General features: G+C 59.3%; 98 protein-coding genes and 1 pseudogene (1 of these 99 running past the window's edge). 64 read left to right on the forward strand and 35 right to left on the reverse strand.

Annotated features, from left to right (window positions below; translation table 11 throughout):
• Positions 1 to 167: 167 nt before the first annotated feature.
• Positions 168 to 983: an ABC transporter permease subunit gene (locus ACFFSY_RS25050; protein ID WP_377499287.1), complete on the reverse strand. Its 816-nt coding sequence runs from the start codon at positions 981 to 983 to the stop codon at positions 168 to 170.
• Positions 980 to 1,867, reverse strand: coding sequence for an ABC transporter ATP-binding protein (locus ACFFSY_RS25055; RefSeq protein WP_377499289.1), 888 nt, complete (start codon positions 1,865 to 1,867; stop codon positions 980 to 982). The genes ACFFSY_RS25050 and ACFFSY_RS25055 overlap by 4 nt, the downstream gene beginning before the upstream one ends.
• A 149-nt stretch (positions 1,868 to 2,016) precedes the next feature.
• Here ACFFSY_RS25055 and ACFFSY_RS25060 point away from each other — a divergent pair, with 149 nt between their 5' ends.
• Positions 2,017 to 2,610: a TetR/AcrR family transcriptional regulator gene (locus tag ACFFSY_RS25060; protein WP_377499291.1), complete on the forward strand. Its 594-nt coding sequence runs from the start codon at positions 2,017 to 2,019 to the stop codon at positions 2,608 to 2,610.
• Between the two features lie 127 nt (positions 2,611 to 2,737).
• Here ACFFSY_RS25060 and ACFFSY_RS25065 read toward each other — a convergent pair whose 3' ends face one another.
• On the reverse strand, positions 2,738 to 5,560 hold the full coding sequence (locus ACFFSY_RS25065) for a PAS domain S-box protein (RefSeq protein ID WP_377499293.1): 2,823 nt from the start codon (positions 5,558 to 5,560) through the stop codon (positions 2,738 to 2,740).
• Between the two features lie 228 nt (positions 5,561 to 5,788).
• On the opposite strand from ACFFSY_RS25065, the gene glpK reads away from it, so the two are divergent.
• From glpK to ACFFSY_RS25090, 5 genes are all read left to right on the forward strand, one after another.
• Positions 5,789 to 7,264, forward strand: coding sequence for a glycerol kinase GlpK (gene glpK / locus ACFFSY_RS25070; protein WP_377499507.1), 1,476 nt, complete (start codon positions 5,789 to 5,791; stop codon positions 7,262 to 7,264).
• Between the two features lie 127 nt (positions 7,265 to 7,391).
• Positions 7,392 to 9,062, forward strand: a complete 1,671-nt coding sequence (locus ACFFSY_RS25075) for a glycerol-3-phosphate dehydrogenase/oxidase (protein WP_377499509.1) — start codon at positions 7,392 to 7,394, stop codon at positions 9,060 to 9,062.
• Positions 9,063 to 9,437: 375 nt separating this feature from the next.
• Positions 9,438 to 10,430 (forward strand): aldo/keto reductase, encoded by a 993-nt coding sequence (locus ACFFSY_RS25080; RefSeq protein WP_377499295.1) that lies wholly within the window; start codon positions 9,438 to 9,440, stop codon positions 10,428 to 10,430.
• Between the two features lie 244 nt (positions 10,431 to 10,674).
• Positions 10,675 to 11,589 (forward strand): phosphotransferase, encoded by a 915-nt coding sequence (locus ACFFSY_RS25085; RefSeq protein WP_377499297.1) that lies wholly within the window; start codon positions 10,675 to 10,677, stop codon positions 11,587 to 11,589.
• A 156-nt stretch (positions 11,590 to 11,745) separates the two neighbouring features.
• Positions 11,746 to 12,720: an aldo/keto reductase gene (locus ACFFSY_RS25090; protein ID WP_377499299.1), complete on the forward strand. Its 975-nt coding sequence runs from the start codon at positions 11,746 to 11,748 to the stop codon at positions 12,718 to 12,720.
• Between the two features lie 50 nt (positions 12,721 to 12,770).
• Here the strand turns inward: ACFFSY_RS25090 and ACFFSY_RS25095 are convergent, their stop codons facing one another.
• Positions 12,771 to 12,935 carry a hypothetical protein gene (locus ACFFSY_RS25095; protein WP_187434452.1) on the reverse strand — a complete coding sequence of 55 codons (165 nt, stop codon included), beginning with the start codon at positions 12,933 to 12,935 and terminating at the stop codon, positions 12,771 to 12,773.
• Positions 12,936 to 12,958: 23 nt separating this feature from the next.
• On the reverse strand, positions 12,959 to 13,834 hold the full coding sequence (locus ACFFSY_RS25100) for a LysR family transcriptional regulator (protein ID WP_377499302.1): 876 nt from the start codon (positions 13,832 to 13,834) through the stop codon (positions 12,959 to 12,961).
• A 153-nt stretch (positions 13,835 to 13,987) separates the two neighbouring features.
• Here ACFFSY_RS25100 and ACFFSY_RS25105 point away from each other — a divergent pair, with 153 nt between their 5' ends.
• Positions 13,988 to 14,647: a type 1 glutamine amidotransferase domain-containing protein gene (locus ACFFSY_RS25105; protein WP_377499304.1), complete on the forward strand. Its 660-nt coding sequence runs from the start codon at positions 13,988 to 13,990 to the stop codon at positions 14,645 to 14,647.
• Positions 14,648 to 14,673: 26 nt separating this feature from the next.
• Here the strand turns inward: ACFFSY_RS25105 and ACFFSY_RS25110 are convergent, their stop codons facing one another.
• On the reverse strand, positions 14,674 to 15,807 hold the full coding sequence (locus ACFFSY_RS25110) for a winged helix DNA-binding domain-containing protein (RefSeq protein ID WP_377499306.1): 1,134 nt from the start codon (positions 15,805 to 15,807) through the stop codon (positions 14,674 to 14,676).
• 94 nt (positions 15,808 to 15,901) lie between these two features.
• On the opposite strand from ACFFSY_RS25110, the gene ACFFSY_RS25115 reads away from it, so the two are divergent.
• The 8 genes from ACFFSY_RS25115 to ACFFSY_RS25150 all read left to right on the forward strand — a co-directional run bounded on the left by ACFFSY_RS25115 (position 15,902) and on the right by ACFFSY_RS25150 (position 22,267).
• Complete coding sequence (locus tag ACFFSY_RS25115) at positions 15,902 to 16,429, forward strand: hypothetical protein (RefSeq protein WP_377499308.1); 528 nt, start codon at positions 15,902 to 15,904, stop codon at positions 16,427 to 16,429.
• Positions 16,430 to 16,681: 252 nt separating this feature from the next.
• A complete protein-coding gene (locus tag ACFFSY_RS25120; protein ID WP_377499310.1) occupies positions 16,682 to 17,053 on the forward strand; it encodes a hypothetical protein in 372 nt (123 codons plus the stop codon).
• Between the two features lie 53 nt (positions 17,054 to 17,106).
• The gene (locus ACFFSY_RS25125; protein ID WP_377499311.1) at positions 17,107 to 18,240 is read left to right on the forward strand and encodes an NADH-dependent flavin oxidoreductase; all 1,134 of its coding nucleotides are present in this window, start codon (positions 17,107 to 17,109) and stop codon (positions 18,238 to 18,240) included.
• A 1,497-nt stretch (positions 18,241 to 19,737) separates the two neighbouring features.
• Positions 19,738 to 20,127 (forward strand): GntR family transcriptional regulator, encoded by a 390-nt coding sequence (locus tag ACFFSY_RS25130; protein ID WP_377499313.1) that lies wholly within the window; start codon positions 19,738 to 19,740, stop codon positions 20,125 to 20,127.
• A 24-nt stretch (positions 20,128 to 20,151) separates the two neighbouring features.
• Positions 20,152 to 21,528, forward strand: a complete 1,377-nt coding sequence (locus ACFFSY_RS25135; protein WP_377499315.1) for a DUF5808 domain-containing protein — start codon at positions 20,152 to 20,154, stop codon at positions 21,526 to 21,528.
• Between the two features lie 26 nt (positions 21,529 to 21,554).
• A complete protein-coding gene (locus tag ACFFSY_RS25140; RefSeq protein WP_377499317.1) occupies positions 21,555 to 21,767 on the forward strand; it encodes a hypothetical protein in 213 nt (70 codons plus the stop codon).
• Between the two features lie 39 nt (positions 21,768 to 21,806).
• Entirely contained in the window at positions 21,807 to 22,001 is a 195-nt protein-coding gene (locus ACFFSY_RS25145) for a hypothetical protein (protein WP_377499319.1), read from the forward strand.
• Positions 22,002 to 22,111: 110 nt separating this feature from the next.
• Positions 22,112 to 22,267, forward strand: coding sequence for a hypothetical protein (locus ACFFSY_RS25150; RefSeq protein WP_377499321.1), 156 nt, complete (start codon positions 22,112 to 22,114; stop codon positions 22,265 to 22,267).
• 149 nt (positions 22,268 to 22,416) lie between these two features.
• Here ACFFSY_RS25150 and ACFFSY_RS25155 read toward each other — a convergent pair whose 3' ends face one another.
• Genes ACFFSY_RS25155 through fadR form a run of 3 tightly spaced genes read right to left on the reverse strand, consistent with a single transcriptional unit; the run spans position 22,417 to position 24,821 of the window.
• Positions 22,417 to 23,391 (reverse strand): electron transfer flavoprotein subunit alpha/FixB family protein, encoded by a 975-nt coding sequence (locus ACFFSY_RS25155; protein WP_377499323.1) that lies wholly within the window; start codon positions 23,389 to 23,391, stop codon positions 22,417 to 22,419.
• 30 nt (positions 23,392 to 23,421) lie between these two features.
• Positions 23,422 to 24,192, reverse strand: coding sequence for an electron transfer flavoprotein subunit beta/FixA family protein (locus tag ACFFSY_RS25160; RefSeq protein WP_377499325.1), 771 nt, complete (start codon positions 24,190 to 24,192; stop codon positions 23,422 to 23,424).
• Between the two features lie 44 nt (positions 24,193 to 24,236).
• Positions 24,237 to 24,821, reverse strand: coding sequence for a fatty acid metabolism transcriptional regulator FadR (gene fadR / locus ACFFSY_RS25165; RefSeq protein WP_377499327.1), 585 nt, complete (start codon positions 24,819 to 24,821; stop codon positions 24,237 to 24,239).
• Positions 24,822 to 25,257: 436 nt separating this feature from the next.
• Here fadR and ACFFSY_RS25170 point away from each other — a divergent pair, with 436 nt between their 5' ends.
• The 11 genes from ACFFSY_RS25170 (at position 25,258) to fucU (ending at position 44,286) form a co-directional block, all read left to right on the forward strand.
• Positions 25,258 to 27,399 carry a (Fe-S)-binding protein gene (locus ACFFSY_RS25170; protein WP_377499329.1) on the forward strand — a complete coding sequence of 714 codons (2,142 nt, stop codon included), beginning with the start codon at positions 25,258 to 25,260 and terminating at the stop codon, positions 27,397 to 27,399.
• A gap of 433 nt (positions 27,400 to 27,832) precedes the next feature.
• Positions 27,833 to 30,229 carry a 3-hydroxyacyl-CoA dehydrogenase/enoyl-CoA hydratase family protein gene (locus ACFFSY_RS25175; RefSeq protein ID WP_377499331.1) on the forward strand — a complete coding sequence of 799 codons (2,397 nt, stop codon included), beginning with the start codon at positions 27,833 to 27,835 and terminating at the stop codon, positions 30,227 to 30,229.
• A gap of 25 nt (positions 30,230 to 30,254) precedes the next feature.
• A complete protein-coding gene (locus ACFFSY_RS25180) occupies positions 30,255 to 31,436 on the forward strand; it encodes an acetyl-CoA C-acyltransferase (RefSeq protein WP_377499333.1) in 1,182 nt (393 codons plus the stop codon).
• Between the two features lie 520 nt (positions 31,437 to 31,956).
• Complete coding sequence (locus ACFFSY_RS25185) at positions 31,957 to 33,738, forward strand: acyl-CoA dehydrogenase FadE (protein ID WP_377499335.1); 1,782 nt, start codon at positions 31,957 to 31,959, stop codon at positions 33,736 to 33,738.
• 33 nt (positions 33,739 to 33,771) lie between these two features.
• Positions 33,772 to 35,460 (forward strand): long-chain-fatty-acid--CoA ligase, encoded by a 1,689-nt coding sequence (locus ACFFSY_RS25190; RefSeq protein ID WP_377499337.1) that lies wholly within the window; start codon positions 33,772 to 33,774, stop codon positions 35,458 to 35,460.
• 118 nt (positions 35,461 to 35,578) lie between these two features.
• Positions 35,579 to 35,998, forward strand: a complete 420-nt coding sequence (locus tag ACFFSY_RS25195; RefSeq protein ID WP_377499339.1) for a PaaI family thioesterase — start codon at positions 35,579 to 35,581, stop codon at positions 35,996 to 35,998.
• Positions 35,999 to 36,962: 964 nt separating this feature from the next.
• Entirely contained in the window at positions 36,963 to 37,739 is a 777-nt protein-coding gene (locus ACFFSY_RS25200; RefSeq protein ID WP_377499341.1) for a peptidylprolyl isomerase, read from the forward strand.
• A 1-nt stretch (position 37,740) separates the two neighbouring features.
• Positions 37,741 to 40,809, forward strand: coding sequence for a peptidase domain-containing ABC transporter (locus tag ACFFSY_RS25205; RefSeq protein ID WP_377499343.1), 3,069 nt, complete (start codon positions 37,741 to 37,743; stop codon positions 40,807 to 40,809).
• A gap of 242 nt (positions 40,810 to 41,051) precedes the next feature.
• The gene (locus ACFFSY_RS25210; RefSeq protein ID WP_377499345.1) at positions 41,052 to 42,206 is read left to right on the forward strand and encodes a hypothetical protein; all 1,155 of its coding nucleotides are present in this window, start codon (positions 41,052 to 41,054) and stop codon (positions 42,204 to 42,206) included.
• A gap of 224 nt (positions 42,207 to 42,430) precedes the next feature.
• Positions 42,431 to 43,858: an alpha-L-fucosidase gene (locus tag ACFFSY_RS25215; protein WP_377499511.1), complete on the forward strand. Its 1,428-nt coding sequence runs from the start codon at positions 42,431 to 42,433 to the stop codon at positions 43,856 to 43,858.
• A complete protein-coding gene (gene fucU, locus ACFFSY_RS25220) occupies positions 43,852 to 44,286 on the forward strand; it encodes an L-fucose mutarotase (RefSeq protein ID WP_377499347.1) in 435 nt (144 codons plus the stop codon). The genes ACFFSY_RS25215 and fucU overlap by 7 nt, the downstream gene beginning before the upstream one ends.
• A 76-nt stretch (positions 44,287 to 44,362) precedes the next feature.
• Here the strand turns inward: fucU and ACFFSY_RS25225 are convergent, their stop codons facing one another.
• Positions 44,363 to 46,309: a stalk domain-containing protein gene (locus ACFFSY_RS25225; protein WP_377499349.1), complete on the reverse strand. Its 1,947-nt coding sequence runs from the start codon at positions 46,307 to 46,309 to the stop codon at positions 44,363 to 44,365.
• Between the two features lie 267 nt (positions 46,310 to 46,576).
• On the opposite strand from ACFFSY_RS25225, the gene ACFFSY_RS25230 reads away from it, so the two are divergent.
• The gene (locus ACFFSY_RS25230; protein ID WP_377499351.1) at positions 46,577 to 47,335 is read left to right on the forward strand and encodes a hypothetical protein; all 759 of its coding nucleotides are present in this window, start codon (positions 46,577 to 46,579) and stop codon (positions 47,333 to 47,335) included.
• Between the two features lie 90 nt (positions 47,336 to 47,425).
• On the opposite strand, the gene ACFFSY_RS25235 is transcribed toward ACFFSY_RS25230, so the two are convergent.
• Entirely contained in the window at positions 47,426 to 47,551 is a 126-nt protein-coding gene (locus ACFFSY_RS25235; RefSeq protein WP_377499353.1) for a hypothetical protein, read from the reverse strand.
• Positions 47,552 to 47,757: 206 nt separating this feature from the next.
• Between ACFFSY_RS25235 and ACFFSY_RS25240 the strand changes: the two genes are divergently transcribed.
• Positions 47,758 to 49,491 (forward strand): protein kinase domain-containing protein, encoded by a 1,734-nt coding sequence (locus ACFFSY_RS25240; RefSeq protein WP_377499355.1) that lies wholly within the window; start codon positions 47,758 to 47,760, stop codon positions 49,489 to 49,491.
• A 77-nt stretch (positions 49,492 to 49,568) separates the two neighbouring features.
• Here the strand turns inward: ACFFSY_RS25240 and ACFFSY_RS25245 are convergent, their stop codons facing one another.
• A complete protein-coding gene (locus ACFFSY_RS25245) occupies positions 49,569 to 50,534 on the reverse strand; it encodes a TolB family protein (protein ID WP_377499356.1) in 966 nt (321 codons plus the stop codon).
• Positions 50,535 to 50,717: 183 nt separating this feature from the next.
• On the opposite strand from ACFFSY_RS25245, the gene ACFFSY_RS25250 reads away from it, so the two are divergent.
• On the forward strand, positions 50,718 to 51,818 hold the full coding sequence (locus tag ACFFSY_RS25250; protein WP_377499358.1) for a hypothetical protein: 1,101 nt from the start codon (positions 50,718 to 50,720) through the stop codon (positions 51,816 to 51,818).
• A gap of 33 nt (positions 51,819 to 51,851) precedes the next feature.
• Positions 51,852 to 52,781, forward strand: a complete 930-nt coding sequence (locus tag ACFFSY_RS25255; protein ID WP_377499359.1) for a VanW family protein — start codon at positions 51,852 to 51,854, stop codon at positions 52,779 to 52,781.
• 387 nt (positions 52,782 to 53,168) lie between these two features.
• Here ACFFSY_RS25255 and ACFFSY_RS25260 read toward each other — a convergent pair whose 3' ends face one another.
• The 3 genes from ACFFSY_RS25260 to ACFFSY_RS25270 form a co-directional block, all read right to left on the reverse strand.
• Entirely contained in the window at positions 53,169 to 53,279 is a 111-nt protein-coding gene (locus ACFFSY_RS25260) for a PEP-CTERM sorting domain-containing protein (protein ID WP_377499361.1), read from the reverse strand.
• Between the two features lie 126 nt (positions 53,280 to 53,405).
• On the reverse strand, positions 53,406 to 53,696 hold the full coding sequence (locus tag ACFFSY_RS25265) for a hypothetical protein (protein ID WP_377499363.1): 291 nt from the start codon (positions 53,694 to 53,696) through the stop codon (positions 53,406 to 53,408).
• Between the two features lie 190 nt (positions 53,697 to 53,886).
• Positions 53,887 to 54,735 carry a methyl-accepting chemotaxis protein gene (locus tag ACFFSY_RS25270; RefSeq protein ID WP_377499365.1) on the reverse strand — a complete coding sequence of 283 codons (849 nt, stop codon included), beginning with the start codon at positions 54,733 to 54,735 and terminating at the stop codon, positions 53,887 to 53,889.
• A gap of 216 nt (positions 54,736 to 54,951) precedes the next feature.
• On the opposite strand from ACFFSY_RS25270, the gene ACFFSY_RS25275 reads away from it, so the two are divergent.
• On the forward strand, positions 54,952 to 55,557 hold the full coding sequence (locus ACFFSY_RS25275; RefSeq protein WP_377499367.1) for a TetR family transcriptional regulator: 606 nt from the start codon (positions 54,952 to 54,954) through the stop codon (positions 55,555 to 55,557).
• A gap of 36 nt (positions 55,558 to 55,593) precedes the next feature.
• Entirely contained in the window at positions 55,594 to 56,613 is a 1,020-nt protein-coding gene (locus ACFFSY_RS25280) for a 2,3-butanediol dehydrogenase (protein ID WP_377499369.1), read from the forward strand.
• A gap of 225 nt (positions 56,614 to 56,838) precedes the next feature.
• On the opposite strand, the gene ACFFSY_RS25285 is transcribed toward ACFFSY_RS25280, so the two are convergent.
• Positions 56,839 to 57,534, reverse strand: coding sequence for a metal-dependent hydrolase (locus ACFFSY_RS25285; RefSeq protein WP_377499371.1), 696 nt, complete (start codon positions 57,532 to 57,534; stop codon positions 56,839 to 56,841).
• Positions 57,535 to 57,661: 127 nt separating this feature from the next.
• Here ACFFSY_RS25285 and ACFFSY_RS25290 point away from each other — a divergent pair, with 127 nt between their 5' ends.
• From ACFFSY_RS25290 to ACFFSY_RS25305, 4 genes are all read left to right on the forward strand, one after another.
• On the forward strand, positions 57,662 to 58,453 hold the full coding sequence (locus ACFFSY_RS25290) for a PaaX family transcriptional regulator C-terminal domain-containing protein (RefSeq protein WP_377499373.1): 792 nt from the start codon (positions 57,662 to 57,664) through the stop codon (positions 58,451 to 58,453).
• 168 nt (positions 58,454 to 58,621) lie between these two features.
• Entirely contained in the window at positions 58,622 to 60,667 is a 2,046-nt protein-coding gene (locus ACFFSY_RS25295) for a molybdopterin-containing oxidoreductase family protein (RefSeq protein WP_377499375.1), read from the forward strand.
• Between the two features lie 118 nt (positions 60,668 to 60,785).
• Complete coding sequence (locus ACFFSY_RS25300) at positions 60,786 to 61,223, forward strand: hypothetical protein (protein WP_377499377.1); 438 nt, start codon at positions 60,786 to 60,788, stop codon at positions 61,221 to 61,223.
• A gap of 27 nt (positions 61,224 to 61,250) precedes the next feature.
• Positions 61,251 to 62,081 carry a YitT family protein gene (locus ACFFSY_RS25305; RefSeq protein ID WP_377499513.1) on the forward strand — a complete coding sequence of 277 codons (831 nt, stop codon included), beginning with the start codon at positions 61,251 to 61,253 and terminating at the stop codon, positions 62,079 to 62,081.
• Between the two features lie 153 nt (positions 62,082 to 62,234).
• On the opposite strand, the gene ACFFSY_RS25310 is transcribed toward ACFFSY_RS25305, so the two are convergent.
• Both ACFFSY_RS25310 and ACFFSY_RS25315 read right to left on the reverse strand, forming a co-directional pair.
• The gene (locus ACFFSY_RS25310; protein WP_377499379.1) at positions 62,235 to 62,642 is read right to left on the reverse strand and encodes a GNAT family N-acetyltransferase; all 408 of its coding nucleotides are present in this window, start codon (positions 62,640 to 62,642) and stop codon (positions 62,235 to 62,237) included.
• Positions 62,643 to 62,680: 38 nt separating this feature from the next.
• Positions 62,681 to 63,148: a GNAT family N-acetyltransferase gene (locus tag ACFFSY_RS25315; RefSeq protein ID WP_377499381.1), complete on the reverse strand. Its 468-nt coding sequence runs from the start codon at positions 63,146 to 63,148 to the stop codon at positions 62,681 to 62,683.
• Positions 63,149 to 63,263: 115 nt separating this feature from the next.
• On the opposite strand from ACFFSY_RS25315, the gene ACFFSY_RS25320 reads away from it, so the two are divergent.
• Together ACFFSY_RS25320 and ACFFSY_RS25325 are read left to right on the forward strand one after the other, a co-directional pair.
• On the forward strand, positions 63,264 to 64,679 hold the full coding sequence (locus tag ACFFSY_RS25320; protein ID WP_377499383.1) for an MFS transporter: 1,416 nt from the start codon (positions 63,264 to 63,266) through the stop codon (positions 64,677 to 64,679).
• Between the two features lie 342 nt (positions 64,680 to 65,021).
• Entirely contained in the window at positions 65,022 to 66,077 is a 1,056-nt protein-coding gene (locus ACFFSY_RS25325; protein WP_377499385.1) for an S-layer homology domain-containing protein, read from the forward strand.
• Positions 66,078 to 66,226: 149 nt separating this feature from the next.
• Here ACFFSY_RS25325 and ACFFSY_RS25330 read toward each other — a convergent pair whose 3' ends face one another.
• Entirely contained in the window at positions 66,227 to 67,183 is a 957-nt protein-coding gene (locus ACFFSY_RS25330; RefSeq protein ID WP_377499387.1) for a LysR family transcriptional regulator, read from the reverse strand.
• A 101-nt stretch (positions 67,184 to 67,284) separates the two neighbouring features.
• On the opposite strand from ACFFSY_RS25330, the gene aroC reads away from it, so the two are divergent.
• From aroC to ACFFSY_RS25350, 4 genes are all read left to right on the forward strand, one after another.
• Positions 67,285 to 68,340, forward strand: coding sequence for a chorismate synthase (aroC, locus tag ACFFSY_RS25335; protein WP_377499389.1), 1,056 nt, complete (start codon positions 67,285 to 67,287; stop codon positions 68,338 to 68,340).
• Between the two features lie 247 nt (positions 68,341 to 68,587).
• Positions 68,588 to 69,637 carry a hypothetical protein gene (locus ACFFSY_RS25340; protein ID WP_377499391.1) on the forward strand — a complete coding sequence of 350 codons (1,050 nt, stop codon included), beginning with the start codon at positions 68,588 to 68,590 and terminating at the stop codon, positions 69,635 to 69,637.
• The gene (locus ACFFSY_RS25345; RefSeq protein WP_377499393.1) at positions 69,609 to 70,211 is read left to right on the forward strand and encodes a hypothetical protein; all 603 of its coding nucleotides are present in this window, start codon (positions 69,609 to 69,611) and stop codon (positions 70,209 to 70,211) included. The genes ACFFSY_RS25340 and ACFFSY_RS25345 overlap by 29 nt, the downstream gene beginning before the upstream one ends.
• Before the next feature lie 63 nt (positions 70,212 to 70,274).
• Complete coding sequence (locus tag ACFFSY_RS25350) at positions 70,275 to 70,499, forward strand: helix-turn-helix domain-containing protein (RefSeq protein WP_377499395.1); 225 nt, start codon at positions 70,275 to 70,277, stop codon at positions 70,497 to 70,499.
• 105 nt (positions 70,500 to 70,604) lie between these two features.
• Here ACFFSY_RS25350 and ACFFSY_RS25355 read toward each other — a convergent pair whose 3' ends face one another.
• On the reverse strand, positions 70,605 to 71,984 hold the full coding sequence (locus ACFFSY_RS25355; RefSeq protein WP_377499397.1) for a sugar porter family MFS transporter: 1,380 nt from the start codon (positions 71,982 to 71,984) through the stop codon (positions 70,605 to 70,607).
• A 421-nt stretch (positions 71,985 to 72,405) separates the two neighbouring features.
• Between ACFFSY_RS25355 and comJ the strand changes: the two genes are divergently transcribed.
• Positions 72,406 to 72,891, forward strand: coding sequence for a competence protein ComJ (gene comJ / locus ACFFSY_RS25360; protein ID WP_377499399.1), 486 nt, complete (start codon positions 72,406 to 72,408; stop codon positions 72,889 to 72,891).
• Between the two features lie 229 nt (positions 72,892 to 73,120).
• Here the strand turns inward: comJ and ACFFSY_RS25365 are convergent, their stop codons facing one another.
• Genes ACFFSY_RS25365 through ACFFSY_RS25375 form a run of 3 tightly spaced genes read right to left on the reverse strand, consistent with a single transcriptional unit; the run spans position 73,121 to position 76,928 of the window.
• Positions 73,121 to 74,467 carry a response regulator transcription factor gene (locus ACFFSY_RS25365; protein WP_377499401.1) on the reverse strand — a complete coding sequence of 449 codons (1,347 nt, stop codon included), beginning with the start codon at positions 74,465 to 74,467 and terminating at the stop codon, positions 73,121 to 73,123.
• A 3-nt stretch (positions 74,468 to 74,470) separates the two neighbouring features.
• Entirely contained in the window at positions 74,471 to 75,934 is a 1,464-nt protein-coding gene (locus tag ACFFSY_RS25370; protein WP_377499403.1) for a sensor histidine kinase, read from the reverse strand.
• 4 nt (positions 75,935 to 75,938) lie between these two features.
• Entirely contained in the window at positions 75,939 to 76,928 is a 990-nt protein-coding gene (locus ACFFSY_RS25375) for a substrate-binding domain-containing protein (protein ID WP_377499405.1), read from the reverse strand.
• A gap of 148 nt (positions 76,929 to 77,076) precedes the next feature.
• Here ACFFSY_RS25375 and ACFFSY_RS25380 point away from each other — a divergent pair.
• Positions 77,077 to 77,236: pseudogene (locus ACFFSY_RS25380) on the forward strand (DNA alkylation repair protein); the annotation flags it as partial.
• Between the two features lie 207 nt (positions 77,237 to 77,443).
• Here the strand turns inward: ACFFSY_RS25380 and ACFFSY_RS25385 are convergent.
• On the reverse strand, positions 77,444 to 77,917 hold the full coding sequence (locus tag ACFFSY_RS25385) for a PilZ domain-containing protein (protein ID WP_377499407.1): 474 nt from the start codon (positions 77,915 to 77,917) through the stop codon (positions 77,444 to 77,446).
• A gap of 160 nt (positions 77,918 to 78,077) precedes the next feature.
• Between ACFFSY_RS25385 and ACFFSY_RS25390 the strand changes: the two genes are divergently transcribed.
• The 3 genes from ACFFSY_RS25390 to ACFFSY_RS25400 all read left to right on the forward strand — a co-directional run bounded on the left by ACFFSY_RS25390 (position 78,078) and on the right by ACFFSY_RS25400 (position 80,109).
• Positions 78,078 to 78,668 (forward strand): STM3941 family protein, encoded by a 591-nt coding sequence (locus tag ACFFSY_RS25390; protein WP_377499409.1) that lies wholly within the window; start codon positions 78,078 to 78,080, stop codon positions 78,666 to 78,668.
• A 160-nt stretch (positions 78,669 to 78,828) separates the two neighbouring features.
• Positions 78,829 to 79,599, forward strand: a complete 771-nt coding sequence (locus ACFFSY_RS25395) for a class I SAM-dependent methyltransferase (RefSeq protein WP_377499411.1) — start codon at positions 78,829 to 78,831, stop codon at positions 79,597 to 79,599.
• Between the two features lie 36 nt (positions 79,600 to 79,635).
• Positions 79,636 to 80,109 (forward strand): GNAT family N-acetyltransferase, encoded by a 474-nt coding sequence (locus tag ACFFSY_RS25400; protein ID WP_377499413.1) that lies wholly within the window; start codon positions 79,636 to 79,638, stop codon positions 80,107 to 80,109.
• Positions 80,110 to 80,468: 359 nt separating this feature from the next.
• Here the strand turns inward: ACFFSY_RS25400 and ACFFSY_RS25405 are convergent, their stop codons facing one another.
• The 6 genes from ACFFSY_RS25405 to ACFFSY_RS25430 all read right to left on the reverse strand — a co-directional run bounded on the left by ACFFSY_RS25405 (position 80,469) and on the right by ACFFSY_RS25430 (position 87,081).
• A complete protein-coding gene (locus tag ACFFSY_RS25405; RefSeq protein ID WP_377499415.1) occupies positions 80,469 to 80,966 on the reverse strand; it encodes a MarR family winged helix-turn-helix transcriptional regulator in 498 nt (165 codons plus the stop codon).
• 81 nt (positions 80,967 to 81,047) lie between these two features.
• The gene (locus ACFFSY_RS25410; protein WP_377499417.1) at positions 81,048 to 82,070 is read right to left on the reverse strand and encodes a hypothetical protein; all 1,023 of its coding nucleotides are present in this window, start codon (positions 82,068 to 82,070) and stop codon (positions 81,048 to 81,050) included.
• A gap of 358 nt (positions 82,071 to 82,428) precedes the next feature.
• On the reverse strand, positions 82,429 to 83,904 hold the full coding sequence (locus tag ACFFSY_RS25415) for a multicopper oxidase family protein (RefSeq protein ID WP_377499419.1): 1,476 nt from the start codon (positions 83,902 to 83,904) through the stop codon (positions 82,429 to 82,431).
• Positions 83,905 to 83,983: 79 nt separating this feature from the next.
• Complete coding sequence (locus ACFFSY_RS25420) at positions 83,984 to 85,414, reverse strand: DHA2 family efflux MFS transporter permease subunit (protein WP_377499420.1); 1,431 nt, start codon at positions 85,412 to 85,414, stop codon at positions 83,984 to 83,986.
• Positions 85,415 to 85,475: 61 nt separating this feature from the next.
• A complete protein-coding gene (locus tag ACFFSY_RS25425; protein ID WP_377499515.1) occupies positions 85,476 to 86,432 on the reverse strand; it encodes an SDR family NAD(P)-dependent oxidoreductase in 957 nt (318 codons plus the stop codon).
• 118 nt (positions 86,433 to 86,550) lie between these two features.
• Entirely contained in the window at positions 86,551 to 87,081 is a 531-nt protein-coding gene (locus ACFFSY_RS25430) for a TetR/AcrR family transcriptional regulator (protein ID WP_377499422.1), read from the reverse strand.
• A gap of 434 nt (positions 87,082 to 87,515) precedes the next feature.
• Between ACFFSY_RS25430 and ACFFSY_RS25435 the strand changes: the two genes are divergently transcribed.
• From ACFFSY_RS25435 to ACFFSY_RS25465, 7 genes are all read left to right on the forward strand, one after another.
• Positions 87,516 to 88,049 (forward strand): MarR family winged helix-turn-helix transcriptional regulator, encoded by a 534-nt coding sequence (locus tag ACFFSY_RS25435; RefSeq protein ID WP_377499424.1) that lies wholly within the window; start codon positions 87,516 to 87,518, stop codon positions 88,047 to 88,049.
• Between the two features lie 25 nt (positions 88,050 to 88,074).
• The gene (locus ACFFSY_RS25440) at positions 88,075 to 89,145 is read left to right on the forward strand and encodes an ABC transporter substrate-binding protein (protein WP_377499426.1); all 1,071 of its coding nucleotides are present in this window, start codon (positions 88,075 to 88,077) and stop codon (positions 89,143 to 89,145) included.
• A gap of 222 nt (positions 89,146 to 89,367) precedes the next feature.
• Positions 89,368 to 90,156 carry an ABC transporter ATP-binding protein gene (locus tag ACFFSY_RS25445; protein WP_377499428.1) on the forward strand — a complete coding sequence of 263 codons (789 nt, stop codon included), beginning with the start codon at positions 89,368 to 89,370 and terminating at the stop codon, positions 90,154 to 90,156.
• A 16-nt stretch (positions 90,157 to 90,172) separates the two neighbouring features.
• Positions 90,173 to 90,955 carry an ABC transporter permease gene (locus ACFFSY_RS25450; protein WP_377499430.1) on the forward strand — a complete coding sequence of 261 codons (783 nt, stop codon included), beginning with the start codon at positions 90,173 to 90,175 and terminating at the stop codon, positions 90,953 to 90,955.
• A 42-nt stretch (positions 90,956 to 90,997) separates the two neighbouring features.
• Complete coding sequence (locus tag ACFFSY_RS25455) at positions 90,998 to 93,274, forward strand: arylsulfatase (protein WP_377499432.1); 2,277 nt, start codon at positions 90,998 to 91,000, stop codon at positions 93,272 to 93,274.
• Positions 93,275 to 93,515: 241 nt separating this feature from the next.
• Positions 93,516 to 94,490, forward strand: coding sequence for an ABC transporter ATP-binding protein (locus ACFFSY_RS25460; protein ID WP_377499434.1), 975 nt, complete (start codon positions 93,516 to 93,518; stop codon positions 94,488 to 94,490).
• On the forward strand, positions 94,487 to 95,248 hold the full coding sequence (locus ACFFSY_RS25465; protein ID WP_377499436.1) for an ABC transporter permease: 762 nt from the start codon (positions 94,487 to 94,489) through the stop codon (positions 95,246 to 95,248). Before ACFFSY_RS25460 ends, ACFFSY_RS25465 begins: the two co-directional genes overlap by 4 nt.
• A gap of 198 nt (positions 95,249 to 95,446) precedes the next feature.
• On the opposite strand, the gene ACFFSY_RS25470 is transcribed toward ACFFSY_RS25465, so the two are convergent.
• Together ACFFSY_RS25470 and ACFFSY_RS25475 are read right to left on the reverse strand one after the other, a co-directional pair.
• Positions 95,447 to 96,376 carry a YsnF/AvaK domain-containing protein gene (locus ACFFSY_RS25470; RefSeq protein WP_377499438.1) on the reverse strand — a complete coding sequence of 310 codons (930 nt, stop codon included), beginning with the start codon at positions 96,374 to 96,376 and terminating at the stop codon, positions 95,447 to 95,449.
• Positions 96,377 to 96,764: 388 nt separating this feature from the next.
• Entirely contained in the window at positions 96,765 to 97,439 is a 675-nt protein-coding gene (locus tag ACFFSY_RS25475) for a general stress protein (RefSeq protein ID WP_377499440.1), read from the reverse strand.
• A 169-nt stretch (positions 97,440 to 97,608) separates the two neighbouring features.
• Between ACFFSY_RS25475 and ACFFSY_RS25480 the strand changes: the two genes are divergently transcribed.
• From ACFFSY_RS25480 to ACFFSY_RS25495, 4 genes are read left to right on the forward strand one after another with little or no spacing between them, the layout of a single operon-like run.
• Positions 97,609 to 98,073 carry a hypothetical protein gene (locus tag ACFFSY_RS25480; protein ID WP_377499442.1) on the forward strand — a complete coding sequence of 155 codons (465 nt, stop codon included), beginning with the start codon at positions 97,609 to 97,611 and terminating at the stop codon, positions 98,071 to 98,073.
• Between the two features lie 3 nt (positions 98,074 to 98,076).
• Positions 98,077 to 98,406, forward strand: coding sequence for a low molecular weight protein tyrosine phosphatase family protein (locus ACFFSY_RS25485; protein ID WP_377499444.1), 330 nt, complete (start codon positions 98,077 to 98,079; stop codon positions 98,404 to 98,406).
• A gap of 43 nt (positions 98,407 to 98,449) precedes the next feature.
• A complete protein-coding gene (locus ACFFSY_RS25490; protein ID WP_377499446.1) occupies positions 98,450 to 98,791 on the forward strand; it encodes a hypothetical protein in 342 nt (113 codons plus the stop codon).
• Between the two features lie 56 nt (positions 98,792 to 98,847).
• Positions 98,848 to 100,110: a hypothetical protein gene (locus tag ACFFSY_RS25495; RefSeq protein WP_377499448.1), complete on the forward strand. Its 1,263-nt coding sequence runs from the start codon at positions 98,848 to 98,850 to the stop codon at positions 100,108 to 100,110.
• Positions 100,111 to 100,187: 77 nt separating this feature from the next.
• Here ACFFSY_RS25495 and ACFFSY_RS25500 read toward each other — a convergent pair whose 3' ends face one another.
• The 3 genes from ACFFSY_RS25500 to ACFFSY_RS25510 form a co-directional block, all read right to left on the reverse strand.
• Positions 100,188 to 102,293: a serine hydrolase domain-containing protein gene (locus tag ACFFSY_RS25500; protein WP_377499450.1), complete on the reverse strand. Its 2,106-nt coding sequence runs from the start codon at positions 102,291 to 102,293 to the stop codon at positions 100,188 to 100,190.
• A gap of 236 nt (positions 102,294 to 102,529) precedes the next feature.
• Complete coding sequence (locus tag ACFFSY_RS25505) at positions 102,530 to 103,522, reverse strand: YihY/virulence factor BrkB family protein (RefSeq protein ID WP_377499452.1); 993 nt, start codon at positions 103,520 to 103,522, stop codon at positions 102,530 to 102,532.
• Between the two features lie 194 nt (positions 103,523 to 103,716).
• Entirely contained in the window at positions 103,717 to 104,958 is a 1,242-nt protein-coding gene (locus ACFFSY_RS25510) for a serpin family protein (protein ID WP_377499454.1), read from the reverse strand.
• Between the two features lie 357 nt (positions 104,959 to 105,315).
• On the opposite strand from ACFFSY_RS25510, the gene ACFFSY_RS25515 reads away from it, so the two are divergent.
• The 6 genes from ACFFSY_RS25515 to nagE form a co-directional block, all read left to right on the forward strand.
• Complete coding sequence (locus tag ACFFSY_RS25515) at positions 105,316 to 107,082, forward strand: ABC transporter ATP-binding protein (RefSeq protein ID WP_377499456.1); 1,767 nt, start codon at positions 105,316 to 105,318, stop codon at positions 107,080 to 107,082.
• On the forward strand, positions 107,079 to 108,857 hold the full coding sequence (locus ACFFSY_RS25520; RefSeq protein ID WP_377499458.1) for an ABC transporter ATP-binding protein: 1,779 nt from the start codon (positions 107,079 to 107,081) through the stop codon (positions 108,855 to 108,857). Before ACFFSY_RS25515 ends, ACFFSY_RS25520 begins: the two co-directional genes overlap by 4 nt.
• A 499-nt stretch (positions 108,858 to 109,356) precedes the next feature.
• Entirely contained in the window at positions 109,357 to 112,179 is a 2,823-nt protein-coding gene (locus ACFFSY_RS25525) for a bifunctional diguanylate cyclase/phosphodiesterase (protein WP_377499460.1), read from the forward strand.
• A gap of 226 nt (positions 112,180 to 112,405) precedes the next feature.
• Positions 112,406 to 113,284, forward strand: coding sequence for a PRD domain-containing protein (locus ACFFSY_RS25530; protein WP_377499462.1), 879 nt, complete (start codon positions 112,406 to 112,408; stop codon positions 113,282 to 113,284).
• Between the two features lie 89 nt (positions 113,285 to 113,373).
• Positions 113,374 to 113,868, forward strand: coding sequence for a PTS sugar transporter subunit IIA (locus tag ACFFSY_RS25535; protein ID WP_377499464.1), 495 nt, complete (start codon positions 113,374 to 113,376; stop codon positions 113,866 to 113,868).
• A 42-nt stretch (positions 113,869 to 113,910) separates the two neighbouring features.
• Positions 113,911 to 115,343: the 5' portion of an N-acetylglucosamine-specific PTS transporter subunit IIBC gene (gene nagE, locus ACFFSY_RS25540; protein WP_377499466.1), read on the forward strand. 28 nt of this gene lie beyond the right edge of the window; the window shows 1,433 of its 1,461 coding nt (coding positions 1–1,433); its start codon is at positions 113,911 to 113,913; its stop codon lies beyond the right edge, outside the window.

Genomic DNA, 115,343 nt, shown 5'->3' on the forward strand with positions numbered 1-115,343 from the left:
TTTTTTAAAAAACGGGGGTATCCCAAGGTCATCTTTTGATGACTTTTGGGACACCCCCTTCTTGCCGTCTTGCGGCGATCGTTGAGACCGCGGACGACGAAGGGAGTCGTTGCGATCTCGGCAATAAAGCGGGAGCGATCCGGTCGATGAGAGCGGGCGGCTAGCGGCTACAGGGGCAGATCCCGCCGCGAGAACCGGTAGATGCCGAGCGCGAATGCCGCGATGCCGACGAGCAGGAGCACGCATCCGGCCAAGAGGGCGTCGCCGCCCGCGCCGCCCGCGATGTCGCCGGGCCGGTAGAGGGCGAACAGCGACAGGGAACGCAGCCAAGCCGTCCCCTCGCTCAGCTTGCCGAGCAGATCGAGCGTGAAGAGAGCGAACGCGATGAAGCCGGAGAGGCTAAGCGCGCGCTTCTCGTCGTCCGAGCAGCAGGAGATCAGGAAGGCGATGCCCCCGATCGCGAAGAACAGCAGCAGCGCCATCGCATTCATGGCGACGAAGCGCATGCCGTCGAACGCGGCAGTCTCGCCGAGGAACCATGCCGACCCGGCGAAGCCGGCCATCGTCGTCGTGCCGACGATCGCGACAAGCCCGGTCACGAGCACGGCGGCTTGGCTGAGCGCGAGCCGCCAGCGGGTGATCGGCGCGGAGAGCAGGCTTGCCATCGCGCCTTGGTCGACCAGCTTGGCGATCAGCTGGGTCGACAGCAGCACGGTGTAGACCGAGAGCAGCAGCACGAAGATAAGGCCGTAGTATTCGCCGGCGATGAACGACTGCGCGCTGCCGAACCCGCTCTCGAAGCCGAACGCCTGACTCAGCCCGGGCGGGAGCGCTTGAAGCAGCTCGTCGATTGACGCGCTATTGTCCGCGACGGCAGGGTAGAGCCAGAACATAAGCAGGATGTAGAATGCCGAGCCGATGCCGTAATTGACGATCGTTTTGCGATGAAGGTGCAGCATTCTCGCGTAGAGTGCAGTGCTCATGCGCGCGCCTCCCTATGATGGTAATAGTTCATGAAGATATCCTCCAGATTCTGCGCGAACACATCGACATTGCGAACCCGGTACGCCGACAGCTCCCGTACGAAATCGTCGTAGCTGCCCTGCACGGCGATGCGGACCGTATGCCCGCCGCGCAGCTCGCGATCGCCATGTCTGGCCGCGTAAGCGGCGGCTTCCGTCCCATCCGCGAACGTGACGTCGAACAGCTTGCGCTGCATGGACTGCAGCTCATGGATGTCGTTGACCGCGACGATGCGTCCGTCTTTGATGATCGCGGCGCGGTCGCACGTGCGCTCGATCTCGGCGAAGCTGTGCGAGGAGAGCAGGAACGTCGTTCCGCGGGCTTTCTCCTCCAGCACGAGATCGATGAAGATGCGCTGCATGAGCGGGTCCAGACCGGAGGTCGGCTCGTCGAGCACGATGAACGACGGACGATGCATGAAGGCGGCGACGATGCCGACCTTCTGCTTCATTCCTTTGGACATTTTGCGAATAGGCGTGCGCGCGTCGAATTGCAGCCGCATAATCAGCTCATCGCGTCTGGACGAGTCGGCCATCCCGCGCAGCTCGGCCATGAATCCGAGGAAGGATAGGCCGGTCATCCCTTCGGGGAAGGCGATCTCGCCGGGTAAGTATCCCGTGAACCGCTGCACCTGACCTTGCTGCTTCCAGCAGTCCAGTCCGTTCAACAGCACATGTCCCGAGTCCGGCTGCATAAAGCCCATCACATGACGAATCGTGGTCGATTTGCCCGCGCCGTTAGGCCCGAGAAACCCGAATACTTCCCCTTGCGGGATCGAGAACGTCACGTCGTGAAGTCCTCGTCCGTTCGAAAATCGTTTGGTCAGATGCTGAACGTTCAGCATGCGCAGCGCCTCCGATTAACGCGAAATTATGAAATATTGTATTGCGAATATTTCACGATTAGTTTACGCCTGCCCTGGTAGAGGTGTCAATGGAGTTATGAAATATTATTGTGGTATAATTTCATTATTAGGGCTAGCGGGAGGCACGAATGAACGGATTCGAACAAAGGGCGCAGAGAATCAAGGAAACAATTATGGACACGACGCTGCGGATGATGGGCGCATGGGAGCCGAAGCGGCTGCGCATCGCGGATATCGCGAAGGAGGCGGGCGTGTCGCAGGTGACGATCTACAATTATTTCGGCAGCAAGGAGCGGCTGCTTCGCGAGACGTTCAAGCGTTATATCGACCGTTCGATCGAGGAGTTCCGGGTACACATGGACGGCGGTTATTCGTTCAAAGAGACGATCGCGTTCATCATGTTCAACGAACAGCAGTCCTACATGACCAAGTCGCTAGACTTGATTCAAGAACTGATGGTCGACGACAAGGTGATGTTCGCTTACATCGAGGAGCAGTATGCCACTATCGTCATTCCGCTCTTCGGCGAATTGATCGAGCGCGGACGGGCGAGCGGCGAAGTGTCGGAGAAGGTGACGGTTCCGATCGTCATGGCCTATATCCGGATGTTCATGAGCCAGACGGGCGAGCTGCTGGAGATGGCGAAGCAGGGCGGCGATCCGGGCGCGTTCATCGAGGAGCTGACGCATCTGTTTTTCTACGGCATCTGCGGGAAGGCATAGGACAAGACGAGAAGCCGAGCGCGGTGTACAAAATAACGAAGACCCTCGGCTGCGGACAGTCCGAGGGTCTTCGCTATTTTGGAGGGATGCCAACGGGGAGGCGGATGCGAATGCGGCAGTCGTGCCGCTATGGAGCCAGCTTCTCGCTGTGCGGCGCCCATTGCCTGACGACGCGCTCGACCTCTTGTGCGAACACGGGCTTGCTGATGAAATCCTGCATGCCGGCCGCCAAGCACCGTTCGCGGTCCTCCTGCCGCGCATAGGCGGTGACGGCGACGATGACGGGACGATGGGCCTCGTCGAACATCCGATGGATCGTCTCGGTGGCCTCGAATCCGTTCATGACCGGCATTTGGAGGTCCATAAAGACGATATCGTATGGGGCGGCGGATACCATTCGGACCGCTTCGGCGCCGTTCTCCGCCGTATCCGGCTCGCAGCCGAGCTTGCGCAGCAGGGTTGCAAGCAGCATCCGGTTCACCGGCACGTCATCGACGACGAGCAGGCGAGGCGAACTGAAAGGCGGGGCCACGGGCATTGGCGCGGTCGAGGACGCCGGGAGACTCTGGTTATGCGCAAGCGCAGCCGTGGCCGCCGCTCGGAGCTCGTCGTCGTGCTCCTGCTGTCCGCCTGACAGCGCTGGCTCCAATCCAGCGCCGGCCTCAGGCGAAGGCAGACCGAAGGGCATCGTGAAGCTGAAGGCGGAGCCTTCCCGCTCTTTGCTGTTGACCGTAATCAGGCCGCCCATCAGCTCGACGAGCTTTTTGCAGATGGCCAATCCCAGTCCCGTCCCGCCGTATTTACGGTTGATGGCTGGATGAAGCTGGGTAAAGGATTGGAACAGCAGCTGCTGTTTGTCGGGCGGAATGCCGATGCCGGTGTCGGTCACCGTGAATTCGACATAAAGCCGATGCGGTTCCGCGGGCGCGTGCAGCGAGATGTCGACATGGACGGCGCCTTGTTCGGTGAACTTGATCGCGTTGCCGAGCAAATTGACGAGAATCTGCCGCAGTTTGCCTTCATCGCCGATGACCAGGGACGGGATGCGTTCGTCGAACCGCCAGTCGAGTCCGATGCCGCGTTCGGCCGCACGGGGGGCGAACAGCGAAGCGGCGCTCTCCACCACTTCGCGGATGGACAGCGGTTCATCGAGCAGCTCCATTTTGCCGGCTTCGATTTTGCTGAAATCGAGAATTTCATTGATGATGCGCATGAGCGCGTCGCTGCTTTGCCGGATCATGTCCGCATAGCTGCGCTGTTCCTCGTCGAGCGCGGTATCCGCCAGCAGCTCGGTCATCCCGATGATCCCGTTCATCGGCGTGCGGATCTCGTGACTCATGACGGCAAGGAATTCCGACTTGGCCTGGTCGGCGCGTTCGGCCGATTCTTTGGCACTTAGAATCTCGTGCTCGCTCGTCTTGTCCCGGAAGACGACGACGGCGCCTTTGACCTCGCCTCGATCTGTCATCGGGGTGACCTGGTATTCGACGAGAAAGCTCGAGCCGTCTTTGCGCCACATGACGGATTCCTTGTTGTGGTACGTGCGGCCGCCTTGGATGACCCGGAAAATAGCGTCCTCCCCGCCAAGAAGCCGCGGCGCGTTCGCGAACGGCTCGTGCAGAATGTCGCGGTACGGCTTGCCGATGAGCTCCGAAGGCTCGAAGCCGAGCATCGCCGCGCCGGCGGGGTTGAAGAACATCGTGTTACCGTCGGTGTCGAGGCCGAAAATCCCCTCGGATACGGCATTCAGGATGAGCGTATAACCGATGCTCAGCTTCTCGATCTGTTCGATGTACCGCTGGCGCTCCGTAATATCGGTCGTGATGCCGAATACGCCGACGACCTCGGAGTCGACCACGATCGGGATGTTGGTGGAATTAATCTCCACCAGATGCCCGTCTTTGTGGATGATGGTCAAATCGTAGCTTTGCGGCACTCCTTGTTTGGCGAGATTGAAATGGTGCAGCGTCTTGGCCAGATCTTTCTCCGCGACGATCGGTCCCCAGTACATGCCGATCAGCTCATCCAGCGTGTAGCCGGTCAGTTTCTCGAGATTCGGATTGGCCGTCAAGTAGTCGCCGTTCATATTCATCGAATAGACCGCGGCCGGGTTATGGTCGAACAGCGATTTGTACTTCTGTTCGCTCTCCTGCAGCAGCTTGTTGGCGCTAATGCGCTCCGTAATATCCCGGGACACGGCGATGATTTCGTCCACGTTGCCGCTGGCGTCGAACGTATAGCGGCTGGACGATTCCAGCCACACGTAATGCCCATCCTTATGCCGGTAGCGGAAAATAACGCGGCTGCCTTGCGTGTGCACGATTTCGGCCAGAAAGGCCCGCACATGCTCGAGGTCGTCCGGATGGACGCTGCCGATTGCGCTGTGGCCGATCATCTCCTCCGGCGTGTAGCCGAAGAAGGCTTGGCAGGCGGGGGAGGAGTACGTGATCGTGGCATGCTCGTCGGCTTTGTGCCGGGAAATCCAGTCCAGCGATACCTCCGCGACCAACCGGTGCTTGTATTCGCTCATGCGCAGCTCTTCTTCGCGCTGCATTTGTTCGGTCGTGTCGCATAGTTGGACCAAGTAGCGCGGACGATCCTGCGTGATGTCCTCGTCTAATATGGATGCATGAAGCACGGCCCACACGATGCGGCCGCTTCGGTGCAGATAGCGTTTATGTATCGTTTGCGGAGCATATGCATCCTGTTCGTCGTCGAGGGTATTCGTACCGCTCCCGAATAGGAGGAAGTGCGTCAAGGACGGATCTTCCGGGTGGGTCAGGCTGGCTTCGGCCATCGCGGCCAATTCGTCCTCGTTGTAGCCGAGCAGCCGGCAGAGCGCGGGATTGGCGCGCAGCCACCGTCCCTCCTCCGCGCTAAAAACACCGATGCCGAAAGGGGCCCGGTGATAAGCTTGCCGAAACCAAGCCTGTTCGTCGGGGTGACTCATGCGCTGGCAGCCTCCTTGGGCTTATGAAGGGAATAATGACCGAGAATTCTCGCTAAGTATACCTTATTTTGTACCCAAAGTGAGCGGTTTGAAAAAGCAATTTTGGGGAGTGCCGTCGGAAGCCGGAGGAGCACCGGCTTTCTTCCTTTCCGATGGCTGGGCTATAATGGGTAGAAAGCGTATTCATACGCGGCGGAGGGGGTATCCGGGTTGAAGCAAACGTACATTATGGCGATCGATCAGGGCACGACGAGCACGAGGGCAATTGTCTTCGACGAAGCGGGTGGCATCGTCGGGTCGGCGCAGCAGGAGATTCAGCAAATTTACCCGAATCCGGGCTGGGTCGAGCATAATGCCGGCGATATTTGGGTATCGGTGCTCAGCGTTATGGCGGGCGCGCTCACGAACGCGGGCGTCGGCCCGGAGGCGATCGAGGCGATCGGCATTACGAACCAGCGCGAGACGACAGTCGTTTGGGACCGGCATACGGGCAAGCCGATCATGAACGCGATCGTCTGGCAGTCGCGGCAGAGCAGCGAGATCTGCGAGGCGCTCAAGGTTGCTGGGCATGAAGCGTTGTTTCGGCGCAAAACGGGCCTCTTGATCGACCCGTATTTCTCCGGCACGAAGGTGAAGTGGATGCTCGATCAGGTGGAGGGCGCGCGCGAGCAGGCGGAGCGAGGCGATCTGCTGTTCGGCACGATCGACACGTGGCTCGTGTGGAAAATGACCGGGGGCGCCGTGCACATAACCGACTATTCGAACGCCTCGCGCACGCTGATGTATAACATTCACGACCTGTGCTGGGACGACGAGCTGCTGGCCGTGTTGGACATTCCGCGCGCGATGCTGCCGGAGGTTCGCGGGTCGTCCGAGGTGTACGGAAATATCGTCGATCATCATTTCTTCGGTCACAGCGTGCCGATCGCGGGCATCGCCGGCGATCAGCAGGCTGCGCTGTTCGGCCAGGCGTGCTTCGAGCGGGGCATGGTTAAGAATACGTACGGCACGGGATGCTTCATGCTGATGAACACGGGCGAGCAGGCGATCGACTCCAAGCACGGCCTGCTGACGACGATCGCCTGGGGCATCGGCGGGAAGGTGGAATACGCGCTGGAGGGCAGCGTGTTCGTCGCGGGCGCCGCGCTCCAATGGCTGCGCGACGGACTGCGAATGTTGAAGTCGGCCGGGGATAGCGAGATGTATGCGTCGCGCGTGACGTCCGCGGACGGCGTGTACGTCGTGCCGGCGTTCGTCGGCCTCGGTACGCCCTACTGGGACAGCGACGTACGCGGCGCGGTGTTCGGGCTGACGCGGGGCACGACGAAGGAGCATTTCGTACGGGCGACGCTGGAGGCGCTCGCGTACCAGAGCCGGGACGTGCTCGACGTGATGCAGGCGGACGCCGGCCTTGCGCTCGCGGGCGTGCGCGTCGACGGCGGCGCCGTGCGCAACGAGCTGCTCATGCAGTTCCAGAGCGACCTGCTCGGCGTCTCGGTCGAGCGGCCGGTCGTCGGCGAGACGACGGCGCTCGGGGCGGCGTATTTGGCCGGTCTCGCCGTGGGCTTCTGGCCGGACCGCCAGGCGATCGCGGACAACCGGCGCGTCGACCGGGTGTACGACCCGGCAATGCCGCGCGGGGAAGCCGAGGCACTGTACGCCGGCTGGCAGAAGGCGGTAAGGGCGGCGATGGCGTTTAAGTAGGCGCGTCATCGGCGGAGGAACGGGTTGGAGCTTTTTTGGTATATATAAGGAGAAGGTTGGAAGACGAACGAGGGCGATTCCGCGCGAAGCGGGCGACAATCCGACGAAAGGGGCGGTTCCGATGGGCATGTGGCATGCGGCAGACCGTGAGGAGACGCTGCGGCGGATGCAGGAGATCGAATACGATGTGCTAATTATCGGAGGCGGCATAACGGGGGCGGGCATCGCGCTCGACGCGCAAACCCGGGGGATGAAGACGGCGCTGGTGGAGATGCAGGATTTCGCGGCGGGGACGTCGAGCCGGTCGACGAAGCTCGTGCACGGCGGACTTCGCTATCTGAAGCAGCTGGAAGTGCGGATGGTAGCCGAAGTGGGCAAAGAGCGCGCCGTCGTGTTCGAGAACGGCCCGCACGTGACGACGCCGGAGCGGATGCTGCTGCCGATCTACAAAGGCGGCACATTCGGCAAAACCTCGACGTCGTTCGGGCTGCGCATGTACGACCGGCTGGCCGGCGTAAAACGCGCGGAGCGAAGAACGATGCTCAGCCGCGAAGAGACGCTCGGCAAGGAGCCGCTGCTGAAGCGAAACGGGCTGAAGGGCAGCGGCTCCTATGTGGAGTACCGGACGGACGACGCGCGGCTGACGATCGAGGTGCTCAAAAAAGCGGCCGAGGCCGGCGCGGACATCGTCAACTACGCGAAGGCGGCGAAGCTGCTCTACGAAGAAGGACGGTTGACCGGAATCGAAGCATCGGACCTGATCGGAGGCGGAACCTACACGCTGCGCGCCCGCAAAATCGTCAATGCGGCCGGGCCTTGGGTCGATACGCTGCGGGAGCTTGACGGATCTAAGCAGGGCAAGACGCTGCGGCTGACCAAAGGCGTGCATCTCGTCTTCGACGGTCAGCGGTTCCCGCTGCGGCAGGCGGTCTACTTCGATACGCCGGACGGCCGAATGTTGTTCGCGATTCCGCGCGACGGCAAGACGTACGTCGGCACGACGGACACCGATTACGAGGGCGACCCGGCACACCCGCGCATCAGCGCGGCCGATCGCGATTACGTGCTGAAGGCGTGCGCGTACATGTTTCCGGATTTGAAGCTGACCGCCTACGATATAGAATCCGGCTGGGCGGGCTTGCGTCCGCTCATCTACGAGGCGGGCAAATCCCCGTCGGAGGTATCGCGGCGGGACGAGATTTTCCGCTCTTCGTCGGGGCTGATCACCATCGCGGGCGGCAAGCTGACCGGTTATCGGAAAATGGCCGAGACGGTCACCGATCGAATCGCCAAGGAGTTAATCGCCGAAGGAGCGGGCGCGTTCCGACCGTGTATCACCCGGACGCTGCCGATCGCGGGCGGTGATATGGGCGGCTCGGCGGGCTTCCCGGCGCTGCTGGGCGATATGGCCGAGCTCGGCCTGCAGTCGGGCGTGGACCCGGGCGAGGCGATATGGCTGGCTCGCCGGTACGGGACGAACGCAGCCGCGATTATCGGAGCGATGCCGAGCGCCAAAGTGCAGGCGGCGCGTTACGGTATGCCGCCCATGCTGTACGCGTCGCTGCATTACGCGATCGAATTCGAGCGCGCCGCAAAGCCGGTGGATTTTCTCATTCGCCGTACGGGCGCCTTATTCTTCGACATCGCTTCGGTGCGTAAGCATAAAGGGGCGGTGATCCGTGTCATGGCGGATAAGCTGCGCTATACGCCGGAGCAGCGGCATGACTACGAGGAAGAGCTGGAGCGGGAGCTTGCGGCGGCGGTTCGTGCGGAGGAAGCGGTTAGCGTGAAGCGATAGGTGCGATCAGGGTAGTCTTGGCTTGGCAAGACATCGACTCGTGTATCCGGTTCTCGAATGAGAAAGGGCACCTCGATGCTGGCTCTCGTCGCATCCTGGAGTAGATCCAGTAGAAGATCCTGAGGGCCTGCTGTTCGCCTTCTAAATTGGTATGCGAGCGGGTGCAGATCATTGTGAGTGACGATCTGCTTAGCGGCCTTCGGGTGCATGTGCCATGGCTAATCGCCTGAATCGCATCGCGGCCAATGGACAATCGAATCGCTGTCAGGACCATGCCGCGCGAGGGCAATTTGCGCGGTTTTCCTCTTTTGCCCCCTTCCTGAACTTGCGTTATGATAAGGAGGAAAATAACGGAAGTAGGAAGGCGGGCGAAACATGGACTACGTGAAGCTGGGTTCAACGGGACTCGACGTATCGCGGATTTGCTTGGGCTGCATGAGCTACGGCGATCCGGGGCGGGGCGCGCATTCTTGGGTACTGAACGAGGAGCAGAGCCGTCCTTTCATCAAGCGAGCGCTGGAATACGGAATTAATTTTTTTGATACGGCCAATATCTACTCGGCGGGCGCGAGCGAAGAGGTCGTCGGGCGGGCGCTGAAGGATTTCGCCAAGCGCGATGAGGTCGTCATCGCGACCAAGGTGCACGGACGGATGCATCCAGGACCGAACGGAGCCGGCTTGTCGCGCAAAGCGATTCTGAGCGAGATCGACAACAGCCTGCGGCGGCTGGGCACGGACTACGTGGATCTGTACCAAATTCACCGGTGGGATCCGAACACGCCGATCGAGGAGACGATGGAGGCGCTGCATGACGTGGTCAAAGCGGGCAAGGCTCGTTACATCGGCGCGTCGTCCATGTATGCGTGGCAGTTCCAGAAGGCCTTATTTACGGCAGAGCGGCGGGGCTGGACGCGCTTCGTCTCGATGCAGAACTATTTGAACCTGCTCTATCGGGAGGAGGAGCGGGAGATGATTCCGCTGTGCATCGAGGAAGGCGTGTCGCTCATTCCGTGGAGCCCGCTGGCGCGCGGCCGGCTGACTCGGGAATGGGGCGAGGAGACGGCGCGTTCGCAGACCGACGAATTCGGCAAAACGCTGTACGCGAAGACGGCGGAAGCCGACCGCAAAGTCGTGGAGCGGGTCGCCGCGATCGCGGCGGCCCGCGAGGTGCCGCGCGCTCAGGTTGCGCTCGCTTGGGTGCTCCAGAAGCAGCCGGTGGCCGCGCCGATCGTCGGCGCGACGAAGGCGCATCATCTCGACGACGCGGTCGCGGCGCTGTCGCTTGCGCTCACCCCGGAGGAGATTGCCGCGCTCGAGGAACCGTACGTGCCGCATGAAGTATCCGGCGGGTTAAACGCGCGGATCTAGCAGGTTCTCCCTGCTCGAAGGGGAAGCCGGCAATGGGCAATGAACAGGGGAAGGTCTCGCGCGTGGCCAGCGTCGTGCGCGTCCGGTACGAGGCGAAATGCCGCGGTGTATGGAGCGTACATAGACGCGGGCAATAACGAGGCAGGCACGCACTCCGGTATGGGGATGAAAGCCGCCTCGTCATAGAGTTCTTAGACGCAGGCGTAACGAGGGTGGCAGGCATGCAAAGTTGGAGGCGTAGGGGATGCGGCTATCGGATTTTACGGAACGAAACACGATCTACGTCGGACTGGGCAATCGGCGCATTGAACGGGTAACCGGCGCGGACGGCGAACGATATGTGTTGAAGCCCGAAGGCGGCGACGGACGGGAGCGCGAGATTTACGAACGGATGCTGACCGCGTTCCCGCCGATCTATCCGAGTCTCGCCGCTTCCTGGACCGATGCGGAGGAGGACGTGACGTGGCTGATGTTCGAGGACTTGGGCGAGCTGACGCATCCATACGATCTTGTCCTCGCGGAGGAAGCTGTGCGACGCATGGCGTGGTGGCATTCGCTCCCGAATCGACCCATTGAACCGCTGCCGATACGGGGCCAGAAGCCGCTCATCCCGGAGATGGCCGCCGTTGTGGAAGCGGGGCAGGCGCTTCTCAAGGCATTCCTGCTGGAGCGCGGTCTAGGTGAAGCCGAGATCGACGATGCGCTTCGGATCGCAGCCGGCTGGCGGGTGCTGGATGCGACGCTCGTCTTCTCGCACGGCGATCTGCACGTGGGGAATTACGCGCGCGCTCGCGGCGGACTGTACGTCCTGGACTGGGAGCATGCGCATTGGAATTACCGCGTGTGGGACTTGTATCATCTGATCGATCTGTCGCATCCGCTGTATCCCCGTCCGTCCGGCTTGAACTGGCGGGAGACGCTGCTGGATGCGTATGCGGATGAAGCGATCAGGCTGGGCCAAGCGCTCGACGCTTCGGCGCTTCGGGCAGACTATTACGCGGCGGCGGTCGTGTTCTCCCTGTGGATGCTGCGGCTGATTCGGCAGGACTTGGCGAGCGGCGGCGGACCTTGGGAGAGACCGAAGCTGCTCGCGCAGCAGGACGAGACGCTGGCGGCTTTGGCGGCGAACGTGGCGGCGGCGAGAGCGGCTGGTCTATAGGGTTGAGGGAACGTTACGAGAGAGTGGCTGGCATGCAAGACGAGGTAACGTTTCGCGGACAAAGCGAGAAGAAGGTGCCGGACATGAGGTCCAGCGCCTTCTTCCGCATCATACCTACGTGCCAACAGGGCAAAGACATGAAGGAGTGGAGAAGTCATGCAGTATCGGAAACTAGGGGCTAGCGGTCTGAAAGTATCGGCGCTTGGACTGGGCACGAACGCCTTCGGCGGCCGCGCCGACGAGAAGGCATCGGCCGCGGTCCTTCATCAGGCGCTGGATATGGGGATCAACTTTATCGATACGGCCAACATCTACGCGGGGACGGAGTCGGAGCGGATTATCGGGATCGCGCTGCAAGGCCGCCGAGACGAAGCGGTGCTCGCGACGAAGGCGGGCTTGCCGCGCGGCGAAGGCGCGAATGAACGCGGCTCGTCGCGATATCATATCCAGCGGGAGCTGGAGGCGAGCTTGAGACGGCTGCGGACGGATTACGTGGACGTGTACCAGATCCACACGTTCGATCCGGACACGCCGCTCGAGGAGACGCTGCGCGCGCTCGACGATATGGTGCGCGCCGGCAAAGTGCGCTACATCGGCGCTTCGAACTACGCCGCTTGGGAGCTCATGAAGGCGCTCGGCATCAGCGATCGGCTGGGCTTGAACCGGTACGTCTCCACGCAGACGAGCTATTCGCTGGCCGACCGCACGCCGGAGAACGAGCTGGTGCCGCTCTGTCTGGATCAAGGCGTGGGCATCATCCCGTATTTCCCGTTGGCGGGCGGCATCTTGACCGGCAAATACGTCTCGGCGGACGCCGTGCCGGCCGGATCGCGGGTGGATACGAATCCGCACTTCGCCAAATTCTTGAGCGAGGACCGGATCGCCCTTGGACGCGAAGTTAGCGCGCTGGCCGCGGAGCTCGGCACGACGCCGGGGGTGCTGTCGCTCGCATGGCTCATGCGCCGGCCGGCCGTCGCGTCGGTCATCGTGGGCGCCACGAAGGCGGAGCAGCTCGCCGAGAACGGCGCGAGCGCTGCGCTTGAACTGGACGAAGCGTCACTGGCCGCGTTGGACAAGCTGAGCGATGCCTACCGGCATAAGGAGCCGTTCGCGGTGTACCGGCTGTCGTAACCGTAAGCGTCTTCGCCTGATATACGAACCCATGCAAAAAGCAACAAGGCTCATTCCTTGTTGCTTTTAATGCTGAAATTCGAAATGACTTTGCGGGAGGCCAGCTCTTTGAGCGCGCTGCGCAGCTCGTCCGGCGAAGGGTTGTCCAGCCCGAGCTGTTCCTTCAGGAAGGCCAGCTCCTTGTCGTTATTGTCTGGTTGTTTTTGTTTGCTCATTTTGCTATCTCCTCTTCCTTGGATTAGGCCCCTCGCCCGTGGAGCATGGCGATCAGCTCGCGCAGCGTGCGATCGTGCTTCCGTTTGCTTTGGTAGCCGATCAGCAGTTCGTTGCTGAATGTCAGCCGCTCGAAGGCGAGCTGGACGTTCGCGCCCGCTCCCGCGCTTTGCAGCATATAGGTCGGCAATATGCTGACGCCCGCCCCCAGCTCGACGCTTCGGAGTATGGCATGGAGATTGGGGATGACGTGAACCGGCTGAAGGAGCGGACGGCGCTTGAAATGCGCCCGCCACAGCCGCCGGATAATCGGCAGCTCGGGACCATACGAGATCCAGCTCTGCGCCGCCAGCCACGATTCGATCTCCTTAAGATTCTCCGTTGCCGGAATGGCCATCCGCGCCGGCGCGACGACCGCGAACGTCTCCTCGGCCAGCTTCTCGTATTCGATTCCGGGCTCCGCGTATTTCTTGGACGTGACGATCAGCTCGGCGGCGTCCTCCTTCAGCAGCTCCAGCAGCCGGTCGGCCGTCCCGAAGAGAGATACCGTGCGGAACGGGGCGTCCGCCAGCTTAGGCAGTATGCACTCTTGAAAGTACTCGAGCGAGGCGCCGATCCGGACGATGCTTGCGGCGGGCTGCGATGCGGATTTGAGGTGAGCGGTCGTCTCCTCCAGCGATTCCATCAAAGGGGCAAGCTGGGAGTAAAGCGCCTTGCCACGCTCCGTGGCGACGAGCCGGCGGGAGACGCGCGCGAATAACGGTTCGCCGACCTCGGCCTCCAGGGCGGCCAAATGCTGGCTCATGGCGGGCTGGGTCATCATGCGCGTCTTCGCCGCTTCGGAAACGGAGTTGTGCCTGTAGATCGCGATGAAGCTTCGGTACCATTCGAAATCGACCATTCGTGTCTCCAGCCTCCAGACGATCGGACAATTCTCTCATTATAAAAATATTTATAATAAGGTGCAATTTATATAATTAGATTTATTGAATCGCTCTGCTTATAATGGCCCTGTAGCGCCAAAATAAGAAGCACAAAAGGAGCGAGATTCAAAATGAAAACACATATATTGATCGTCGTCACGTCCGCCAGCCGCATGAACGAGGGCAAGGAGACAGGGCTTTGGCTGTCCGAGTTCGCGGAGCCGTATCTGGCGTTCACCCAAGAAGGATACGCGATTACGGTAGCCAGTCCGCGGGGCGGCCGAACGCCGATCGATCCGAGCAGCTTGAGCGATGCTGCCCCGGAACTGCTGGAGACGATCCGGTTCCTGGAGCAAACCGTGAAATTAGAAGATGTGGAGGCATCCGGGTTCGATGCGATTTTCCTGCCGGGCGGTCATGGCACGATGTTCGATCTGCCGGATAACGAGCGACTGCAGCGTTTGCTTCGCGAATTCTATGAGAGCGGCCGAATCGTGGCGGCGGTCTGCCACGGACCGGCGGGTCTCATACGTGCGACACTGTCGAACGGCAAGCCCCTCGTTGAAGGCAAACGGCTGACCGCCTTCACCGATTCGGAAGAGAGAGCCGCCGGCCTGGATGCTGCCATGCCGTTCCTGCTCGAGACCGAGCTGCGCCAAGCCGGCGCGGAATTCGTCGGCGCCGCCGATTGGGCGGATCACGTCGAGGTGGACGGCAGCCTGATTACGGGCCAGAACCCGCAATCAACGCACCAAGCGGCGCGAGCGGTCATTGCGAAGTTGAAGGGATAAGCGGTGCCCGGTCGCTTGCTTCCGCTTTACGGTAAATACAGCTGCATATCGTGATGCGCCGCATCTGGTGCCGCAAAGTGCAGCAGCCGTGAGCCTTCCTCTTCCATCTCGCGTTTCTCCGCCTGGGATAGCGGTTCGAACAGCTCGACAGCCAGTATCGCCGTCCCTTTCCGTTCTTCGATGGACCATATGCCCCGGACGAACCCGTCGACCAATACGGCAGCGCGAATAATGCCGTTCTTCGTGAATACCCGAGGCTTGATCGACTCGTCCATGATCCGCGACCGGTCGTGGTAAGAGAGCAGCATGTTGTCGAATTCACCGAGAAACCGGATAGGGACGGGCGTCTCCGGGTCGGGGAGCACCGCATCCATGACGTCGAACAGCTCTTGGCCGGATTCATCCCGGTACGTGCGCAAATACGGCCGCAGCTGATCGATGGCGGTTTGAATGCGTTTCAGGCCGGACCAGACTTGGATGTCCTTCACCGATGCGGGTCCGAACGCGGTCAAATATTGGATGATTAGCCCGGGAAGCGAGGCGTCTTCGGCAAGCGGCTCGCCGATCCACGATTCGGCCGTCGTATGAACGGCCAGCCCGCCTTCGCCCCAAACGCCGCGCGGGGGGATTTGTACAAGCGGCAGCCGGCAGCGAAGGAGGCCGGACAGCGCATCCGCGGAATAGCCCGGCCATCGTTCGCCGAGCCGGGCGCCCAGTTCGCTGAACGTGCACGGCTTCTCTTCCACGAGCGTTCGGCCGGCCGCCGCGATTTCGCTTAGATCGAGGCCTTCGAGCTCTCGAAGGATCGAAGCTTGCAGCAATCGCTCCAGCACGGGCTGGAGCAGCGGGCGCATGCGCAGGCAATCCCGGGCCGTCACCAGATGAATCGTGCCGCGCATGAGCGCGATCCGGACGGCGCTCCGGTCCAGCAGCCGCTCGGCCAGCTGCTCGGGCCGGAAATCGACCAGCCGCGACCAAAGTCCATAGTAGGTCGGATACGGATTCTGAGCTTGCATCCCGGCCAGGTGCTCGAGCGCCTCCAGCACGGGCATGTCGGCTCGCCGCAGCAGGAGCTGGCGGTGGAGGAGGGTTCGGTTGAGCGTGCGTTTGGATAGGATAGGGGGCAAATGAAGCTTTGTATTGGTTACGTTAGGATTCATTTTCGAGTGTGCCACCTTTACCATCGGAATAGGAGCGTTTATGCTCAGTATAACGTTTGTTCATGACATCTGTCTGTCAGGGAGGTTAGTGGATATGCTGGAGAAATTGATAAGCCTCCTGGCTTTGAACGTACTTGAGGAAATATATTTGATCGGCGTTGTCGACAAAACAGAAGATGGCACGATTGAGTTCGTGACATCGATGAATTTCTTGTATCTGGAGGTAGGGGAGCAGCTCATTGAACTAGCCGCTATTGAAAGCTACGGGAGGATTCGAATGTCGTTCGCGGATTCGTTCCATACGGATTTTGGACTCCATGACGTAGAAGCCGGTCGTGTAAAGATCGGCCAGCTCGTTTTCGAGAACCCGCTAAACGACAATAAGGCGGCAAACCTCACTTTATATAATCCTGAGCTGGATAAGGGATGGATTCTTACGGATGTGCTTGGCATGGAGTTAGCCAACGGGCAGTACCTCTTTATTGATCCCGGTTATCTAGGTATTAAAATCGGAGGCTTGGAGCTAAAAAAGGCCTGGGAAGACAATTATGCGGAGCGAGTTCTACCTCGCATCGGAGCATGGCCACTTGAGAAGGACATTCGGATAGCAGCTAAAGTTTGAGCATCAGATAAGCGAGAACGTTCTCATTCGTCTAGCCTCAAGGTTATGTCGGTAGGCTGTAGGGTAATTGAATTGTAGGTAGGAACCAGTTGACAAAAACGTTTTAAACTCATATTATTAGGGTAACTATTAAATATATAGTTAAAATGATGGGCGGTAATCGAACGATGAAACTCATCTTTTTCATCACGGAAGTGTAATGAATCTTGTTACAGTTCAGGTGTCCGACTCTAAACGAGGGTGGTGTCCAGTATGAGATTCGAAATGAGCGATTGGGTACAAGGCAAAGCGGAGAACGGCGAGCTGATCCAGGGCTTCATCGTCGCCATCTACGAGACGGAAGCGGTCCTGAAAGTCCATGTGGTTCAATCCGATAACGAAGCGGTCGTCGGCAAAGCGGTCATGATGCGAGAGCAATGGCTGAAAGACATGCCGTTCATGGAGACGGAAGACGCGGGGCAAATCGCCGATCTGATCGATCTTGCGCTCGCGACCCAAGACGGGGCATGGTTTCAGGAACTTTCGGCCAGATTAAAGCAGGGCGCCCGCAAAGATGCGCCAAGCGGAGGGCAGGTAGGGCACCGGGCGGTTCGCAACCGGCTCGATCTTCCGCGATACCAGTAAGCAACAACGGGCGCACCCGCCCGCGATCGATATAGAAGGAGCGATAGAAAACGATGAAAACAACGTACCAACCCTTATTCGAGAGCTTCCGCTTCAAGAGCGGCGTGGAGCTGAACAACCGTCTGGTCATGGCGCCCATGACGAATTTCTCCTCCGACGAGCACGGCAATGTGACCGATGCCGAGGTTAGCTATTATGAGCGCAGATCGGACGGCGTCGGGCTCGTTATCACGGCGTGCACGTACGTGACCGAGAACGGCAAAGGCTTCCATGGCGAGTTCGCTGCCCATAAGGATGAATACATTCCGAGCCTCTCCCGCCTGGCGAAGGCGATCCAAGCCAAGGGCGCGAAGGCGATTCTGCAGATCTTCCACGGCGGACGACAAGTACCGCCGGCGCTCGTGCCGGGGGGCGACGTCGTGAGCGCAAGCGCGATTGGTTCGGATCAAAACCCAGGCGTGACGCCGCGCGAGTTGACCGATGCGGAGATCGAATCGATCATTCGCGATTTCGGCGAAACGACGCGCCGTGCGATCACTGCTGGCTATGACGGCGTTGAGATTCACGGCGCTAACGGCTACCTGATCCAGCAGTTCTTCTCCCCGCATGCGAACCGCCGCGAAGACCGGTGGGGCGGCAGCCTCGAGAATCGGCTCGCGTTCCCGCTGGCCGTCGTGAGGGAAGTGAAGCGCGTCGTGGCTGAGCATGCGAAGCAGCCGTTCGCGGTCGGCTACCGTTTCTCGCCGGAAGAACAGGAAACGCCGGGGATTACGATGGAGGAGACCTTCTATCTGCTGGATGCGTTGTCGGCGGAAGAGCTGGATTATCTTCACGTCTCGCTGATGGAGTTCGACTCCAAACCGCGCCGCGGCGCCGAGGAGAGCAAATCCCGTCTCGCGTGGATTTTGGATCGGGTCGCGGGTCGCGTGCCGGTCATGGGCGTCGGCTCGATCAAGACGCCGGACGATGCGCTCAAGGCGCTTGAGACGGGCGCGCCGCTCGTCGCGATCGGCCGCGAACTCATCATCGAGCCGGACTGGGTGCGCAAAGTGAAGGAAGGCCGCGAGGCGGACATCGCCACGACGCTGACGAAGGACGACCAAGCGCGTCTGAACGTGCCGGATCCGCTCTGGCAGGCGATCATCCACACGCCGGGCTGGTTCCCGGTCGTGGAAGCGGCGAAGTAAGGCAGTTAGCCGAGCGTATAAGGTAGGGCGTAACGAGTATAGCGTGTAGATCACCCGCCGGGTATGGACCCGGCGGGTTGTTTGTTTTAGCGCGTGCGCGTGGGATGTGCGTGGGAGCGGACAGGTGTTGCGAAAGGGGACTGTGGGGATCGGGATAGCGACGCTGAGGTCGTTAACGGAAGCAGAATGGCTGTGTCGGAGCGGGATAACGACTCTGAGGTCACTAATGGGAGCGAGTGGGCTGTGATGGAGTAGGATAACGATTTTGAGGTCGCTAACGGAAGTAAGACGAGCGCGTGGCTGGCGATAACGACTCTGAGGTCACTAATGGGAGCGAGTGGGCTGTGATGGAGTAGGATAACGATTTTGAGGTCGCTAACGGAAGTAAGACGAGCGCGTGGCTGGCGATAACGACTCTGAGGTCACTAACGGGAGCAGAGCGGCTGTGTTGGAGCGGGATAGTGACGCTGAGGTCGTTAACGGGAGCGAAACGGCCACGGTGGAGTGGAATAATGACGCTGAGGTCGCTAACGGGAACGAAACGGCCACGGTGGAGTGGAATAATGACACTCAGGTCACTAATGGGAGCGAGTGGGCTGTAATGGAGCAGGATAACGACTCTGAGGTCGCTAACGGGAGCAGAGCGGCTGTGTTGGAGCGGGATAGTGACGCTGAGGTCGTTAACGGGAGCGAAACGGCCACGGTGGAGTGGAATAATGACACTCAGGTCACTAATGGGAGCGAGTGGGCTGTAATGGAGCAGGATAACGACTCTGAGGTCGCTAACGGAAGTAAGACGAGCGCGTGGCTGGCGATAACGACTCTGAGGTCGCTAACGGGAGCAGAGCGGCTGTTTTGGAGCGGGATAGTGACGCTGAGGTCGTTAACGGGAGCGAAACGGCCACGGTAGAGTGGGATAACGACTCTGAGGTCACTAATGGGAGCGAGTGGGCTGTGATGGAGTAGGATAACGATATTGAGGGCGCTAACGGAAGTAAGACGAGCGCGTGGCTGGCGATAACGACTCTGAGGTCACTAACGGGAGCAGAGCGGCTGTGTTGGAGCGGGATAGTGACGCTGAGGTCTCAATCGCAGATGAACCTGGCTGCGCGGCAGGAGGTCTGCATTATCAGCTGAATGGTGGGAGTATGGAAAGTCTCGAGGCGGATCGTCGAAAAACGAAGCCGATCCGCCAAACTAGATGTCGCGCATGAGGTAGACTCTCAAAGGGCAGTTGTGCTCTTCCGCATTCCGCGCGACCCTCCGGCACTCTCATGCTCCACCTGCCGAACGGGGCTATCCTGGCACTGCGGCGCTCGTTCATTTATCGGCGACCAGCCTAGAGCGGGTCGCACCTCAACAATCCTCTCGGGTAGGATGTGCCTGAACATTGCCAGCCGCCCTTTTTTGCATGCGAGGTGATTTTCGTATGGTAACTATGTATTATTTGTATTACAATTAGTAATACAAATAATACAATGGAAAGGAGTTTCAACCATGGTGATAACGCTGCAACTGGATGGCGAAGTCCCGCTTTATGAACAGCTGCGCAACCAAATCGTCATCGGCATCGCGACCGGCGTGCTGGAGCCGCGCGAGAAGCTGCCGACCGTGCGCCAGCTGGCCGAAGATCTGGGCGTGAACACGATGACGGTGAACAAGGCCTATGCGCTCCTGAAGCAGGAAGGCTACATTGTGATCGACCGGCGTCACGGGGCCAAAGTGAGCGCGCCGCCGGAGAGCGACCCGCGACAGGAGCTATCGCCGAAGCTTGCGCAAGAACTAGAGCTCATCATCGCCCAAGCGGCGATTCAAGGGATCGATCCGGCTCGGTTCCAGTCGCTGTGCGCGCCGATTTTTGCCAAGATGACGTACCGGTATACCTAATCGATAGGGAAGGGGTGCTAGCCCTTGCTAACCATTATCTTGCTCGTCAATGCACTGATCTGTTATGTCGCGTTAACCGGAGCCTATAAGACGCAGGCCAGCTTCAAGAACGGCATGCTCTTCGCGGTCTCCCTGCCGCCGGCAGCGAAGGAGGACGCGGAAGTCAAAGCCGTTCAGTTGGCCTTTTATAGGCGATTCCGTACGTACAGCCTCTGGTTGGCGGTCGGTTTTGCGCCGGTCGCGCTGCTTATCCCTTGGACCGCGTACCAAGTCGTATATTTCCTGCTCTGGATCGGCGTCTTCATGGCGGCGATGGTCATGCCGTTCCGCCAAGCTTTCCGCGACACGCTGGCGCTGAAGCGCCGCAACGACTGGTTCGTCGGGGCCAAGCGGGCCATCCAAAGCGACTTGCGGGCAGCCCGTCTGAAAAACGGCCGTTCGGCGCCATTGTGGCTGTTCGCGGTTCCTTTCATCATCGGGACCGGCGCGCTCATTCATGCCATGCGCACGAACTCGCAGCTGATTGCTCTGGCTTCCATCGGGATCGTCGCGACGCTCATTATGATTGCCATTGCGCTGCAGATGCGCCGGAGCAAAGCAAAGGTATACAGCATGAACAGCGACACGAACGTCTTGCTCAATCAAGAGCGGCGCAGGACGCTATCCTACCTGTGGCTGAATCTGGCTGTGGTCGAGAGCGTGCATGGCTGGATCATCTATCTGCTGATTGCCGCCAACCGCGTCGGCGACTGGTGGGTCGCGCTCATGCTGCTGTTCGCCGCGATTCCGCTCGCGCTCACCTATGCCGCGTATCGTAAGCTGCGCCGCTTGGAGCACGACATCCTCGTAAATGATGGCAGCCTCGTGTATACCGACGACGACGAATATTGGGGGAATGGGTTTACCTACCATAATCCGGACGACCGCCGCGTCTTCGTCGAGAAGCGCATCGGGGTCGGCTTTACGGTCAATACCGGTACTCCCGTAGGCAAAGCGCTCGCCTGGGGCACGGCCGGTCTGACTGCCGCGGTCATCCTCGTGGTGTCGTTCATGCTGATCCGCGCGGAACTGACGTCGCCCGTGATGACGATTACGGCCGATCAGCGCGTGGAGATCGCATACCCGATGTATTCGTACGATTTCAAGCTATCCGATGTGGAGCAGCTGGAGCTTGTGGACGATGTGCCTGACGGCATGAAGACGAACGGCGAGGCTACGGGCCGCTTCTCCCGCGGACATTTTCGGCTCAACGGGCTTGGCAAAGCACGCCTGTACGTGTTTAACGACAATCCGCCTTATATCCGGATGAAGCTGAACGATACGTATATTTACTACAACGAAGAAGACCCGGCTCGGACGAAAGCGCAGTTCGATGAACTGAAGGGCGAGGCGGGAGGTTAGCGAATGGATCAAGAATTGCTGCTGGAGTGGGAACGCGAGCATCGCGCGATGAAACGAACCGAAGAAGGATTTTGGCGCTGCTTCAAACGATGGCGCGAGGAGAACAGGGAAGACTACCTGGGACGTTCTCCGGCAAATTGTACGATGAGTTCATCGCCGTGGAGGACCGGTCGATCACCCTTAAGTACGACTTCCATCGGGAAGAGGCGTTCGTGCTCTGTTCAGTGAATGTGTCTTAAGTCGAACAGCAGATCGGGACGTATGCGATTGAGTTTTTCTTGCAAGGGGCGGTTGCCGACGATTTCCTCGATTTCGAAGATACGCTGTTCCAAGGCCGGATGTTGAAAATCAAACATCAGCTTCGCACCGCCCGCATCGCGCTGCGCGAGGGACTGAGCGTCGAGACTGCTAGCCGCATTGCGGAGCTGCCCGAAAGTTGCGTGGATACGTTGAAGGCAAAATACGTGAAGTAATTGCGCTGCGGATGGTACCAGCCAAACTTGGTACTATTCTCGTTCCGTCGTAATTGCCATAATCAGAATAGAAGAAAGGTATTGCGATGGAACAACGGAGGGACATGACTATGGAACAAGCCGCAGCGCCGATGGCGATGGTGATCGGCCTGGGCACGCTTGCCGCGATATTGATTTTTCTGGGCGCGATGATCGCCTTCGAGAGGGTCGGAGGGCGTGAGCCGGAGCATGGTTGGTTGCTGGATGAGGACCGGCTGAGTCGGTGACTCGTAAACGCAATCTCGAAGCGGGCGCAAGCAGGGGAGACCTACTCCGATAGGCGACATCAAGCGCAAAATGAAAGAGAGCACGCAGGCAGGGGAGCCATTCCCCGCTAGCGTGCTCTCTTTCATTCTATCTGCATCCCCGCCTAGCTTTACGCTAGCGCCTTGCGGAACTCCTGCGTCAGCAGCGGCACGACCTCGAACAGGTCGCCGACGATGCCGTAGTCGGCCAGCTGGAAGATCGGCGCCTCCGGATCCTTATTGATTGCGATGATGATGCGCGAGCCGCTCATGCCGGCCACGTGCTGGATGGCGCCGCTGATGCCGCAGGCGATGTAGATCTCCGGCGTGACGACTTTGCCGGTCTGGCCGATCTGCAGCGCGTAGTCGCAGTAGCCCGCGTCGCACGCGCCGCGCGAAGCGCCGACCGCGCCGCCGAGCAGGTCGGCGAGCTCCTCGAGCGGCTTGAAGCCGTCCGCGTTCTTCACGCCGCGTCCGCCGGAGACGATGACTTTCGCTTCGGTCAGGTCGACCTTGCCGGACGTCTTGCGTACGACGTCGCGCACGACGGTGCGCAGGTCGGCCGCCGGTGCGTCCGCGTGCTTCTCGATGGCCGCGCCGCCGCCAGCCGCTGCCGCCGCCGGAATGTTGTTCGGGCGAACCGTCACGACCCACGGATAGGCGCGGAATGTCTTCTTCTCGATCGCCTTGCCCGCATAGATCGGGCGGGTGAATACGACCTCGCCGCCTTCCTGCTCGACTGCCGTCACGTCGGACAGCTGGCCGGCCGACAGCTTCGCGGCGAGCGCCGGCGCGAGGTCGCGGCCGATCGCCGTATGGCCGAGGAACAAGCCGTCCGGCTTCAGCGTGTCGAGCAGCGGGGTCAGCGCCCGCACATAAGCTTCGGGGTTATAAGCGTTTAACCCCTCGTTTTCAATAACATGCACGTTGGCGAGCGGATACGCCGCGAGCTCCGATGCCAGCGCATCCAAGCCGCCGCCGAGCAGCACCGCGTGAATCGCGTCGCCGTCCTGCGCGCTTCTGGCTGCTGCCTGAAGCGCTTCCAAAGTAACCTGACGAAGCTTGCCGTCACGGTGCTCTGCTACGATCAGAAACGTTTTGCTCATCTTAAGGTTCCTCCCTTGGAATCGTCCGGATTAAATGGCTTTGGATTGCGTGCGGAGCAGCTCGACCAGCTTCGCGGCCTGGGAGGCGAGATCGCCCGACAGGATTTGGCCTGCTTGGCGGCTCGGCGGCAGGGACAGCGATTGACGCGCGGTCTTCGCTTCGAGATCGCCTGCAGACACGCCGATATCGTCCAGCGTCAGCTGCTTGAACGGCTTCTTCTTCGCCTTCATGATACCCGGCAGAGACGGGTAGCGCGGCTCGTTCAGTCCTTGCTGCGCGGTGAACACAGCCGGCAGCCGCACGTCGACGCGCTCGAGATCGCCTTCGGCGTCGCGCTCGGCGCTGGCCGAACCGCCGCTCACGGTCAGCTTCGTAATGGAGGAGACATGCGGAATGCCGAGCGTCTCGGCCAGACGGACGGCCACCTGCGAGCCGCCGGTGTCCACGGAGAAATTGCCGCCGAGGATCACGTCATACGATTGCTGCTTCAGATAAGCGGCCAGCACGACCGAGACGGCGTACTCGTCCTGCGGAATGCGGTCATCTTCGATGAGCACAGCCTCGTCTGCGCCCATGGCAAGGGCGGTGCGCAGCGCTTCGGCGGTACGGGCAGGGCCGACGGACAGCACGGTTACATTGTTCGCGCCGCTCTCTTCCTTCAGACGGATCGCTTCCTCGACGGCGTATTCGTCGTACGGGTTAATGACGAACTTGACGCCATCCTCGGATACGGCCCCATTGCTAACGACGATTTTCTCCTCCGTGTCAAACGTTTGCTTCAGCAGTACGACGACATTCATCTGACATGCTCCTCTCGAATTGAAGATGATTAGGATGAATTAAGTTAAGGCTTCAGGGCGCGCAGGAAGAACGAGACGGTGTTCTCGATCTGCCCGGACAGCGAATACTTGCGGCCGGAGATGAGCCAAGAGGTGACGACCTCGTCCATCGCGCCGAAGATGAGCAGCCGGGTCAGCTTCACGTCCGTTCCGGCCCGGAACGTGCCTTCGTCCATGCCTTTCACGAGCACGTTCTCGATCAGGTCGATGTACGGCTTGAGCGCCTGGCCGATCGCCTTGCGTAGCTCCAGCGAGCTCTGGCGCAGCTCGATCTGGGTCACGTAGGCGAGCGTAGGGTTTTGCTCCAGCTCCGTATAATGAAGCTCGCAAATGCGGCGAAGCGCTTCGTCGGCGGTGGCCGACTCCCGGGCGGAGGCTTCGAACTTGCCGACAAGCTCGCCCAAGCGTTCGCGGAATAAGGAAACGAGGATATCCTCCTTATTCTTGAAATATAAATAGATCGTACCGTCCGCCACGCCGGCTTCCTTAGCGATCTTCGATACTTGCGAGCCATGGTACCCGTTCTCGGCGAACACTTTGACGGCAGCATCGAGGATCAATTCAAATTTATTCATTTTTTTACTTGTCATGAATCGCACCTCGGTGTTAAGATCTAACCAGAAACTGAATGAATGGTCATTCATTTTCTTGAATCCATCTTATGAAATCCGCAGGACGTTGTCAATGTTATCCGCATAAGTTTTACGGCAGCACGCGCTAGAGGAACGAACGAGGGGTAATCGCTTCGAACGAAACGAGATTCGCCGCGCAAGACGGCGTCAACCGCTTCACCTTGTCTAGATGCAGGCATGTCGGTCATGGAAGGAATGACCGTGTACACGAATGAGGTATGCAGGACATTCCTTTTTCAAAATACAAGTATTTATAAGATGTCTCGCTTATAAATTATCTTGTATTTCTCCGGAATGAAACGTGCATCGCCGCAAAAGCCGGCGAAGTGCGTTTCACCTTGATTATCGTAAATGTAAAGGCTTACATTCGAGTCTGAAGAAAGGTTGGGTGCTCATGCTGTTGTCTTGGCTGCTTTACGTGTCATTCCTTCTGGTGGTCGGGTACGCCCTTTCGTTATTCTATAAGGCCGTCTACCATCGCTACCTGTACATCAAGCTGGGCAAGCCGCCGGAGAAGCCGTTCGACTGGCGCAGCCGGGTGGGCGATCTGCTGACCCAGGCGTTCGGCCATACGAAGCTGCTGAAGGATAAGCGAAGCGGCATCATGCATCTGGTCATTTTTTACGGCTTCATCATCCTGCAGTTCGGCGCGCTCGATCTCATCTATACCGGCTTGTCCGGGGGAGAACCGCTGCCGATCCCGGGCTACAGCGCGTTCGGGCTGACGCAGGAGATTACGGTGCTGCTCATCCTGCTGGCGACGGGCTATGCGGCCTACCGCCGCTACGGCGAGAAGTTGTCCCGATTGAAAAAAGGCCTGAAGCCTGCCATCGTCCTCATCCTGATCTCGACACTGATGTTGACGGTCATCCTGTCGCTCGGTTTCCACCGCGTCTGGATGGGGCATGAAGCGTCCGGCTATGCGCCGGTATCGTCGCTCATCGCGGCGGCAGCGGCGGGCCTATCGGCAGCGGCGGCGAAAGTGCTGTTCTTCATTTTCTGGTGGGCGCATCTGCTTATCCTGCTGACGTTTCTGGTGTACGTGCCGCAGTCGAAGCATTTTCACCTCATCACCGCGCCGGTCAACATCTTCATCGGCCGGGTGGAGCCGGTCGGCAAGCTGAGCAAGCTCGATCTCGAGGATGAAGAGGCGGAATCGTTCGGCGTCGGCAAAATCGAAGACTTCAAGCAGAAACAGATGCTCGACTTCTACGCCTGCGTGGAATGCGGACGATGCACGAACGTGTGCCCGGCCTCGAACACCGGCAAGGTGCTCTCGCCGATGCATATGATCGTGAAGCTGCGCGACCACCTCACCGAGAAGGGCGCTGCGATCACGAGCAAGTCCCCGTGGATGCCGGAATTCGCATTCCCAGTTGGAAGCGCTCACAGCCTGTCCGAAGGCGCGACGGAGACAATGCCGGCCTGGGAGACCGAGGGCATCACGAACATCGGTCCGACGATGGATTGGCAGAAGAAGACGTGGCAGCCGTCGGAGAAGAAGCCGGAGGAGATGTCGCTCATCGGCGACGTCATGACCGAGGAGGAGATCTGGGCATGTACGACGTGCCGCAATTGCGAGGACCAATGCCCGGTCGGCAACGAGCACGTCGACAAGATCGTCGACCTGCGCCGCCACCTCGTCCTGATGGAGGGCAGCGTGCCGCATGAAGGGCAGCGCGCGATGCAGAACATCGAGCGCCAAGGCAATCCGTGGGGTATCAGCCGCGCGGATCGCGGCAAGTGGACCGGCGAGATCGGCGGCATCCCGGTACCGACGGTGCGCGAGAACCCGGACTTCGACATCCTGTTCTTTGTCGGCTCGATGGGCTCCTACGACAATCGTTCCCGCAAAGTATCCCGCGCGTTCGTCCGCCTGCTGAACGAAGCGGGCGTCAACTTCGCGATACTCGGCAACGAGGAGAAGAACTCCGGCGACACGCCGCGGCGGATGGGCAACGAGATGCTGTTCCAACAGCTGTGCGCCGAGAATATCGAGACGTTCCGGAAGTACGGCGTGCGGAAGATCGTAACGGCGTGTCCGCATACCTTTAATACGCTGAAGAACGAATATCCCGAATTCGGGCTGGAGGGGGTGGAAGTGCTTCACCATACGCAGCTGCTGGATCAGCTGCTGAAGGAAGGGCGCCTGACGCCGAAGCATACCGTCAACGAACGCATTACGTACCACGATTCCTGCTACCTTGGGCGCTACAACAATGTATACGATCAGCCGCGGGATATTCTGCGTGCGATACAAGGCGTCGAGCTGGTCGAGATGGCCAGAACGCGCGAGAACGGCATGTGCTGCGGCGCCGGCGGCGGCATGATGTGGATGGAAGAGACGGCCGGCAAAAGGGTCAACCTCGCCCGCACCGAGCAGGCGCTTGAGGTGAATCCGACGATGATCAGCAGCGCGTGCCCGTTCTGCTTGACGATGCTCGAGGACGGCACGAAGCTTGCGGACGCTGACGACCGCGTGAAGGCGCGCGACGTGGCGGAGATTTTGGAGCAGGCGGTGTTCGGGGCGGCGTAAGTCGCGTTGCGACGAGGGGCCTTCAGGCAATGCAGACGGATTAAGAAAAACGTACGGTAAAGCCACTTACGGCCTGCGGCTAGCAGGCTTTCACACGCCCGCTCAAGCCATCCCTCCGACCGCGAACAATCGTGCCAGCACGAAGGGGGGAGTCCTAAGGGTTTTCAACGGAAAACGCACTTCGTAAGCAGAAGCGAGGGCAAAGCCCTTTGGTTCCCCTCAGCGGAGGGCAATGCTGTTAGGTTAAGGGAAAACGTCTCGTGAAACGGAAGCTTTGTCCGCAGGACAAAAGCGTGCCTCGCTCGAAAACATCCGCCATCCACTACCCATCACGCCAGCACGAAAAGGGAGTCCAGAGGGCAAAGCCCTATGGTTCCCCTCGGCGGAGGGGGAAGGGGGAGGCGTCAACTACCATTCAGGAGGGATCATCCGCATGGCAGCACAAATTTCGAAAGCCGCCGTAATCGGCTCTGGCGTCATGGGCGCGAGCATTGCCGCGCATCTGGCGAACGCAGGCATTCCGAGCCTGCTGCTCGACATCGTTCCGAAATCCTTGACCGCGGAGGAAGAAGCGAAAGGGCTGACGCTCGACTCCCCGGCGGTCCGCAACAGGCTGGCGGCGGGCGCGCTCGCCAAGCTGCCGTCCATCAAGCCGTCGCCGCTGTACGACGACGCGTTCGTCTCCCGCATTACGCCGGGCAACATCGAGGACGATCTGCACCGGATCAAGGATGTCGATTGGGTCATCGAAGTCGTCGTCGAGAACTTGGCTGTGAAGCAAAGCCTGCTCGAGAAGATCGAAGCCCACTGGAAGCCGGGCACTATCGTCAGCTCTAATACGTCGGGCATCTCGATCAATGCGATGGCCGAAGGCCGGGGCGATGCGTTCAAGTCGCATTTCTTGGGCACGCACTTCTTCAACCCGCCGCGGTACATGAAGCTGATGGAGATCATCCCGGGCGAGCAGACGGACCCGGCGATCGTAAGCCACATGTCGGCGTTCTCCGAGCGTGTGCTCGGCAAAGGCGTCGTCGTCGCCAAGGATACGCCGAACTTCGTCGGCAACCGGATCGGCACTTACGGGCTGCTCGCGACGCTGCAGGTGATGGCGGACAAAGGACTGACCGTCGACGAGATCGACGCGATCACGGGTCCTGCGATGGGCCGGCCGAAGAGCGCGACGTTCCGGACGCTCGACCTAGTCGGCATCGACACCTTCGTTCACGTCGCGAACAACGTGTTCGAGAAAGTCGACAACGAAGCGGAGAAGGCGGTGTTCGAGCCTTCGCAGCTGCTGAAGGATATGGTGGCGCGCGGCTGGATCGGCGAGAAGGCGGGCAGCGGTTTCTATAAGAAAGTAAAAGGCGAGAAGGGCAGCGAGATTCTGTCGCTCGATCTGGTCACGATGGACTATGCGAAGGGTAAGAAGCCGTCGTCCGCTTCGCTCGAAGCGTCCAAGGCGGCCAAAGGAGCGAAGGAGAAGACGAAGGCGCTGCTCGGCGGCAAAGACAAGTATTCGGAAGCCGCTTGGGAGATCGTGAAGCTTACGCTCGTCTACGCGGCGGAGAAGGTCGGCGAGATCGCCGATACGATCAATGACATCGACAAGGCGATGAAATGGGGCTTCAGCTGGGAGCTCGGCCCGTTCGAGCTGTGGGACGCGATCGGCCTCGTTCGCTCCGTCGAGCGGATGGAAGCCGAAGGGACGCAGGTGCCGGCATGGGTGAAGGCATGGATCGCTGAAGGCAACAAGTCGTTCTACCAGAAGGAAGCGGGCAGCGTTGCGTATGCGTACGAAGGCAAGTTCCGCGCCGTGGAGCAGCCGCGCGAGATCATCTCGCTGCGCGCGCTGAAGGAGCAAAATAAAGTCATTCGCGGCAACAGCGGCGCGAGCCTGATCGACGTCGGCGACGGCGTGGCGGCGCTCGAATTCCACTCGCCGAACAATGCGATCGGCGCGGACATTCTCCTGATGATCCAGCAGAGCGTCGAGGAAGTGCGCAAGAATTACGACTCGCTCATCATCGCCAACGAAGGGCGCAACTTCTGCGTCGGCGCCAACATCATGCTGCTGCTCATGGAAGCGCAGGACGAGGAGTGGGATGAAGTCGACGCGATCATCCGCCTGTTCCAGGACACGATGATGAAGCTGAAGCATTTCGAGAAGCCGGTCGTGGCGGCGCCGCACCGGATGACGCTCGGCGGCGGCGTGGAGGTATGCTTGCCGGCCGACGAGGTGGCGCTGTTCGCGGAGACGTACTTCGGCCTCGTCGAAGTCGGGGTCGGTCTCATCCCGGCAGGCGGCGGCTGTAAGGAGTTGACGCTGCGCCTCAGCCAGGCGAACCCGAATCCGGAGGTGGACCTGCAGCCGCACATCAACCAGCTGTTCATGAATATCGGTACGGCGAAAGTCTCGACCAGCGCGCACGATGCGCGCAAGCTCGGCTATCTGAGAAGCAACGACCGCGTCATCATGAACCAGGACTACCTGATCTACGAAGCGAAGCAGGCCGCGCTCCGCCTGACGCAGGCCGGCTACGAGGCGCCGCAGCCGCAGAAGATTCGCGTCGTCGGCTCGGACGGCAAAGCGGTGCTGAAGATGGGCGCGCTCGGCATGCACCAGAGCGGCTACATTAGCGACCACGATCTGCTCATCGCCAAGAAGCTGGCGCACGTCCTTGCGGGCGGCGACGTGCCGGCGAACACGCTCGTCACCGAGCAATATATGCTGGACCTCGAGCGCGAGGCGTTCCTGAGCCTATGCGGCGAACCGAAGACGCAGCAGCGGATGCAGCACATGCTTGCCAAGGGCAAAGCGCTTCGCAACTAATACCCGAAGGAGGGCGAACAAACGCATGAGAGAAGCAGTCATCGTATCGGTCGCGCGGACGCCGGTGGGCCGCGCCAAGAAAGGGAGCTTCGTGCACACGCGGGCCGAGGATCTCGGCAAGGCGGTGCTCGAGGCGGTCATCGATCGCGCGCCGGGCGTGAACAAGGAAGACGTCGAGGATATTATTATCGGCTGCGCCATGCCGGAGGGCGAGCAGGGGCTCAACTTCGCGCGGATCATGTCGCTGTACGCGGGCTTCCCGTCGACGGTGCCGGCGCTGACGATCAACCGGTTCTGTTCCTCCGGGCTGCAGTCGATCGCCTTCGCGGCGGAGCGCATCATGAGCGGGGGCGCGGACGTCATCATCGCCGGCGGCGTCGAGAGCATGAGCCATGTGCCGATGGCGGGCTTCAAGCCGGCGCCGCATCCGGTCATCGTCGACGAGCGGCCGGATATCTACATCGGCATGGGTCATACAGCGGAGAACGTCGCGGACCGCTTCGGCATCTCTCGCGAGGACCAAGACCGCTTCGCGGCCAATAGCCATCGCAAGGCAGCGGCGGCGCTGGCGCGCGGGGCGTTCAAGGAAGAGATCGTGCCGGTCGCGACGAGCGTCCGCGGGTTCGATAACGGTAAGGCGTGGGAGAAGAAGCTCGTGCTCGAGATGGACGAAGGCGTCCGCCCGGACACGACCGAGCAGGGACTTGCCAAGCTGCGTCCGGCGTTCAAGCCGACCGGCAGCGTCACCGCGGGCAACGCGTCGCAGATGAGCGACGGCGGCGCGGCGGTGCTCGTCATGAGCCGCGAGCGGGCCGACGAGCTGGGCCTCAAGCCGCTCGCCGCGTTCAAGTCGTTCGCCCTCGCGGGCGTCGATCCGGACATCATGGGCGTCGGCCCGGTCGAAGCGATCCCGAAGGCGCTGAAGAAAGCCGGTCTCTCCGTCGGAGAGGTCGACCTGTTCGAGATCAACGAAGCGTTCGCTTCCCAGTGCCTGCACATCATCCGCGCGCTCGAGATCGACGAGGACAAAGTCAACGTCAACGGCGGCGCGATCGCGCTCGGCCACCCGCTTGGCTGCACGGGTACGAAGCTGACGGCGAGCCTCATCTACGAGCTGCGCAGACGCGGCGGCGGCCACGGCGTCGTCTCCATGTGCATCGGCGGCGGCATGGGCGCGGCAGGCGTGTTCGAGGTATATCCGGAGTAAGCGCGGGAAGCGGGCGACTACCATAGCGTCGGTTCCTCTCGGAGAGTCCATCGCATCGGGCTACCTCGTTAGACGAGAGCTAGCTTCTGCCGCATTGGTGGCGATAAGACATCGCAAGGTCATCGTGAGCAAGCGCGGAAGCCAAAGTTGAAAGCCAGGCCGATGGCGCCACGAAGGTCTATCCAACCCGAAGAGAAGACGCGAAGCTTCTCTTCACCTGCTGCTCAGTAAACAATGAAATGCATCCTTTATAAGGTTGATCTGACATGGTGAAACAACGAGCGCAGCAAGGATGAATGATTCTGGAGAAGCGTGGGTGAATGCTGCTTTCCGACTTCTGGAAAGCAAACCAATCACCCGCAGCGTTCGCCTTTGTCCCCGGATATAAACCGTTACCGAGTTCATTCCAATAAATCCGGGGACAACAGCGATCGTAAGAACATTCCATCCGGCGAAGCGACGTGTTTCGAACGTTTTTCAGGTCCACCTTATAACACCAAATTTCAGGAGGTTTTCCCCTATGGATAAAACGTTCGACAAAGTCGTCGGAGGCAGCTTCGTCATTCAAGACTTCGATTTCCGTTCCATCGTCACCGCGGAAGATCTGACCGAAGAGCAGCGCATGATCGCCGAGACGACGGCGGAATTCGTCGAGCGCGACGTGCTGCCCGTGGATGAGCACCTGGAGAAGCTGGACTACGACCTCACCGTGAAGCTTATGCGCAAGGCCGGCGAGCTCGGCCTGCTGAGCGCGGACGTGCCGGAAGCGTTCGACGGCCTCGGTCTCGACAAGGTCAGCTCCACGCTCATCAGCGAGAAGCTGTCCCGCGCGGCATCCTTCGCGCTCTCGATCGGCGCGCACGTCGGCATCGGCACGCTCCCAATCGTCTACTTCGGCTCGCCCGAGCAGAAGCGCAAGTACTTGCCGGATCTGGCGAGCGGCGCCCGCATCGCGGCGTACTGCCTCACGGAGCCGTCCTCCGGCTCCGACGCGCTCGGCGCGAAGGCGACGGCGAAGCTGTCCGAGGACGGCACGCACTACGTGCTGAACGGCACGAAGCAGTTCATCACGAACGCCGGCTTCGCGGACGTGTTCATCGTATATGCGAAGGTAGACGGCCAGCACTTCAGCACGTTCATCGTCGAGCGCGAGATGGAGGGCGTCAGCCTCGGACCGGAAGAGAAGAAGATGGGGATCAAAGGAAGCTCGACGCGCCCGCTCATCCTGGAGGATGTAAAGGTGCCGGTCGAGAACTTGTTATGGGAGGTCGGCAAAGGCCATCTCATCGCCTTCAATATCCTGAACATTGGCCGATACAAGCTTGCCGTCGGCTGCCTCGGCGCGGCGAAGGAAGCGATCGACCTGAGCGCGAAATACGCCAATGAGCGCACCCAGTTCGGCAAGCCGATCTCCTCGTTCCCGCTCATCGGCAAAAAGCTGGCCGAGATGAACACGAAGACGTACGTGCTCGAGAGCGTCATCTACCGGACGGCCGGCCTGATGGACGCGGGTCTCGCGGACATCGACCACAACTCGCCTGAAGCGGGCGGCCTGTCTGCGAAGGCGATCGCCGAATACGCCATCGAATGCTCGATCAACAAAGTGTTCGGCTCCGAGGTGCTCGACTTCGTGGCGGACGAGGGCGTCCAAATTCACGGCGGCTACGGCTTCATTCAAGAATACAAAGTCGAGCGCATCTACCGCGACTCGCGCATTAACCGTATTTTCGAAGGCACGAACGAAATCAACCGCCTCCTCATCCCGGGAACGCTCGTGAAGCGCGCGTTGAAAGGCGAGCTGCCGCTCCTCCAGAAGGCGCAGGCGCTGCAAGGCGAGCTGCTGCAGCTCATCCCGGGCCAACTGTTCGAGGGGACGCTGGAGGAAGAGGCGCACTTGGTCGGCATGGCGAAGAAGATCTTCCTCATGGCAGGCGGTACGGCAGTGCAGAAGTTCGGGCCGAAGCTCGAGCAGGAGCAGGAGTCGCTGAGCGCCCTGGCGGACATCATGATCCAGATCTTCGCGATGGAGAGCGCGCTGCTGCGGACGCAGAAAGCGATCGACAAGCAGGGCGAAGAGAAGTCGGCGCAGGCGATCGCGATGACGCGCGTATTCATCCACGAGGCGTTCGCGGAGATCGAAAGCTTGGCGAAAGAAATCCTGTCGACAATCGAGACCGGCGACATGCTCCGCACCCAGCTGTCCGTGCTGAAGAAGCTCACGCGCCGCAGCTCGGTCAACACCGTGCAGCTCAAGCGCCAAATCGCGGCGCGCGTCATCCAATCCGAATCGTATTCCGTGTAGGAGCGATTTTCGAAACCGAAGAGGTGATGGGTTTTGTCACAACAGCCATGGTACCTTCATTATCCGCAAGAAGTGCCTTCGACTTACCCGTATCCTAAGCAAAATCTGGCCGATTTCCTCGTGGAATCGGCCTCCCGTTATCCGAACCATGCGGCCCTCAGCTTCATGGACAAGAAAGTGACGTATGCCGAGCTGCTGCAGGCCGCATACCGGTTCGCCCACGGCATCCGCGGGCTCGGCGTGAAGAAGGGGGACCGGGTGGCCATCGTGCTGCCCAATTGCCCCCAGCTGGTCATCGCGTATTACGGCACGCTGCTGGCAGGCGGCACGGTCGTCATGACCAATCCGCTCTATATGCAGAGGGAGCTCGAGCATCAGCTGAAGGACGCCGGCGCCGTGCTGATCGTCACGCTCGACCTGCTGTTCCGCAAGGTGATGAGCGCCGTGACGGGCATGGCCGACGTACCGCTCATCGTCGGGTCGATCAAGGACTACCTGCCGTTCCCGAAGAATCTGCTCTACCCGATCAAAGCTAAGAAGGACGGCGTGGACCGTGAGGTGCAGTACGGCGGGCGGATTCACGCCTTCCCGAAGTTTCTGCGCGCCCAATCGGCTTCACCCGTTCATGCGGAAGTGGACGCCGACAACGATCTTGCGCTGCTGCAATACACGGGCGGCACGACCGGCGTCTCGAAGGGCGTTATGCTCACCCACTCGAACATGGTTGCCAACACGATACAGTCAAGCCTATGGGCGTACAAAGTCGTACCCGGCCAAGAACGATATTTGGCAGCGCTTCCATTCTTCCACGTCTTCGGCCTCACCGTCCTGTTGAACCAAGCGGTCATGATCGGGGGCGAAATGCTGCTTGTGCCGCGGTTTGAAGTCGAGACGATATTGCAGACGATCGCCAAACGCAAGCCGACGATCTTCCCGGGCGCGCCGACGATGTACATCGCGCTCATCAACCACCCGAAGATCCGCGAATACGACCTGTCGTCGATCAACATTTGCATCAGCGGCGCCGCTCCGCTTCCGCATGAGGTGCAGGAGCGGTTCGAGGCGATTACCGGCGGGCGTCTGATCGAAGGCTACGGGCTGACCGAAGCGTCGCCGGTCACGCACGCGAACCCGATTTGGGAGCATCGCAAAAAAGGCTCGATCGGCGTCCCCTTCCCGGATACGATCGCCAAAATCGTCCATCCTGAGACGGGGGAGGATTTGCCGACGGGCATGATGGGCGAGCTCGCCGTGCGCGGGCCGCAGGTCATGAAGGGCTACTGGCAGCGGCCGGACGAGACGAATAAGGTGCTGAAGGACGGCTGGCTGCGGACGGGCGACATGGCGCGGATGGACGAGGACGGCTATTTCTTCATCATGGACCGGATGAAGGATATGATCATCGCCGGGGGCTACAACATTTTCCCGCGGGAGATCGAGGAAGTGCTGTTCGAGCACCCGTCCGTCGAGGAATGCGTCGTGCTCGGCGTGCCGGATCAATACCGGGGCGAGACGGTCAAAGTGTACGTCGTGCTGCGCGAGGGCGCGACGTTGACCGATGCGGAGCTGAAGGCGTGGTGCAAGGAGCGGCTGGCTGCCTACAAAGTACCGCGCATCTACGAATTCCGCGACAGTCTGCCGAAGTCGATCGCGGGGAAGGTGCTGCGCCGCAAGCTCGTGGAGGAAGAGAAGCAGAACGAGGAGGCGCGGACGGTGAAATAGAGGCGGGACGGACGCGACGGTCGAACGGTTACCGGTTTCATGCGACGCCAAACTTCGCGCCGTCCCCGGCTCTGGCCGCGACCCCGCGCGTACGTACGGCTGAAAGGAGGAGCATCGGATGGATAAGGCTAAAGGCTTGTATGACGAGGCGGTGCTGGAGCTGGCGAGCCGCACGTTCTGGGGCTATCTCGGCTGCGAGCTCATCCGTCAAGACGAACGCGAGGTCGTTATCGGTCTGGACATTCGGGAGCATCATCTCAATATGATCGGCATCCTGCACGGGGGCGTGCATACGTCGCTGCTCGATACGGCGATGGGCATGATCGCGATGAGCGCGCGTCCGGGCGAAGACGTGGTGACCTCAAGCTTGAACATCCATTTCACGGCGCCGGCCAAGGTCGGACGGGTGACGGCAATCGCGTCGATCGCGCATATGAGCGGCCGCATGATCACGGCCGAAGGGCGGCTGACCGGCGAAGATGGCAAGCTGCTGTCGCTGGCGACCGCTTCGTTCCGCGTGCTGGAGCGCAAAGGCTGAGCCGGCCTTAGCGAATATACCCCGAAAGCGGTATACAGCAGCCCGCGCGGAGGTTGGTACAATAGAGAGGGATAAGCGGATTGGTTTGCGTTCACAATCCAAGGATTGGGAATGCAGCATTCCGCGGTCGGTAAGCGGATTGGTTTGCGTTCACAATCCAAGGATTGGGAATGCAGCATTCCGCGTTGAGAAATACAAAATGACTTTATGCGCGGAACTGTATTTCGAGAGAAGGACGGGGCAACCCGTCCTTTTTGCCATGGCCTTCTTACGGATAGAGCAATGCTGTCAGGTTAAGGAAACCGACCGATGAAGCCACCCATGGCCTATAGTTGACAGGTTTATGTTTTCGGATGGTTTTCGATACCCGCTGAAGCTTTGTCCGCGAGGACAAAAGCGTGCCCACGACGAACTCCCCCGCCGTCCACAACCCTACGTGCCAGCACGAAAAAGGGAGTCCAGAGGGCAAAGTCCTTTGGTTCCCCTTGGCGGAGGGGAATGCTGTCAGGTTAAGGAGAAACATTCAGATGGAGAATGGGCGGCATGCGGACGAACAATAGCGACGTAGACGTCGTTATCGGAAGCCCAGACGACCTGTGAACGAGCAATAGCGACATAGACGTCGTTATTGGGTGCCCATATGGCCCGCAGACGAGCAATAGCGACATAGACGTCGTTATCGGGAGCACAAACGTCCTGTGAACGAGCAATAGTGACATAGACGTCGTTATCGGGAGCCCAAACGTCCTGTGAACGAGCAATCTCCTACCAAGTCCCGGCGCGCTTATCCTGACAGCATTGCGGCGGAGGGGGAAGGGGGAGGGACCACCAAGGGGGAGGGACCAGCAAAAATGGGGTCAAAGGGGCGAAGCCCCTTCTAGGCGAATGCCGATCCAACTATCTATTACGCACGGGATGTCCTTGCTATAATAAGTAGATCGATAGGAAGAAAGAAGTGGGACGGATGGACCAGTTGGAATTCGAAGCGGCACGCGTCGGCGGCCGCGTCATTACGTATATGGATTTGCTTCGGCACGATCTGCTGTCCGGATCGCTGCACGCGTTGGAGCAGAGCATCGAGCGCGCGGTGATCGCGGCATGGGCGGAGGAAGCGGGGATTGCGGCCACCCAAGAAGAGACCGGAGCCGCGTTGAACGATTACCGCAAGCGCCTGGGACTATACACGGCGGCCCGGACGAACGAATGGCTGCAGCAGCATGGCCTGCAGCTGGGCGACGTGACGGACTTTCTGCGCGCGGACATCGTGAAGCGGAAGCTGGCGGCGGCGCTTATCGGGGAGGAGCAGATCGCACGGTATTTCCACGAGCATCGCGCGATGTTCGACCGTGCGGAGATCTCGCGGCTGCTTGTCTCGGAACATGGCGAAGCGATGGAGCTCTTCTTCCGCCTGGAGGAGGGCGAACCGTTCTTCAAGCTGGCGCGTGCCTTCTCGCAGGAGGAGTCGACCCGCATGGCGGGCGGCTATGCCGGCGAATTCGGGCGGGACGAGCTGGGAGCGGAGCTCGCGACGGCGGTGTTCGGCGGGCAAGCCGGCGACGTGCTCGGACCGATGGAGACGCAATCCGGCTATATGCTCGTCCTGATCGAATCGCTGCGGCCGGCCGAGCTGGACGAAGAGACGAGCGAGGCGATTCGCGGGATTCTATTCGCAGACATGCTGGAGCAGCGTACGTCGGAAGCGGAAGTTCGCGTAAGTCTATGGAAGGGAGCGGAGGCGTAGGATGGCGGTTATGGACAACATGGACTATTTGCATCGCGTGCCGCTGTTCAATCTGCTCTCAACGGAGGAGAAAACGGCTTTGGCCGCCGAGATGCGGACCGAGCGGTATCGCATGGGCGAGACGGTCGTGCCGCACGACGTCCCGGTCGACGCGTTCTATGTCATTGTCGACGGCCAGGCGCGCAAGATCGGCATCGGCGAAGGGCGGAAGGAGAGCAATCTGGGACTGGTGGGGCCGGGCGAGCATTTCGGCGAACACGGCCTGCTGGGCGAGGAACGCTCGGACATCGCCATCCGGGCATCGACGGCGCTCACGGTGCTGCGCGTGGGCCGCGAGCAATTCGAGGCGGTGCTCAGCGCTCATCCGGTGCTTGCGAATTACATGCGCCAGTTCATCTCATCCGAGGCGCTGAATGCCTTCCTGAAGAATAACACCGTCTTCACGCACGTCGATTCCTCGGCGATTCGCTCGCTGCTGGACCATCTGGGCATCTGCGATTACGGGCCTGGCGAGCTGCTCGTGCGCGAAGGCGACGAGGGCGACTCCTTCTATATTCTGAAGTCCGGCACGGTCGACGTGGAGATCGGGGCGGAGCGGCAGGTCGTCAACCGGCTGTATCCGGGCGACTTCTTCGGCGAGCTGGCGCTGCTGACGGGCGCGCCGCGCAAGGCGAGCATCCGCGCGTCGGGCGAGGTGACGGCATTCCGGCTGGCCAAGGCGGACTTCGACGAGCTGATCGTCCGGTATCCCGTCATCCTGGATTCGATCCGCCGCATCTCCGCGCATTATTCGGCGGCGCCGATGCCGGTCATGGCGAATGAAGAAGACGAAGTCGCGGCATCCGCGGAAGCGGCGCTCGATCCGGAGCGCGAGGTCGCGCCGAAGCCGCTTAGCCGTCTGCGGCTGCTTGGCCGCAAGCGGTACCCGGCGCTGATGCAGCAGAACGAGATGGACTGCGGGCCGACATGCCTGACGATGGTCGCCCGGTATTACGGCATGAAGGCGAGCGTCAACCGGATGCGGGAGCGGTGCAATGTCGGGGTAGAAGGCACGTCGATGCTGTCGCTGACCGAGACGGGCGAGTCGCTCGGCTTCGAGACGAAGGGATTGAAGATTACGGCGGCCCAGCTGGCCGATATGCCGCTGCCGTTCATCGCGCACTGGAACGGCAACCATTATGTCGTTGTCTACGACGTTCGCCCAGACGGGGCGGTCATCGCCGATCCGGCCGTGGGCGACGCGGAGACGATCACGAAGGAGAAGCTGGCGAAGCATTGGACCGGACTTGTCGTCACGCTTGAGCCGACGGACAAGCTGGTGCGGTTGGACGACGAAGAGAGCTTATGGAGCCGGTACGCCGCCACGTTCAAGCCGTTCGCAGGGCTGCTCATTCCGGCGGTCGCCCTATCGGTCTTGATCGAGCTCGTCTATCTCGCATTCCCGGTCATGACGCAGCAGATTTTCGACCGGGTGCTGGATGCGCGGGATATGCCGCTGCTGCACGTGCTGCTGCTGGCGATGATCGCGCTTGCGCTCTCGAGCGCGGCGGGCATCGCGATCCGGCAGCTGCTGATCGGCAAGCTGGCTTACCGGATCGACCGGGCGATGCTGGAGAACTTCTACCGGCATCTGTTCCGGCTGCCGTATACGTATTTCACCAAGCGGACGTCCGGGGATATTATTACCCGCGTCTATGAGAACGAGAAGGTGCGGCAGCTGCTGACCGACCACGGCATACAGCTTGCGCTCGACGCGCTAACGCTGCTCGTCTACGGCGGCCTCATGTTCTACTATAACGCGGCCTTGGCGTTCATCGCCTTGGCGGTCATTCCGGTCTACGTCCTGCTGTACGCGGTGCTGCTGCCGAAGGTGCGGCGGAACTACCGCAAGCAGATGCTGGCCGAGGGCGAGTCGCAGACGCAGGTGGTCGAGGCGATCGGCGCGATTCAGACGGTGAAGGGACTCGCGATGGAGCGGGCGGTCCGGGGCAAGCTGCTGGATAAGCTAACCGAGCTGCTGCGGCTTCGCTTCGAGGGGAGCCGGCTGACGCTGTGGCTGACCTCGGGCCAAGCGCTGCTAAGCGCGCTCAGCAATGTGGCGCTGCTCTACTTCGGCTCCCGGTTCGTGTTGGCGGAGACGCTCAGCGTCGGCGAACTGGTTGCGTTCACCGTGCTGTTCGCCTCGTTCATGCACGCGCTGGAGGCGATCTCGCATATGACCGGTACACTGTCCGAGGCGCGCATCTCGATGGAGCGGCTGAACGACGTGTACGAGTCGACGCCCGAGCATCCCGCGCCGGAGCCGATGCGGACGCTGCCGAGCATTCGCGGCCATATCCGGTTCGATAACGTGTCGTTCCAATACTACCGGGGCGGCAAAATGATTTTGCAAAACATGAACGTCGAAATCCAGCCTGGCCAGACCGTCGCGCTCGTCGGCCGGAGCGGCTCGGGCAAGTCGACGCTCGCGAATCTGCTGCTCAAGCTGCTGGAGCCGACGAGCGGGTCGATCGCGATCGACGGCTACCCGCTCTCGGGCGTGCACGCGGCGTCGATCCGCAAGCAGGTCGGCGTCGTGCAGCAGGAGACGGTCATCTTCCGGGCGAGCGTGCGGGACAACATCGAGCTGCATGCCGCGGGGGCAGGCGTATCCGCGTCGCAGGAGGACGTCGAGCGTGCGGCGCAGCTGGCGGGGGCGCACGACTTCATCGCGTCGCTGCCGCTCGGCTACGACACGATGATCGGCGAAGGCGGCATGCGCCTCTCCGGCGGACAGCGACAGCGGATCGTCATCGCCCGCGCCCTGCTGAACGACCCGCGCATCCTGATCTTCGACGAGGCGACGAGCGCGCTCGACACGGAATCGGAGCGGATCATCCAGCAGAACATGGAACAGATGCTGAGCGGCCGCACGACGCTGATCATCGCGCATCGGCTGAGCACGATCCGGAATGCGGACCTCATTCTGGTCCTTGACGGCGGCATGATCGCCGAAGCGGGCACGCACGAGGAGCTGCTGGCACGCAAGGGAATGTATTATTATTTGGTGAACCAGCAGAGCGTGTCTTAGGAACGAACGTAGCGACGATCGCGCGGCGTAAGCCGCGCGGTCGTTTTTTCATGCGGCGGAAGCTAGGACTTCGGTAGGTCGCGAGCATGCCCATGGACGAAAGTGCCGTATATGGAGGACAGTGGAAGCGGTATGGGAGGCGCCTTTCTCTAGCAAACATCGCAACTTTTGGATTACATATTTCCCCTGAGCGGACGTGATATAGTCAGGAATATACATGTTTTTTCCAAAGGGGGTGTTGAATGGTGAGCAGATCGTACGTTCCTCCTAAGTCCCATATCCCGTCCGCGACTCATGCGCCGCAGCTTCATTCGCGACCGTCGCCCGAGGCGAGAGGGCTCTCGGCCTCCGCGATTATGAACTTGCAAAAAACAGCCGGCAATCAAGCCGTCTCCGGCATGATTCAGCGGATGCGCGACCCGAACCGGGCCGTAGTTCAACGGTATACGGAAATCGGGAAGAATGATTATAGAGGCTACACTGGAAGCTGGTCGAAGGAGAGCGATAAGCTGCGTCTTGCCGATGAAGAGGATGCCGCGGTTCCGCAAAGCGACCCGACGGGCTCCCAAAAACTCTATGCTTCCGTAGAATTAATCGGAGAAGCCAATGCGGCATTGGAAGCGGTCAACTCTCCTATTGAACTTAAAGACGGCAATGAGAGAATCTCTTCCAAGATCGATGACGATAAACCAGAGCTTCATCTGCTGGTCCCTAAATTCCACAAAGACAGACCAAACGTGGAGGCGAGCAAGAACAACGGCGGTGGAGAGGGCGCGAATTTTAAATTGAACTCGGACTGCGGCTTCGCGGCACATACGATTGCGGATGCGGAAAACCTCTATGCGGTGTTTGGCGGCGAAACGACCGACGCGGCTTCAGACCCTGGACTAATGAAAGCGGAGATCGTGAACAAGTTATCGGGTCAAAAACATGAGCAAAAATTTGAGGAGTACAAGAAGAATAGTCGCTTAAAACTTAAAAATCCGAAAAGCAAGAAGGACGAGAAACTAGCCGAATTGGATAATTTCTTTACCGATGAATATAAAAAGTTACAGGAAAAAGACCCTGAATTCGACAAAATAAACGGGATCAACTCCTATGCAAACCCTGCCATCGGAGGGGCTTACGCCATCTCGAGCGGAGGCGAACCGGTGTCGGATAAAGACGTATGGAACTATCACTGGGCCGCGGTCATCTTAAAATCGGGTTCGGACAACGTAACGCTGGAGAACTATGCGACAGGGGATCAGGAGAACAATGATGACTGGGTCTTTCAGATGTACGGGGTCCCAACGGATGACGAGAACGGCCAGTCCTTTCATGAAGAGCATCGCGACAAGCATCTCCAACATGGCGATACGCCGATGACGATTGCTACGACAAAAACAAAGACATGAATCGAGCGTAAAAAGCGCGGATAAAAAAGATGCCTTCATGGAGGACATCTTTTTTTGTTCGATGCAGTGTTGCAAAAAGTTCGGCGGGAAGGGAGCGGCAAAAGCAATTACAGGCTATACACGATCCCGCCCACCGCGTATAATAGGTCTCAAATCCGTTTGAGTTATCGATAACCCAACTTGATTCCATCTCGCTAACTCGAACCTCTTTGGGGGAGTTCATGATGAACAGCGCCATCCAGCGCGCGGCGCTCGTCGCGCCGACCGAACGTCAGGTCGCTTTGCAGGACATGGAGTTTTACGCATTCGTTCATTTCACGGTCAACACGTTCACGGACGAGGAGTGGGGGCACGGCACGGAATCGCCGGCCATCTTCAATCCCGCCGAGCTGGACGCGGACCAATGGGTCGATGCTTGCCTGGCGGCCGGCATGAAAGGGCTCATCCTGACGTGCAAGCACCACGACGGCTTCTGTCTTTGGCCGAGTGCGTACACGGCGCATTCGGTGAAGAGCAGCCCGTGGAAGAACGGTCAGGGCGATGTCGTGCGGGAGGTCGCGGAAGCGTGCCGAAGGGGCGGGCTGAAATTCGGCATCTACCTCTCCCCCTGGGATCGCCATGCGCCTACATACGGCGATTCGCCCGCCTACAACGCTTATTTCGTCGCACAGCTGAGGGAGTTATTGACGGGGTACGGCGATATTTTCTGCGTCTGGTTCGACGGCGCATGCGGCGAAGGACCGAACGGCAAGCGGCAGGAGTATGACTGGGATGCCTACTATGCCACGGTGCGCGAGCTGCAGCCGGGCGCGGTCATCTCGGTGTGCGGCCCGGACATCCGCTGGTGCGGCAACGAGGCCGGGCATTGCCGGGAATCGGAGTGGAGCGTCGTGCCTGCGTCGCTGCGGGACAACGAGAAGATCCAAGCCGACTCCCAGCAGGCGGACGACCGCGAATTCGCGAAGCGCTACGATTCGCAGGACGAGGACTTGGGCAGCCGCGCCATCATCGAACGGGAGAGCCGGCTCATCTGGTATCCGTCCGAGGTGAATACCTCGATCCGTCCGGGGTGGTTCTACCACGCGTCCGAGGACGACCGGGTCAAATCGCTGGAGGAGCTGCTGCACGTCTATTACGGGTCCGTCGGCGGCAACGCGACGTTCCTGCTCAACCTTCCGCCCGACCGCCGCGGTCTGTTTCACGAGAATGACGTTGCGCGGCTGCGGGAGCTGGGCGAGACGCTGCGGTCCATTTTCCGAACGGATCTGGCGCAGAGCGCGACCGTATCCGCATCGGAGTCGACGCAGGGTCGTGAGGCTGCGAACATGCTGGATGGCAATCCCGACACGTACTGGGCGCCGGAGGAAGGAACCGAGCAGGCGGAGATCGTCGTCGAGCTGGCGGAGGAAGCGGCTTTCAACCATGTCGTGCTGCAGGAATACCGGTACAGCCAGCGGATCGAGCGGTTCAAGCTGGAGGCGCAGGTGAACGGGGCATGGAAGCCCGTATACGAAGGGACGGTCATCGGGCGCAAGCGGATTTGCCGATTCGAGACGGTCACGTCGCGCACCATTCGCCTGACGATTACGGACGCTCGATGGCAGCCAACGCTGTCCGCCTTCGCCGTCTACAAGGGGGATCTCCCATGCTGATCGGCATCCCATCCATCCTTTCGCCGGAGCTGCTTAAGACGCTGATGGAAATGGGGCATGGCGACGAGATCGTGCTGGCCGACGCCAACTTCCCGGCAGTCAGCTGCGCGCGGCGGATCATCCGCGCCGATGGGCACGCGATCCCTGACCTGCTGGACGCGATTCTAACGCTCATGCCGCTTGATCAGTACGTGGATCAGCCAGTGCTGCTGATGGAGAAGGTAGCGGGCGATACGGTGGAGACGCCTATTTGGGCAACGTACGGGACCATTATCGCGGAACGAGCAGGCGCTGATATCGCGGTCGGACTTGTGGAGCGCTATGCGTTCTACGAACGGGCGCGCGCGGCGTATGCCATCGTGGCGACCGGCGAGCGGGCGCAATATGGGAACGTGATTTTGAAGAAGGGCGTTATCCGGGAGAAGTAGGATAAGGGGAACGAAAAGATGCCGCGGCGGAACGAGAATGCCGGGCATCTTTAATTCGTTTGAGGTGCGTCTGCGGTTAGCGATTGGGGAGGTCCAGCACCAGGGCCGGCAGGTCGACTTTATTGTCTTCGATCGTGAACGTATAGGTCTGTGATTTCATGGTGCCGTCGGCGCTCACCGCGTAGGCTTTGCCTTTCTTGAGGCCATCGGTTCGAACGAAGAAGAAACCGTCGCTGCTCGCAGTTGACGTGAAGGAACGCGATGCGCCTCCATCGGTAAATTCAATATATACTTTGGCCTGTGCGGCAGCCTGACCGTCTGTGGTTTGAATTTTGCCGCCTAGCAATGGAGTCTGGGTCTCCGCTGAAAGCAAGATCTCAATAGTTGGCTTCGAGGGATCGAATACGAACGTTTTCTTCACCTGATTGCCAGCGGAGCCAATGAGCCAGGAGCCCGTTGAAGCGGTTATCCTCGAACCTAAAGGAACAGCCGTGAGGGTGTAGCTGTGTCCTGCGATAAGCCCGGCTAAGCCGAAGTATCCGTCCTCGCCTGCCGGGTAGGTCGCGATAGGTTTGCCAGCAGCATCTTCAAGCGTAACGAAAGCTTGTGCGGGCGCGCCTTGCTGCGAATTGACCGTGCCGGTCAGCTGCACACGGCGAATCGTCTGCGTCGGCAGCTCTTTTAGACCCGCCGTGTAAGTAAACGTCTCGTTGGCATTGTAACCAAATTCGCTCCGCGTGCCGGACGTTGGCGAAGGAGGCCTTACGATATAACTATACCGGCGTCCTTCCGCGAAGCCATCCATAAAGTAACGGCCATCCTTATTCGTATAGGCGGAGCGGTACCACTTTCCGTCGTTCGGATCGAAAAAATCGACTTTGATATTGTGCATCGGCGCACCGCTCTCGTCGACCACCTTCCCGGAGAGTTGCATATCGGATGGCTCTCGAAGCTGTACATCATAGCGGTTCTGTTGGCCGGCTGCGTAGGTAAAGATCAATGGAGCCGCCACGGTATAACCGGCAAGTTCGTTGTCCAGCTCGGCGGTGACGGTGTATTTTCCGCCTTCCCGAAGTGCAGTGAGCAAATAAGTGCTGGTGCCGTCGATATGGTAAATACCGCCCGGTTCGTCCTGCGCGCTGTATGGACCGGAACGCACAAGCCGTATATCGGAACTGACGGTCGGTTCTCCGTCTGGTAGCAGGAACCGAATAACCGCCGTATTGGGCATCGCCTGCATTAAAATGGGAGGCGGATCATCCTGATAGACGAACCTGTCGGCGCGCAAGCTGGCGGAATCCGGCCATTGCCCCTGCGCGATATACGTCTGGCCGATCGTTAGACCCGAAAACGAGAAACGACCTAACGTATCGGTGACGGCATCGGAATGCTTCTGTTGCCTGCCATCGGGGAGTACTTGCCAAAGCTCGATGTTCCAGCTCTTGCCCGCTCCGGCGGCTTCGCCCGTTATTTCCCCGTTGATCCGTCCTGCCGCGTTCTGCTCAGCTGACGACTTATTTGGTTGGCCGGATTGAGCCGACGTAGACGCGGTTGGCGAACTCGCGGTCGTCGACCCGGTTCTCCGATTCAGCGTAATCGTGCGTGAAGCCGGATTCCATGCGACCGCATATTGCGATGCCTCGCCCACGAAACGCAGCGGGACATAGGCGGCGCCATTCACCGCTTCCGGGGCTGCTGTAAGCGACATTTGCTTGCCGTTCACGGTGGCGGTCCGGCTGCCGATCGTCAGCACGATGTCGGTTTGTCCGCTGCGTCCCTTGATTTGCCGCTGCTGCGGGTCCCATGCGACGGGCATGCCGAGCGCTTCGAAAATAGGCCGGAACGGTACGAGCGTCGTGCCGTCTCGCATAATCGGAGCGGCGCTTAGCACGAGCCGTTCTCCATTCAAGTAAACCGTTGTCTGCGTGACCGGCGCTGCCGGCTGCGCCGCCCAAGCTTGAAGCGGAGATGCGGCTAGCAGCAGCGAGACGGCGGCAGCCAAGCCGCTGGGTATGAGCTTCATGAGAGACCTCCATTAGACACAGAGTGAGATGGGAATCAATTCTGCAAATTATGGTAAAATCCTCCTTTTGGAGCTGGGCAAAAGTTCAGCCGTGGATGCTGTTTGCGACGGCACGCGGGACCTGTTCGGCGAGTGAGAATGCCGCACCGCATCCCTCATTCACTAAGCCGCTTGACCGCTTACTTCATTCGTAAAACCTCTTGACCGTCAACCGCCCATATGAGATGATGGCGTAATTTCCATATCTTGTGAAGGCGGGTGTCCAACATGGCATTGGCGAAGGAAGTCGAACGGATCAACGGCGAAGTGAGCGGAATCATGCGGCGGCAGCTCGGACGGCACTTGATCGGGTTGATCGTGCAGGGGTCCGCGGTCAAAGGCGGCGTCATACCCGGCAGCAGCGACATCGATTATGTGCTGTATGTCGTGGACGAGGCACTGAGCGAAGCCGGACGGCTTCCGCTCTCCCTATGTCTGGCGATCCACCGGGAGCTCTCGCGAATCGACCCGGCGCCGTTCCGGTATATTCAATTCAGCGTCGCATCAAAGGAGACGTGCGCGTATTTGCCGCCGATTGCGGGCACCTACCGGCTGCTTGCCGGACGCCTGCTTCTGCCGGAGGCGACGAACGCGCAAATTCTCGCGGATGCGGAAGCGTCGCTTCGGCGGCTGAACCCGGCTGCCGTCTTCGATTCGCATTCGCTGCTGGACCACGGGGAGGACAGGATCGAACGCTGCGCGCGTCTAATGTGCACCATCGCCTGGCCGGTCGCGTATCAACTGCTGACGCTGCTGCATGGCGACGGGGTGCACGTGTGGTGCTTGACGAAGCAGGAAGTCGCCGCCAGACTCGCCGCGGTTCCCGATATTGCGGAGGAGATTACGCATTTTCACGAGGCGGTGCTCGACTACTACCCGGAAGAAGCGTCGGCCGAGAAGGCGCTGACGCTGATTGAGGGCGGGATGAGCTTGATCGAAACGGCGAAACGATGCTTTGCGCATAGGATGGCCGAGCGAAGCGCGTGAACCGCAGCCGCGGTGCAGCATGGGCGCGCCTGGGCCCGAACAACAACGAAAAGCCGCCTCGGGGCCGAGGCGGCTTAGTATAGGAGAGATCTATTTGAGATACAAGTCGACAGAGGAAGAAATCAACTGAATCCAGCCGAAGAACGACATCCAGAGAAGCGCGCTAAGCACCGAACCCCAAATCAAACCGACGCCAAAATTACCCGCATAACGCATGTAAATTCCTCCTTCACTGGCTCATATTCTCATTATATGTAAGCGCTTTTAAAAAATCAACCAAATTGACTATACAATTCTGAAAATTCTTCCAGCGTCTGCTCCCGCAGCAACCATACATCGCAATATATGTTCTTTTTTTCGTCATGATTCGACTCTCTAGCGGTTCCCCTAGTATAATGGAAGCAGGAATGGGAGGGGACTTCATGACTGAAATTCCAGGCTACCTCATTCGCGAGCTCATCTTCGAGGACAGCTTCATTCGCGTATGCCGCGCGGAGCATGAAGCGTCGGGCCAGGCGGTGCTGCTGAAGCTCGTGAAGGATGGTCCGCGGGCCATGCTGGAGAACGCGAAGCTGATGAATGAATATGAGATTGCCGGTAACCTTGATATACCCGGCGTACTAAAGCCGTTAAACCTGCTGCGTAAAGGCAACGGGCTTATTCTGGCGAGCGAGTGGATTCACGGGCTGACGCTGCGGCATTATATGCAGATGCAGCCGCTGGATGTGCCTGCTTTTTTAGCGATGACGATCCAAATCGCGCGCGTGCTGGAGCAGCTGCATGACCAGCATATCGTGCATATGAATATTCGGCCGGACACGCTGATCTACGTGCCTTCCACGAAGCGCGTCTTCGTGACGGGCATGGGCCACTCCGTCCTGACCGGCGAGGGGCGGGAGGCGCGCAGTATGCCGCTGATCGAGGGCAGTCCGCCTTACATGGCGCCGGAGCGGACGGGTCGGATGAACGAGCCGATCGGCGGAAGCACGGACCTCTATTCGCTCGGGGTCATGTGCTACGAGATGCTCTCGGGCGGCCGGTTGCCTTTCCAAGCGTCCGATCCGCTCGGCTGGGCGCACGCCCATATGGCGAAGCAGCCCGATCCGCTGGACAATCCGTCGTATCTGATTCCGCCGATGCTTGCGCGAGTCGTCCTGAAGCTGCTGGAGAAATCCGTGCAGCGGCGATACCAGAGCGCCCGCGGACTGCGCGCCGACCTGGAGCGATGCATGTCGGCATGGGAGCGAGACGGACGGCTGGAGATGTTCGAACCCGGCCTTCACGAGCTGCCGGTTCCGGCAGCATCCCCTTCGGGCGAGCACGCGATTCAGGTGCTGTCGGCTGGTGTCGAGCAGGCCGAGCCTTCGGCGTCCGCCGAGCAGGCTGGATTCGATTACGCCAAGATGCTTGATTTGGCCGCCGTCATGCGCGCCTCGCAGGCGTTCGCGCAGGAAGCGGATACCGGCCGGCTCATCCGCCAGTTGATGACGATTCTGATCGAGATTGCGGGCGCCGACCGGGCCTGCTACCTCTCTCTTGCTCCCTCCGGCGCGGTCGTCGAGCATGCCGCTTCCTCCGCAGAAGGCGGAAGCTTCGACTCGCCGGGCGTCCCGCTCGAGCAATTCGCGGACATCTGCGCCGAAGCGGTCGGCTACGCGCTCGTGCAGCGTCGGACGCTCGCCCTGAAAGATGCGGCCGGAGATGGCATGTTCGCAGGCAGCGGTTACGTCGCGCGCAGCGGCGTGAAGTCGATGCTATGCATGCCCGTCACGATCCAGGGCGAGTGGCTCGGCATGCTGTACATGGAGAACAAACTGACGAAGGGCGTGTTCGGACCGGAACGGTACGGCGTGCTGGGCATGCTCGCTTCTCAAATCCACTATGTGCATCAGCTGTTCGCGTATTTCGGCGGAGGCGCGCCAGGACTTGCGAAGCCGGAGAAGCAGCCGGCGCTCGCGCCGGCCTCCCCGCTGACCGAGCGGGAGACGGAAGTGCTGCGCGAGCTGGCGGCGGGCTTAACCAAGAAGGAAATCGCGGGAAAGCTCGTCCTCTCGCCGGAGACGGTGAAGGTGCACACACGCAATATTTTCGACAAGCTGCAGGTGAACAACCGGGTGAAGGCGGTTACCGCCGCGGTGAAGCTGAACTTGTTGTAATAGCTAGTCCGCGTCCATATAACGAAAAGGCTGAGCAGCTTCAAGCTGTCTCAGCCTTTTCGTCATGTCCGCGCTCCTTAAGACGGCGACCATTGCAGCGACGTGATGGCCGCGCCGTCCACGATCTGCTGCGGCGAGCGGCGAAGGTCCGCGTCGGCCACCCACATTTGCGTCGCTTCGTCTCCCGTCTCAAGGCAGCCGGAGGTGTACGCGATGAGATTGCCGTCCGGCGACCAGCTGACGACCGAGGCGTAACAGCTGGCGGTCGCGATCGTCTGGCGGCGTCCGCCCTGTGCCAGGTCGGTCTCGATCTGCGCGCTGTACCGGTCGTTCTCCCATACGGTCGCGCTATAGGCAATGCTGCGGCTATCCGGCGACCAGACGGGATTGGCGTTCTTGGATAGCGGTCCGCCTTCCAAGCGGTGCACGGCGCCTGTAGCCAGTTCGACCGTGGCGATTAGCGAGATGCTCGCGCCAGGGTACGTGTAGAGCACGCGGCTGCCGTCGGGTGACAAGCGGACGTGATGGATGGGCCCTTCCTTTTGATCCGTCAGCTGCTGAAGGCCGCCGCCGTCCGTCTGTACGCGGTACAGCTGCCCGTTCCCGTCCGCGTCCGGCGCCGCGAATAGCAGCTCCCGTCCGCTGGGGAACCAGTTGAGGTCATACGCGCCTGGATGCGCAATGGCAGCTGCATGATGGGAGATCGTGTCGTACAGCGTAATGCCTTCCGGGGTGGCGAAGCCGACGATTCGGCTGCTGGGCGACCAGTCGAGGAACGTATATGGCTCGACCCGGTTCAAAGCGGCCACGGCGCCGGTGAGCGCATCGATGATGTAGACCCGGCTTTCTTCTCCGATAAAGGCAAGCTTGCGTTTGTTGGGCGACCAGTACGGGATGGATGCGCTTACAGCGAGTCCTCTGGTGAGAGGCGCGCACCACCCGTCGGAAGGACGGTAGAGCCAGATTGCGAAGGCTCCACCGCGATTGGACGTGAAAGCAATCAGGCCATAGCCGTTCTGCAGCTGCAATTCGAATTGCTGCACCCGTAACGCCTCCTTTGCGAACGATTCTTATGCAGTATATTCACGGAATGCCGCGCTCAGGCGTGAATGTTTTTTCATAATGGGCTGGCGAGAATAGGAAGAAGAAACCGATGGCATCCTATACCAGAAGCGGTTGCACGATCGAATCAGGATACGAGCGACATACGATGGAGGGGTAACGGCATGTCCGGCTTGATCAAAAGCCTGTTGTTATGCGGCGCGGCCAGCTTCCTGCTGGCCGGCTCCGCCCAAGGAAGCCCGGCGGAGAAGGAGGCCGGCGGTAGATTGGTAGTCAAAATATCGCGGACCGCGAAGCTCGAGACCGAGCTGCCGGTCGACGCCGAACGCTGGTCGCGGATCATCGGGAAGTCGCCCGTATGGGCCAAGCAGCCTGAGCCGGTCTCGGATCTCTATCTAGAGGTGAGAGGAAGGCGTTACGTCGTCGATCCGGATTTCGGGCTGTACGATCCGGACGCCAGCGCTGCCGTGCAGCTGCCCGGTGGTATGCGAGCAGAGCTGAAAGGCTATTTGACGTTCCTACGCTCGGTTCACTACGGCGACCTGCTCGAGTGGCCGGAAGCGGCGAAGGTGGTGACGATGAAGTCGGTCTTCACCGTCACCGACCTGGAGAGCGGCCTTCAATTCGCCGTTCAGCGGCGGGCTGGCAGTACGCATGCCGACGTGCAGCCGCTGACGAAGAAGGACACCGCGGTCATGAAGCAAATTTACAACGGCAAGTGGACATGGAAGCGGCGCGCTATTCTCGTCAGTAAGGACGGCTACCGGCTGGCGGCCTCCATGCATGGCATGCCGCACGGCGGAGACGGCATCCCGGACAACGATTTCAGCGGCCACTTCTGCATTCACTTCCTGGGCAGCAGCACGCACAAAACGCGCAGCATCGACCATGATCATCAAGTGATGGTGCATAAGGCGGCAGGCCGGCTGCAGGAATTCGTTCGCAGCGCAGCGCCGGAGGAGCTCGTTACGCTGTTCTTCACTGCGATCAACCAGAAGGACCGGGAGCTGATGGCGATGCTCTTCCCGAGCCGCCATCATGCGCAGCTGCCCGCGATGCAGCATCACGTGGCGACGATTACGGCGGCGCGCCAAGAGACGGGGCTGCAGCCGGCTGAAGATACGGGCGTGCTCGAGACGGAACGAGTCGTGCGGGCGACGTTCTATCATGCAGAGAGAGGCAAAGAAGAGCGGCGGATTCTCTTCCGGCTGAGGCGCGGCGCGCCGTGGCAGCCATGGAAGATGGAACAGGTCGAGTTCAGATAGAATAGCATTCCAATTCCCAGGAGGTGACGCAACATGCAAGGGGTATGGGCGGCTGCTCTGCTTGCAATGCTTGCGGGCGGCGGGGGCACGGAACAGATGACCATCGCGATGCATGACGCAGAGCCGCTCGTCGTGGAACGGGCGGATTACACGCTGCCCGGGGTGACGATGGTCAATTTGGACAAAATGGATCAGCTGATCGCGAAGTTGGCGAAACGCGCGTACGTCCCGCCGACCAACGCTTATATCGCCGACAACGGGCGGGTGGTCCCGGAGCGGAAGGGGCTGCGGCTGGACGAGCGCGCCTTCACGGCGCAGTTCTACCGGTATTTCTACGGGGCCGGAGCGGCCTTCGTCGAAGCGCCGCTCCGGCCGGTCGCCGCGCGCGTCGACTCCGAGCTGCTGGCGGAGATCCGCCGCAGGCCGATCGGCTATTACGTGACGTATTTCAACGCCCGTAATCATAATCGCGCGCATAATATCGCACTGGCGGCGCAGGCGATCAATAATACGGTTGTGTTCCCGGGGGAGAAATTCTCCTTCAATCAGGTGGTCGGCAGGCGAACGAAGGCTAAGGGATATTTGGAGGCGCCGATCATTGTGCGGGGAGAACTGTCGGAGGGGGTAGGCGGAGGCATATGCCAAGTATCCTCCACGCTCTTCAACGCGACTGACCGCGCGGGTCTGGAGATTAAGGCGCGCTATTCCCATAGCCGCAGCGTGCCTTACGTCCGGCCGGGGCGGGATGCTACCGTCAGCTGGGGCGGGCCGGACTTCGTGTTCCGCAATCCGTACAACCAGCCGATTCTCATTCGCTCGAACGCCGTGCACGGCAAAATCTTCGTCGTGCTCTATTCGTCCGACGAGATGGAATTCGTGCCGCGCGAGGTGCCTGGGATGAATGCGCGGGAGCTGCCGGAAGAGACGCCAGCCGCGTCCGCCAAAGCGAAGATACAACCGTGACGACGAATATGGCAGGGATCTCGCGGACCCATGCACAAGCCAAATAAGCCAAGCAAGCGCGCGCCGTCCCGGCTCGCGCTTGCTTGCGTTGGCCTAGCCATGACGGGCTGGTCAGGCGGTGGTGTGTAAGGGTAAGGGGGCACGCGTCCAGCGCGCACCTTCCCGGTCCGCGTTTGCTTTGGACTGTGTGATGACGCTGGTCAGGCTGTGGTATGCAAGCGGCAAGGAGGCGCGTGTCCAGCATACGCCGAGTGGGGATGCATCTATTTATGGCCAGCCGAGCCTGGTACAAGCAGACGCCGAGTCAGGGACGCCCGCGGTCATTCGCGCATGGCCGTTCATGCCGCGGTGCGGCGGCAAGCTGGCACGCATGCGGGGAGCGCCCGGTCAGCGTGCTCTTCTTTTGCGGCGGTGGAACACGAACCAGGCCATGCCTCCGATGCCCAGCGCGAGAAGGACGCTGAAGATGATGATGTAGTACAGATGGAACAAGCTCATGGAAACCCTCCTCCTATATCGAACTTTACCCTTATAGGATGAATCCGGAACGAGGATTTATGCTCGCATGAGCCGGTATTGTTTGCGGATGGATGGGGCAATGAGGGCAGGACGTCTTCTTAATTCTTAAGCGGAGGCCTGGTCTGGGCAGCGGTCCTTTACTTTGGCAAGCAGGGAGGCGTGAAACGCGTCCAGGTCGGCTTCGCCGTTGCCCACGATCAGGAAAGGTTCTTGCTGGCGCGAGCAGAAACTGACGGCAATGGCGGGAAGCTGCGAGTCCTCGGCGCCGCGCGACAAGCGCATGTCGAGGTAAGGAATGAGTTCGACGACTTCGTGATCGGCATCCACGACGAGCAAATAGTTCTCGCCGGCGATGTACGTGTAAGGGGAACTGGAATAAGTGGAAACGGTGGTCATGAGGGTTGTGGATTCTCCTAAATTTCGGATTGTTCGCTTGCCTTGCGGGGAGCGCGTTACGATGCGTATTTGAAAACCATGGAGTACATTGTATCTCGACGAACACGGGTTGTAAATGGGCGAAAAATGAGGGATTTTGTCGAAGAAGCGCTGTCCGCGTATTCGACGGACAGCGCGAAGGCAGACTTGCTTATTGCAGATCGGCGGCGTGCCGGGTCAGACGCTCGGATAGCTGTCCCAGCTTCTCGCTGGCCGTGGCGACTTCCTCGGTCTGCACGGCCTGCTCTTGACTGAGGGAAGCGAATTCGAGGGCGGCCCGGGAGATGCCTCGGATCTCGTTCTTCACGCTCGTAAGGACGTCCGTAATCTGCGCGGCGGAGTTCTTCGTTTCTTGCGCGAGCTTGCGGATCTCGCCGGCCACGACCGCGAAGCCGCGTCCGTGATCGCCTGCGCGCGCCGCCTCGATCGCCGCATTCAACCCGAGCAGGTTGGTCGTGTCGGCGACGGAGCGGACGAACTGGATCACTTCGTCGACGTCTTTAATCTTGGCTTCGATGCGGGCCAGACTCTCGCTCATCTCGTGACCGCTGCCCGCGACCTGTTCCGATCCCGCGGCAAGCTTGCCGGACGATTGCGCAAGCACGCCGGCGAACGCTTGCAGCTGGGCGGCTATGTCGGCGAGCATCTGCTCCCGCTCCTGCGAGATGGCGATTAGCAAGGTGCCAACCGTATTCCCCGTATCGGGATTCATGAGCGGAATCGCTTTGGCGGCGATCGGGAAACCGAAGTATTCCTTCGGATACCGGGCAGTCTGCGTCTGCCCCGTTTCGAGCGCGAACTCGGCGATCGCCTTCTTGTCCGCTTCTGTTGCGAGCTTGCTTCCTTCCTTCAAGTGAAGGGTGAATGTCGAGGATGCTTTGTAACGGACGAATTGCTCTTTATCGGTCAAGGCGATGGCCGCATCGACCGAGAACAGCTGCTCCAGCACGGGGAAGGAAGTCATATAGGATTCGAAATATTGCGTATCGGTCATGGTCATTCATCTCACCTAATTTTTTCTAGATTTATGGATTGTACGCCAATGAAGGCACATACTAGCGTACCTCTTTTTCTGAAACTTGTATAGCGCAATATTATTGGTTGACGCCATGTCATAAGGAGGCGTATAGTGAGGTTGTAGAAGTTGAACAGTTGTTCAAAACGCTTGTTTAATTCAGAGCCGTATGCAGCGGTTCTTCCGGAGGCGATGCCGATCATGAAGCCGCAGCAGCCTGGCGCGGAAGTGAAAGCGAAGATACTGGCCGCGGCGAAGGCGCTTTTCGCCGAACGCGGTTACGAGGGGACGAGCGTGCGGGATATTTGCGAACGCGCGAACGTGGCGCTGGCGCTCGTGTCCTATCATTTCGGCGGCAAAGAAGGCGTGTTCTTCGCGATATTCGAGCCGCTGCAGCGATTGTTCGGGGAGCTGCGATTCGATCTGTCGGATCCGGAGGCGGCGCTCGGGCAGTTCGCCCGCCGCTTCGTCCGTTACCGGCATGAGGAGGCGGAGCTGCTGAACGTGCTTCAGCAGGAGATGATGATGAACAGTCCGCGGCTGCCGCGGCTGACCGGGGCGATCCATCCGACGTGGCGGCACCTCGCCGATATTCTGAGAGCCGGGGCCGCGCAAGGGCGATTCCGGTTCAACTCGCTGCCAATGGCGACGCACTTTATAGTCGGGACGCTCATCTTCTCGCGCATGAATCCGTTCGTGCTGCCGGAGCTCGCAAGCCCGGCGGGGGAGCAGATGCCGCTCTCGCAAGAGGAAGCGGCGGAGATGGCGGTTCGTTATATTCTGCAGGGACTGCGAGATGACAGATAGTTGTATGGGCCAACATATAAGAGGAGGAATCGTCAGATGAAAGCAGCTAAGATCTACGGAGCGAAGGATATTCGGGTGGAAGAGGTCGCGGTTCCGGAGGTTGCGGCCGGTATGGTGAAGGTCGAAGTCGCCTATACGGGAATCTGCGGCAGCGATATGCACGAATACATCGCGGGTCCATACCCAATCCGCACGCAGCCGGTGCTCGGGCATGAGTTCTCTGGCGTCGTGACGGAGATCGGCGAAGGCGTTACGCGCGTGAAGGTCGGGGACCGCGTAGCGGTCGAGCCGCTCATGCCTTGCGGCTCCTGCGAGAACTGCCGCCGCGGATTCGTGAATCTGTGCAGCGCCCGGCAGGGGTACGGTTACACCCACTCCGGCGGCTTTGCCGAATACGCGGTCGTCAAGCAAGAGAACGCGTTCGTGCTGCCTGAAGGAATGAGCCTGGAACTCGGCGCGCTGGTCGAGCCGACGGCCGTCGCGGTGCATGCCGTTCGTCAGAGCCGGCTGAAGCTCGGCGACCGTGCGGCCATATTCGGCGCAGGTCCCATCGGTCTGCTGCTGCTTCAGGCGGTGAAGGCTGCGGGCGCGAGCGAGATTTTCGTCGTCGAGGTGTCGGAGGAGCGGCGTACCAAGGCGGCCGAGCTTGGCGCGACGCATGTCGTGAATCCGCTTGAGACGGATGCGGCCGCGTTCATCCGCGAGATGACGGGCGGCGGGGTGGAAGTGGCGTACGACGCGGCCGGCGTCCAAGCGACGTTCCAATCGGGCGTCTACGCGGTCCGTCCGGGCGGCGAGTTCAAGATCGTCAGCGTCTGGGAGAAGCCGGTGACGTTCGACCCGAACGTCATCGTCCGCACGGAAGCGTCGATCAGCGGCTCTTATGCGTACGTGAATTTGTTCCCGGAAGTGATTCGTCTGCTGGCGGGCGGCATCATCGACGGGCAAGCGGTCATCACGAGCATCATCGCGCTGGATGATCTGGTCGAACAGGGCTTCGAGGCGCTGACGCAAGACCGGAAGCAGTGCAAAATTCTCGTGGCGCCGGCGAAGTAACCGTTAAGGTGTTAGACGGGAGCACGCGAGGAGAGGCATATGAGCACACGATTCAAAGCGAATAAAGCTGCAGACGTGAGCGATTGACGTTTGCCAAGCAAAAACCCAGCCGATACACGAAAATTAACGTGTCGGGCTGGGTTTTCGTTTAGTAAGCAGCTTTTGCCTGTTGTTGGGTGAACCGGCAGCTGCGCCGGATTGATATGTACAGCGTTGCCGCGAGCCTTATTTTAGAAGCGAGAGCTGCTCTCCTGGCTGGAGAGCGAGGCCTTCGATGCCGTGCTCCTTCAGCTGCGCGGTGAAGGCTGCCGTATCTTGCGCGATGCCCGGGAATGTGCTGTGATGCACCGGAATCACGTTCTTGGCTTGCAGCCACTTTGCCGCAATGACCGCATCCTGAGGTCCCATGGTATAGAAATCCCCGATCGGCAGCACCGCATAATCAATATCGTGGAGCTCGCCGAACATTTTCATATCTCCGAACAAGGAAGTATCCCCCGCATGATAAAGCGTTACGTCATTCCAATCGAGTATGAATCCGCCCGGCATGCCCGCGTAGACGATGCGCTGGGAATCCTCCTCAATAATCGAAGAGCTGTGGAAGGCGTGAACGAGCTTGGCTTTGGCGAATCCCAAGTCCACCGTCCCTCCGATGTTCATTCCGATCGTCTTCAGACCCTTCCACGCGTAATAGTTCGCAAGCTCAAAGGTCGCGACAATGGTCGCATCGTTCGCTCTGGCGATCGCTTCCGCATCGGCGGTGTGGTCCGAGTGTCCGTGCGTAAGCAAGATGTATTGAACTTTAATGTCCTCGGCTTTCGCTTTGGCAACGGGATTGCCGCTCAGGAACGGATCGATGACGATCGAGTGCTCTCCATCCGAAAGTTGAATGCAAGAGTGTCCGTGAAAAATAAGGTTCATTTGTTCTCCCTCGCTTATACTTGTTATTCGTCATATGACGACGTGAAGAGTATATTATTCGTTTCATTTGTTGTCAAATTAAGATAAAATGACGCTAGCAAGATTTCTGGAAGGGGATCACGACCGAATGCTTTCAATCGAGAAGCAGATGCTATTCCTGCTGACCAAAAAACGTTCAATGCATGCGAAAGAATTCGTGCAAATCTATACGAAGCGTGGATATAAGGAGCAGTCGATCCGGAACGTACTCTCCCGAATGAAGAAAGAAAAGTATATTCATGCGGAAGAGCGCTCCCTCTACTCTATCATGGACAAAGGCGAGCAGTTTCTATCGTTCGTAAATCGAAAACCGCGGCAGTCCGACGCGGACTGGAATCGCAAATGGACGTTCGTGCATTTCGAGGTGCCCGAGCCGCAGAGGCAAAGAAGAGATCAATTCCGTCTACAGCTGCTGCAGCTGGGATTCGGCCAGCTCTATAAAGGCGTATACGTCTCCCCTTGGGACTACAGCAAGCAGCTCTTGTCCTTGATTCATGCGGCTTCCATGGAGGACTACGTCACGATCTCGGAAGCCTCGATTTTGTTTCGCGATATTACGCCCGAGCGGGCAGCCGACATTTGGCCGCTAGCCGACATCCACCGCCTGCATCAGGAGAAGCGGCAGTGGTATCAAGACGAATTCATGCCGGCGCTCGACAAGGAAATCCGAGGCGGGATGGATCCGCTTGCGCTCTTCGTCCTTTACTTGCATCTGGGCGAGGTGATCAGCGAGATCAGCCTTCAGGATCCCATGCTCCCGCTATCGCTGCTACCCCGCGATTGGATCGGTCATCGCGTAATCGCCGAGCTGCATCGGTCGTTCCAGTCGTTCGCTACACTTATTCCCAGTTCTTCGACCTATTATCAGTTTCTCGTGTAATTCCTTCCTGTCCGGGGCGTTGCGCTTGGCTCCCTGTGCGATGCAGCCCTGATATTGTCGATGCCGGGAAGGCGCGAAATATGGTAGGATAGAAGGTGCGATTGTTGCGATATTTATCCCGAAAAGCGCCAAGGCGGCGCGCAGTAGGCGAGAGGGAGGAACGAGGACATGACGCGTTTTGCGGAACAAGAGACGGGAGTATTTCCCTCGGTGTGCTCGCTGGACTGCCCGGATCAGTGCGGGCTGCTTATTCATAAAGAGAATGGCCGAATCGTCAAGGTCGAAGGCGATCCTTCGCATCCGGTGACGCAGGGCAAGATTTGCAATAAAGTGCGGAACGTGGCGGAGCGGCTGTACGATCCGAAACGGCTGCAATATCCGATGAAGCGCGTCGGCAAGAAAGGCGAAGGCTTGTTCGAGCGCATCACTTGGGAGGAAGCGATCGAGACGATCACGTCCAAGTGGAAGACGCTTATCGCCGAGGAAGGTCCGGAATCCATCATGCCGTATTCGTTCTACGGCAACATGGGCATGATCGGCACGGAGGGACTGGACCGCCGCTTCTTCCACTACTTGGGCTCGACGCAGCTGGAATACACGATTTGCTCGGCGGCGGGCTCGCAAGGATACGGCTACACGATGGGCGCAAGCGTCGGCACCGATCCCGAGGAGACGGTGAACGCGAAGCTGATCGTCATGTGGGGCATTAACGCGGCGTCCACGAACATGCATCAAGTGATGCTCGCGGAGAAGGCACGTAAGAACGGGGCGCAGGTCGTCGTCATCGACGTGCACAAGAACCAGACGGGCCGATGGGCGGACTGGTTCATCCCGATTCTGCCGGGTACGGACGCGGCGCTGGCGCTGGGCCTCATGCATATTTTGTTCGCGGAAGGGATGGCGGACGAGGCGTTCTTGGCGCAGTACACGGTTGGCGCGGAGGAGCTGCGCGACCAAGTGAAGCCGTATACGCCGGAGCTGGTATCCTCGATCACGGGCGTGCCGGTCGCGGATATCTACAAGCTCGCGCGCCTGTACGGGGGCACGCACCCTTCGTTCATCCGGATCGGCAACGGGCCGCAGCACCATGACAACGGCGGCATGTGCATCCGGACGATCGCCTGCCTGCCGGCGGTGACGGGCGCGTGGCGGCATCAGGGCGGCGGCGCGATCAAGGGCAACGGCGGCTATCTCGAGCACAACGTGCGCGCGCTGCAGCGGCCGGATCTGCGGAAGAACAAGTCGGCGCGCCGCGTGAACATGAACCTGCTCGGCCAGGCGCTGACGGAGCTGGACCCGCCGGTGCGGTCGATGTACGTGTACAACAGCAACCCGGCGGTCGTCGCCCCGGATGCGAACAAGGTACGGCAAGGGCTCGAGCGGGAGGACCTGTTCACCGTCGTGCACGAGCTGTTCCTGACGGAGACGGCCAAATACGCCGACATCGTGCTGCCGGCGACGTCCTCGTACGAGAATTTGGATTTCTACGCGTCGTATTGGCACCATTACGTGCAGATTCAAGAGCCGGTCATGCGGCCGTACGGCGAGAGCAAATCGAATACGGACGTCTTCCGGCTGCTGGCCGGGGCCATGGGCTTCGACGAGCCGGCGCTGTACGATTCCGACGAGGCGCTTATCCGCCAATCGCTGACGGACTCGGGGAACCCGGTGCTCGAAGGCGTGACGTACGAGGCGCTCGTGGAGCATCAGTACGTCCGCGGCGAAGTTCGTTCGCTGCTCGAGACGGGCTTCCCGACGCCGAGCGGCAAGATCGAGCTGTATTCGGAGACGATGGCGCGCAGGGGCTATCCGGCGCTGCCGACGTACACGCCGCTGGTCGAGGACGGCGACCTGCCGTTCCTGTATATCCCGGCGCCGAATCACAATTTCTTGAACTCCACGTTCTCCCATAACGAGAAGCATGTGCGTCTGGAGAAGACGCCGAAGCTGCACATGAACGAGGTGGACGCGGCGGCGCGCGGCATCGCGACCGGCGACCGGATTCGGGTGTGGAACGGGCGCGGCTCCTGCGTCCTGACCGCTTCGGTCGGCGCGGATCTGCTGCCGGGCGTCGTGCTGAGCCAAGGGCTGTGGGCCGACGATCCGGAGCGCGGCGGCGACACGCTCAACGCGCTCACCCCGGCGCGCGTGGCCGATATGGGCGGCGGCGCCACCTTCTTCTCCGGCCGCGTGGACGTGGAGAAGGTCGGATAGCAGGCTGGCGGCTCTCCCGGCAAGGAACGGCAAAGCATGGAAACCCCGGTTAGCTGTGGCTAGCCGGGGTTATTTTAACGGTAGCGATGCGTGTTGGACGAGGCGTGCGGCAGCGATAATGGGCGGGGCCGACTATCGGAGGTTGCTCTCCGATAGTGACGCGCAGCGCACTAACGGCGTGCGCAAGCGTAGTTGCGGCGTCGGTAGTGATGTACAGGTCACTAACGGCGTGCGCAAGCGTGGTCGCGGCGTCGATAGTGATGTACAGGTCACTAACGGCGTGCGCAAGCGTGGTCGCGGCGCCGATAGTGACTTGCAGCGCACTAACGGCGTGCGCAAGCGTAGTTGCGGCGTCGATAGTGACTTGCGGCGCACTAACGGCGTGCGCAAGAGTGGTCACGGCGTCGATAGTGACTTGCGGCGCACTAACGGCGTGCGCAAGCGTAGTTGCGGCGTCGATAGGGATGTACAGGTCACTAACGGCGTGCGCAAGCGTGCTTGCGGCGTCGATAGTGACGCGCCATTCTCGGGTACGCACGCTGCTTTTGGCCAATAGAGCAAGGACATAACCGGTAGGAGCGATATCGTGAAGAACATAAAGATTTTCAATGTCGTTGCCATCGTGATCGGGGCGGCGATCATGGGTTTTGGCATCAATTATTTCAATATCGCCAATGGGTTGGCCGAGGGCGGGATTATGGGCGTGTCGCTCATCCTGAATTATTTGCTCGGCTGGAATCCAGGCATCTCCAGCTTTCTGATCAACATTCCGCTGCTGCTCGTCGGGTGGAAAGTGATGGGGCGGACGAGCTTCATCTATGCCATCATCGGGGCGGTCTCGTTGTCGTTCTTCCTGTATGCGTTCGAGTTCGCTTCCAAGAAGCTGGACGATCCGCTGCTCGCTTCCCTCTACGCGGGCGCATTCGTCGGCATCGGGCTCGGCATCGTGTTCCGATACGGCGGGATGACCGACGGCATGGACGTCGTGGCGCTGCTGTGCCGCCAATACTGGGGCTGGAGCCTGGGCAAAACGCTATTCCTGACCGACATGATCATCATCGTGCTGTCGCTCATCTATCTCGATCTGCAGCGGGCGATGTACACGCTGATCGCGATCACGATCGGCGCGAGGCTGATCGACTTCGTGCAGGAAGGGTCGTATTCGGCCAAGGCGGTGACGATCATCTCGAACGAGCCGGACAAAATCGCCGCCGCCGTGCTGCAGCAGATGAAGCGGGGCGTCACGTTCCTAAGCGGCAAAGGCGCCTATACGCGCGAGCCGAAGGAGATCCTGTACTGCGTCATTAGCCGCAACGAGACGGGCAAGCTGAAGAACATCGTGAAAGAGGCCGATCCCGATGCGTTCGTTATTTTCAGCGATGCGCACGAGGTGGTCGGTAAAGGGTGGAGTTAGCTCGGATGATCTTTCGTGCTGAAGAATGCCGTCCAATCGGAAGGGAAGTTTTGCGATTATCGCTGCAGACCGAGGCGGTTGTCCGGCATATGGCAGGCTCCGGCCAAAGCCCATCTCCCAAGGGACCATGTCGACGAAGCATCGAAAGGCAAATCAAAGGAAGAGCTGCATGCCGGGCGCGTCGGACGGGCGTTCCTGAAAACCGAAGCGTTCATAAAACCCCTTCTTGCCTTTCGCGCAGGAAAGTTGAACCCATCGTATGCCGCTCGCTCGGCAATGCTCGAGCAGTTCGTTCAATACCTTTCGTCCAAGCCCGCGATTCTGATAGGCCGGCAGGACGATCATGTCGCAGATCAAACACTGAATGAACCCATCGGAGACGAGGCGTCCCGATGCGACAAGATGCTCGCCATCATATAACGAAACGACGTGCCAACTGTTTTTCAACGCTTCATGAAGAATGTCGGCCGTCCAGACGCCTCGCTTATTCCACCCCGTCGTTTGATAGAGGTCGAAGTAATCTTGTTTATTCGGCAGAGCCGACCGATTCGTTATATGCACGGTTGCATGCCCCCTTATCCATTTGCGAATGAGTCGATCTAGCTTTCGCGGTCAGCGGAATTCGCGAAGGTCTTGATGTAATTCTTTTGGTCTTTCGTCCATACATAGCCACGCCGTTCGTAGAAATGGTGGGCCGCCGTACGGCTCGGATGGGTAAGAAGCTTGACGCCCGCGTAGCCATGGCGCTCCGCCCATTGCTCGAGGCGGGTAATCAGTCGGCCGCCAATCCCTTGATTGCGCGCCTCGGCTCCGACGACGAAGCCGAGGACGTTGAGGAGGGAATCCGCAAAAAGCAATTCGTACGGGCTGCCGTGAATATAGCCGACCACGCGGCCGTTGTACTCGCAAACCAATACGATATCGTTCGTGCTTGTCAGGATGATGTCGATTTTCTGCCGGACGCGCTCTTCGTCAAAATCGGCGAACGTCGCGTTAAAGTCTTGATTCAACGCGTAAATGTCGCGGGCATCCGCGCTGCGGATTGACCGAATCACATAGGTGGTCATCACTCGCCTCCTAATCGCTAGATATGCATCGAGTCGTCTGAAAACAAAGGTATAGAGGTTTCCATCGTTTGGCAAGAGGCAATTCCCGAAAGAGCAAGAGAGGAGAGAGGGTTTCATGACGCGCAACCGCTGGCTCATCCTGGCGAACGTATCGGTCGGCACCTTCATGGCGACGCTGGATGGCAGCATCGCCAACGTGGCGCTGCCCACGATCTCGGCGGAACTGGACGCGCCGATCCATGTCGTGCAATGGGTGCTGACCTCCTATTTGCTCACCATCTGCGCCACGCTCCCGATCGCGGGCAAAATATCCGACCTGCTCGGACGGGGCCGGATTTACAATTACGGCTTCGTCGCCTTCGCCATCGGTTCGGCGATGTGCGCGCTGGCCGACTCGCTGGCGTTCTTGATCGTATCCCGGATCATTCAAGCGCTCGGCGCTTCCTGCCTGATGGCCAACAGCCAGGCGATCGTGGCGGAGGCGTTCGGAGCGAACGAACGCGGTCGGGCGATGGGGATTACAGGCACGACGGTATCGCTCGGTTCGTTGTCGGGGCCGGCGCTGGGCGGTATATTGGTCGGGCAGCTGGGCTGGGAATCGATCTTCTGGATTAACGTGCCGATCGGCGTCGTCGGTTTCCTGGCCGGCTTGTACCTGCTGCCTCGCGCAAAGGCCGCGAAGAAAGGGGAGCCCTTCGATTACGCGGGCTCGGCGCTGTTCATGGCGGGCATGGTCGCATTCCTTTATGTACTCTCCAACGCGCAGGACTTCGGCTGGGGCTCCGGTTGGACGGTGGCTGGCGGTCTCGGTTCGGTGCTGCTGCTTGTGGCGTTCTACCTCTATGAGCGGCGCTTGACGCATCCGATGCTCGACTTTAGCCTTTATCGCATTCGCGCGTTCGCGATCGGGAATATGACGGCGCTGCTCTCGTTCGTGGCGCTGTTCTGCATGAACGTCATGATGCCGTTCTACATGCAGAACGTGCTCGGCTACTCGCCCGAGCAGACCGGCTACACGATGATGGCGTATCCGCTAACGATGGCGATCGTCGCGCCGGTGTCTGGCTGGCTATCCGACCGGATCGGACCGAACGGGCTGACAACGGCGGGCTTGCTCGTCAATGCGGCGGCGTTCGCGCTGCTGAACACGCTCACGGCGGACGAGAGCGCTTGGCTGCTCGCGGCGCATCTGGTGCTGTTCGGGCTCGGCGGCGGGTTGTTCCAATCGCCGAACAACGCGAGCGTCATGGGGGCCGTGCCGAAGCCGAAGCTCGGCGTCGCGGGCGGCCTGAACGCGCTCGTGCGCAACATCGGGATGGTGATGGGGATCGCGGTGAGCGTCTCGCTCTATTCGTCCGTGCTCGGCCATCTGGCGGAGCAGGGAGCGGAGACCTCCGCTCAGCCGGACAGCGACGCGATGCTGACTGCGCTTCACGCCGTGTTCTGGACCGCCGCTGGCATCTGCCTGCTCGCGCTGTTCATCTCGGTTCGCCGCTTCTCCGGCCGGGCCGAGCGTGCGGGTAACGCATAATTAGCGAGGAGAGCCGCTTGTGCTGGAATGCAGCACGGGCGGCTTTTTCGATTGGGATAAGGAATTGCGCTCGCCGACTGCCGTCTGATTAAGGGACGTTAGTCCCGGATTTCATAGACGGTTGCCCTCCGCAGACAGCAATCGCCCGGTTTTGGCAACGCCGTGCCACGCAAGCGATTAAGCGGTTACATTTTATAAAACAATTTATTGATACATTACGTATCTAATAATATAATTAAGTTGGCGGACGGACTTTCGGCACGGTTTCGCGCAGCAGTGGACCGTTGGCCCAGCATCGCCGCTAATAAGGAACGGCATACGACCGACGAAAGGATGTCTCGCTTGGGTAAACGGAAACGTATCGTATCATTGGGGTTGGTTGCACTTTTATTATGTCTTGCGCTCGCGCCGTTCCCGGCATTGGCCGCCGCGGGCGATCCTGTGTTCAAGCTGACGCTCAGCCCGGAGAAGCCGGTCGCGGGCGGACAAGCTACCGTGACCATTACAGGCGAGAACCTGACGGATCTGTACGGCTTCGAGCTGAATCTCGCTTACGATTCGAAGCTGCTGAAGTACGTGAAGACGATCAGTCCGATCGCCGGCTTCTCCGTACCGAAGGCGGACGAGAGCGGGAAGCTGATGTTCGCGCACGTCAAAATCGGCAAGGAAGCCGGCGAGAATGGCACCGTTCAGCTCGCCAATGTCACATTCGATGTGCTCGGACAGGCCGCCGCAACCGCGAAGCTCTCGCTCGGCGACGTGAAGCTGGTCAAGAGCGACTTGACCTCTGTCACGCTGAAATCCGGCACCGAGCTGGCGCTTCCGATCTCGGCGAAGTCGGCGACGGCGGTCGCCTTCAAGGATATTGCGGGACATTGGGCCAGAACATCCATCGAGAAAGCGGCCGCGCTCGGCATCATCACCGGCTACGCGGACAGCACGTTCCGTCCGCAGGCGAAAGTGACGCGGGCGGAGTTCACGGCCATGATTACGCGGGCGTTCGACCTGAAGCCGACGAACGGCGTTACGCCGAAGTTCGCGGATGCGAGCAAGATTCCGTCATGGGCCAGCGCATACATCGCCGAAGCGGCCGCAGCCGGCGTCGTGTCCGGCTATGCCGACGGCTCGTTCCGGCCGGATCAGCTGATCACGCGGGCGGAGATGACGGCGATTATCGTCCGCGCGGCGGGCATCGCGGTGGATCAGGCCGCGCAGCCGACGTTCGCCGACGCGGACCAAATCGCGGCGTGGGCGAAGCCTGGCGTCGCAGCCGCGGTCCAAGCCGGGATCGTCAAGGGGAGCGCGGGCAACCGTTTCGCCCCGCTCGATCAGGCGAGCCGCGCCGAAGCGGCGGTTATGCTGGTGGGCGCGGTGGAATATATCAAGGCGCAGAAGTAAAAGCGAAGAAGCCTCCGGTTAGCTTGGGAACAAGCGCGCCGGAGGCTTCTGGTCGTTCGATGGGGATATGGACAGCACAGCAGCTCTCCCGATCGCTGCTTCGCAAGGGACTGCGTGGTTGAGGGCTAGTTGTGCGTCCCGTCCTCGGCTTATGGCAGCTGCCCATGCTGCCGGTCTTCAGCAGGGCTGGTCTCGCGCGTGATCGCGCCTCTGCCGCGAAGCATTGCGAGAAACCGTTCCGCAGCGACCGGCAGCGACTGATCGGCCCGAACCGCGATGCCGACGGAGCGGGGCGGGATCGGCTCCTTCACCTGAAGCTCGAACAGCCGGCCTGCTTCCAGCTGCGCTTCGACGTACGCGCGCGTCAGGAAGGCCGCGCCGTAGCCCCGCTCGGCCAGCTCGATCAGCATGTCGAGCGAGTTCAGCTCGATATCCACCTCCGCGGAGAGGCCGTGCGAGGCAAGCCACTGGTCGACGAACCGCCGGGTGCTGCTGCCGGGCGAATAGAGGAGAAGGGGCACGCGCGTTAATTCCAGCGCGGTCATCGGGCGTGCGGCCAGTTCGCGGTAAGCGCTCCCGACGACGAAGCAGTCCTGCACCGTCTGCAGCTGCGTCACGTTAAGCTCCGGATCGGTCAGTGGCAGATGAACGAAGCCGATATCCAGCTTGCCGCCTTTGAGGCGCTGCCGGATATCCGGCGTGCTGCCCTGGGACAGCCGGATGCGGATGCCGGGGTAGTCGGCGCGCATGCGGTCGAGCGCGGGCAGGATCAAGTGCTTGATCATCGGGCCGCTCGCCCCGATGCGAAGCTCGCCGCTCGCCAGTTCTTTCAGCGAACGCAGCTTGTTCTCGCCGGCTTCGAGCATCGCGAATGATTTCTCCACGTAATCGAGCAGCTCCCGGCCTTCCGTCGTCAGCGAGACGCCTTTGGGCAGGCGGTCGAACAGCTTCACGGCAAGCGTCCCCTCGAGCTGCTTGATCGCATAGCTGACCGACGGCTGCGTAATATGCAGCTCCTGGGCCGCTTTCGTCAAGTTGCCGAGTTTGGCGGTCGCGAGGAAAATCCGGTACCATTCCGTGCTGATCATCCGATTGATATAGATCACCTCTATGGCAATGCTCTTCAATTTCAATTTCTTAAATGTCTTGATCCGAATTATAATGGACATAACCATTCAGGTAAAGGACGTTTAGGGGGCAGAAACAAATGGCAGGCAGCACATACGGAGAGGTATTCAAAATCACGACGTTCGGCGAATCGCACGGAATCTCGGTCGGCGTCATCGTGGACGGCGTCACGCCGGGCGTCGAGCTCGATCCGGCTTACATTCAGAAGCAGATGGACCGCCGCAAGCCGGGGCAATCGTCGGTAACGACGCCGCGCAAGGAATACGATACGATCAACATCGTATCGGGTATTTTCGAAGGTAAAACGACGGGCACGCCAATGTGCATCATCCTGCAGAACACCGACATGCGGCCGGAAGCGTACAGCGATATCCAGAACGCGTTCCGTCCTGGCCATGCGGATTTCACGTATCTTGAGAAGTACGGCATCCGCGACCATCGCGGCAGCGGACGCGCATCCGGACGCGAGACGGCAGGTCGCGTCGCGGCGGGCGCCGTCGCGCGCAAGCTGCTCGAGCGCCGCGGCGTCTCGATCGTCGCATACACGAAGATGCTGGGCGGCATCGAATGCGAGACCTTCGACGAGAGCGTCATCGAAGAGAACCCGGTTCGCGCCTGCGATCCGGTCGCGGCCGAGCGGATGATCGGCAAGATCCACGAGCTGGCGGCGGCGGGCGACAGCTGCGGCGGCATCGTCGAATGCCGTATCCGCGGCGTGAAGCCGGGCCTCGGCGAGCCGGTGTTCGACAAGCTCGACGCGGAGCTGGCGAAGGCGATGCTGTCGATCGGGGCCGTGAAGGGCATCGAATTCGGCGCAGGCTTCGCGGCGGCGGGCATGAACGGCAGCGAGCATAACGACGAGATGGATGCGAGCGGGTACCGCACGAACAACGCGGGCGGCATCATCGGCGGTATCAGCAACGGCGCCGAGATCATCTTCCGCATCGCGGTCAAGCCGACGTCGTCGATCTCGCGCCCGCAGCAGACGATGAACATTTTCGGCCAGGAGCAAACGATTGAGACGCACGGACGCCACGATCCGAGCATCTGCCCGCGCATCGTGCCGGTCGTCGAGGCGATGGCATGCCTCGTGCTCGAGGACATGTACAAGCGTCAGGCGGCGCTGCACGACTAATAGAGAAGAGAGCCGGTTTGGGAAGCGAGAGCTTGCCGGGCCGGCTTTTTTGGCGTCTAATTGTTATGCGATTGGACCAGTTACTCGAGCGCTAATACTGTTATCATGCATCCATTATGAAATTATTAATATAACTAACATAGTCAGGCCAAGTTACCCGACTATTGACATTCAATACGCTGCAGCGTATATTTTGTCTACATATTGATCCATCGCAGCTGTGAAATTTCCGTTTGTTGAGCATACCATGTATGAACAAGTGTGCCTTGAAGTTTATATTTCGCAAAAGATGGAGCTGGGTAGTTTGAGTATACGTATCAGTCCAATTCAGACACTTGGGACATGGGATCTGCAGAAGTATAATATGGTTCATATGGAAATTGATAAGGAAGAAGTTCAGGACTTATCTCGTCTAAGTGCCGGAGCAGGTGGCGTACTCGATAAGTTCAACCTCCATTTTCAACAACAACCGTGGTATATTAAAGCCGGTTCGCCCAGTGGTCAAGGTAACTATAAACTACATGAGCCCATTGGAGAGAAGATAGCCGCTGATATCGCGCGTATATTGGGATTCAAAGCGGTTAACTATTCGTTATGGGTAGTTGATAAAGATTTATTTCAAGAGATTAACTTGCCCGAGGATAGCATGGATAGCTGGGATTTTGCCGATGATGTGGAGTGTATCGATATTCCGCGTATGGCGGGCAATGAACCGGTCGGAGACCTTATGTTTAGTCATACATTACAAAAATTAAATAAGGTATTGGTCAGCGCTTGCCCCTCCTTCTTGCAAGCGGGGCAGGGTTATTCGCCCTGTGCCGATCTTTATGAAGAAGGGCTCCGTCAAGAACTGTATCACCGAATAGTTGAAGGAGTTCCGGCAGCGCGTTCGGATTTGGATCAGATGATGGTCTTTGACTTCTTGATTCATAATACGGATCGACATGAGAATAACTTCGGATTTATTACGATAGATAATCAATTACAGGGGCTTTCTTCTTTGTTTGATCATGGTCATTGCTTGGCCATTAGAGAAGATTTCGCTGAATTTGAGGATCATGAAGTGGAGTATTTGGATGAAATGGCGGCAGGAAGACCTTTTGCAAAGCTGCATGCAGCGCTCCAGCTTATTGATAGGGAGTCGCTTAAGGGTATTAGGGGAGATGCAAGAATTGAAGAACTGCATGCAACAATGGAATGCTACGGTTCTTTGATAGGAACGAGAAAAGTGGAAATGATGAAGAGACTAATCGAAAGGAGATATGCTCATGTCCAAACTTTATTATCTAAAACATAAAGATGTGACGATCGGTTTAATTAAAGTCGATGAAAGCAGCATATCTTACGAAAGGATAAATGGCATTGAACATGAAATTGGCGATTTAGCCTTTCCGCTGGGCTTGTATCCAATCGCAGTAGTAAACGGATTTACTGTTCCGGCGCGTGACCATATACCGACTGATAAAGATATACGCAAGTGGCTAAGAGGGCGGATATTCCCGCGCGAACGTGGAAATGCGCGTACGATAATGACGAACTTAGCGGTGCGAACTTATAATCCGTGGGAAATCATAGCCAAGACGAGAGTCGTTAGTTTAAATGATTATTACTGGTTGGCCGTGAATGAAAACGAAGAATATTCCGATGTCCATCCACGATACAGGTTAGAAAAAAATCGGCACTATAAAGCACGAAAGTCGACCACTAGGAAGAAGCTCGAAGCAATAGCATACAGTAATAAAGGGAAAACGAAGATCATAATTACCTATACAATCGATAATAAGAACGCAGAAGCTTCGACTAGACATCACAAGTTGTTCAAGAAGCATAATTTACATTTAAGTAGTCCTTCGGGCAAGGTGAAAGTATGACACTTAAGCCGTTAAATCTGACCGCACAGTCACTGGCCATCCAATTTTGAAGGGATGAAGGGCATGTCTTCCGTTATATTTGAAACGCCATCAATCCAGATTGGTAAAATGGTTCGTGAACGCCGACTGGAGCTTGGCTGGACTCAATTACAGCTTGCCGAATTTGCAGGGGTCCGTCAGGCCACGATATCGAGCCTTGAAGCCGCAGATGAAGGCGTAAAGATGCAAACTGTTAATAAAGTTCTCATCATGCTAGGATTAGTTAGTTTAACTCCTGAGTTTAAGTAGATAATTTACCGAGATAAAAGGAGTCCGTTAATCGTGATTTCAAGACATTAAGCTGCAACGCAAAGAAGGCTCGAGACCGGCATCCCGCCGATCTCAAGCCTTCTTTTATTTCTTCGCCCACAGCGACTCAATCTCTTCCAGCGACCGTCCCTTGGTCTCCGGTACGACGCGCCACGTGAACACCACCGTGAACAGCGACATGAAGCCGAACACCCAGAAGGTCGAGGCCGCGCCGAACGAGTCCAGCATTGGCGGGAACGATTGCGACACGACGTAGTCGGCCGCCCACAGCGCCATGGAGGCGATCGCCGTCGCCCGTCCGCGGATACGGTTCGGGAAGATCTCCGACAGCATAACCCAGACGACGGGGCCGAGCGACACCGCGAACGACGCGACGTACAGCAGGATGAAGATCAGCACGAGCGGGCCGGACGTATGACCGGTATGGAACGCCATGCCGATGACGGCGAGACAGACGGTCATGGATGCGGAGCCGACGAGCAAGAGCGCCTTCCGGCCGACTTTGTCGATAAGCCACAACGACAGAATCGTGAACAAGAAGTTGATCAGGCCGACGAGAATCGTCTGGTAGAGCGACGCGTTCGTGCCGGCGCCCGTCTCCTTGAAAATTTCCGGCGCATAATACATGACGGCGTTAATGCCGGTTACCTGCTGCAGCACCGCGATCACGACGCCGACGATGAGTGCTAGGCGCAGACCGGGACTGAACAGCTGGCGCAGCGATCCGTTCTCTTCCTGGAACGACGCTTTGATGTCGAGCACTTCCTGGCGCGCGCCTTCTTCGCCGTGAATACGCACCAGAATCGGCAGCGATTCGGCCGCCCGGCCTTGCTTGATGAGCCAACGCGGGCTCTCCGGCACGAAGAATAGCAGGACGAGGAACAGCAAGCCGGGGATCGCGCCGACGCCGAACATCCAACGCCAGCCGTTCTCGATATCCCAGGCGTGATCGCCATAGCCGGCAATCGCGGAGTTGATGAAGTAGGTGATGAAAATGCCGGTCACCGTCGCCAGCTGGTTCAACGCGACCAAGCGGCCGCGGTACTTGGCCGGCGCGATCTCCGCGTTGTACAGCGGGCACAGCGTCGAGGTGAACCCGATGCCGATACCGCCGATCATGCGGGCGATAATGTAGCCGGTGAACGTGCTCGGAAAGGCCGAGCCGATTGAACCGATGACGAACAGCAGAGCGGCGACAATGAGCACCTTTTTGCGTCCGAACCGGTCGCTTGCGACACCGGACATCGCGGCGCCGACGACGCAGCCGACGATGAGACAGGATACGGCCCAGCCGACTTGCACCTGGCTAAGGGCGAATTTCTCTTCCATGAACCCGATGGCCCCCGACACGACGGCCGTGTCGAAGCCGAATAATAAGCCGCCGAGCGCGGCGACGATCGAGACAAGCGTAACGAATTTCATGCTAACCCGCTCCGCAGCGGGGGATTGTATAGCTGCTTCCACAGTGGTAACTCCTCTCGAAATAAGCTGGCTCGGCCATTATAGCACGCGCTCGCGCGGCGGAAGCGGAGCATCAACAGCACTATTGCGGGCACTTGCCGCAATATATTGCGTTCGGGCTGACGGCGTTTTCTAACATAGCGGCAAGCTAGCATTATTTTGAGGAGGAGGAGAAAAAAATGCTGGTGCGCGGCTACCCGAACCAACCGGAGATAGGATGCATGGAGATGGTACGAGCCAGCTGCCGTCATATTTACCATACAAAGGAGGAAGGTTAATGTTACAGGCTCTTGCTCGGCGCAAGGCGGCGTTCGTGGCGGTCATGTTGTTGGTACGCATCAAGTTCGTCATGTCTTACGAATAAACGGCAGATGAGCGTGCCCCCGGCTGTCGGGGCGCTTGTCCGTTCAAGGGGGGATCGCGCATGAAGCAATGGGAAAGGCAAGAAGTGGTAGTCTCGTATTCGCAGATCGCCGTCTATAATCGCGACGTGGATCATCCGTTCTCGGATTGGACCGACGCGCATATCCGGCAAGGCTTCACATGGCGGGAGGGCGCGGTTTCCTTCGGCACGATCGGGGACGAGCGCAGCGACATTGAGGTCGCGGTGCGTAAGGAGGCCACGCCCGCTCCGGATGCAATTCGGGCGATCGTCGTGCCGTTCGAGACGGGAGCGGGAGGCGTGATGGTTAGCAGCATTCTGTCCCAGGCGTATGAATACGATGTACCGCCAGGCAATTATGAGCTGTGGTTCGAAATCGTCCCCGGCGGCCCGGGGGAGGACGGCGGACGAACGCGCTACGTGTTCACGTTCATCCCATGCGGCGAGCCTAAGGCGCGGATCGCGAAACGGGACGCGGGGCTTACGCCCGGCAAAACGCTGCTGATGGTGGCGAGCCCGGCGATCTAATGCCGCGAAAAGGCATACGGCATGCAAAAGGCGCCGCGGGTCATAACGACCCGCGGCGCCTTTTGCATGGAGGCTGCCAGCATAACCGGAAGCTGACAGTGTATATTCTGCGAAGCGCGGAGCCTTTACCGCTCCGCGCTCTCCCGGCGCGCGTGCCATCGCGGCAAGCGGTGCCCGGTCACACGTCGGCGGTCAAACCTTATGCGGCGGCTTGCGCGGGTTGGCGCCGTTACGCGCCGCCTCGAAGCCCGCTCCGGTACTCCGTCGGCGTGACGCCGGTCACCTTCTTGAACACCCGGCTGAAGTAGTTCGGGTCGCGATAACCGGCTTCGAAGCACACTTCCTTCAAGCTGAGGCGCTCGTCCGCGATGAGCGTCTTCGCGCGTTCGATGCGCAAGCCGGTCACATAGTCGATGAACGTGTCGCCGACGCCCTGCTTGAACACTTTGCTGAAGTAGTGGGGATTCAGATGCACGTAATCCGCGACTTCTTCGAGCGAGATCTCCTCGGTGTAATGCTCCTCGATATATTGCTTGGCTCGATCGAGCACGGTAAGCGTCTGATGCTCGCGCTCCTCGCGGATATGCTGCAGCGCGCTCAGCACGTAAGCGCCGCTGTCCTCGCCGGGACTGCCGATGCCTGCGAGACTGTTCGCCTGAAGCTCGGCCTTGCCTTCGCGCAGCTCGTCGAATAGGCAGAAGGGGCCGCCTGGGCAGCAGGTCGAGGCGAATACGGCTTCGAAATACGACTGGCGCAGCCCGCTCTCGCCTTCTTGCCGGGAGCCGACGCCGACGGTGACCGTGCTGCCGGTCTGACGCCGCGCCAGCTCGGCGATACTCTCGGCGAATCGCTTGGCCGAACCGTAGCCGCCAGGATGCACGTCTTCCGGTTCCCGCATGAAGATCGCCATATGGCGTTCGATCGCGGAGCTGACGAGACACGGTTGGCCGCCGCTCTTGGCGAAGCCGCGTATCGTGTCGTAGAGCTTGCGGGTTAGCGCGGCGTCCGTCTTCTCCGGCAGCGCGACGACGAACGCTCGGCTCGCCGCCAGCGGGAAATCGATCCACTCCGCCAGCAGCGACGCGCCGATGCCCTGGACGTGATCGACCATCAGCATAAGGGCCAGCTCGTTCTCGGCAAGCGGCAGCAGCTCAGCCACCTGCTGGCGCAGGCGGAGTTCGCCTGCCCGCCGGATGCGATCTTGTTCGAGTTCCGCAAGCAGCTGCCGCAGCAGGGCGACGACTTGCTCCCGGCCGGCGGGCTTGACGATGTATTCTTTGACGCCCAAGGTGAGCGCTTCTTTCGCGTACGCGAAATAGTCGTAGGCGGTGACGAGCACGAGCTTCGCGTCCGGGAGCCGCTTGCGGATCTCGCGCAGCGCGGAGAGGCCGTCGATCCCGGGCATGTTGACGTCCATGAAGACGATATGCGGGCGCAGCTCCTCGGCCAGCTCAATTGCGGCGCGGCCATTCTCCGCGTGAATGATCTCGAACGTATCCGGCAGCATCCGGCCTACGATGAGCTCCAGACCTTCGCGTTCGAGCGCCTCGTCGTCGGCGATTAATAATCGGTACATCGGTTACTCCTTTCCTCTTGCCGGGATGCGCAGCGTAATTCGCGTGCCCTGCGCCGGCCCGCTGTCGATTCCGACCAGATCTTCTTCTCCGTAAAAAAGCCGCAGCCGCCGGAACACATTGCGCGTGCCGAGTCCGGTGGAGCCGGTGTTGGCGGAAGCCGCGCGTTCCTCGCCGGCATGCTCATCGCTAACGCGATACCCGCCGCCCGCTTGCAGCAGCGCCGCCCTCACGTCAGGCGACATACCGCGCCCGTTATCCGCAACGACGATCTCTGCGCCGTCGTCCGCCGTGCGGATATGCAAGCTGATCACTGCGTCCCGTTCCATGCCTTCGATGCCGTGCATGAACGCGTTCTCCAGCAGCGGCTGCAGCGTCAGCGCGGGAATGGCGAGATCGAGGACCGCCTCGTCGGCCTCGACCTCGAACCGCACCCGGTCGCGGAAGCGCGCTTGTTGAATAACGATATATTCGCGCACATGGGCGAGCTCGTCCCGGATGCGCACGGGCTGGTCCAGGCTGCGCAGATTGTAGCGGAGCATGCTGGACATCGAGACGATCAGGTCGCTCGTCCGGTCGGCGCCTTCCATGAGCGCCAGCTTGGACAGCACGTTCAGCGTGTTGAACAGGAAATGAGGGTTAATCTGGCTTTGCAGCGCGGCCAGCTCCAGCTCCTTCACGAGCCGGTCCTTCTCGGCGGCTTCCTTCTCGATGCGGGCCGATCGCTCCAGCGCGCCGAGCATTCTTCCGAATGCGTCCGTTAGCGTGCCCATCTCGTCGCGGGTTTGAGAGACGGGCGGCGGGGCGTCGGCCGCGCCGCTCGTCGTGACGCGGCCGGCCCAATCGACGAGACGGGCGACCGGCCGCGTGACGCTGCGCGAGATCCACAGCGCGAGCGCTACGCCGAGCGCCGTATGGACCGCGAACACGGCTAGACCGAGCCGGTTCATCCGGGCGCTCTGGCGCAGCGCCTCCTTATAGAGCGGCTCGTAGGCGGCGAGCTCCAGATCGACGAGCTCCGCGGCGGCTTCGCGGATGAAGCCCGCCGTCTCCTCGGCCGCCTCGTACCGGCTCAAGCTGACCGCGCCGCCGGCCCCCTCGTCCGTCAGCGCGGCCGAAGTCTGCTCCGTCAGCGTGGACAGCAGACGGCCGTAGGCGATGAACGCCGCTTCGTTCCCGAAAGGCTCGGCCGCGGAAACGGCCAACTCGCCAGCGGCCTCGGAAGCCCCCGCTTCCGCCTGGCGCAGCGCTTCCCCCGCAGCCGGAGCCGGATCGGCGAGATACCGATACATCGCGGTCAGCTGCGCTTCCGCGGCTTCGGCCGAGTTCCGAATGCCGAGCACCCGGTCCAGCAGCAGCCGGTAGCTGTCCTGCACGACATGGGCGCTCTCGAACAGCAGGAAGGCGACGGTGTTGGCGAGCAGCACGAGCAGCGGGATGAAGAGCAGCAGCTTTTTGCGGATGCTCATCGCCTTACCTCGCCTCTGCCAGACTGTCGACGCTCAGCCGGTCCAGCGTGAATACGTTCGTGTAATGCTCGCCGCCGACGTCTTCGCCAGCCCAATGCCGCTGCAGCAGCGCGACCGCCTGCGCGCCCATTTCCTTGGGCAGCTGCACGACGGAAGCCGCGATCCGCCCGTCCGCGATGCCCGCCCGCGTCGCCGCCAAGTCGTCGAAGGCGAGCAGCAGCGCATCCGTCCGCCCCAGGCGCTGCGCTGCCGCCATCATGCCTTCGCCGTCCAGCGCGGTGAAGCCGACGAGCACAGTAATGTCTTCACCGGCAGCCAGCATCCGTTCGGCTTCCCGCTGGGCTTGCAAGCGCGAAATATTGGTCGCGCGCACCGTTTGGACCGTCAGGCCGGGATAGCCCGCGATCGCCTTGCGCAATCCGGCAAGCCGCAGCTGCTGGTTCGCGGCCGTCTCGCTGCCGATCAGCACGCCAATGCGCCCCTTGCCGCCTGTCTGGCTCGCGACCAGCTGTCCCATGATCGCCCCGGCCGCTTGATTGTCCGTGCCGACATAGGAGAGACGTCTGCTTCCCGGTTCGTCCGTATCGAGCACGAGCACGGGAATGCCTTGCGCGGCCGCCTCGTCGATGAGTTTGGCGTATTCGGTGCGCCCGCCGAGCCCCTGGAGCAGAATCGCGTCGTACTTCGAGGCGATCGCTTTCTTCAGCAGCCGGATTTGCTCGGAGGGGGCGATGCGCGCCGGCCCCATGTAGACGAGCTCATTGCCGGCTATCTCTGCGGCCTCCCGGGCGCCTTCCTCGATCGAATGCCAGAACGGGTTGTCCCGTTCTTGGGCGATCAGCGCGATTTGCTTGCGCGTGCCGCCTTGTCCGCTCGCTCCGCTGCTCGGGAACAAGTCGCCGATGGCCGAGGAGGCGCGAACGAATTGCAGCAGCAGCGCGGCAAGCAGCAGCAACAGAAGCACAATGCCCGCGTTCCAAATTCGGTTCACCACCTGGGACCATCGCTCCTTTGCATGCTTAATTTCGCGTAGAATCTAGATGCCATTATACCGAATCGGCGCGCCTTGCCCAAATACAGAGCTTTCAACCGCGAATTTCCTCATTATGGTATAATGCGAGAAAAGCCGAAGGGGACCGATCATGACATACGAGGACGTAATGGCGGAGCTGGAAGCGATGGGCTCGGAACAGACGAAACGCACGTTCTTCCGGCACGGGGCGAAGGAGCCGTTCTTCGGCGTTTCGCGTCGGGGATTTGAAGAAGCTGGCGAAGATCGTGAAGAAAGATCAGCCGCTGGTCATTTGCTAAAGCGAGTTCAAAAAATCGGCAAATCAGCACCGAGAAGGCGGCGGGAAGGCGAAGAAGGAGGAGCGGCGTTTAGGCGAACCTAAATGTGCACCGGGCTTCAAGGCTGAACGCAAAATGCGATGCCGAGTTACGCCTTGAGCTGCTTCGTGCTCCATTGGCGGCTTTGTGAACCACCTCTAAAAAAAGAGAACAACCTTATCAGAGCTCCGGAACGGGCCCGTGGATAAGCTTGTTCTTCATGTCCTCGTTATAAAATTCGTCGAGTTCGTCATCCGAGCAGAAGCTGCAGCTGCCGAGCACGTCCTGGCTGCGCAGCCGGGTGGACAGCATGTTGAGGTAAGCCATGAGCTGCCGTTCCTTGTTGACGTCCAGATAGAATTGAATGCCGTATTCGAATAGCGAATCGTCCAGCTTCGTCTTGCGCGTAAGGGCGCCGATGACCTTGACCGGCTCGTTGAACAGCTGGAACGTGAATTCAAGCACCAGATTGACGTGAATGGGCAAATCCAGCTTGGAATGCATCCGAATGCCGCCGGCGCTAATGTCTTTAATCGCAATTCGGGAATGCTTGGTGTCCGTCTTCGTGCCGCTCACGGCGATGATCTTGAGCAGCGCGGACAGCGGAATTTTAAGATTGACTCGGAAGAACGCCCGTTTATTGGACGGTTGCATGTTCGCATCAGCCTCAAGATCGAAATTCTACAGCAATTTATTATACACCAAAAGTCCTGCTTTAACAGGGTTGTCAAAAGAAGAATTTTTATCCGGAGCGGCTTGTAAGTTGATCCGGTTAAGAACGAATGTCATTCGGGTTCGAGGAGGTTGCTCAGCGATGCATCGAGCGGACGACGAGCGATCCGTCGCGCTGTATCCGGCCAAAGCCAAGACCGGGAGCCTCACGCTGGCCGCCGCGCTCTTCGTGGCGACCGGGTGCTCCATGATCGCAAGCGACGAGGTATTGATCCGGTTATTCGGCTTGCTATGCGTGTTGTTTTTCGGCGGCTGCTTCATTTATCTCGCGTATCGGATGTTCAATCGTCAGCCTTCCCTGCTTATCGACGACGAGGGCGTCACCGACAATTCATCCTATGTGGGCGGCGGGCGGCTGGCCTGGCAGGACATTGTGTCGATTCAACTATACGATTTCATGGGGCAGCGGATGATCGGACTTACGCTGCGCGACCCTCGGGCGCTATACGACCGACAGGGGCGGTTCAAGCGGCTGCTGCTCAAAGCGAACAAAGGGCTGGTGCATGCTCAGGTGAATATTCCGCAATCCGCCCTCGCGATACCGCTTGAGCAGGTCTACGACATGCTGCTGGAGCGCTGGCACCTGCATGTGGAGCCCGAGCTGCCAGGCGACGAGGAAGAGGAAGAGGAAGAGGAAGATGGGTCGGGCGACGAGGAAGAGAAGTATCGATAGGAAGAGAGGGGAAGCGACTTGAAAGCGGTGAGGAAACTCGGTAACGGCCCGGCGCAGCGAAGCGAAGCTGATAACAGATGCGGCCGGGCTTGAGTGGAATTTGTTATCAGCCGACTGCGCCAGCTCCCGGCCACGGACATCGACAAGTGGAGGGATTGGAATGGATGATCGGCAGTTGAAATTATTATGGGAAGCCGAAGAGAACGCCGTATTTCAAGGATGGGACTTCGGGTATATTCGCAATCGCATCCGGGAGCAGCCGCTCCCATGGGATTACCACGCGATCGTGGAAGCAAGCCTCAGCGAAGAGACGATGCTGCTCGATATGGGCACCGGGGGCGGGGAATTGCTGTGCTCCCTGCGTCCGCCTGCGGGGCGCACCTACGCGACGGAGGCGTATCCGCCGAACGTGGAGCTATGCAGGCGGACGCTGCCCGCGTACGGGATAGAAGTCAGACAGATCATCGAGGACGATAAGCTGCCCTTCGACTCCGGCATGTTCGATCTGGTCATCAACCGGCACGAATCGTTCTCGCCGGAGGAGGTATTCCGAGTACTGAAGCCGGGCGGGCGCTTCATCACGCAGCAGGTAGGCGGACGGAACAACCGCGAACTGGCGCGAACGCTGCTCGGCGACGATGTCGGCTTGACCGATTCGGATTTCGGCTTGGCATCGGCGAGGCAATCGCTGGAAGCGGCGGGCTTCGCGATCGAACGGGCGGAGGAATGCTTCCCCGTGCCGACCTTCCTCGACGTCGGCGCGCTTGTCTATTTCGCCCGCATCATCGAGTGGGAATTCCCGGGCTTCTCGGTGGAACGCTGCTTCGGCGCGTTGCGCAAGCTGCATGAGGAGGCAGTGCGCGTCGGCGGCATTGCGACCGTGGAGCATCGTTTTCTGCTGACGGCGGTTAAGCCGGACGAGACGCGTTGACGAGGAAGTACACTCGTACGGAATGGGAGAGGGACGATGCGAATTCGGTTGATTGACCCGGAAGAGGCCGGCGTTATTCGCGAGGCGGCTGGTCGCTGGTGGGGCGGAAACTACGATAGCGACATGTTCAGTAAATGGTACATTCACCATTTTCGCGAAACATGCTTGATGGCTGAGATGGACGGGGAGATGGCGGGATTCGTCATGGGCTTCTACTCGCAGACGGAGGCGGATTCCGCGTACATTCGGATCGTCATGGTAGACCCGGCGCATCGGGGGAGCGGCATCGCGCGCGCGTTGTACGAGGCGTTCTTCGAGCGGATCGCCGTCAGAGGGAGAAGCGTGGTTCGCTGCGTCACCGCGCCGCACAAGGCGAATTCGCTCGCTTTTCACGCCAAACTCGGGTTCCAGATCGAGCCTCAAGCGGAGGAGCGGGACGGATTTCCTGTCGTCGTCAATTACGACGGGCGCGGCGGCGAGCGGGTCGTGCTGGTGAAGCGGCTCTCGTAAAGCGAAGCTGCGGGTTGATAGGAAATGAAGCAGAGAAGGCCGCCAGTTGGCGGTCTTCTCGCGTTGCCTTTCGATTACATTCCGCTTGCACTGTTCAGTATTTTTGCTTGACTGCCCGCAGCAATTCATGGACAATGACAAACCCTGCACATGCACATTCGCTATAACTTGCAAAACCGAAGATAGGGGGGATCCAGACGTCCTTTTGTCATTTCTCATCGGTTGCTCAGTTTGAGCCCACTGCCCGTTATTTCCATGAAAAAGCAGCCGATCATTGGTGATCAGCTGCTGTAGTGGTTATTCCGCTATTGTTTCCCGAGGTCTAAAAGCAAACACCCGAAAAATCGGGGGTTCACCAATCATTTGTCATCCTTTCCATCCACAGAGAAACTCCGGAAATATAATTCCTGTTGCTTGATCATATAATCCGAAGATTTTTTCATCATCTCGGCAAAGAGCTGGCTTTCTTCCTCCCCTAGATGCTTAACGAGACCAACGAACATATTAAGGCGGGCCTCATTAATGCGCTGTATATACTTTTTTCCTTTATCCGAAAGCTGGATTCTGACAACTCGCCGATCGGCAGGATCGGCATGACGTTCGACAAGTTCCTGTACTGCCAGACTGTTGATATGATGCGTTACCGTTGGTGAAGTAACATTCAGTTTTTCGCTTATTTCCGAAACCATCAATCCCGGACTATCATCTTTGACATTCATGCTGATGAAAAAGAGAACCATGATCTCGCCTGGCTTTTGATTGTATATTGAGCGATTCTGCATCATATTTCCGCCAACCTGCGATTGGAAGTACGATTCCATTAATTGCATTGCTATTTTTTTCTGCTCATCCGACAATCCATTCACGCTCCGAATAAAAATTGTTTGGGAATTACATGATTTTCGCTGATCGGTTCCAGATGCAATGTCGCAATTATTCTAAGGCTCCATTACGTCTGCATATCGCGCTGCGATGGTATAGAATACCTCCTTGGGCTCCCAGGGCATGTCGGGGTAAGTCGCGCCGCGACCTTCTTGCAGTACTCGTACGATCCCATAAGACGCTCGGTCATAATCATTATTGGGGTCTTCGTCGTATGGCAAGTTGTGACAAGCAAAGGTACACCAGAATGCGGTGTCGACTCCGGCTTCCTCGAAAACGTTGACGCTATCGTTGAAGTATTGACTCTGTTCGGACTCATCACGTTCGTAGCTGCCTTTCAGCCGAACTGCACGCCCACCGTCCCACTCGACGATGAATATTCCGCGTGCGCCCAATTCGAATGCGCCATTGCAGGTCGTGCACCCGAACTCGGAGATCACCAGAGGCTTGTTTGAGCTTGCCAGCTTCTTGATTGAATCCGCATAGAGATGAGCAACATCAGCAGAGTTGTACGCGTCAACGGCGATGAAGTCGAAAGGTTCCCAGTTCACAGGTTCGCTAGGAAGGGCTGCATACGTAACTCGTCCCTCGAATCGAGCTCGAACGACGTCTACAGCTCTTGCTAGGAAGTCGTTGAGAAGAGTTGGTAATTTCGCGAACGCTGCACGGCTAACCGTCGGTTCGGACAAAGCCGCGAGGCGATCCGTCAGCGTCTCGCCGGGAAAGAAGCCGCGGGTAAAGAGCATGAGTTCGGCACCCGTGACCATGACCACCTCAGCCCCCGTAACCCGGAGCCGCTCGGCCCGTGCGGCACAGTCCGCAAGCAAGGCAAGCAGCTCTTCTTGGTCGAGTTCGTTGGTGAATGGCGAGAACCACACTTCGAGCCCTACTGCTGCTGCCGCCTGTGCAGCAATCTCCAGGCGATCAGGCTCGCCGCCTGTCACGCGTACGGCCGTGCAATGCAGGTCGCGCCGTATAATTTCCATCTCTCTGTACACTCTCGCCGGATCGAAGTTGGGGTGTGTGCTGGTTCCTTCACTTAGAAATCCCGTGTCATAGGTCACTCCACGCATGCGCATAGTTGACAAACTCCTTTCGGTTTCAAAATACATAGATTATCGAATAGTTAGATTATAAATATAATAGATGTTCTAAGTATATGCATGCGAATGTATATGATCAACAAAAATTTCCTTAAATTGCCCTTTAGTTGAGAAAAACGGCAGCCTTGCGCGGCTGCCGTTTCTTTGTAATCGTGGAGCTATAGTTCCTCTGTCGCAGTACAGCTTCGTGCATTAGCAAACCAACGTTTTTATGGTTTAAACGCTTCTTCTAGTGCAGCCGTATCTTCAAAGATTTGAAAAAACCTTATCTGCCCTTGCTCTACTTCGCAAACCATTGCCCAATCACTGTCGAATACTTTACCGGTTACACTGCTTATAAATCCGGTAAATTCCCTGATTTGGTCCCAACCCGGTATGGCGTTGAGATACCCTCATAATTGAGCATCATGCTCATCCCCATGGAGGAATGCCTCAGATTATGACAATGCATCATCCACAAGCCGGGGTTATCCGCCATCACATAGACCTCATAGGATTCGCCTTCTTGCGTTGCCAGCGTATCTAGAATAACTGAGCTGCCGGTCAGCGGGTGGCCATTTCGGCTTAATACCTGAAAAACATGCCCATGCAGATGAAAAGGATGATCGCCTCCACCATTGTTGATAATCGTGAGCTTCACACGCTGGCCTTCTTTTACAACGATCGGGGGGATTTCATGAAAGCTCTTGCCGTTAATCGATTTGACGAACAACTTTTGACCAAGCTCGAGTGTATAGCTCTTATCGATGATCAAGTTCCCGACAGGGGCAAGCGGGTCCGGTGCTCCATAATTCGTCCAGTCAAACAGCGAGTAATCGGAACGGGGCTTAGGATCGCTCCCTGCTCCCAGTACTGCTCTCAAACCTGAATCGGTTTCGACGATCGCCTTGCCTTCTTGTGGCATCCGTAACAGCAGATCGTAGCGTTGCCCCGCCGCTATTTGGAATTGAACATTTTCCAGCAACCCAGGCTCATGAAGGTCATGGCCATCCATTGCGATAATACGGTAAGCTGCTCCGTTCACGCTTATCGTTTCCGTCTCATTCGCTGCATTAATCATTCGTAGTCGAACCGCTTTTCCGGGACCCGCCTGGATATTCAGGCTTTTGGTTGAACCGTTCATGAGCCATGTTCCGTTCAATTGCTGGATAAGAAGGGCCTCCTCTTGTTTGTACTCCAAGCGTTTCTTCAGAGGCTCGATTATGAGCTTTCCGAGCAAGCCCTTTTCGACCTGGACCGAGCTGGCTTGATGGGAATGATACCAGTAGGTACCCGGATGGTCGGCGATAAATTCATACGTAAACTGCTCACCGGGCTTTACCGCTTCTTGCGTTACGCCGGCCACGCCATCCTGCGAACAGGGAAGGATGATCCCATGCCAGTGGATCGTGACACCTTCCTTTATGTCTGTATTCTTCAGCACGATACGTACTCTTTCTCCCTCCGTCACCCGAATTTCGGGCCCGGGCGTAATTCCATTGAATGCCCATACCTGCTCGGTTTGCCCATTGTCTAATTTCTTTTCGTGCTGTGCGGCTGTAAGCTCATATTCACGTACAGGCTCATTACCAGCTTTCTCGGTCATCGCTTCGCATGACTGGGTAGGCTGCAGGCCGATGGTAGTTGCATTATGCATGGTTCCATGTTCATGCCCGTTCATGCCGCTCATATGCTGCATAGCAGCCATGTTGACTTCAAACGGTTTTTGCATTCGCATTTGCCAAAAATACGTAAGAACAACGCTACCCAACAGAACGACCACTGCCAGACTGGCGATTCCGGTTTTACCTTTCCATGTCCATCGTCGCATATTCCGACTCCTTAAATTTATTGATCAATCCATTACATAACATTCTGGTTGATTAGGTGATAAAGCATTATTGCACATATTACTGCTTCTTTAGGTTCGGAATTACGGTAAGAACAACGCTTGCTCCCAGGATCGCCAATGCGGCAGCACCTAGGAATATCCAAGCAAAGCCACTCGTTAACGCTTGCGGTTGCGAAACACCTTGCTCAAGCAGGCTTTCTGTCCTGGCTGAGGATAAAGCTGTTAAAACCGCGATGCCAATTGCCCCGCCGATTTGTTGGCTCGTATTCACTAAGCCGCTTGCAAGCCCTGCTTCGTCATCGGCAACTCCGTGTACCGCAGCCTCCGTTCCAGAAACGAATGCGCCGCCCAGTCCGATGCCAATCAGCATGCTAGGACCAAGTAAGTGAATAGCGAATACAGCATTGCTTGGCGCGAAAGAAAGCCATATGAGGCCGGCGGCCAGCAAAACTAGAGACGCAGCCAGCGGGCGGCGTGTTCCGAATGCCTTAACTATGGAAGGGACAACGCCGGCAATTGCAACCAAAGCACCTGCCATTGGAAGCTGAGTAAGCCCCGCTTTCATTGCGTCATAGTGCAGTACCTGTTGCATATAAACCGAGAGTGCAAAGAATAATGCCGTAGTCGCACCGCCTATGAGGAACATCGCCAGATTGCCGCCAGTCACCCATCGATTGCGGAAGATGGACAGCGGCATGAGAGGGTTTGCAACCCGTTTTTCCAAGAAGATGAACGAAGATAGCAAACTAACAGCGCCGCTCGCTAATATCAACGTCTGAGGCGATGCCCAACCGACGCGTTCCGTTCCGGAGAGAGCGGCGACCAGCGCGGTTATGCCCGCGGTCACCGCCGCTGCTCCCGTCATATCCAAACCAGTGCGTTCGCTAGGGGCATCTTTAGAGATTAAGAAAGGTACTGTCGCGATGATCAGAACACCGACGGGAACGTTCACAAAAAACACGGATGCCCAACCTAAGGAGGAGGTAAGAACACCGCCTAATAAAACGCCCGCCGCGCTACCGATACCTGCGACCGCCCCCCAGATGCCGAGTGCTTTCGCCCGGTCCTGCGGATCTGCGAACAGCTTGGTTAGGAGAGCGAGTGCGGCCGGTGCCAGAAGGGCGGCGGAGGTGCCTTGAACCGCTCTGGCCGCTAACAACCACTCCCCAGATATAGACACTCCCGCGGCCGCCGAAGCGACGGAGAAGCCGGCAACGCCGGCAATGAACAATCTCCGATGCCCAAACCGGTCGGACAGCCTGCCGCCTAGTAGAAGCAGTCCACCAAACGGCAGCACATAAGCCGTAATAACCCAGCCCAACATATTGGTTCCCAAGCGGAGTTCGGAGCCTATCGCCGGAAGCGCGATATTGACGATGGAAGCGTCTAGCACAACCAAGAATTGCGCCAATGCGAGTGCAATCAGTGCCCACCATCGATAGGGCATTGCTCCGGGTATTGCCTTTAACGATTGAGCCATTACTGTCATAACAACCGATCTCCTTATTCATCGAGTTTGAGTGATCAATCAATTACTTTGCATTAAAATATCACTTCTTTTTCTGCAATTCCCGAATGGTTGCCGCAATACCAACCTCGGGTCTGGTTGCTGGAATAGCCCCGATATGGCGCCGATACTTCTCCCCGCTTAAGCGGAGCGGTTCTTCGGTTAAGTACAGCATTTCCACAACCTCTTTCATGACGGGAACGAATAATCCCAGCAGCGACAATCCAACCTTTCCAAGGGCAATAACGGGCTTATTCGTGCCGCTTGCCTGTTGAGCAATACGGACAATCTCACGGCCAGAGATAATGTCCGAACCAGGAATATTCCAGTTCTGCCCATAAGCCTGCTCGCGTCCCGCAAGCTCCACAATCATCATTGCCGCGTCAGGCAGATACACATATTCGCGCGGCGTTTTCATATTTCCTACGAAAAAGGCCATTTTCCCAGCTGCAATGGCTTCGAGCGTTCCACCTAAATATGAGGCTTGATTGGCGGTTGGTCCATAATAATCCGGAAGGCGTACAATCATTGGGCGTGCCTTACTCCATCTGCTGCTAAAGATCATCTGCTCAAAGGCAAGCCGTACTTTACCCTTTTTCGTATGAGGCTGCTTAGGATGGTCCTCAGTCACAAGTTCCATTTGTCTTCGTCCATAGGGGTAAATTCCATCAATGACAACGACCTTCAAACTCAGTCGGTCGGCCGCTTCCATTATAGATTCGCCGAGAGGAATCAACTTGCTCGCCATCTCGTTGTAAGGGACGTTCGCGCAATGGAATAGTACATCCGCATCTTTTGCTGCGGCCGCAATATCATCCGTCCGGAATGCATCCCCGATTGCAAACATCAGGTGAGGAGGGTTGCCTAACTGGTTGGCAAGTTCCTCTAGCTTGCGGCGAGACCGTCCGAAGGCAATCGTCGGAACTCCCCGTTGAACAAGTTCAGATACAATAACCGCGCCTGTGCCACCTGTTGCCCCAATAACAATTGCTTTTTTCATCATTCTCCAACTCCCATTCAAAAAAAAGTAATTGATCAATCACTTACCGATAAACAAACTATAACATCGTGTTAGTGATTGGTCAATAACTAATTTTCAAATTATGGCTTTCGCCATATTAAGATTCCCGTTCGATGAGCTCCGGCATATCAAGCGCCCACGAAATATTGCATAACATCCCCCTGGCAAGAAACATAAAGGTCCGATCTTCTGGATTCTGTAGCCCTTTCTCACGAAAAGCACTCAACACGATTTGACGCACTTCTCGAAAACCGTCGCGCATCACTTCCCGGATAGACTCCTCACGCATCGTCTGCGCTTGCATTTGCAAATAGGTCTCATTCATGTGGGAGACTAGGATTTCCTTATATGCCTCGATCAGATCGCTCTCCAGTTGCTCAGGGGTTGCTGCGCTTTCCACGACCAGTCGAAAGGATTGTTGGATCCTTTCCCAAGAAATCTCCAGTGCGCTGAGTAATAGCGCTTCCTTCGTGGCGAAAAAACGAAACACATAGGGTTGAGAAATTTTCGCCCGTTCTGCAACCTGTGCCGTAGTAGCACGGTAATACCCCGTTTCCGCAAATACCTCAATCGCTGCCGAGATGATTTCGGCTTTTCGATTTACGCTGCTTTTTTCATCCTTTGCCATAAACCCAACACTCCCTATAGTTATTGACTAATCAATTACAATGACCGGTCAAGTATAGCTTATTTACGACGTCCATGCAAATTATGAGTTCGTTATGGTAGCTACCCGGGCTAAGATCAGCGGTCAATCCGCGGTTTGCGGAAGAACGAGCGCCGAGTCGGCCACCGGCAGCGGGTCCTACTTCAGAGCCTCCAAGGTATTCGCAAGTATCGGATACAAGGAAAGTTTAAATACCTACTTTACAGGTTGGAATTATTGTGATAATTTATCTTCATACAAAATATCTTTCCAAAAAGAGAATAGGCCTACTGGATAACCAATGGCTTCTGACTGATCGAAGAGTTCCGCCCCGACGCATCGCCATGCGAGGGACGCGGCGCGCCACTTTGATGCGGTCGGGAGCTTTTTTGTTTGCATAAGCCGGAGGAGGAACGATGACAGAACGAAACATGCTGCTGCACGAGCTGGATGACGCCTTTCGCAAGATGATTCGCAAATTCGTGGCCGAGCGGGACAAAGTGCTGATCCACGGCGAGGTGACGCTGCCGATGATCGTCGTGCTCGGGAAGCTGCTGCGGGATGGCCCGCAGAAGGCGGGGGAATTGTCCGCGGAGACGGATTTCTCGTCGGGGGCGACGACGCAGCTGTGCAATCGCCTCGTGCAGGGCGGCTACATTTACCGGACGCGTCCCGAAGACGACCGCCGTACGGTGCTGCTGCACATCACGGATAAAGGACGGGCGTTCATGAAGTGGCTGCATGAGCAGGAGGACCATGATCGCTATAGCTTGTTCGACGGCTTCGAAGAAGCGGAGCTGCGCAACTTGCTGGCATATTGCGGACGAATCGTGGACAACATGCGGCCGTTCTTCGATAGCCTGCATGGGCTGACCGAGCTGCTGGACAGACAAGAGCGGCCGCGGCACGACGAGACTGCCGAGAGCGTCGGCAAACGGATCGCGCCATAAATTGAGAGACAGGGGACATGAGAAGATGAGAAGAGCAAGCGACAGACGCAAACGATTCGGATTCCGCGCGGCGGGGGTGCTGCTGCTGGCGCTGGCGACGGGGCTGGTCGCAGGCTGCGGGAATGCAGCGGACAGTGGGAAGGCGGACAGCGAGGCGGCAAGCGGAGGCGCGGGCGCATCGAGCGAACCGGTCAAGGTACGTCTTGCGCTCGACACGGTCGCGACGGGCTCGCTGCAGTTCCGGACGGCGCAGGCGCAGGGCTATTTCGAGAAATACGGCATCGACGCGGAGGTGTCCAACTTCGCTTACGGCATCGACACGATCAACGCGATGCTCGTCGAGCGGGCCGACACCGGCTCGGCGGCGGACTACGCGCTGCTGAATTCGCTGTCCAAGGGCGACTTCAAGATCGTCAGCACGCTTAGCCGCGAGACGGAGGAATCCGCCTCCGCCTCGATCGTCATCGCCAAGGGCGACGATATTCAGAGCGCGAAGGATCTGGAGGGCAAGCGTCTCGGCGTTGCGAAGGGCACGGTGTACGAGTACATATGGTCCAAATATCTCGAAGCCGCCGGCATTGACGAGAGCAAGGTGAAATACGTCCCGTACAGCACGCCGGACGAAGGGCTCGTCGGCATGCAGAAGGGGCAGATCGACGCGGTCATTGCGGCGAGCATTTTCATCGACAAGTTCCTCGGCCTCGAAGGCGCGCACAAGATCGGCGATCTGTCCGACGCCAACGCGAGCATCTCGTCCTACTTCGTCGTGCAGACGAAATTCGTCGAGGAGCATCCGGAGGCAGTCGCGAACATCCTGCGGGCGGTGAACGATGCCATCGCCTATATCAAGGACCATAAGGAAGAGACGGCCCAGCTGGCGTTCGACGAGGTGAAGCTGCCGAAGGAGGGCGTGCTGAAGGATCTCGAGCAGCTGACGTACACGATCGGCTTCTCGCAAGCGGACTTCGACCACCTAACCGAGATGAAGCAGTACATCAAGGACAAAGGCATTCTGAAAGTCGATTACGACCTCAAGGAGAAGCTGGCGCTCGAGCCGCTCCGGCAGGCGTTCCCGGATCTTGTAACTTATAAATAAAAAGACGGGCTATAGGACTTGAACGGATGAGCGGTACAAAGCGCGCGGAGCGAGAGAGATGAATCTGGAGAAACGTCAGTGTTCGCCCTTGTGAACGGATAACTACCTTTGTATGATTCCATCCAAGTTATCCGTGAACAACAGCGATCGTAAGACCATCACTCTTGCGCAGCAATCTTTGTCCCCATGAAGTTCACCTCCTATAGCCCAAGGAGGCCCACTATGACGACCCAACCAGCCGGCGCCCACGCGATCCGGATCGAGAATTTGCGCAAATCGTTCGGCGCCGGCGCGGGAGCCGCAAGCCGCGAGCCGCACTACATTATCAAGGACGTCAACCTGACGATCAAAGGCGGCGAGTTCTTCATCCTGCTCGGCCCGAGCGGCTGCGGCAAATCGACGCTGCTGAACATGATCGCCGGCTTCATCGGCAAGACCGAAGGCAAGATCGCGCTCGGCGAGCAGGAGATCGAGCGGCCCGGCCGGGAGCGGGCGATGGTGTTCCAGCAGGCGGACGCGTCGCTGTTCCCGTGGCTGACCGTGCGGGAGAACGTCGAGTTCGGCCTCCGGATGAAGAAGGTGCCCAAGGCCGAGCGCCGCGCCATATCGGACCGCTACATCGCGCTCGTCGGACTCGCCGGCCACGAGAACAAGTTCCCGAAGGAGCTCTCCGGCGGCATGAAGCAGCGGGTGCAGCTGGCCCGGGTGCTCGCGAACGATCCGGCGATTCTGCTCATGGACGAACCGTTCGGCGCGCTCGACGCGATGACGCGGCGGACGATGCAGAAGGAGCTCATCCGCATTTGGCGGGAGACGAAGAAGACGGTCATTTTCGTCACGCACGACATCCAAGAGGCGATCCTGCTCGGCCAGCGAATCGGCATCATGTCGATCGGGCCTTCCTCGCGCATTACGGACCTGTACGACATTCCGCTCGCGTACCCGCGAGATCTATCCGACCCGAGCGTGCTCGACTTGCTTGGCACGATCGAAGCCCATTTCGACGAATAAGGAGCTGGCATAGGCGATGAGCAGAGGAAAACGAATTTTGCAATACGGCGTGCTGCCTTGGCTGGCTGCTCTGGTCATCTGGCAGTTGGCCGCGTGGGCGTCGGAGCCGGACTTCCTGCCCGGCCCGTATCTGACGCTGAAAGGCGCGATCGAGCTCTCCAAGGACGGCTCGCTGTTCACTTACATTCTGTACAGCTTCTACCGCGTGTTCACGGGTTGGTTGATTGGCAGCCTGATCGCGATTCCGGTCGGGCTGGCCATGGGGCGCATCCGCTTCGTGCGGGCGCTTGCCGAGCCGATTCTGAACTTCGTCCGCTTTATCCCGGCGCTGGCGTTCGTAACGTTGTTCATGCTCTGGTTCGGCATCGGCGAGCAGTCCAAAATCATCCTCGTCATGTACGGCACGATCTTCACCGTCATCATCAACACGATGACCGGGGTGCTTGCGGTCGAGGAGGATAAAATCCGTTCCGCCCGCAGCATGGGCGCGTCGGAGTGGCAAATTATGCGCCACGTTATCGTGCCGGCGACGATCCCGTACATCTTCACCGGCGTCCGGCTGGCGATGAGTACGTCATACATGGCGATTCTCGGCGCGGAGATGATGGCGGCGAACGAAGGCGTCGGCTTCCTCATCTGGAACGCGCGGCTGTACTTCAAGACAGATTGGATTTTCGTCGGCGTCATCGCGCTCGGCCTGATGGGCTTCGCGACCGACCGGCTGCTTGGCTTCATCGGGCGGAAGCTGCTTTACCGTTACGGCATCGTGTTCACGGGCTCGCTGACGCGCAAAGCGTAAGGGGCGACGAGGCAAAACCATTTTCCTAAGGGAGGCATATCTATGACAAGTTGGAGCAAAGAGACGTTCGCCGGCACGATCGGCAAGACGGTGGAAGATTCGGTGCCGAGCTGGCCGCAGCCGGCACAAGCCAAGGATGGCGCGCCGAACGTCGTCGTCATTCTGCTCGACGATCTCGGCTTCTCGCAGCTGGGCTGCTACGGCTCGGATATCGCGACGCCGAACATCGACGCGCTCGCCGAAGGCGGCCTGCGCTATAACAATTTCCACACGACGGCGATCTGCTCGCCAACGCGGGCGGCGCTCTTGACGGGGCGCAATCCGCATGCGGCCGGCGTTGCGTTCGTCTCCGGCTTCGACAACGGATATCCGAACACGCGCGGCAAGGTGAGCAAGGAGACGGCGCTGCTGAGCGAAATGCTCGTGGAGAACGGGTACAATACATTCGCGGTCGGCAAATGGCACCTCGTCCCGGCAGCCGAACATTCGGCTGCGGGTCCGTTCGACAACTGGCCGCTCGGCCGCGGCTTCGAGCGGTATTACGGCTTCCTCGAAGGCGCGACGAACCAGTGGAATCCGGATCTCGTCGAAGACAATCGCCGGGTGAAGCAGCCCAAGACGGTCGCCGAAGGCTACCACTTAACCGAGGACTTGACCGACAAGGCGATCGAATACATCCGCGATCAGAAGAGCGCCGCGCCGGATAAGCCGTTCTTCGCGTACGTCGCCTACGGCGCGACCCATGCGCCGCATCACGCACCGCAAGACTATATCGACCGCTACAAAGGCAAGTACGATAAAGGCTGGGATGTGACTCGCGAGGAGTGGTTCGCCCGCCAGAAGGCGATCGGGCTCATCCCGCAGGACGCGGTGCTGCCGCCGCGCAACCCGAACGTGCGCGAGTGGGCAACGCTCCCCGAAGCGGAGAAGAAGCTGTACGCCCGCCAGCAGGAGGCGTTCGCCGGGTTCCTCGAGCATACGGATTACCATATCGGGCGGATCGTCGATTTCCTGCGCGAGATCGGGCAGCTGGACAACACGCTGATCGCCCTGCTGTCGGACAACGGCGCGTGCGCGATGGGCGGCCAGGAAGGCACGATCCATACGTGGGCGGAGAGCTTCGGCGTGAAGGAGACGCTGGACGAGAAGCTGCAGCGCATCGACGAGATCGGCTCGGACACGGCGAACAACCATTACGCGATCGGCTGGGCGCAAGCCGGCAATACGCCGCTCAAGTGGTACAAATCGTTCGTGCACGCCGGCGGCGTGAAGGACCCGCTCATCATTCACTACCCGGCGGGCATTCAGGACGGCGGCGCGGTCCGTACGCAATATTCGTACGTGACCGACATCGTGCCGACCGTGCTGGAACTCGCGGGCGTTCAGGCTCCCGAGGTCTACAAAGGCGTCCAGCAGCAGCCGGTGCACGGCACGTCGCTCGCCTATACGCTGGCGAGCGGCGATGAGCCGACGCGCAAGGAGACGCAGCACTTCGAGATGGTCGGCAACCGCGCGATTTGGCACAAAGGCTGGAAGGCGGTCGCGGCCCACAGACCGGACACGCCGTTCAGCGACGACGTATGGGAGCTGTATCACGTCGACGAGGACTTCACCGAGTCGAACGACCTGGCGCAGACGCATCCGGAGAAGCTGCGGGAGCTGATCGAGCTGTGGTGGGCGGAGGCCGGCCGCTATGGCGTGCTGCCGCTCGACGGTCGGTCGGTCGTCGCCAAAGTGCGCGGCGTGGAGAAGGCGAAGGGCGGCGCGCCGAAGCATGCGGTTACCGAGCGGGTATTTTATCCTTCCTCGTTCGGCCTGCCGTTCGCGAAGCAGCCGGATATTCGCAACAAGCCGTTCGAGATTCGGGCGTTCGTGAACCGGACGACGGTTGACGACGAGGGCGTCCTCGTCGCGCAAGGCGGGCGGTTCGGCGGCTACGCGCTGTTCGTGCAGCACAACCGGCTGACGTTCCACTACAACTACGCCTGGGGCGTGCAATATACGATTACATCGGAGACCGAGCTTCCGGTTGGCGAGCTGACGCTGGCGTTCCGCTTCGCCCGCACGAGCGACAACGAAGGCGTGGGGACGCTCTATGCGAACGGCTCGCGCATCGGCGAAGGCAAGATCGGGCATGTCGGCTTGCTTGGTTTCTCCAAGGATCAGTTCCATGTCGGGGAGAACGATCCGACACCGGTCAGCGAGACTTATGCGTCGCCTTTCCGGTTCAGCGGCGAGTTGAAGCAAGTTGTTTTCACGCTCGGCGGCTATTCGAACAGCCTGGAATCGCAGCTGGCGGTGGAACTGGCGACGGAATAACGCGCGGACGACATGTCTTGGCGGATACGGATAGCTTTAATGAAGAGAGCGCTTCGCGGTCATCGGCTTGATGACGCGAGGCGCTTTTTTTGGCGTGGCTGACGCTTGATGATTGACGACTGCGACTCTCCGAGAAATAGCGCCGGGATCATTTGTCCAGCTTCCGTTATAATAAGGAGAACTGGTAAGGAATGCCTGGGATCGCAGATCGTTCGCGGGGCATTAGGGGAGGTAGACGGGATTGACCGCGTTACTAGCGATGGAAGGATTAAGGAAGCAGCGGCCGGATCAACCGGATGCGACGTTGTTCTCGGAGATGACGGCAGAGCTCGCGGCCGGCGACCGGATCGCGCTGCTCGGCGGGTCGGGGCAGGGGAAGAGCACGCTGCTGCGCATTCTCGCCCTGCTGGAAGCGGCCGATGGCGGCAAGTTAATGCTGGATGGCAAGGAAGCTAGGGCGTACGTCGAGCCAAGGGAATGGCGGCGTCAAGTGTGCTATGTCGCCCAGCAGCCCGTCATGCTGCCGGGATCGGTGGAAGATAATTTGCGCGCGGCTAGCAGCTTGCATGGCACGCCGTTCGACGAGACGCTCGCGCGCCTTCTTATGGAGGCGGTGGGGCTTACGGGCATTGGTTGGCAGCGCGCCGCTTCGGAGCTGTCCGGCGGCGAGAAGCAGCGGACCGCCCTCGTACGCGCCTTGCTGCTGAAGCCCCGGCTTCTGCTGCTCGACGAGGTGACGGCTTCGCTGGACCCGGGCAGCAAGGACGCCGTCGAGGCGCTGCTGGATACTTGGTCGGCGCAGGAAGGCGCTGCTTGCCTCTGGGTGACCCACGACCTCGAGCAGGCTGCGCGGCATTGCCGCACGGTCTGGTTCATGGCGGAAGGGCGGCTGCTCGAGGTGGCGGAGTCGGACATGTTCTTCCGGGAGCCGGCGACGGAGCAGGGGAGGCGTTTCGTTCGGCCGGATACCGCGGAAGCGGCGGCTGTGAGGACGGAATCGACGAATGGGAGGACGGAATCGACGAATGGCAGGGCGGAACCGGTGACCGGATCAAAGCCGGATGCCGAGCTGCCGACCGCAACCGAGCTGGAATCGAAAGCCGCCGTACCGACGCCGTCCGCCGGGCAGAAGCCGGACACCGCGACGGGAACTGAGCAGAAGCCGGGCACCGCGGCGGGGGCTGGCACCGGCACGGAAGGAGGCGGGCGCGCATGAGCAATTGGGCGCTGGCGGCGACGCTCGTCTTCGTGCTGGTGACGATGCTGCTGTCCATCAGGCGGAAGCTGGGGCTAGAGAAGGAGATCGCCGTCGGCACGGTGCGGGCGGCGGTGCAGCTGTTCCTCATCGGCTATGTGCTTCACTTCGTGTTCGATACGCGCAATCCGGCGCTGATCGTCCTCATCATTGCCGGGATGATCACCGTCGCCGCGTTCAACGCGGGCAAGCGGGCGGACCGAATTCCCGGCATCCGGCTGCGGATCGCGGCCACGCTGCTCGTGACGGAGGCGCTGACGATGGGGCTGCTGCTGTCGCTTCGGATTATCGAGGCGACGCCGCAATACATAATACCGGTTAGCGGCATCATTATCGGCAGCTCGATGATCGTAGCAGGCCTGTTCCTTAGTGCGATGACCCGGGAGCTGGAGGCGGCCCGGGGCGAGATCGAGGCGCTGCTGTCGCTCGGCGCGACGACCCGGCAGGCGCTCCGGCACTCGGCCGGGCGTGCGGTGCGCTCAAGCATGATTCCGACCTTCGACGGTATGAAGACGGTCGGTCTCGTGCAGCTGCCGGGCATGATGACGGGCATGATCGTGGCCGGGGCCGAGCCGATCGAGGCGGTACGCTATCAGATTCTCATCATGTTCGTGCTGTCCGCATCCGCGGCGATTACCGCAATTATGCTCGGGACGGTCACCGCGGGACTGTGGTTTACGGCGGAAGGAATGGTGAGGAGAGCGGGGAGGCAGGGGTAAGCATTCGCGGCGGGGCAGCGGGCCCTATTGGAGGGGAGCGCGGAAGCGGATGTCGGCGCCCTTGCCGGTTAGACTGTGCAGCCAATGGGATATCTCCGTTGGCGATTGCTCATCATCTAGCGCTCCGCGGCCGCTGGCCATACACGCGCGAAACGGGCTTGTCCCCCTCAGGGATAAGCCCGTTTCGCGTATTTCTGATTAACGTCTGGACGACGACTCGGTTTCCCGCACGACCGGATTGCCGTTTTGGTCCAGATCGACCTTCTCTTTGCGGACCGTATCTTGGACTTGCTCCGTCCCCTGCACGGTGCGTTTGCCAATGACGATCTCTTCGGTGACGACCGGCTTCTTCGTGACCTCGACACGCTCCTCGGTGAGCGGGATGCGAATCGTCTCGTCCTCGCCGATCGGCGCGGCATCCGTGCGGCCGTCCGCTACTGCGCGACGCTCGACGTACACTTCCTCATGCTCGACGGGCACGTTGATGGTCCGCTGCTCTTCGACGACGTCTTTGTGCACGACGACTTCGCCGGCCTGCACCGCTTCCTTGTCGACCTGCAGACGCTCCTCGCGCAGCTTCAGCGTCCGCTCGCGGTCCGCCTCCAGCTCCTCGGCCGATAGCGCGGTTGCATCCGCCGGATAAGGCGTGGACCAGTCCTTGGTAACCGGGTCCGGCGTGAATAGATCGTTCGTCAGCGTATTACGGCTCGTATCTTCTGCCGTGACCGCCGTCTCGGCTAGACCGAGGCTCGTCTGATCTGCCGGACGCTTGTCCAGGAAACCCTTGGCATCGTCCGTCAGCACGAGATATTTGCCATCTTTCAGATCGGCGATGTACGTATCGGTGTCTTGGTCCGTCAGGCCCAGCGTATACAACCGGCCCCGCAGTCCCTCGTGATCATCCCCCGTAAAGAAGCGTTTCACTTTATCCAGGAAGGAGTTGTCCCGGTCTTCATCCGATAACGTTTGCACGTCCGCTTTGCGATAGAGATCGGTGAGATCCCACGATTCCTCTTTGTCCGCCACGACTGTGATGTCCGAACTTGTATACCCTCTGGCTTGGAGTGCCCGGATCGCGCCCAGCACTTCCGACGACGAGTTGAAAACGCCATAAACGGCTTTCGACATTGTCCATTCCTCCTTTAGGTTCCATCGCTCCGTGATACAAACCGTATATACCCGGCGGGTATGAACGATAAACGAGAGCGGCGAAACTAGAGAAGAAAGCTGCAGGGCCCCGCAGATCGCAAGATAGCTGGAAAAAGCGATGGTTGTGCTGGCAAAGCCGTCCGTATGAAAAGCCGTCGAAGCCCTCCGTCCGTCTACGAGAAGCCGTCCGCAAGAAGCCGGTCGAAGTCGTATCTCCGCAAAGCCGATCGAAGTCGTATGTCCGTCTGCAAGAAGCCATCAAAGCCGTATTTCTGCAAGAAGCCGCCGAAGCTGTATTCCGTCTGTAAGAAGTCCGCGAAGCCGCACGTCCGTCCAAGCGAAAGGCCGGCGAAGCCGATCTCTCGCGTTAACCGCGGCCGTCTGTTCGCTCCGATGGCGTCCAGGCGGATCGGGAGCCAGGCGCGTGCGCGGGAGCCGGGTCCATGAGCGGGTCGGCCGTGAACAGATCGTTGCTCATCGGCGCATGGACGGACGTATCTTCTTCGCGCACTTCGTGGGACGCGGCGGAGATGCGATCGTCATAGAGCGCTCCTTCCGACAGCGCCGCCAGCGCGGCGGCATCGAGCCTGCCGCCATCCAGGTACGGATGAGGAGGCGAATCATCGCCTGCGGCCGCCGCTTCCTGTCTGCTGGCATGGACGGTTTCGGGGCGGTATTGCGGCGGCTGACCGTTCACGCGGGCGCTGTCGACGAGAACGAGCAGCCTGCCTGCGTGCAAGTCTGACAAATAATCGTCAATATCGCCTTCGCCTACGCCAAGCGCGACGAGCCGCTCGCGGAACAGGTCATGCTCTTCGCCGGCGAACCAGCGCTTCACTGTCTCGAGGAAGGTGCGGTGCTCCTGGTCCTCTTCCACCGTCTGAATATCAGCCTTTCGGTACAGGGAGGCGAGATCCCAGGGCTCTTCAGCCTGCGCGACGACGCTGATTTCGTAGCTGTCGTAGCCTTTTTGCCGTAGCGCCTGAATTGCTTGCAGTACATCGGCGGTTGTGTCGTACACGCCATATACGGTTCTGCTCATCGGTCATTCCTCCTTGGTTTCTCGAACGGGTCGGTCTTCAGAAGTATTACCCGACAAGCAGCTGCGGATAACGAAACGAAGGGAAGGGCTCTGTAGCGCCCTCGGGTATGCGTCTGCTAATATGAGAATATTGTGGGAGGCTGTAAAAGGCAGGTGGAACATGGGGATTATGGGAAGACGCGAACCGAATCAAATAGCGGTTGAATTGAACTGCGAGGTTACCCGAGTGTACCGAAGCATATCCAAATACAAGCGCGTCAAGGTCCCGGTCGTGACGGCGAGACTCGACATTTATATCGACGGGGATCAATTGCACGATGATAACGTTTTTGAAGCGGACGTGTTCTATGAATCGCTAGTGTGTGACGGCACGTTCCCGATATTCAATTGCACGTGCGGCATTTTCGGCTGTGGAGGCTACGAGGTGAACGTGCGCCATGAGGAAGAACGGGTGCTGTGGGACACGGAAGGGCTGATCTTCGAGTTTGAGCGCGACGCGATGCTGAAATTCTCGAAGGAGCTGTTAGTCCGGCTGGAGACGCTCGAACGCGTTTTGGCTGAGAATGGGTTGCCGCCTCGGTATGATCATCCTACTTTCGCGAGCAAGATCAAGCGATTCGAGGAGAGAAGATAGCCCATGAAATTATTATTTATTTGCAGCCGCAACAAATGGCGCAGCTTAACCGCCGAGCACGTGTTTCGCGGTCAGGACGGATACGACGTCCGGTCGGCTGGAACGGAGGAAGGCGCCCGCGTCAAAGTGACGGAAGGGCATATCGGCTGGGCGGATGAGATTTTCGCCATGGAGAAGAAGCACGTGCGCCGGCTCAAAGAGAAGTTCGGTCCGTTACTGGATGGGAAGACGGTGCGGATGTTGGATATTCCTGACGATTACCGGTATATGGACGAGGAGCTGGTCGAGCTGTTGAAGAACCGGATGTCGGAGTTCATAGACTTGCCAGAGTAGATAGGCTGCTGGACTAACTCACGAACGAAAGGGAGCTTGCGCGATGGAGTACCATCATGACCGGATACAAGGCATCGAGCGGGAAGGGTTGTTATACATCGACGACGATGGACGGGAGCGGACAATCGATTTCGAGACTTGTCGCCGCAATTGGATGAATCACAGCGGCCAGTCGGAGAGCCGCTGCATCGCTTGGCGGGATATTCAGAGCGAACCGCCGTACATCGAATTTTTCTCCGATCCCAAAATCCGGTTCACGTTTCCCTACAAACGCACATGGCGCGAGAAATGGAAGCGGCACCCTTCGGAGCTAGGAGAGCGCTACTTTCAGGCGACGGTCGACGCGCTGGATCGGGAGGGATGGACGACGTTCGATTTGTCTTGATAGTCAGGCTTAAATAAGCTGACGGATAGGATGACCGGGATGGGAGAGGCGCGAGGATGAATCGATTATGGGGAATGGCACTCGCGGTATTGCTGGCGCTTGGGACTGCGGGCGAGAGCGGTCTGACGCCTGCGGCCGCGGCAAGCGACGTGACGGCGGTGGATTTGAAGTCATGGAAGCATCCCATCCGCAAGGTGTTCGCCGATTTCGGCGTGACGCTCAAGGGCGTGGAGCTGCTGCAGAATCGCACGTATCCGAAGTTTACCGTGCAGCTGCCGTACAAGCTGTCGGATCAGAAGGAACGCGACTTTGATGTTTTGGTCTCCGAGCTGGCCGGCGCTAACGGGTATTGGCCTTTCGAAATGGTCGACGACGCGCAAGCCGTCACCGTGCAGGCGAAGACGGATCGGAAGCTGAAGCTGGTGACGCGGGTGCTGGTGAACGGCAAAGCGAATTATTTCGACCGGGCGTTCGACGCGTATTTGGCGGGTATCCGCAAACTAGAGCAGTTGGATATCGTGGCGCAGGGCGATCTGGACGGCGACCGGAAGATCGAATATATCGTGCGAGATGAGCCGGACGATTATGGGGATGGCGTCAGTCTGCATGTCGTGCAGCGCAGCGGAGCGACGTTCGTCAATGCCGGACGGTTAAAGGACGAGGTCGGCGTCGCACACGAATTGGGCGATATCGAGTTCGCGCCGATGGACCGCACGGGAAAGCTGTATATCGTAGCCGAAATGTTAGGTCCGGTGGGCGGAGTGGGTTTTAACTTGTATCGCTGGGATGCCGGTTGCCCGGTGCTCATTCAGTCGAACTTTCCACATGCGACGGGCATGGGTTACCGCTATTTGAAGGATGTAGACAACGACGGGGTGATGGACAACGTCTCGGAATATGCGCATGGAGACTTCCAAGGGCATGTGATACTGCTGTACAAGCGGTTCGACGGAGCGGGAACGGAGAAGCATAAGATCGAATTTAGCGGCGTCAACGGGAGATTCCGCTACCCGGCGAAGGCAGAAGACGTCATCCGAACGTTTATCGAAGACTGTTACTGGGACGAAATTCTGCTGGCGGAGCGCAAGCAATTGGTCGCTTCCGACGCCGTCTTGAAGTTCAAAATTCGGGATTACGTGTATCTCGGCATGATGGATTACGGCGGAATCGATCTCGCGTTCAAGACCGCATCCGCGAAGAACGGAACGAAGACCATCGTCGTCACGACCGACGCGGCGGACGGCAAGGAACAGCGTCTGCAGTTCGCGATGACGACCGTGAACGGGCTGTGGAAGATTAATTCGATCAAAGCGCTGTGATGCGCCGGGAACGAATAAGGCTGCCAGGGGATCTTCCCCCGGCAGCCTTTGTGTCGTGCAACGTTCGCAGCCGGCTCTTAATGGCTAAGGATGTTGCGCAGTAACGCGCCGTAGAGTACCGCGGCTTCTTGCTTCGTCATCGCGGCGCCGGGACGGTATTCGGCCGCGCCGCTCGCGGACTTCGTCACCTCGGGGCCGTGCCAGCCGGAGGCCACGACGAACTGCACCGCTTCATCCGCCCATTTGGACGGAGCGGTCGCCAGCTTCGCGGACGCCGGCGTCGCGCCGAGAAGTCCGGTTGCGAGACGGTGCGCGACGACGGCGGCTTCCTCGCGGGTGATGGCGCGGTCGGGCTCGAAGTTCTGGCCCGGCACGCCGGTCAGTACCCCAAGCTCATATACCGTCTGCACGAGCGTGGCGAGCGGGTGATTGCGTATGTCCGGGAACGCCGCCGGGCTCTTGGAAGGCATGACTCCGGCGACACGGGCTGTGATGGCGACGAATTCGGCGCGGGTGATTGCGCGCTCCGGCTCGAAGGCGGCGGCTTCGTCGTCGTCGAACGCATTCAGCGTGCGAAGCAAGTTAATATCTGCGGCATACGGACTGTCGTCCGGTACGTCGGAATAGGCTGGCTTCGTCGGCAGCTTTTGCGAAAGGCTGTCCGGGGACGTGTAATAGATATACGTAATATTGCCTTTGTCGTCTTGCTTGAAGGCGGCGATCTGGCCGGCTTCGTCCTCGAACGTCAGCGGACCGGTAGGCTTCAGCGTATGCGTGCCGAGCGCGTCATCCACGAGCAGCACGCCGTCGCCCGCGGTGACTTTGGTCGCCAGAAGGGGGACGCGCAGGCTGCTGTAGAGCCCTTCGAATTTGGTCAACTGCTGCTTGGTGAAGACGGGAGCGGCTGGCTGATTACCGGCTTTCTTCGGATAGAAGCGGTCCATGAAGGCGTCGAAGTACATCGTCCGCAGCTCCGAGGACGCGTCGGACGTGGACAGAATCAGAGCGCCGACGTTCTGCTCGGGCATAAGCCACATCCAGGAGTGATAGCCTGGCAGGTCGCCGCCTTTGCCCATGACGTATTGGCCGTTCTGCATGTGATGGAAGAAAGACTCGAAGCCGTAGCCCATGATCGGGATGCCCGGGGCGGCTTCATAATGCGTCTCCAGCATGGACTTGACCGTCTCGGGCTTCAACACCTGCTTGCCGCCGAACGCGCCGTCATTCAAGTGGGCGATCATGAAGTTCGCCAGGTCGCTGCCGGTGATTAGCATGCTGCCGTCCGGGGAGATTGCGGGAGACAGCTGGTAAGCGTCCAGCGGCTTGCCCTGCGCGTCGTACCCGGTCGCCAGTTTCTTCGCGGAAGCCGCGTCGAGCAGATAGGTTGCGTTCTTCATCTGAAGCGGGGCGAAAACATGCTCCTGCATATATTGCTCGAACGGTTGTCCGGTGACGTTCTGAATAATGAGGCCTTGGATATTGAACGCGAGATTGTCGTAACGGTAGGCTTCGCCGGGCTTGCGGACGACGGTCGGCGCATTGCGCTTCACGGATTCTTCCAGCGAGAGCTGCTGCGCATTCGGATTCGTATCGGAGCCCGAATCGGTAAACTCGAAGCCGGTCGTGTGCGTCAGCAGGTGCTCGATCGTTACGGGAACGCCGGTCTTGTTCACGATGTTGACGCCAGGCAGGTACTGGGTAATGTCGCCATGCAGATCGACCTTGCCCTGCTCGACGAGCTGCATGAGACCGGTCGAGGTGACGGCCTTCGAGATGGAGGCGGCGCGGAATAGCGTCTCGTTCGGGTCGATCGGCTTCTTGGCGGCTACGTCGGCGTAACCGTAGCCCGCGTTCAGCAGCACCTGGTCGTCTTTGACGACGACGACGATCGCGCCGGAGAGGATGTCCAACACATCCTTGCGTGCGAAGAATTCGTCCGCGAACGCCCGGACGGATTTCGCGTCGACGGCAGGCGCTTGCGCGGTTGTGGCCGTCGCCTCGGCTGCAGCAGCAAGCGGAATAATGGAAGGGGCTGCCGATGCGGGGGCCGGAACAGCGGCATGCGCGGCATGCGCTGCTGCCGGTTGTCCGGCTACCGGCGCGGCGAGCAGGGCGGCAGCCAGCAGTGACGCCACGGCGATCTGGGTCGTTCGGGTACGATTGCGTATCTTCTTTTTCATCATGTTCACTCCCTCATATAACGTTGCACTCTTCCATTACATGGTAGTTGATCGAAGGAGGGAGGAACACCGCCCCCGGAATGATAATGCGGGGACCTCCAGGCGGAGGCGTGGGCTGGACCGCAGGCTCATCAGCGAGGTCCGGATTCGTCGCGCAAAGCGCGAATAGGGCTGCGCCAGCGCCACCGAAGTGACGAGGGTGCAGCCCTATTCAAGCAGACTGTTCGAAATACCGGCTATCATGCTTTCTTTTTCTTCAGGAAGGGCAAATGAATCGCGAACGACTTGCATGCGGGCTTCTGTTTGCCGTTCTTGTCGAAATGGAGCACGGCGTTGATCTCTCCGCCGATGACGATCACGATGCTCGACAGGTAGAGCCAGGTCAGCAGCACGATGATGCCGCCGATACTGCCATAGGTCTTGGAGTAGCTGCCGAAATTATTGACATAGAAGGAGAACGCCAGCGATGTGACGATCCAGCCGACCGTGGTGAAGATCGCCCCGGGCAGCACCTCCTTGAATGTCAGGCGCAGGTTCGGGACGAACATGTACATGAGCGCGAAGACGACGGCCATGATCGCGATCGGCAGCGCGAATTGGGCGATACTCCAGATCACGTCGAAGCTGCCGGGCAGCTGCGTCCACTTGTACAGATGGTCGCCGATGACGCGACCAAAGATCAGCATGACCATGCTGGATACGATGACGAGCGCCAGCACGACGGTGAAGAGCAGCGAGATGCCTTTCACTTTCCAGAACGGCCGCTTCTCCTCGACGTCGTAAGCTTTGTTCAGCGCCTTAATCACGGCGCTCACGCCGTTAGATGCCGACCACAGCGTAACGAGCAGACCGAAGGACAGCAGCGAGCCGCTTCGGGACTGCTGGATTTCCTCGAACGCTTCCGAGATCGTCGTGGTCGACGTCTCCGGCAGCACGAGCCGGATGCCGTCAATGACGTCGCGCACCGTCAAGTCGGCGAAGCTTAAGACGGCGATGATGAAGATGAGGAAAGGGAAGAACGACAAAATCAAATAATACGTCAGCTGCGCGCCCATCGCCGGCACCTCGTCGTCCTGAAAGCGGCAGTAAAGGCTCTGCGCGAACTGCCAGCTGCGGCTCTTCGTATCTTCCGGTTGGGCGGGAGCGTCATTGCGATGTGTATCCGGCCCGTTAGCCGGACTCGCGGGCTTGCGGCCCTGACCGCCGCTCGTCTGGTGAATCGTGCCTGCCATAAGTCCAAGCCTCCTCTCGATCGGTAGTCCTCATTACCCCGCGGTTCGCGGAGACAAACCCCGTCGAGACGGGCCAAGAGGAGGATGCGGGGGATGAGTCGAACGGCGGGATGAACAGCAGTCGAGGGCCAGACGGAAACGGGGAATCCGGCGATAAGACCGCCTTAGCAGTTGCAGCTTGGCCCCAGGCCGCGCTAGTTCCCGTCGGAAGCGGCCGGATTCCGAACGGCGCCGAGGAATACGATCGCGCCCGTCTCTCCCTCTTCGATCGCGAAGAAGAACGGGCGATCTGCCGTGAATTCGAACGGCTTCGCCGGTTCGGCGCTGCCGGCAACCATAGCGGCGGTCGCCGCCGCTGCTTCGGTACCAGACTCATCCACTACGATTCGGGCTTGGTGAATCACTTCGCTCAAGTAGAACAGCGCGCCTTCCTCGGCCATACCGGAGAAATCCGCTTTCTCCGGATCGAAGGCGGTCTTCATCCCGAGCTGCCGCAGCGTCTCCTCCAAGCCCAGCTTCGACTCGATGGTGAAGCGGGGCAGACGAACGACTCCTCTCGCCGATGCCAGTCCGGCACGCCACGACTCGGGATTGCTCATCAGCTGCGGCAGCAAGGCGTCGAGCCCGCCCGGCTCGCCGGGCAGCACGATCGTCATGCGCCATTCGCCCTCGCCATACGGCAGCTGCAATACCTCGTACGCCTGTTCCTTCTTATAGGCGTACGACCCTTTACGCTCCATCATCGGGACGCTCGCCGTCTTCCCGTCCGGAAGGCGGAAAGGACGCGCTTGCGTCTGGTCCTCTTCGAACGGTTCGCTCCATGCTCCTTTGAAATAAATCGCGTTGACGAGCGTCGACACGGTGTCAGGCCGGAAACTGTCGATTAGACGAGGAATCATCCCTCTCGTGTGCTTATCCACCCACTTATTGACGGTCGCGGGGGCATCCGGATCCAGAAAGTCGAGATCCTGTACCTCGGCCTTATAATAGGTCTCCAAATCGGCGGCGTACGCCTCTTTCAACTGAATGCCCCGCTGCACCCATGCCGCGTTCGCGATCTGCGCCGCCACATCGGGATCTTGGTGCTCGAGGATATCCGTCAGCGCGCGGGTGCCGGCGTTCAGCTCGTTCACGGACAACCCCTTGGCTTGCAGCGCTTCCAGCATCTCCGAACGGGTATCCCCGCCTGCGCCGTTCAGGACAAGGCCCATGGCCATCGATATGCTGAGCGGGGAGAAGAACCGGTTCTCGGCGGTTCCGGGCAGCAGCCGTCGCCCGAGTTCCATGGACAAGGCATTCGCGGACGCGATCTGCGCGCGGTTCGTATCCGAGACCGCGAAGCTCGGGCGCTCGGGGGCCGAGCCGCAGCCGGCGTTGAGGGCGAGAACCGAGGACGCGGTAACAAGCGCGACGCCCCTCATGAGCATCTTGATCATTTTATCGCCCTCCCAGTAATGTCGTTTAATGGAATATGACGAGCGGCGCGACGGAAAGGTTGCACACGCAAGCCCGGCTGCGATTTCGCTGACAAAGGCGGGGAAAGCCGGCCTGCGCGGAGGATGGCGGGAACGATAGTCCTATTGAAGAAAAAGGATTTCGTTGTTAGAATGGGAACGTTAGTTCTTGTGCGGGGTCCGGCTGGGCCGATCGCGCGTCGGATGAGGGCCGAACATTACTCCTGAAATTGTTACATGCAGCAATACCGATGCGCTCGGCAATGTTGTAAACTGTAAAGATATTCTAAATCGTACCATACTAAACGGTATCATTACGATTTCGGTCAAGGAGGCGCCATGAGTCAAGGGAAATCGAACGTATCGATCCGGCATTACGCGGCTCTGATGCGCCGTTATTTGCTCCCGCAGCGGGGAGCGCTGGCCGGATTGACGGCGCTGCTGTTCGCTTCGATCGGACTGCAGCTGGTCAATCCGCAGATTATCCGTTTCTTCATCGACGAGGCGCAAGGAGAAGGCGCGATGGAACCGCTTTATTACGCGGCCATCCTCTTCATCGCGTTCTCGGTCGTGCAGCAGGCCGTCAGCGTCGTGGCGACGTATATGAGCGAGAACGTGGCTTGGCGGACGACGAATACGCTGCGGGGCGATTTGGCGGAACATTGCCTGTCGCTGGACATGAATTTTCATAAGTCGCATACGTCGGGCGCGATCATCGAGCGGGTCGACGGCGACGTGAACGCGCTGGCGAACTTCTTCTCGAGCATGATCATCCACCTGGCGGGCAACGTGCTGCTGATCTTCGGCATCATCGCGCTGCTGTTCCGGGAGAATTGGATCATCGGCACAGGCATGACGCTGTTCGCCGTATTCGCGATTTACATCATTCAATGGATCCGCAAGTTCGCCGTGCCGGTATGGAGCGGCTGGCGGCAGGCGAACGCGGAGTTCTACGGCTTTATCGGCGAGCAGCTGGAGGGGACCGAGGACGTCCGCGCCAACGGGGCGGGCGGCTTCGTCATGGGCCGGTTCTTCGGCCTGCTTGCGCGGATGCTCCCGCTGCGGGTCAAGGCATTCCTCGGCTTCGCCATGATGTGGACGTCGACGATCGTCATCTTCGCGCTCGGCAACGCGATGGCGTTCGGAGTGAGCGCCTATCTATGGTACAAAGGCGACATTACGCTCGGTACGGTGTACCTCATCTTCTATTACACGGAGCTGCTGGCCAAGCCGATCGAGAAAATCCGCACGCAGCTGGAGGACTTACAGAAGGCGGACGCCAGCATCGTGCGCATCAACGAATTGTTCGAAATGAAATCGGAGATCTCGGACGGACCGGGCGTCACCTTCCCGGACGGGCCGCTCGCGGTCGAATTCAAGGACGTCGTGTTCAGCTATGAAGGAGCAGAAGGGCCGCCGACGCTCAAGGGCGTCAGCTTGAAGCTTGCCCCGGGCGAGGTGCTCGGGCTGTTGGGACGCACCGGAAGCGGCAAGTCGACGATGGCGCGCATGCTGCTCCGATTCTACGATCCGCAGCAAGGAGAGATCCGGCTCGGCGGCGCGGACATCCGACAGGCGAAGGTAGACGAGCTGCGCGCGCGCGCGGCCATGGTCACGCAGAGCATCGAGATTATGCAGGCGACGGTGCGGGATAACTTGACCTTCTACGACGATACGATCTCCGACGAGCGCATCGTCGCCGTTCTCGAAGAGCTGGGCCTTGCCAATTGGTACCGAACGCTGCCGCAGGGGCTGGATACGATGCTCGCTTCGGGCGGGGGAGGCTTGTCCGCCGGGGAAGCGCAACTGCTCGCATTCGCGCGCGTCTTCCTGTGCGATCCCGGACTCGTCATTATGGACGAAGCATCATCAAGGCTCGACCCGCTTACCGAGCAGCGCATCGAGCGCGCGACGCAGCTGCTGCTGGAGCAGCGGACGTGCATCATCATCGCGCACCGGCTGGCGACCGTGCAGCGCGCGGACCGCATTCTCGTGCTGGAGGACGGCGAGGTGCTCGAGTTCGGCAGGCGGACGGAGCTTGCGGCCGATCCGGATTCGAGATTCAGCCGGATGCTGAAGACGGGGATGGAGGAGGTGCTCGTATGAGTACGTTTACGTTTCTGTGGCGGCTGATCATGTACAGGCCGATCCGGTATTTCGTCAATGCGCTGGCGTGGACGCTGATCTATTTGGCTCCGATCGCGCCTGGGCTGGTCACGAAGGAGTTCTTCGATAACCTGACCGGCGATTCGGCGCTCGGCATCGGGATTTGGGGCATCATCGCGCTCTTGATCGGCGCGGCGCTCGCAAGGGTTATGCTGATCTTCATCGGCTTTATTACGGACGTTCATTTCCGCTTCCGCATCGGCATGCTGCTGCGCCGCAATATGCTATCGCACGTGCAGAAGCAGCCGGGCGCAAGAGCGATCCCGGTGTCGCCGGGCGAGGCGATCAGCTATTTCCGCGATGATATCGACCAGACGGAGGAGGCAGCGAGCTGGTCGGTCGACGCCTTCGGGATGACAACCTTCGCGGCCGTGTCGGCCGTCATCCTGATTGGCATCGATGCCGAGCTGACGCTGTACGTATTCCTGCCGCTCGTGCTGGTCGTGACGGCGGCTCAGCTGTCGACGCAGCGCATTCAGAAGTACCGGGCGGCCAGCCGGGAAGCGACCTCGAACGTGACGGGCGCGATCAGCGAGATGTTCGCGAACGTGCAGTCCATCCAGGTGGCCGGCGCGGAGAGGCGCGTCGTGAACCGGTTCCGCCAGCTGGGCGAAGAACGGCGCCGGACGATGGTGAAAGACAAGCTGATGAGCGAGCTGCTCGATTCGGTGTTCTCGAATTCCGTCAACCTGGGCACCGGTCTGATCCTGCTGCTGGCAGGGCAGAAGATGCGCGGCGGGGACTTCTCGGTCGGCGACTTCTCGCTCTTCGTCTACTACTTGACGTTCGTGACGCAGTTTATCACGAATTTCGGCAAGTTCCTTACCTACTTCAAGCAGATGGGCGTTGCGCTGGAGCGGTTGACGGCGCTGCTGCAGGGCGCGAAGCCCGGCGTCCTGACGGCTTCGCATCCGCTGCACCTCTCGCGGCGAGAAGGCAAGTTCGACCCTTACGGGGAGGGGCATGCCGCGTCGGCGGATTACGATAAGGAGCTCGAACGCCTCGAGGTGCAGGGGCTTGGTTACCGCTATCCGGATACGGGCAGGGGAATCGCAGACATCAGCTTTACGCTGGAGCGAGGCTCCTTCACCGTCGTAACCGGCATGATCGGCTCCGGCAAGACGACGCTTGTACGCGCGCTGCTCGGCTTGCTGCCGGCGTCCGAAGGGGCGGTCCGCTGGAACGGCCGAGAGATCGCGGACCCCGGCGAGTTCTTTATTCCGCCGCGCAGCGCCTACACGGCCCAAATCCCGCGGCTGTACAGCGACACGCTGCGCAACAACATTTTGCTCGGGCTGAGGGAGACGGACGGCAATTTGGCGCGCGCCATCCATGCGGCGGTTATGGAGCACGATATCGAGCATCTGCAGCTCGGGCTCGAGACGGTCATCGGACCGCGCGGCGTCAAGCTCTCCGGCGGGCAGGCGCAGCGGACGGCGGCGGCGCGGATGCTCGTCCGCGACGCGGAGATGTACGTGTTCGATGATCTATCGAGCGCGCTCGACGTCGATACCGAACGCAAGCTGTGGGAGCGACTATTCGAAGCACGGGGCGGGGCGACTTGCCTTGTCGTGTCGCATCGGAAGGCAGCGCTCGCTCAGGCCGACCAGATCATCGTCATGAAGGACGGCCGGATCGAGGCCCAAGGAACGGCGGAGGAGCTGCTCGCCGGCAGCGAATCGTTCCGGCAGCTATGGCATGGCGACGAAGGGTAGCGCATGCGAGTATACGGGAATCTTGCGGGGGATGCCGCGAGATTCCCGTTTTTGTGTATCCGCGGGTAACAATTGTGATTTTCTGGCTGATTGGGGGAAGGTTGCACAATCGTTGGCGAGATTGGGAGACGTTCTTGCGAATCGCGATAGAGAGCGGTATGATAGCACGAAAGGAAACCATTCCCTTGATGTAAATCGACAAAATCAGACAAATTATGCTATATACATCTAATTTTCGCATCAGTATAATGACATAATAAGTTAATTTCACAACATGTTCGACATATTCCGAAAAAGCCGGTTTCGAAGGAGCTGCCGTCTCTATCGCCGGGGCGGGCACAGCTCAGGCTTCGCACGTATCTTCGGCCGCGTCAAATTGATCAGGTTGCCGAATGGCTGGGATCCATCCTTCACTCGGGATGGATTTTTATTATATTGCGTCTCTTGATCGCTATAATCGGTCACATCCAGATTTCCTTATTGAAAGTGTGGACTTGTCGTGAATCAGAGCCAAACCCTTATGCAATATTACCCGATCGGGCTCATTATTATTTGCCTAATCATCTCGGTCTTCGCTTCCTATATTGCGCTTGATCTCCCCCGCTTGCTACTTGCATCGCGCGGAAGAGCGCGGCGATATTGGTTCTTGGGCGGCTCCTCCGCGCTGGGCTTCGGGCTATGGGCGCTGCATGTCATCGGCACGCTGAATTACCGCCGGGAAGGCGGGGCGAACGACTATTATCTGACGGCGCTGCTCTCTTCGCTTGGCATTGCCATCCTCGTTGCATTTGCATGCAGCGGCTTAAGCGCGCGGCGCGAGATAAGAACCGCGCATATGGTCCGCAACGGCTTGCTGCTCGGCTTGGGCGTGTGCGGCATGCATGCGGCGGGCGCGCTGGCGCTTGACCGGACGAGGATCGTATACTCGCCGGTATTATTAGGCGTAGCGGCCTTGCTTACGATTCTCGTAGGTGTTTCCATGCAGATTTTGGCATACCGGTTCCGCAGGCCGGCATCACCGATAAGCCGCTTGGCGAAGGCCGGATGCAGCATCGCGTTGGGGGTTATTGTCGCGGCCGTGCAATATGTCGGTATGATGGCGCTGCGGTTATCTCCGATTGCTTACGCCGAGACGGATGAAATCGAACCGAATCTATACTTTTGGCTGGCGCTCGGCGTGGCGGGGTGGTCGATTCTAGTTCTGGGCGTCGTGATGCTCGTCGCCAATTTCTTGGACCGCCGTATCGCTCAGCAGGTCGCGCTTAACGGTTCTTTGATCGAAGCAGCCAGCGATAGCATCGTCGTCATCGACGCAGCTGGCCGCATCATGGAATTCAACCCTGCCGCGGAGCGTATCTTCGGGCATCGCCGCAGCGATGCCGTCGGCCGGCTCATGCCGGAGCTGCTGTTCACGACGCTGCTGGGCAATACCTATCGGGAGGCGATCGCACGTTACGTCCGCAATCCAAGCGATAATCCGTTCGGCGAACGGACGGAGACGACAGGCATGCGCGCGGACGGCACGATGTTCCCGCTGGAGTTGACCGTCACGCGCATCCGCAAGGCGGATCCGCCGATTCTGGTCGCCTTCATGCGGGACATTACCGAGCGCAGAAGGGCCGAAGCCGCGCTGCGCGAGAGCGAGGAGCGATACCGCAAACTGGTTCATTATTCGCCAGACCCGGTCATCGTCCATCTGAACGGCATGATCCTGTTCGTCAACTCTGCCGCCGGGGAGACGCTGGGCGCGAGGGAACCGGAGGAGCTGATGGGACGATTCCTATCCGACTTCATTCATCCTGACGATAAGGAGATCGCGGATATCGGCTTGAATACGCCGCCGAGCCGGCTGGCGGAGAGCGGGCCGGTGGAACTCCGCTGCTACAAGCTCTCCGGCGAGCTGATCGACCTGGAAGTGAAGTCGATCTTCGTGAAGTGGAACGGACGGGGCGTCATGCAGACGATCGCGCGCGACGTGACGGCCAAGAAACAAGCGGCGCAGACGATCCGCCAGATGGCGTATTACGATCGGCTGACGGGACTTGCGAACCGCAATCTGTTCCTCGAGCTTGTGCACGGACACCTCAAGCAATGCGAAGACGATGGGGTTGAAGCGGCGATTATGTTCATTGACCTCGACCGGTTCAAGACCATTAACGATACGCTCGGTCATCATGTCGGCGACGAGCTGCTTAAGGCGTTCTCCGGCGTGCTGGCATCCTCGATGCGCAAGGGCGACATTCTAAGCCGGATCGCCGGCGACGAGTTCCTCGTGCTGGTGCCGGGGACGATGGAAGCCGAAGCGGCGGATATCGCGCGTACGATCCTCTCTCACGCGAATACGCCGTTCAAGGTCGAGGGATATAGCCTGATCGTCACGCCGAGCATTGGGATCGCGATGTTCCCGAAGGACAGCCGCGACGCGGAAGAGCTGATCAAATACGCGGATGCGGCCATGTACCGGACGAAGGAGCTCGGCAAGAACGGGTATTCCTTCTATGATTCGAACGTACGCACTATCTCCTCGCGCGAGATGCAGCTGGAGCAGGGGCTGCATAAGGCGCTGGAACAGGATGAATTTCTACTGCATTATCAGCCGAGGTTCGATTTGCAATCCGGCCGTATTGCGGGCGTCGAAGCGCTTGTGCGATGGCATAGTCCGGAGTACGGCATGGTGAGTCCGGCGGAATTCATACCGCTTGCGGAGGAGTCCGGGCTCATCGTCCCTATTGGCGAGCTGATCTTGCGCAAGGCATGCGAGCAGAACCGCCGCTGGATCGACGCGGGTTATCCGCCCGTGCGCATGGCCGTGAACCTGTCGCTGGTCCAATTCAGGCAGGTTCATCTCGTAGAGCGGATCGAGCAGATTTTGCGGGAGACGGGCTTGCCAGGCGAGCTGCTAGAGCTGGAGATTACGGAGAGCGTCGCAAGCCAGAACGAAGGGGCTGTGGCCGAACGGCTGCAAGCGGTCAAGGCGCGCGGCATCACCGTGTCGATCGACGACTTCGGCACGGGATACTCTTCGCTTAGCTATTTGCGCCAATATCCGCTCGACGTGCTGAAGATCGACCGATCCTTTATCCGCAATTTGCCGCATTCCTCGGACGATACGGCGATCGTGCAGGCGATCATCGCGATGGCGCACAGTCTGCACTTGAGCGTCTGCGCCGAGGGGGTTGAGACGAAGGAGCAGCTCGATTTTCTGCGGGAGCACGGCTGCTGCGAAGTGCAGGGCTATTATTTGTCCAAACCCAAGCCCGCGGAAGAGATCGAGCGGATCCTCGGAACGACGATCGCGTCCCGAATCGAGAGCGCGTCCTGACGCTCGGCGGGAGGCGTCTGAAGCCCGCCGGCAGGGGCTTTTTTCCACCGAAAGAGAGTGTTGACGGTAACGCTTTCTTTGCGTTATGATGAGGGCATAATCAAACACGACGGCGTGCTACCTCGGGTAGAGGGCATGAGCCAAGAGAACGATTCTGCGGAGCAGAGTCTTTTTCTTGGCTCTTTTTTTTGCCTTTTTGCCATAATAAGCGAAGGTGATGAATGCGATGACAAAGAGGGATTCCACATTGCGAATCGAACGCGCAATCAATAATAACGTCGTGCTTGTGCTTGATGACCAGACGAAGGAAGAGTTTGTGCTGATGGGCAAGGGCATCGGTTTCGCGGGCAAATGCGGCGAGAGCATTCCCGCCTCCGACCCGCGCATCGAGAAACGCTTCCGGCTTGATGATCCGGGCGAGATGGTCCAGTACCATTCCCTGCTCGGCGACATGGAGCCGGAGGTCATTCGGATTTCGGAAGAAATTATCGGTCTGATTACGGCGAGCTTCGGCGAGCTGGTGAACCGCAAAATCTATTTCGCGCTTCCGAGCCACATTCAGTTCGTGATCTATCGGCTGCGCAACGGCATGGACATCGTCAATCCGTTCTTGTACGAGACGAAGATGTGTTATAAGGACGAATACGAAATCGCCAAGCGCGCCGCGGATCTAGTGGGGAATGCCTTCCATATCCGGGTGCCGGAAGAGGAAGTCGGCTTCCTGACCTACCATGTGCATTCGGCGGTCAGCAACGTGCCCGTCGGCCAAATCGTGAAGTTCACCAACTTGATTAACGAGCTGGTCGAGCAGATCGAAGAGAGGCGCGGCATCCGTATTTCCCGGGAAAGCATCGATTACATCCGGCTCATTACGCACCTGCGTTATTCGGTCGAGCGGATCAGCCAAGACAAGCGCGTGCATAATCCGCTCGTCGCCGCCTTGCCGCAGCAGATGCCGGAAGCTTATGCGCTTGCGCAAGAGCTGTCGCAGCTGGTGCACGGCTATATCGGCAAGCCGGTGAGCGAGGACGAGATTGGGTTTCTGGCCATCCATCTGTACCGGCTGTTCGAGGTGTTCCAGGCGCCTGGACAAGGCGCGCCGTAACCCGAGCGGTCGCTATAGAGGAGCTTATTGCGGCAATAAGGCAGCATGCAGCGTACGACAAACACTATGACTTCAGGAGGTTTTCACTTATGTTCGGCAAACTGTTCAAATCCAAAAAAGACACCTTCCAAATCACCGCGCCGATTACGGGCAAAGCGGTACCGCTGACCGAAGTTCCCGATGAGGCGTTCGCCGGCGGGCATATGGGACGCGGCATCGCGATCGAGCCAACGGTCGGCAAGCTGATCGCGCCGTTCGACGCGGTCGTCGCGCACGTCATTCACACGAATCACGCCGTTATTCTGGAGCATGCCTCCGGTCTGCAACTGCTCGTGCATATCGGCATCAACACGGTCGCGATGAACGGCGAGGGCTTTAAAGGCTACGTGCAAATCGGCGATGAAGTGAAGGCAGGCCAGACGCTGGTCGAATTCGATATCGAGGCGATTCGCGCCGCGGGTTATCCGCTGATCACGCCGGTCATCATCGCGAACGAGGACGAGTCGGTCACGGAGCTCGAAGTACTGCAAGGTTCGGTTACAGCTGGTCAGGATCCGATTATCCAGGCGGTTCTGGCGAAGTAACGATATAGATCCAGATTTATTGACATCCTAGGGGGAGTAAACATGTTAGCTTTCTTGCAACGGATCGGTAAAGCGCTCATGCTGCCGGTTGCGACGCTGCCTGCGGCTTCGATTCTGCTTCGTTTCGGCAGCATCGATTACGTGAATGAGTTTCATTTGGGGGACAGCGTCGGCGGATTCCTGAACCAGTATATCGCCCCTTTCCTTAGCGCAGGCGGCTCGGCAATCTTCGACTACTTGCCGCTGATCTTCGCGGTCGGCGTCGCGATCGGCCTTGCGGGCGACGCGGTTGCCGCGCTGGCGGCTGTAATCGCTTACCAAGTGTTGACGACAGTCCTGACGAAAGTGCCGACCGCGTTCCCGGATATCGTCGGGGCGGACGCCAAACTGAACATGGGCGTGCTCGGCGGCATTTTGGCGGGTCTCGTGGCCTCGTTCTTATACAAACGATACCACACGATCAAGCTCCCGGACTGGCTTGGCTTCTTCTCGGGCAAACGTTTCGTCCCGATCGTCACATCGATCTCGATGGTGCTCGTCGGCATCGTATTCGGCTTGATCTGGGGTCCGATTCAGAACCAGCTCGATATTTTCGGCCGCTGGATCGTGGACCTGGGCGGGATCGGCGCCGGTCTGTTCACGCTCGCTAACCGGCTGCTCATTCCATTCGGTCTGCATCATATCATCAACTCGATCGCCTGGTTCCAAATCGGTGATTTCACCGACGCAGCAGGCAACGTCGTCCATGGCGATATCACGCGCTTCTTCAAAGGCGACCCGACGGCGGGCATGTTCATGACCGGCTTCTTCCCGATCATGATGTTCGCGCTCCCGGCCGCCGCTATCGCGATTATCCAGAGCGCAAAGAAAGAGAAGCGCAAAGCGATTGCGTCGATTTTCATCGGCACGGCCATCGCTTCGTTCCTGACAGGCATTACGGAGCCGCTTGAATTTGCGTTCATGTTCGTGGCGCCGGTATTGTTCATCATCCATGCCGTACTCAGCGGCGCGGCAGCCTACATCGTCGCGGAAATGGGCATCAAGCACGGCTTCGGCTTCTCGGCCGGCTTTATCGACTACGCGCTCAACTACTCCTTGGCGACGAAACCGCTCCTTCTCATTCCGATCGGTCTCGTGTTCGCGGCTATCTACTACGTGCTGTTCCGCGTGCTGATCGTGAAGCTGAATCTTAAGACGCCGGGCCGCGAGGACGACGAGCCTGCGACGGCTGGGGCGGCTCCTGCGAAAGCGGCTGCGAGCGGCACGGCAAGCGACAAGGCGGCAAGCGTCCTGGCGAATCTTGGCGGCAAAGACAACATCGTTAGCGTGGATGCATGCATTACGCGTCTTCGTTTGGTCGTGAAGGATGAGAAAGAAGTGAACGACGCGGCGCTGAAAGGGCTTGGCGCATCGGGCGTCATGCGTTTGGGCTCGGGCGCGGTACAGGTTATCTTCGGCACGCAATCCGAGCGTCT

This window comes from Paenibacillus aurantiacus, assembly GCF_042431225.1.
Lineage (GTDB): Bacteria > Bacillota > Bacilli > Paenibacillales > Paenibacillaceae > Paenibacillus_Z > Paenibacillus_Z aurantiacus.

Excerpts from the sequence above, each read along its gene's own strand:
- ACFFSY_RS25285 (WP_377499371.1), bottom strand. The coding sequence starts at position 57,534 with ATGAACCTTATTTTTCACGGACACTCTTGCATTCAACTTTCGGATGGA.
- ACFFSY_RS25130 (WP_377499313.1), top strand. The coding sequence starts at position 19,738 with ATGGTGATAACGCTGCAACTGGATGGCGAAGTCCCGCTTTATGAACAG.
- ACFFSY_RS25345 (WP_377499393.1), top strand. The coding sequence starts at position 69,609 with ATGTCCAAACTTTATTATCTAAAACATAAAGATGTGACGATCGGTTTA.
- ACFFSY_RS25160 (WP_377499325.1), bottom strand. The coding sequence starts at position 24,192 with ATGAATGTCGTCGTACTGCTGAAGCAAACGTTTGACACGGAGGAGAAA.
- ACFFSY_RS25065 (WP_377499293.1), bottom strand. The coding sequence starts at position 5,560 with ATGAGTCACCCCGACGAACAGGCTTGGTTTCGGCAAGCTTATCACCGG.
- ACFFSY_RS25060 (WP_377499291.1), top strand. The coding sequence starts at position 2,017 with ATGAACGGATTCGAACAAAGGGCGCAGAGAATCAAGGAAACAATTATG.
- ACFFSY_RS25485 (WP_377499444.1), top strand. The coding sequence starts at position 98,077 with ATGAAATTATTATTTATTTGCAGCCGCAACAAATGGCGCAGCTTAACC.
- ACFFSY_RS25535 (WP_377499464.1), top strand. The coding sequence starts at position 113,374 with ATGTTCGGCAAACTGTTCAAATCCAAAAAAGACACCTTCCAAATCACC.
- aroC (WP_377499389.1), top strand. The coding sequence starts at position 67,285 with ATGGCAGGCAGCACATACGGAGAGGTATTCAAAATCACGACGTTCGGC.
- ACFFSY_RS25385 (WP_377499407.1), bottom strand. The coding sequence starts at position 77,917 with ATGCAACCGTCCAATAAACGGGCGTTCTTCCGAGTCAATCTTAAAATT.
- ACFFSY_RS25280 (WP_377499369.1), top strand. The coding sequence starts at position 55,594 with ATGAAAGCAGCTAAGATCTACGGAGCGAAGGATATTCGGGTGGAAGAG.
- ACFFSY_RS25215 (WP_377499511.1), top strand. The coding sequence starts at position 42,431 with ATGAACAGCGCCATCCAGCGCGCGGCGCTCGTCGCGCCGACCGAACGT.
- ACFFSY_RS25315 (WP_377499381.1), bottom strand. The coding sequence starts at position 63,148 with ATGACCACCTATGTGATTCGGTCAATCCGCAGCGCGGATGCCCGCGAC.
- ACFFSY_RS25480 (WP_377499442.1), top strand. The coding sequence starts at position 97,609 with ATGGGAAGACGCGAACCGAATCAAATAGCGGTTGAATTGAACTGCGAG.
- ACFFSY_RS25450 (WP_377499430.1), top strand. The coding sequence starts at position 90,173 with ATGAGCAGAGGAAAACGAATTTTGCAATACGGCGTGCTGCCTTGGCTG.
- ACFFSY_RS25205 (WP_377499343.1), top strand. The coding sequence starts at position 37,741 with ATGGCGGTTATGGACAACATGGACTATTTGCATCGCGTGCCGCTGTTC.
- ACFFSY_RS25225 (WP_377499349.1), bottom strand. The coding sequence starts at position 46,309 with ATGAAGCTCATACCCAGCGGCTTGGCTGCCGCCGTCTCGCTGCTGCTA.
- ACFFSY_RS25395 (WP_377499411.1), top strand. The coding sequence starts at position 78,829 with ATGGATGATCGGCAGTTGAAATTATTATGGGAAGCCGAAGAGAACGCC.
- ACFFSY_RS25185 (WP_377499335.1), top strand. The coding sequence starts at position 31,957 with ATGGATAAAACGTTCGACAAAGTCGTCGGAGGCAGCTTCGTCATTCAA.
- ACFFSY_RS25075 (WP_377499509.1), top strand. The coding sequence starts at position 7,392 with ATGTGGCATGCGGCAGACCGTGAGGAGACGCTGCGGCGGATGCAGGAG.
- ACFFSY_RS25500 (WP_377499450.1), bottom strand. The coding sequence starts at position 102,293 with ATGATGAAAAAGAAGATACGCAATCGTACCCGAACGACCCAGATCGCC.
- ACFFSY_RS25115 (WP_377499308.1), top strand. The coding sequence starts at position 15,902 with ATGCTGGAGAAATTGATAAGCCTCCTGGCTTTGAACGTACTTGAGGAA.
- ACFFSY_RS25255 (WP_377499359.1), top strand. The coding sequence starts at position 51,852 with ATGCAAGGGGTATGGGCGGCTGCTCTGCTTGCAATGCTTGCGGGCGGC.
- ACFFSY_RS25170 (WP_377499329.1), top strand. The coding sequence starts at position 25,258 with ATGCTGTTGTCTTGGCTGCTTTACGTGTCATTCCTTCTGGTGGTCGGG.
- ACFFSY_RS25230 (WP_377499351.1), top strand. The coding sequence starts at position 46,577 with ATGGCATTGGCGAAGGAAGTCGAACGGATCAACGGCGAAGTGAGCGGA.
- ACFFSY_RS25430 (WP_377499422.1), bottom strand. The coding sequence starts at position 87,081 with ATGGCAAAGGATGAAAAAAGCAGCGTAAATCGAAAAGCCGAAATCATC.
- ACFFSY_RS25265 (WP_377499363.1), bottom strand. The coding sequence starts at position 53,696 with ATGACCACCGTTTCCACTTATTCCAGTTCCCCTTACACGTACATCGCC.
- ACFFSY_RS25180 (WP_377499333.1), top strand. The coding sequence starts at position 30,255 with ATGAGAGAAGCAGTCATCGTATCGGTCGCGCGGACGCCGGTGGGCCGC.
- ACFFSY_RS25210 (WP_377499345.1), top strand. The coding sequence starts at position 41,052 with ATGGTGAGCAGATCGTACGTTCCTCCTAAGTCCCATATCCCGTCCGCG.
- ACFFSY_RS25125 (WP_377499311.1), top strand. The coding sequence starts at position 17,107 with ATGAAAACAACGTACCAACCCTTATTCGAGAGCTTCCGCTTCAAGAGC.
- ACFFSY_RS25490 (WP_377499446.1), top strand. The coding sequence starts at position 98,450 with ATGGAGTACCATCATGACCGGATACAAGGCATCGAGCGGGAAGGGTTG.
- ACFFSY_RS25250 (WP_377499358.1), top strand. The coding sequence starts at position 50,718 with ATGTCCGGCTTGATCAAAAGCCTGTTGTTATGCGGCGCGGCCAGCTTC.
- ACFFSY_RS25495 (WP_377499448.1), top strand. The coding sequence starts at position 98,848 with ATGAATCGATTATGGGGAATGGCACTCGCGGTATTGCTGGCGCTTGGG.
- ACFFSY_RS25475 (WP_377499440.1), bottom strand. The coding sequence starts at position 97,439 with ATGAGCAGAACCGTATATGGCGTGTACGACACAACCGCCGATGTACTG.
- ACFFSY_RS25095 (WP_187434452.1), bottom strand. The coding sequence starts at position 12,935 with ATGAGCAAACAAAAACAACCAGACAATAACGACAAGGAGCTGGCCTTC.
- ACFFSY_RS25415 (WP_377499419.1), bottom strand. The coding sequence starts at position 83,904 with ATGCGACGATGGACATGGAAAGGTAAAACCGGAATCGCCAGTCTGGCA.
- glpK (WP_377499507.1), top strand. The coding sequence starts at position 5,789 with ATGGCGATCGATCAGGGCACGACGAGCACGAGGGCAATTGTCTTCGAC.
- ACFFSY_RS25510 (WP_377499454.1), bottom strand. The coding sequence starts at position 104,958 with ATGATCAAGATGCTCATGAGGGGCGTCGCGCTTGTTACCGCGTCCTCG.
- ACFFSY_RS25050 (WP_377499287.1), bottom strand. The coding sequence starts at position 983 with ATGAGCACTGCACTCTACGCGAGAATGCTGCACCTTCATCGCAAAACG.
- ACFFSY_RS25290 (WP_377499373.1), top strand. The coding sequence starts at position 57,662 with ATGCTTTCAATCGAGAAGCAGATGCTATTCCTGCTGACCAAAAAACGT.
- ACFFSY_RS25520 (WP_377499458.1), top strand. The coding sequence starts at position 107,079 with ATGAGTACGTTTACGTTTCTGTGGCGGCTGATCATGTACAGGCCGATC.
- ACFFSY_RS25235 (WP_377499353.1), bottom strand. The coding sequence starts at position 47,551 with ATGCGTTATGCGGGTAATTTTGGCGTCGGTTTGATTTGGGGTTCGGTG.
- ACFFSY_RS25530 (WP_377499462.1), top strand. The coding sequence starts at position 112,406 with ATGACAAAGAGGGATTCCACATTGCGAATCGAACGCGCAATCAATAAT.
- ACFFSY_RS25300 (WP_377499377.1), top strand. The coding sequence starts at position 60,786 with ATGGGCGGGGCCGACTATCGGAGGTTGCTCTCCGATAGTGACGCGCAG.
- ACFFSY_RS25505 (WP_377499452.1), bottom strand. The coding sequence starts at position 103,522 with ATGGCAGGCACGATTCACCAGACGAGCGGCGGTCAGGGCCGCAAGCCC.
- ACFFSY_RS25260 (WP_377499361.1), bottom strand. The coding sequence starts at position 53,279 with ATGAGCTTGTTCCATCTGTACTACATCATCATCTTCAGCGTCCTTCTC.
- ACFFSY_RS25340 (WP_377499391.1), top strand. The coding sequence starts at position 68,588 with ATGTATGAACAAGTGTGCCTTGAAGTTTATATTTCGCAAAAGATGGAG.
- ACFFSY_RS25445 (WP_377499428.1), top strand. The coding sequence starts at position 89,368 with ATGACGACCCAACCAGCCGGCGCCCACGCGATCCGGATCGAGAATTTG.
- ACFFSY_RS25370 (WP_377499403.1), bottom strand. The coding sequence starts at position 75,934 with ATGAGCATCCGCAAAAAGCTGCTGCTCTTCATCCCGCTGCTCGTGCTG.
- ACFFSY_RS25390 (WP_377499409.1), top strand. The coding sequence starts at position 78,078 with ATGCATCGAGCGGACGACGAGCGATCCGTCGCGCTGTATCCGGCCAAA.
- ACFFSY_RS25400 (WP_377499413.1), top strand. The coding sequence starts at position 79,636 with ATGCGAATTCGGTTGATTGACCCGGAAGAGGCCGGCGTTATTCGCGAG.
- ACFFSY_RS25100 (WP_377499302.1), bottom strand. The coding sequence starts at position 13,834 with ATGGTCGATTTCGAATGGTACCGAAGCTTCATCGCGATCTACAGGCAC.
- ACFFSY_RS25110 (WP_377499306.1), bottom strand. The coding sequence starts at position 15,807 with ATGAATCCTAACGTAACCAATACAAAGCTTCATTTGCCCCCTATCCTA.
- ACFFSY_RS25295 (WP_377499375.1), top strand. The coding sequence starts at position 58,622 with ATGACGCGTTTTGCGGAACAAGAGACGGGAGTATTTCCCTCGGTGTGC.
- ACFFSY_RS25080 (WP_377499295.1), top strand. The coding sequence starts at position 9,438 with ATGGACTACGTGAAGCTGGGTTCAACGGGACTCGACGTATCGCGGATT.
- ACFFSY_RS25195 (WP_377499339.1), top strand. The coding sequence starts at position 35,579 with ATGGATAAGGCTAAAGGCTTGTATGACGAGGCGGTGCTGGAGCTGGCG.
- ACFFSY_RS25515 (WP_377499456.1), top strand. The coding sequence starts at position 105,316 with ATGAGTCAAGGGAAATCGAACGTATCGATCCGGCATTACGCGGCTCTG.
- ACFFSY_RS25275 (WP_377499367.1), top strand. The coding sequence starts at position 54,952 with ATGAAGCCGCAGCAGCCTGGCGCGGAAGTGAAAGCGAAGATACTGGCC.
- fucU (WP_377499347.1), top strand. The coding sequence starts at position 43,852 with ATGCTGATCGGCATCCCATCCATCCTTTCGCCGGAGCTGCTTAAGACG.
- ACFFSY_RS25440 (WP_377499426.1), top strand. The coding sequence starts at position 88,075 with ATGAGAAGAGCAAGCGACAGACGCAAACGATTCGGATTCCGCGCGGCG.
- ACFFSY_RS25465 (WP_377499436.1), top strand. The coding sequence starts at position 94,487 with ATGAGCAATTGGGCGCTGGCGGCGACGCTCGTCTTCGTGCTGGTGACG.
- ACFFSY_RS25155 (WP_377499323.1), bottom strand. The coding sequence starts at position 23,391 with ATGAGCAAAACGTTTCTGATCGTAGCAGAGCACCGTGACGGCAAGCTT.
- ACFFSY_RS25175 (WP_377499331.1), top strand. The coding sequence starts at position 27,833 with ATGGCAGCACAAATTTCGAAAGCCGCCGTAATCGGCTCTGGCGTCATG.
- comJ (WP_377499399.1), top strand. The coding sequence starts at position 72,406 with ATGAAGCAATGGGAAAGGCAAGAAGTGGTAGTCTCGTATTCGCAGATC.
- fadR (WP_377499327.1), bottom strand. The coding sequence starts at position 24,821 with ATGACAAGTAAAAAAATGAATAAATTTGAATTGATCCTCGATGCTGCC.
- ACFFSY_RS25200 (WP_377499341.1), top strand. The coding sequence starts at position 36,963 with ATGGACCAGTTGGAATTCGAAGCGGCACGCGTCGGCGGCCGCGTCATT.
- ACFFSY_RS25090 (WP_377499299.1), top strand. The coding sequence starts at position 11,746 with ATGCAGTATCGGAAACTAGGGGCTAGCGGTCTGAAAGTATCGGCGCTT.
- ACFFSY_RS25120 (WP_377499310.1), top strand. The coding sequence starts at position 16,682 with ATGAGATTCGAAATGAGCGATTGGGTACAAGGCAAAGCGGAGAACGGC.
- ACFFSY_RS25420 (WP_377499420.1), bottom strand. The coding sequence starts at position 85,414 with ATGACAGTAATGGCTCAATCGTTAAAGGCAATACCCGGAGCAATGCCC.
- ACFFSY_RS25470 (WP_377499438.1), bottom strand. The coding sequence starts at position 96,376 with ATGTCGAAAGCCGTTTATGGCGTTTTCAACTCGTCGTCGGAAGTGCTG.
- ACFFSY_RS25425 (WP_377499515.1), bottom strand. The coding sequence starts at position 86,432 with ATGAAAAAAGCAATTGTTATTGGGGCAACAGGTGGCACAGGCGCGGTT.
- ACFFSY_RS25410 (WP_377499417.1), bottom strand. The coding sequence starts at position 82,070 with ATGCGCATGCGTGGAGTGACCTATGACACGGGATTTCTAAGTGAAGGA.
- ACFFSY_RS25350 (WP_377499395.1), top strand. The coding sequence starts at position 70,275 with ATGTCTTCCGTTATATTTGAAACGCCATCAATCCAGATTGGTAAAATG.
- ACFFSY_RS25435 (WP_377499424.1), top strand. The coding sequence starts at position 87,516 with ATGACAGAACGAAACATGCTGCTGCACGAGCTGGATGACGCCTTTCGC.
- ACFFSY_RS25055 (WP_377499289.1), bottom strand. The coding sequence starts at position 1,867 with ATGCTGAACGTTCAGCATCTGACCAAACGATTTTCGAACGGACGAGGA.
- ACFFSY_RS25240 (WP_377499355.1), top strand. The coding sequence starts at position 47,758 with ATGACTGAAATTCCAGGCTACCTCATTCGCGAGCTCATCTTCGAGGAC.
- ACFFSY_RS25270 (WP_377499365.1), bottom strand. The coding sequence starts at position 54,735 with ATGACCATGACCGATACGCAATATTTCGAATCCTATATGACTTCCTTC.
- ACFFSY_RS25365 (WP_377499401.1), bottom strand. The coding sequence starts at position 74,467 with ATGTACCGATTATTAATCGCCGACGACGAGGCGCTCGAACGCGAAGGT.
- ACFFSY_RS25150 (WP_377499321.1), top strand. The coding sequence starts at position 22,112 with ATGGAACAAGCCGCAGCGCCGATGGCGATGGTGATCGGCCTGGGCACG.
- ACFFSY_RS25085 (WP_377499297.1), top strand. The coding sequence starts at position 10,675 with ATGCGGCTATCGGATTTTACGGAACGAAACACGATCTACGTCGGACTG.
- ACFFSY_RS25320 (WP_377499383.1), top strand. The coding sequence starts at position 63,264 with ATGACGCGCAACCGCTGGCTCATCCTGGCGAACGTATCGGTCGGCACC.
- ACFFSY_RS25455 (WP_377499432.1), top strand. The coding sequence starts at position 90,998 with ATGACAAGTTGGAGCAAAGAGACGTTCGCCGGCACGATCGGCAAGACG.
- ACFFSY_RS25105 (WP_377499304.1), top strand. The coding sequence starts at position 13,988 with ATGAAAACACATATATTGATCGTCGTCACGTCCGCCAGCCGCATGAAC.